Source organism: Streptomyces hesseae (assembly GCF_031845785.1).
GTDB classification, from domain to species: domain Bacteria; phylum Actinomycetota; class Actinomycetes; order Streptomycetales; family Streptomycetaceae; genus Streptomyces; species Streptomyces hesseae.
On the sequence record NZ_JAVRFI010000005.1, the window covers coordinates 1 to 115,343 of the forward strand.

The 115,343-nt window shown below is 70.1% G+C and carries 92 protein-coding genes and 12 pseudogenes (1 of these 104 running past the window's edge); 57 read left to right on the top strand and 47 right to left on the bottom strand.

What is annotated here, in order from left to right; genetic code table 11:
* Window positions 1–401: transposase (locus tag RM609_RS34470; RefSeq protein WP_369016233.1), on the bottom strand; the 401-nt coding region annotated here is incomplete at its 3' end.
* A gap of 278 nt (window positions 402–679) precedes the next feature.
* Here RM609_RS34470 and RM609_RS10050 point away from each other — a divergent pair.
* Together RM609_RS10050 and RM609_RS10055 are read left to right on the top strand one after the other, a co-directional pair.
* Window positions 680–1,408 carry an SDR family oxidoreductase gene (locus RM609_RS10050; RefSeq protein ID WP_311609725.1) on the top strand — a complete coding sequence of 243 codons (729 nt, stop codon included), beginning with the start codon at window positions 680–682 and terminating at the stop codon, window positions 1,406–1,408.
* 72 nt (window positions 1,409–1,480) lie between these two features.
* Complete coding sequence (locus tag RM609_RS10055) at window positions 1,481–2,143, top strand: nitroreductase (RefSeq protein WP_311609727.1); 663 nt, start codon at window positions 1,481–1,483, stop codon at window positions 2,141–2,143.
* An 895-nt stretch (window positions 2,144–3,038) separates the two neighbouring features.
* Here RM609_RS10055 and RM609_RS10060 read toward each other — a convergent pair.
* Window positions 3,039–3,422, bottom strand: a complete 384-nt coding sequence (locus tag RM609_RS10060; RefSeq protein WP_311609729.1) for an aromatic-ring hydroxylase C-terminal domain-containing protein — start codon at window positions 3,420–3,422, stop codon at window positions 3,039–3,041.
* Between the two features lie 83 nt (window positions 3,423–3,505).
* Between RM609_RS10060 and RM609_RS10065 the strand changes: the two genes are divergently transcribed.
* The gene (locus RM609_RS10065; RefSeq protein WP_311609731.1) at window positions 3,506–5,821 is read left to right on the top strand and encodes a hypothetical protein; all 2,316 of its coding nucleotides are present in this window, start codon (window positions 3,506–3,508) and stop codon (window positions 5,819–5,821) included.
* A 49-nt stretch (window positions 5,822–5,870) separates the two neighbouring features.
* On the opposite strand, the gene RM609_RS10070 is transcribed toward RM609_RS10065, so the two are convergent.
* On the bottom strand, window positions 5,871–6,041 hold the full coding sequence (locus RM609_RS10070; RefSeq protein ID WP_311609732.1) for a hypothetical protein: 171 nt from the start codon (window positions 6,039–6,041) through the stop codon (window positions 5,871–5,873).
* Between the two features lie 231 nt (window positions 6,042–6,272).
* On the opposite strand from RM609_RS10070, the gene RM609_RS10075 reads away from it, so the two are divergent.
* The 3 genes from RM609_RS10075 to RM609_RS10085 all read left to right on the top strand — a co-directional run bounded on the left by RM609_RS10075 (window position 6,273) and on the right by RM609_RS10085 (window position 8,803).
* Window positions 6,273–7,670: a PrsW family glutamic-type intramembrane protease gene (locus RM609_RS10075; protein WP_311609733.1), complete on the top strand. Its 1,398-nt coding sequence runs from the start codon at window positions 6,273–6,275 to the stop codon at window positions 7,668–7,670.
* Window positions 7,667–8,014 carry a hypothetical protein gene (locus RM609_RS10080; RefSeq protein ID WP_311609736.1) on the top strand — a complete coding sequence of 116 codons (348 nt, stop codon included), beginning with the start codon at window positions 7,667–7,669 and terminating at the stop codon, window positions 8,012–8,014. Before RM609_RS10075 ends, RM609_RS10080 begins: the two co-directional genes overlap by 4 nt.
* A gap of 210 nt (window positions 8,015–8,224) precedes the next feature.
* Window positions 8,225–8,803: a hypothetical protein gene (locus RM609_RS10085; protein ID WP_311609737.1), complete on the top strand. Its 579-nt coding sequence runs from the start codon at window positions 8,225–8,227 to the stop codon at window positions 8,801–8,803.
* An 859-nt stretch (window positions 8,804–9,662) separates the two neighbouring features.
* Here RM609_RS10085 and RM609_RS10090 read toward each other — a convergent pair.
* Both RM609_RS10090 and RM609_RS10095 read right to left on the bottom strand, forming a co-directional pair.
* Entirely contained in the window at window positions 9,663–10,490 is an 828-nt protein-coding gene (locus RM609_RS10090) for a glycosyltransferase family 2 protein (protein WP_311610224.1), read from the bottom strand.
* 105 nt (window positions 10,491–10,595) lie between these two features.
* Window positions 10,596–10,853 (bottom strand): hypothetical protein, encoded by a 258-nt coding sequence (locus RM609_RS10095; RefSeq protein ID WP_311609738.1) that lies wholly within the window; start codon window positions 10,851–10,853, stop codon window positions 10,596–10,598.
* A gap of 727 nt (window positions 10,854–11,580) precedes the next feature.
* On the opposite strand from RM609_RS10095, the gene RM609_RS10100 reads away from it, so the two are divergent.
* From RM609_RS10100 to RM609_RS10120, 5 genes are all read left to right on the top strand, one after another.
* The gene (locus RM609_RS10100) at window positions 11,581–15,087 is read left to right on the top strand and encodes a ribosome-inactivating family protein (protein ID WP_311609739.1); all 3,507 of its coding nucleotides are present in this window, start codon (window positions 11,581–11,583) and stop codon (window positions 15,085–15,087) included.
* Window positions 15,088–15,491: 404 nt separating this feature from the next.
* Window positions 15,492–16,079, top strand: coding sequence for an APA family fibronectin-binding glycoprotein (locus tag RM609_RS10105; protein ID WP_311609741.1), 588 nt, complete (start codon window positions 15,492–15,494; stop codon window positions 16,077–16,079).
* A gap of 162 nt (window positions 16,080–16,241) precedes the next feature.
* A complete protein-coding gene (locus tag RM609_RS10110; RefSeq protein ID WP_311609743.1) occupies window positions 16,242–16,688 on the top strand; it encodes a hypothetical protein in 447 nt (148 codons plus the stop codon).
* 518 nt (window positions 16,689–17,206) lie between these two features.
* The gene (locus tag RM609_RS10115) at window positions 17,207–17,485 is read left to right on the top strand and encodes a hypothetical protein (protein ID WP_311609745.1); all 279 of its coding nucleotides are present in this window, start codon (window positions 17,207–17,209) and stop codon (window positions 17,483–17,485) included.
* Between the two features lie 75 nt (window positions 17,486–17,560).
* On the top strand, window positions 17,561–18,025 hold the full coding sequence (locus tag RM609_RS10120; RefSeq protein ID WP_311609746.1) for a hypothetical protein: 465 nt from the start codon (window positions 17,561–17,563) through the stop codon (window positions 18,023–18,025).
* Window positions 18,026–18,311: 286 nt separating this feature from the next.
* Here RM609_RS10120 and RM609_RS10125 read toward each other — a convergent pair.
* The 3 pseudogenes from RM609_RS10125 to RM609_RS10135 all read right to left on the bottom strand — a co-directional run.
* Window positions 18,312–18,491: pseudogene (locus tag RM609_RS10125) on the bottom strand (MerR family transcriptional regulator); the annotation flags it as partial.
* 35 nt (window positions 18,492–18,526) lie between these two features.
* A pseudogene (locus RM609_RS10130) lies at window positions 18,527–19,452 on the bottom strand (MDR family NADP-dependent oxidoreductase).
* Window positions 19,453–19,729: 277 nt separating this feature from the next.
* Window positions 19,730–19,999: pseudogene (locus tag RM609_RS10135) on the bottom strand (IS630 family transposase); the annotation flags it as partial.
* Window positions 20,000–20,401: 402 nt separating this feature from the next.
* Between RM609_RS10135 and RM609_RS10140 the strand changes: the two are divergent.
* Window positions 20,402–20,911, top strand: coding sequence for an HD domain-containing protein (locus tag RM609_RS10140; RefSeq protein ID WP_311609747.1), 510 nt, complete (start codon window positions 20,402–20,404; stop codon window positions 20,909–20,911).
* 574 nt (window positions 20,912–21,485) lie between these two features.
* Here the strand turns inward: RM609_RS10140 and RM609_RS10145 are convergent.
* Complete coding sequence (locus tag RM609_RS10145) at window positions 21,486–21,629, bottom strand: hypothetical protein (protein ID WP_311609748.1); 144 nt, start codon at window positions 21,627–21,629, stop codon at window positions 21,486–21,488.
* A 621-nt stretch (window positions 21,630–22,250) separates the two neighbouring features.
* On the opposite strand from RM609_RS10145, the gene cseB reads away from it, so the two are divergent.
* The 4 genes from cseB to RM609_RS10165 all read left to right on the top strand — a co-directional run bounded on the left by cseB (window position 22,251) and on the right by RM609_RS10165 (window position 27,825).
* The gene (gene cseB / locus RM609_RS10150; protein ID WP_311609749.1) at window positions 22,251–22,991 is read left to right on the top strand and encodes a two-component system response regulator CseB; all 741 of its coding nucleotides are present in this window, start codon (window positions 22,251–22,253) and stop codon (window positions 22,989–22,991) included.
* A 6-nt stretch (window positions 22,992–22,997) separates the two neighbouring features.
* Window positions 22,998–24,260: a sensor histidine kinase gene (locus RM609_RS10155; RefSeq protein ID WP_311609750.1), complete on the top strand. Its 1,263-nt coding sequence runs from the start codon at window positions 22,998–23,000 to the stop codon at window positions 24,258–24,260.
* A 204-nt stretch (window positions 24,261–24,464) separates the two neighbouring features.
* Complete coding sequence (locus RM609_RS10160; RefSeq protein ID WP_311610226.1) at window positions 24,465–25,217, top strand: ABC transporter ATP-binding protein; 753 nt, start codon at window positions 24,465–24,467, stop codon at window positions 25,215–25,217.
* A 49-nt stretch (window positions 25,218–25,266) separates the two neighbouring features.
* Window positions 25,267–27,825: an ABC transporter permease gene (locus RM609_RS10165; RefSeq protein WP_311609751.1), complete on the top strand. Its 2,559-nt coding sequence runs from the start codon at window positions 25,267–25,269 to the stop codon at window positions 27,823–27,825.
* Window positions 27,826–27,953: 128 nt separating this feature from the next.
* Here the strand turns inward: RM609_RS10165 and RM609_RS10170 are convergent, their stop codons facing one another.
* From RM609_RS10170 to RM609_RS10185, 4 genes are all read right to left on the bottom strand, one after another.
* Window positions 27,954–28,877, bottom strand: a complete 924-nt coding sequence (locus tag RM609_RS10170; RefSeq protein WP_311609752.1) for a JmjC domain-containing protein — start codon at window positions 28,875–28,877, stop codon at window positions 27,954–27,956.
* A 33-nt stretch (window positions 28,878–28,910) separates the two neighbouring features.
* Entirely contained in the window at window positions 28,911–29,180 is a 270-nt protein-coding gene (locus RM609_RS34475) for an aromatic-ring hydroxylase C-terminal domain-containing protein (protein ID WP_369016234.1), read from the bottom strand.
* Window positions 29,069–29,872: an FAD-dependent monooxygenase gene (locus RM609_RS10180; RefSeq protein WP_438828412.1), complete on the bottom strand. Its 804-nt coding sequence runs from the start codon at window positions 29,870–29,872 to the stop codon at window positions 29,069–29,071. Before RM609_RS10180 ends, RM609_RS34475 begins: the two co-directional genes overlap by 112 nt.
* Window positions 29,873–29,994: 122 nt before the next feature.
* Window positions 29,995–30,930 (bottom strand): LysR family transcriptional regulator, encoded by a 936-nt coding sequence (locus RM609_RS10185; protein WP_311609755.1) that lies wholly within the window; start codon window positions 30,928–30,930, stop codon window positions 29,995–29,997.
* A gap of 140 nt (window positions 30,931–31,070) precedes the next feature.
* On the opposite strand from RM609_RS10185, the gene RM609_RS10190 reads away from it, so the two are divergent.
* Window positions 31,071–32,306, top strand: a complete 1,236-nt coding sequence (locus RM609_RS10190) for an MFS transporter (protein WP_311609757.1) — start codon at window positions 31,071–31,073, stop codon at window positions 32,304–32,306.
* A 117-nt stretch (window positions 32,307–32,423) separates the two neighbouring features.
* On the top strand, window positions 32,424–32,855 hold the full coding sequence (locus tag RM609_RS10195; protein WP_311609758.1) for a cysteine hydrolase family protein: 432 nt from the start codon (window positions 32,424–32,426) through the stop codon (window positions 32,853–32,855).
* An 85-nt stretch (window positions 32,856–32,940) separates the two neighbouring features.
* Here RM609_RS10195 and RM609_RS10200 read toward each other — a convergent pair whose 3' ends face one another.
* Entirely contained in the window at window positions 32,941–33,549 is a 609-nt protein-coding gene (locus RM609_RS10200; RefSeq protein ID WP_311609759.1) for a hypothetical protein, read from the bottom strand.
* A 204-nt stretch (window positions 33,550–33,753) separates the two neighbouring features.
* On the opposite strand from RM609_RS10200, the gene RM609_RS10205 reads away from it, so the two are divergent.
* Both RM609_RS10205 and RM609_RS10210 read left to right on the top strand, forming a co-directional pair.
* Entirely contained in the window at window positions 33,754–34,098 is a 345-nt protein-coding gene (locus RM609_RS10205; RefSeq protein ID WP_311609760.1) for a DUF6980 family protein, read from the top strand.
* 22 nt (window positions 34,099–34,120) lie between these two features.
* Entirely contained in the window at window positions 34,121–34,615 is a 495-nt protein-coding gene (locus RM609_RS10210) for a hypothetical protein (protein ID WP_311609762.1), read from the top strand.
* Between the two features lie 77 nt (window positions 34,616–34,692).
* Here the strand turns inward: RM609_RS10210 and RM609_RS10215 are convergent, their stop codons facing one another.
* Together RM609_RS10215 and RM609_RS10220 are read right to left on the bottom strand one after the other, a co-directional pair.
* Window positions 34,693–35,541 (bottom strand): NmrA family NAD(P)-binding protein, encoded by an 849-nt coding sequence (locus RM609_RS10215; RefSeq protein WP_311610230.1) that lies wholly within the window; start codon window positions 35,539–35,541, stop codon window positions 34,693–34,695.
* A 50-nt stretch (window positions 35,542–35,591) separates the two neighbouring features.
* Entirely contained in the window at window positions 35,592–36,032 is a 441-nt protein-coding gene (locus tag RM609_RS10220) for a nuclear transport factor 2 family protein (protein WP_311609764.1), read from the bottom strand.
* Window positions 36,033–36,119: 87 nt separating this feature from the next.
* Between RM609_RS10220 and RM609_RS10225 the strand changes: the two genes are divergently transcribed.
* Both RM609_RS10225 and RM609_RS10230 read left to right on the top strand, forming a co-directional pair.
* Complete coding sequence (locus RM609_RS10225) at window positions 36,120–36,728, top strand: TetR/AcrR family transcriptional regulator (RefSeq protein ID WP_311609766.1); 609 nt, start codon at window positions 36,120–36,122, stop codon at window positions 36,726–36,728.
* 7 nt (window positions 36,729–36,735) lie between these two features.
* Window positions 36,736–37,272: a zinc ribbon domain-containing protein gene (locus RM609_RS10230; RefSeq protein ID WP_311609768.1), complete on the top strand. Its 537-nt coding sequence runs from the start codon at window positions 36,736–36,738 to the stop codon at window positions 37,270–37,272.
* Here the strand turns inward: RM609_RS10230 and RM609_RS10235 are convergent.
* The 12 genes and pseudogenes from RM609_RS10235 to RM609_RS10290 form a co-directional block, all read right to left on the bottom strand.
* Window positions 37,164–37,487, bottom strand: a pseudogene (locus tag RM609_RS10235) (DUF6193 family natural product biosynthesis protein); the annotation flags it as partial. The gene RM609_RS10230 and the pseudogene RM609_RS10235 sit on opposite strands and share 109 nt — an antisense overlap.
* Window positions 37,468–40,344 carry a M91 family zinc metallopeptidase gene (locus RM609_RS10240; protein ID WP_311609770.1) on the bottom strand — a complete coding sequence of 959 codons (2,877 nt, stop codon included), beginning with the start codon at window positions 40,342–40,344 and terminating at the stop codon, window positions 37,468–37,470. The gene RM609_RS10240 and the pseudogene RM609_RS10235, both read right to left, overlap by 20 nt.
* 39 nt (window positions 40,345–40,383) lie before the next feature.
* A complete protein-coding gene (locus RM609_RS10245) occupies window positions 40,384–42,123 on the bottom strand; it encodes a hypothetical protein (protein WP_311609772.1) in 1,740 nt (579 codons plus the stop codon).
* A gap of 50 nt (window positions 42,124–42,173) precedes the next feature.
* Window positions 42,174–43,307 carry a M91 family zinc metallopeptidase gene (locus tag RM609_RS10250; protein WP_311609773.1) on the bottom strand — a complete coding sequence of 378 codons (1,134 nt, stop codon included), beginning with the start codon at window positions 43,305–43,307 and terminating at the stop codon, window positions 42,174–42,176.
* A gap of 141 nt (window positions 43,308–43,448) precedes the next feature.
* Window positions 43,449–45,179, bottom strand: a complete 1,731-nt coding sequence (locus RM609_RS10255; protein ID WP_311609775.1) for a hypothetical protein — start codon at window positions 45,177–45,179, stop codon at window positions 43,449–43,451.
* Window positions 45,180–45,226: 47 nt separating this feature from the next.
* Entirely contained in the window at window positions 45,227–46,177 is a 951-nt protein-coding gene (locus RM609_RS10260; protein WP_311609778.1) for a hypothetical protein, read from the bottom strand.
* Window positions 46,178–46,261: 84 nt separating this feature from the next.
* Complete coding sequence (locus RM609_RS10265) at window positions 46,262–47,218, bottom strand: ComEC/Rec2 family competence protein (protein ID WP_311609780.1); 957 nt, start codon at window positions 47,216–47,218, stop codon at window positions 46,262–46,264.
* 156 nt (window positions 47,219–47,374) lie between these two features.
* Complete coding sequence (locus tag RM609_RS10270) at window positions 47,375–48,496, bottom strand: hypothetical protein (protein WP_311609782.1); 1,122 nt, start codon at window positions 48,494–48,496, stop codon at window positions 47,375–47,377.
* Complete coding sequence (locus RM609_RS10275; protein ID WP_311609784.1) at window positions 48,493–49,461, bottom strand: hypothetical protein; 969 nt, start codon at window positions 49,459–49,461, stop codon at window positions 48,493–48,495. The genes RM609_RS10270 and RM609_RS10275 overlap by 4 nt, the downstream gene beginning before the upstream one ends.
* Window positions 49,462–49,490: 29 nt before the next feature.
* Window positions 49,491–52,949, bottom strand: coding sequence for a hypothetical protein (locus tag RM609_RS10280; RefSeq protein WP_311609786.1), 3,459 nt, complete (start codon window positions 52,947–52,949; stop codon window positions 49,491–49,493).
* Complete coding sequence (locus tag RM609_RS10285) at window positions 52,946–55,168, bottom strand: hypothetical protein (protein ID WP_311609788.1); 2,223 nt, start codon at window positions 55,166–55,168, stop codon at window positions 52,946–52,948. The genes RM609_RS10280 and RM609_RS10285 overlap by 4 nt, the downstream gene beginning before the upstream one ends.
* A 7-nt stretch (window positions 55,169–55,175) precedes the next feature.
* Window positions 55,176–57,788 carry a DUF6603 domain-containing protein gene (locus RM609_RS10290; protein ID WP_311609790.1) on the bottom strand — a complete coding sequence of 871 codons (2,613 nt, stop codon included), beginning with the start codon at window positions 57,786–57,788 and terminating at the stop codon, window positions 55,176–55,178.
* A gap of 793 nt (window positions 57,789–58,581) precedes the next feature.
* Between RM609_RS10290 and RM609_RS10295 the strand changes: the two genes are divergently transcribed.
* The 9 genes from RM609_RS10295 to RM609_RS10335 all read left to right on the top strand — a co-directional run bounded on the left by RM609_RS10295 (window position 58,582) and on the right by RM609_RS10335 (window position 68,222).
* A complete protein-coding gene (locus tag RM609_RS10295; protein ID WP_311609792.1) occupies window positions 58,582–59,112 on the top strand; it encodes a hypothetical protein in 531 nt (176 codons plus the stop codon).
* 250 nt (window positions 59,113–59,362) lie between these two features.
* Complete coding sequence (locus tag RM609_RS10300; RefSeq protein ID WP_311609794.1) at window positions 59,363–60,403, top strand: vWA domain-containing protein; 1,041 nt, start codon at window positions 59,363–59,365, stop codon at window positions 60,401–60,403.
* 214 nt (window positions 60,404–60,617) lie between these two features.
* Window positions 60,618–60,887, top strand: a complete 270-nt coding sequence (locus RM609_RS10305; protein ID WP_311609797.1) for a hypothetical protein — start codon at window positions 60,618–60,620, stop codon at window positions 60,885–60,887.
* 137 nt (window positions 60,888–61,024) lie between these two features.
* Window positions 61,025–61,564: a hypothetical protein gene (locus tag RM609_RS10310; protein ID WP_311609799.1), complete on the top strand. Its 540-nt coding sequence runs from the start codon at window positions 61,025–61,027 to the stop codon at window positions 61,562–61,564.
* The gene (locus RM609_RS10315; protein ID WP_311609801.1) at window positions 61,551–63,266 is read left to right on the top strand and encodes a GH3 auxin-responsive promoter family protein; all 1,716 of its coding nucleotides are present in this window, start codon (window positions 61,551–61,553) and stop codon (window positions 63,264–63,266) included. The genes RM609_RS10310 and RM609_RS10315 overlap by 14 nt, the downstream gene beginning before the upstream one ends.
* Window positions 63,263–64,120, top strand: coding sequence for an SAM-dependent methyltransferase (locus tag RM609_RS10320; RefSeq protein WP_311609803.1), 858 nt, complete (start codon window positions 63,263–63,265; stop codon window positions 64,118–64,120). Before RM609_RS10315 ends, RM609_RS10320 begins: the two co-directional genes overlap by 4 nt.
* A gap of 1 nt (window position 64,121) precedes the next feature.
* Window positions 64,122–65,294: a hypothetical protein gene (locus RM609_RS10325; RefSeq protein WP_311609805.1), complete on the top strand. Its 1,173-nt coding sequence runs from the start codon at window positions 64,122–64,124 to the stop codon at window positions 65,292–65,294.
* Between the two features lie 5 nt (window positions 65,295–65,299).
* Window positions 65,300–66,067, top strand: a complete 768-nt coding sequence (locus RM609_RS10330) for a DUF6182 family protein (protein WP_311609807.1) — start codon at window positions 65,300–65,302, stop codon at window positions 66,065–66,067.
* A gap of 142 nt (window positions 66,068–66,209) precedes the next feature.
* Entirely contained in the window at window positions 66,210–68,222 is a 2,013-nt protein-coding gene (locus RM609_RS10335; RefSeq protein WP_311609809.1) for a helix-turn-helix domain-containing protein, read from the top strand.
* Here the strand turns inward: RM609_RS10335 and RM609_RS10340 are convergent.
* Window positions 68,199–69,608 (bottom strand): MFS transporter, encoded by a 1,410-nt coding sequence (locus RM609_RS10340; protein ID WP_311609811.1) that lies wholly within the window; start codon window positions 69,606–69,608, stop codon window positions 68,199–68,201. The genes RM609_RS10335 and RM609_RS10340 overlap by 24 nt on opposite strands.
* A 732-nt stretch (window positions 69,609–70,340) precedes the next feature.
* Here RM609_RS10340 and RM609_RS10345 point away from each other — a divergent pair.
* The 13 genes and pseudogenes from RM609_RS10345 to RM609_RS10405 all read left to right on the top strand — a co-directional run bounded on the left by RM609_RS10345 (window position 70,341) and on the right by RM609_RS10405 (window position 83,091).
* Entirely contained in the window at window positions 70,341–71,210 is an 870-nt protein-coding gene (locus tag RM609_RS10345; RefSeq protein ID WP_311609813.1) for an arylamine N-acetyltransferase family protein, read from the top strand.
* 297 nt (window positions 71,211–71,507) lie between these two features.
* Window positions 71,508–71,978: a GNAT family N-acetyltransferase gene (locus RM609_RS10350; RefSeq protein ID WP_311609815.1), complete on the top strand. Its 471-nt coding sequence runs from the start codon at window positions 71,508–71,510 to the stop codon at window positions 71,976–71,978.
* A pseudogene (locus RM609_RS10355) lies at window positions 71,972–72,399 on the top strand (transposase); the annotation flags it as partial. The gene RM609_RS10350 and the pseudogene RM609_RS10355, both read left to right, overlap by 7 nt.
* Before the next feature lie 662 nt (window positions 72,400–73,061).
* Window positions 73,062–73,931, top strand: a complete 870-nt coding sequence (locus tag RM609_RS10360; protein WP_311609818.1) for an alpha/beta fold hydrolase — start codon at window positions 73,062–73,064, stop codon at window positions 73,929–73,931.
* A 256-nt stretch (window positions 73,932–74,187) separates the two neighbouring features.
* Complete coding sequence (locus RM609_RS10365) at window positions 74,188–75,198, top strand: cytochrome P450 (RefSeq protein ID WP_311609820.1); 1,011 nt, start codon at window positions 74,188–74,190, stop codon at window positions 75,196–75,198.
* Between the two features lie 93 nt (window positions 75,199–75,291).
* Window positions 75,292–76,500, top strand: a complete 1,209-nt coding sequence (locus tag RM609_RS10370; RefSeq protein ID WP_311609822.1) for a ferritin-like domain-containing protein — start codon at window positions 75,292–75,294, stop codon at window positions 76,498–76,500.
* 73 nt (window positions 76,501–76,573) lie between these two features.
* The gene (locus RM609_RS10375; RefSeq protein WP_311609824.1) at window positions 76,574–76,849 is read left to right on the top strand and encodes an acyl carrier protein; all 276 of its coding nucleotides are present in this window, start codon (window positions 76,574–76,576) and stop codon (window positions 76,847–76,849) included.
* Entirely contained in the window at window positions 76,846–78,498 is a 1,653-nt protein-coding gene (locus RM609_RS10380; RefSeq protein ID WP_311609826.1) for an AMP-binding protein, read from the top strand. The genes RM609_RS10375 and RM609_RS10380 overlap by 4 nt, the downstream gene beginning before the upstream one ends.
* Window positions 78,499–78,623: 125 nt before the next feature.
* The gene (locus RM609_RS10385; protein ID WP_311609829.1) at window positions 78,624–79,493 is read left to right on the top strand and encodes a class I SAM-dependent methyltransferase; all 870 of its coding nucleotides are present in this window, start codon (window positions 78,624–78,626) and stop codon (window positions 79,491–79,493) included.
* A gap of 193 nt (window positions 79,494–79,686) precedes the next feature.
* Complete coding sequence (locus RM609_RS10390; protein WP_311609831.1) at window positions 79,687–80,904, top strand: cytochrome P450; 1,218 nt, start codon at window positions 79,687–79,689, stop codon at window positions 80,902–80,904.
* Window positions 80,850–81,640, top strand: a pseudogene (locus RM609_RS10395) (transposase); the annotation flags it as partial. The gene RM609_RS10390 and the pseudogene RM609_RS10395, both read left to right, overlap by 55 nt.
* Before the next feature lie 5 nt (window positions 81,641–81,645).
* Entirely contained in the window at window positions 81,646–82,092 is a 447-nt protein-coding gene (locus RM609_RS10400) for a Tn3 family transposase (protein WP_311609833.1), read from the top strand.
* Between the two features lie 243 nt (window positions 82,093–82,335).
* Window positions 82,336–83,091: a dienelactone hydrolase family protein gene (locus RM609_RS10405; protein WP_311609835.1), complete on the top strand. Its 756-nt coding sequence runs from the start codon at window positions 82,336–82,338 to the stop codon at window positions 83,089–83,091.
* 33 nt (window positions 83,092–83,124) lie between these two features.
* Here RM609_RS10405 and RM609_RS10410 read toward each other — a convergent pair.
* The 7 genes and pseudogenes from RM609_RS10410 to RM609_RS10440 all read right to left on the bottom strand — a co-directional run.
* A pseudogene (locus RM609_RS10410) lies at window positions 83,125–83,397 on the bottom strand (transposase family protein); the annotation flags it as partial.
* Window positions 83,398–83,531: 134 nt separating this feature from the next.
* A complete protein-coding gene (locus RM609_RS10415; RefSeq protein WP_311609837.1) occupies window positions 83,532–83,939 on the bottom strand; it encodes a hypothetical protein in 408 nt (135 codons plus the stop codon).
* 2 nt (window positions 83,940–83,941) lie between these two features.
* Window positions 83,942–84,247: a DUF6192 family protein gene (locus tag RM609_RS10420; protein ID WP_311610232.1), complete on the bottom strand. Its 306-nt coding sequence runs from the start codon at window positions 84,245–84,247 to the stop codon at window positions 83,942–83,944.
* Window positions 84,245–84,830, bottom strand: a pseudogene (locus tag RM609_RS10425) (IS5 family transposase); the annotation flags it as partial. The gene RM609_RS10420 and the pseudogene RM609_RS10425, both read right to left, overlap by 3 nt.
* Window positions 84,831–84,838: 8 nt before the next feature.
* A complete protein-coding gene (locus tag RM609_RS10430; RefSeq protein ID WP_311609839.1) occupies window positions 84,839–85,576 on the bottom strand; it encodes an alpha/beta hydrolase family protein in 738 nt (245 codons plus the stop codon).
* Window positions 85,561–86,739, bottom strand: coding sequence for a TolB family protein (locus tag RM609_RS10435; protein WP_311609840.1), 1,179 nt, complete (start codon window positions 86,737–86,739; stop codon window positions 85,561–85,563). Before RM609_RS10435 ends, RM609_RS10430 begins: the two co-directional genes overlap by 16 nt.
* Before the next feature lie 609 nt (window positions 86,740–87,348).
* Window positions 87,349–87,563: pseudogene (locus RM609_RS10440) on the bottom strand (GNAT family N-acetyltransferase); the annotation flags it as partial.
* 320 nt (window positions 87,564–87,883) lie between these two features.
* On the opposite strand from RM609_RS10440, the gene RM609_RS10445 reads away from it, so the two are divergent.
* Together RM609_RS10445 and RM609_RS10450 are read left to right on the top strand one after the other, a co-directional pair.
* Window positions 87,884–89,647 (top strand): thiamine pyrophosphate-binding protein, encoded by a 1,764-nt coding sequence (locus RM609_RS10445; protein WP_311609842.1) that lies wholly within the window; start codon window positions 87,884–87,886, stop codon window positions 89,645–89,647.
* Window positions 89,648–89,697: 50 nt separating this feature from the next.
* Window positions 89,698–91,089: a hypothetical protein gene (locus tag RM609_RS10450; protein ID WP_311609845.1), complete on the top strand. Its 1,392-nt coding sequence runs from the start codon at window positions 89,698–89,700 to the stop codon at window positions 91,087–91,089.
* A gap of 6 nt (window positions 91,090–91,095) precedes the next feature.
* On the opposite strand, the gene RM609_RS10455 is transcribed toward RM609_RS10450, so the two are convergent.
* Entirely contained in the window at window positions 91,096–93,963 is a 2,868-nt protein-coding gene (locus RM609_RS10455; protein ID WP_311609847.1) for a peroxidase family protein, read from the bottom strand.
* A gap of 740 nt (window positions 93,964–94,703) precedes the next feature.
* Window positions 94,704–95,077 (bottom strand): annotated as a pseudogene (locus RM609_RS34610) (IS701 family transposase); the annotation flags it as partial.
* Window positions 95,078–95,239: 162 nt separating this feature from the next.
* On the opposite strand from RM609_RS34610, the gene RM609_RS10465 reads away from it, so the two are divergent.
* Complete coding sequence (locus RM609_RS10465) at window positions 95,240–95,617, top strand: nuclear transport factor 2 family protein (RefSeq protein WP_133029073.1); 378 nt, start codon at window positions 95,240–95,242, stop codon at window positions 95,615–95,617.
* Window positions 95,618–95,691: 74 nt separating this feature from the next.
* Here RM609_RS10465 and RM609_RS10470 read toward each other — a convergent pair.
* Window positions 95,692–96,104 (bottom strand): annotated as a pseudogene (locus RM609_RS10470) (transposase); the annotation flags it as partial.
* A 163-nt stretch (window positions 96,105–96,267) separates the two neighbouring features.
* Between RM609_RS10470 and RM609_RS10475 the strand changes: the two are divergent.
* The gene (locus RM609_RS10475) at window positions 96,268–97,119 is read left to right on the top strand and encodes a class I SAM-dependent methyltransferase (RefSeq protein WP_311609852.1); all 852 of its coding nucleotides are present in this window, start codon (window positions 96,268–96,270) and stop codon (window positions 97,117–97,119) included.
* A 54-nt stretch (window positions 97,120–97,173) separates the two neighbouring features.
* On the opposite strand, the gene RM609_RS10480 is transcribed toward RM609_RS10475, so the two are convergent.
* On the bottom strand, window positions 97,174–97,680 hold the full coding sequence (locus RM609_RS10480) for a GNAT family N-acetyltransferase (RefSeq protein WP_311610233.1): 507 nt from the start codon (window positions 97,678–97,680) through the stop codon (window positions 97,174–97,176).
* 243 nt (window positions 97,681–97,923) lie between these two features.
* Here RM609_RS10480 and RM609_RS10485 point away from each other — a divergent pair, with 243 nt between their 5' ends.
* Window positions 97,924–98,262 (top strand): hypothetical protein, encoded by a 339-nt coding sequence (locus RM609_RS10485; protein ID WP_311609854.1) that lies wholly within the window; start codon window positions 97,924–97,926, stop codon window positions 98,260–98,262.
* Between the two features lie 92 nt (window positions 98,263–98,354).
* Here RM609_RS10485 and RM609_RS10490 read toward each other — a convergent pair.
* Both RM609_RS10490 and RM609_RS10495 read right to left on the bottom strand, forming a co-directional pair.
* Window positions 98,355–98,461: pseudogene (locus tag RM609_RS10490) on the bottom strand (polyphosphate kinase 2); the annotation flags it as partial.
* 37 nt (window positions 98,462–98,498) lie between these two features.
* Window positions 98,499–99,380: a universal stress protein gene (locus tag RM609_RS10495; RefSeq protein ID WP_311609856.1), complete on the bottom strand. Its 882-nt coding sequence runs from the start codon at window positions 99,378–99,380 to the stop codon at window positions 98,499–98,501.
* 334 nt (window positions 99,381–99,714) lie between these two features.
* Here RM609_RS10495 and RM609_RS10500 point away from each other — a divergent pair, with 334 nt between their 5' ends.
* Both RM609_RS10500 and RM609_RS10505 read left to right on the top strand, forming a co-directional pair.
* Window positions 99,715–100,914 carry a PP2C family protein-serine/threonine phosphatase gene (locus RM609_RS10500; protein ID WP_311609858.1) on the top strand — a complete coding sequence of 400 codons (1,200 nt, stop codon included), beginning with the start codon at window positions 99,715–99,717 and terminating at the stop codon, window positions 100,912–100,914.
* Window positions 100,915–101,259: 345 nt separating this feature from the next.
* Window positions 101,260–101,910 (top strand): CBS domain-containing protein, encoded by a 651-nt coding sequence (locus RM609_RS10505; protein WP_311609860.1) that lies wholly within the window; start codon window positions 101,260–101,262, stop codon window positions 101,908–101,910.
* Window positions 101,911–102,165: 255 nt separating this feature from the next.
* Here the strand turns inward: RM609_RS10505 and RM609_RS10510 are convergent, their stop codons facing one another.
* Entirely contained in the window at window positions 102,166–103,089 is a 924-nt protein-coding gene (locus tag RM609_RS10510) for a universal stress protein (protein WP_311609862.1), read from the bottom strand.
* Window positions 103,090–103,806: 717 nt separating this feature from the next.
* On the opposite strand from RM609_RS10510, the gene RM609_RS10515 reads away from it, so the two are divergent.
* Together RM609_RS10515 and RM609_RS10520 are read left to right on the top strand one after the other, a co-directional pair.
* Window positions 103,807–105,153 carry a glycoside hydrolase family protein gene (locus RM609_RS10515; protein WP_311609864.1) on the top strand — a complete coding sequence of 449 codons (1,347 nt, stop codon included), beginning with the start codon at window positions 103,807–103,809 and terminating at the stop codon, window positions 105,151–105,153.
* A gap of 161 nt (window positions 105,154–105,314) precedes the next feature.
* Window positions 105,315–106,361, top strand: a complete 1,047-nt coding sequence (locus RM609_RS10520) for an alpha/beta hydrolase (RefSeq protein ID WP_311609866.1) — start codon at window positions 105,315–105,317, stop codon at window positions 106,359–106,361.
* Window positions 106,362–106,619: 258 nt separating this feature from the next.
* On the opposite strand, the gene RM609_RS10525 is transcribed toward RM609_RS10520, so the two are convergent.
* Window positions 106,620–108,203, bottom strand: coding sequence for an MFS transporter (locus tag RM609_RS10525; RefSeq protein WP_311609867.1), 1,584 nt, complete (start codon window positions 108,201–108,203; stop codon window positions 106,620–106,622).
* Window positions 108,204–108,338: 135 nt separating this feature from the next.
* Between RM609_RS10525 and RM609_RS10530 the strand changes: the two genes are divergently transcribed.
* Window positions 108,339–109,358, top strand: a complete 1,020-nt coding sequence (locus RM609_RS10530; RefSeq protein ID WP_311609869.1) for an Lrp/AsnC family transcriptional regulator — start codon at window positions 108,339–108,341, stop codon at window positions 109,356–109,358.
* 178 nt (window positions 109,359–109,536) lie between these two features.
* Window positions 109,537–110,619, top strand: a complete 1,083-nt coding sequence (locus tag RM609_RS10535) for an alpha/beta hydrolase (RefSeq protein WP_311609871.1) — start codon at window positions 109,537–109,539, stop codon at window positions 110,617–110,619.
* Window positions 110,620–110,652: 33 nt separating this feature from the next.
* Here RM609_RS10535 and RM609_RS10540 read toward each other — a convergent pair whose 3' ends face one another.
* On the bottom strand, window positions 110,653–110,874 hold the full coding sequence (locus tag RM609_RS10540) for a hypothetical protein (protein ID WP_311609873.1): 222 nt from the start codon (window positions 110,872–110,874) through the stop codon (window positions 110,653–110,655).
* Between the two features lie 124 nt (window positions 110,875–110,998).
* On the opposite strand from RM609_RS10540, the gene RM609_RS10545 reads away from it, so the two are divergent.
* Both RM609_RS10545 and RM609_RS10550 read left to right on the top strand, forming a co-directional pair.
* A complete protein-coding gene (locus RM609_RS10545; protein WP_311609874.1) occupies window positions 110,999–111,790 on the top strand; it encodes a TetR/AcrR family transcriptional regulator in 792 nt (263 codons plus the stop codon).
* 198 nt (window positions 111,791–111,988) lie between these two features.
* Window positions 111,989–114,157, top strand: coding sequence for a hypothetical protein (locus RM609_RS10550; protein ID WP_311609876.1), 2,169 nt, complete (start codon window positions 111,989–111,991; stop codon window positions 114,155–114,157).
* A gap of 35 nt (window positions 114,158–114,192) precedes the next feature.
* Here the strand turns inward: RM609_RS10550 and RM609_RS10555 are convergent, their stop codons facing one another.
* Window positions 114,193–115,164 (bottom strand): GNAT family N-acetyltransferase, encoded by a 972-nt coding sequence (locus RM609_RS10555; protein WP_311609877.1) that lies wholly within the window; start codon window positions 115,162–115,164, stop codon window positions 114,193–114,195.
* 74 nt (window positions 115,165–115,238) lie between these two features.
* Window positions 115,239–115,343 carry the final stretch of a chitosanase gene (locus RM609_RS10560; protein WP_311609879.1) on the bottom strand. The gene runs 795 nt beyond the window's last position, so only the last 105 of its 900 coding nucleotides appear in the window; its start codon lies off the right edge, out of view — the gene reads right to left on this strand; it ends in the stop codon at window positions 115,239–115,241.

Consider the following 115,343-nt stretch of genomic DNA (forward strand, 5'->3'; position numbering starts at 1 on the left):
CCGGTCCGGATCTTGTAGACCATCCCGTTGATGACCCGGCGATCCTCCACCCGAGGCCGACCCCTGACCGCACTCGGTATGAGCGGGGCCAACAACTCCCACTCCGCGTCCGATAGTTCGTGGCGACTTATCACGACACCATGATCCAACACGCAAAGGATCTTTTGAAGACGGACCCTAGACCCCGCCCCGACCTGGCCCGAGCCCCGCCAGCAGGACCTGAACCCCTGAGACAACGACGACAGGACAGTCGACGCCCACACAGCGGCCACCGAAGGAACCCATCCCGCAACCAGAGAACTGGCCAAATACACACAGACCACCAACCGACTACCAACCGGCCACCAACCGAACGCGCGAACCAACCCAAGGCCAGAGCCACCGTCCACCAGACCTACCACACCCGCCAACTACTGCACCAAGGCCCCGACAGACCCGAAAAACCACACCCCACCAACACCAACAACCACCCCCCCACCGACGAAAACAGCAACACCCACTACAACCACAAAAACAACAAAACCCCACAGTACCGACACAAGCACCACCCGACCCAGCAACGCCACCAGGCGGGTAGCCCTCGCACCCGGTCCGCGTGCACAGGATTCCCCGCTTGCGCCCCCGCCCACATAGCGTTGTATGTGCCATATTGCGTAGTAATCCTACTGAAAGGCACGTTATGAAGATCGCAGTCATCGGCGGTACCGGACTGATCGGGTCGCAGGTCGTCACGAACCTGAACGCCGCCGGACATGAGGCGGTACCGCACTCGAAGTCCACCGGAGTCGACATCATCAGCGGCCAAGGAGTGGACGAGGCGGTGGCGGGAGCCGACGTCGTCGTCAATGTGACGAATTCCCCGACCTTCGACGAAGCCTCGCTCGCCTTCTTCCGGACCTCGATGGACAACCTGCTGGCCGCGGCCCAGAAGGGCGGCGTCGGCCACTTCGTCATCCTCTCGATCGTCGGCGTGGACCAGGTGCCGGAGCTGGACTACTACCGCGCCAAGGCGCTTCAAGAGAAGATCCTCACGGCCGGGACGATCCCCTACTCGATCGTGCGGGCCACACAGTTCATGGACTTCATGGACGCGGTCCTGTCCTGGACCGCCGACGCCGACACCGTCCGGCTGCCCGCCACGCCCATCCAGCCCATCGCTTCCAAGGACGTGGCCGACGCGGTGGCGGAGGTCGCCACCGGGGCTCCGCTGAACGGCATCCGCAACATCGCAGGCCCCGAGGTCTTCCCCCTGGACGAACTGGGCCGGATCACCCTGTCCCACAAGGGCGACAATCGTACCGTCGTCACCGACCCCACCGCCGGCATGTTCGCCGCCGTCAAGGGCGACGTCCTCACCGACAAGAACGCCCGCCTCGCCCCCACCCACTACGCCGACTGGCTCTCCTGACATCCCGCCCCCGTCTCCTGTGTGTCCATGGAGCAGTTGAGAGCGGTAGATGATCGAGGGAGGCAGATGATCGTGGACGTCTATGAGGCGGTCACGAGCCGACGGGCGGTGCGCGGGTTCACCGACCGGCCCGTCCCGCGACGGGTGCTGGAGCGGGTGCTGTCGGCTGCGGCCTGGGCGCCGTCCGGATCGAACCTCCAGCCGTGGCGCTCCTACGTGGTGACCGGTGGGCCGCTGGCCGAGCTCAAGAAGCGCGCCGGCGAGCGGGTGGCCTCATGCGACTCCTGGGACGAGCGGGAGTACGAGATGTACCCGCCCGCACTGAAGTCTCCGTATCACGAACGCCGATCCGCCTTCGGCCATGAGCGCTACAGCGCACTCGGTATCGAGCGTGAGGACTGGGAGGCGCGCCAGCGGGCCGCTGCGGCGAACTGGGACTGTTTCGGTGCGCCCGCCGCCCTGTTCTGCTACATCGACCGCGACATGGGCCGGCCTCAGTGGTCCGACGTCGGCATGTATCTGCAGACGGTCATGCTGCTGCGCGCCGAGGGGCTGCACAGTTGCCCTCAGATGGCGTGGTCGGTGTACCGCAGGACTGTCGCGGAGATCCTGTCACCCCCGGACGAGCTCATCCTCTTCTGCGGCATGTCGATCGGCTTCGAGGACCACACGGTGGGCTACGTCCGTACGGGCCGGGCGCCACTCGACCGGACCGTCACGTTCGTCGAGGGATAGATCCAGGCAGATCCGCGACTGCGTGACGATCACGGCCGGCCAGGCGGCCGGAATGGAAGAGCTTCGCCGCACGCTGCCGGGACCCGGATCGCCGACGACAGAAGGACGGCTGCCTCCACAGAGGTTCGGTATCGGGCTCGTTGTGCCACCGCGTCTCCGAGGTCAGGACGCAACTGAAGTCGCGACGCCTTTGGCCGCGGGAGTCGACGAGGTCGATCCCGGCACCGGTGGGCAGGTGCTGCAGCCGCAGCCGCCGGTTTCCCACCCCGGTCAAGCGCAAGCCCGGAATGCCGGAGATACAGCTGCCCTGGTGGAGCAGGGGCATCATGCGGGAGGCGACCCGGCAGGCGGTGTTGGTGTGAACGTCGAGACGGTCAGAGCGCGCCACGATCCAGTTCAGGCAGAGGCAGATGCTGGCCATCGCGGAGCAACGCGTGGGGTGTCCGAAGGGGGGCGACCGCCCGTGGCCGTTCAATCAGGCAGGTGGCCGGCAGAGCCTGGAACCGCTGCTGGTTGGCAGAGATGTCGGGGTCCAGGGCGGGCAGCCCCTTGGGGCTGCGCAGCAATTCGCCGGTGGAGGCCCCCAGCAGTTCTTCGCAGGTACGACGGTGCGCGGCATCGCGGGTCCATTCGGCGCGCTGCCCGGGCAGCGACCGGCTGATGACGGGCCGCTCGGCACGAGAAAGGTCGTGAAAGAGGACCGGGCATCACACCCTCGAGGCACCGTGCACATCCGCCCGGGCGAACCGCAAGCCCCAGGACCGTCCCCGGCCCACACTCCGCACCATAGCCCTGATCAACCCAAAACCGAGTCGCCACTGGTTGGAGCGGTGGCTTTCACGATTTCACGGCGATTTCAATGATCCTTCGTAGCGTTCAGTTGACGTGTACGCGGCTACGTGCGGGGGTCTGCCGCGCGCTGCCCAGGCGAGTGGAGTCTGGTGTGACTGAACTGCTGCCCGAACCCGTCTCCGATGCCGCCCCACCAACCGATGCAGCCGTCGGGGCGGACGAGGACGGTGGTACCGGCCGACGCGTCGTACACGGTGCGGGCGTGGCCGTGCGCGTCGACGACGCAGGGGCCCGGTGCGGACCGACCGGGGCGCGGGACCGCGTAGGTGTGGGGTGCGTTCGGGGCAGGGGAGCCGAACATCAGGTAGGTGGCGTGGGGGCCGCAGAAGAGGTCGAAAAGCCGGACCATCCTGTCGTCGGCGTCGGCGTCGGCGTCCGGCGCACGGTGGCCCGCCACGATCCGGCCGCCGGCCGTCCGGTAGGTCACGTCCAACTGACGACGGCCCGGATCCCGGCGGCCGGGATCTTTCCCACACGACCATCACTGGTCACCACATCTAAGGGGGCGAGATGGCGTTAAGGAAGGGCCGTGCCTGGCTGCGGGGCCTGGTGGCGCTCGGTCTGGCGCTCGGGGTTTCGCTGGGGGCGGCGCCGGCGAGCATGGCCGACGACCCCAGACCGCCGGGGGCCGCGGAAGGGGTCGACCTCTCCCATTCGGACAAGTTCAAGTTCAAGAACCCACTCATCAGTCCGATACTGCTGCCCGTCACCGAACTGCGCATGGCGTTGAGCCGCGTTCTGCCCGAGACGAAGGCCCACCAAGCTTTCAGTGAGGCCAGAAACGGTGCTTCCGACCTGATCGATCCGCGGAAGCTGACCAAGGCGCAACTGGACGTCCTGCTCAACCACGAGATCAAGCCCTCCAAGGAAAGGGTCTGGCTGGGCACGATCGTCGATCTCGGATCTGTCGGGCCCTTTCTGAGAGGCAAGGACCTGGCGTCGCTGAAGAACGACGGCGTGCCAGGAGTGGTGGCGTTGAGTGCCCTCAACGTCCCGTCGACGCGCAGCGAGGCCGGCGTTCACTCCGAGGCCGTCATCCAGGGTGTTCTGGACAATCTCGAGATCGATACGAACTCCAGGCTCGCAGGGGCGTCCGAACGCCAACAGTGCTACAAGCACAAGTGCGCACTGTTCTACCCGCCCGACCTGCCGACTTACTTCGCTGCCTCCTACGACATCAGTGTGGAGGAGTACAAGTTTCTCACCGATGGAATCAACAGCATCAGGGAGGTATGGGCAGGCAAGGACAGAGAGGTCGAAAGACGCATCACGCAGCTGCGGAAGGAATTTGACGGACGCGTAAAGGAACGTAACGGAGATGCCAAGGGCCTGCTGGGCAAGTTCCTCCCGGAGGGGCGGCAGCACGTCCTGAGCTCCGTGAACAAGGTCAACGTGGACATCTCCTCCGTCCTGAAAGCTTCCAGCGGCGCATGCGACCACATGAAATCCAAACCGCAGAAGTCCCAGGCCCCCGGCGTCCCCGCGCAAGGATTCATGCGCCTGACCGCAGCCCGCGTGGGCCCGTGTGACGAGGCGCGGGCCTCCACGAATCCCAAGTCCGCCACGGGCCTGAGCCAGGCACTGACGATGCCCGGCACCGCGCCCGGCGGCATCGACTTCTCCAGCCTTCAGCTGCGCTACCTCTCCGACCCCGGTGACGGCAGCGGCCTGCAGTACTCGTTCAACGCCAAGAGGGATCCCCTGAAAGGGGACTCGCGCCCCGCCACCGGCGTGACCGCGGCCGACCAAACCTCCGACGCCTTCTTCGTCTGGCTCGCCCTCAACCCCTCCGCTTTCTGGGTCAATCTCAATCCCAACGAACCCCACCGCATCGTCGACAGCAAACTCGCCCGGACCGATGCCGGGCGCATCATGCTCGAAGCGGATCTGCAGATGAAGAAAACCGTCGGGAAACTCATCCACCCCGACACCGAGACCGGCCGGAAGTTCTGGGACGGCGTCACCGGGAGCTGCATGTCGCAGCGCGTATGGATCCTGCCCGAGCCCGCCACGGTGCGGCAGGACGGTGACAAGCTCTACATTGTCGACGCTCCCCTCGCCGTCCGGATGGAGGGGCAGTACCTCGCCCAGCGCGGCAAGGGCGCCACCGCGTCGTGCGCGCAGGAGGACAAGGCTTCCGGGGAGCGGAACGAACAACTGTTTCGCAGCCTGATCCTGCCCAAGCTCAAGCACGCGGTCAACACCGCGCCCGAGTACGCGGAAATCCGTCGCGTGTATCTCGCCCGGGTCGCCGCCGAGTGGTACCGCGAGCTGAGCCGGACCAAGCACACCACCTACGGCGATCTCATCGGCAAGGGCGACATCGAGAGCTGGAGGACGACGACCGACTGGAAGCCCACCGACACCTTCGACAAGTTCGTCGAGTCCTACACCAAGGGCGAGTTCAACGTCACCCACAAGACCACAGAAGGCAACACCATCTACGCACGCACCTATGTCTACGGTGGCGTCGACCTCAAGCGGATCCCGTTCAACAAGGTCTCGACCGACCGCTTCCGGAAGGAGCACGCCGGCCTTTCCCAGAGCATCGACAAGTCGCTGACCAAACCCTCCACGGCCGACGGCGACAACACCGTATGGCTCGGTTCGCCCACCCCGCTCCAGGCGTCCGGGGTCGGCCCGCCCCAGGAGCGTCTGTCCGCGAGCGACTGGGCGGTGCGCCTTCTGCCCGCCCTGCTCCTCCCGGTCGCCGCCCTGCTGTGGTGGCGACGCCGTCGGCTCAGTGCCTCCGTCACCGCCAGCCCGCTGCGGCGCGCGGCCGTGCCCCGTCGCCCATCCCGACACGACTTCCGGAGACCGTCATGACGTCACCCGCGCAACCACCAGAAGAGGGCCGGGAGGACGGGCCCCGGCCCTACGCACGGATGATGACCGCGGCCGGCGCTATCGGTGCTGTCGCCGCCCTGGTCGCGGCGCTCGTCGGGTTCACCACCGATCCGGTCATCCCGCTGCCGGAGAAGATGCCGACCATGCCGTCGATACCGGGCATGCCGACAAGCATGCCCACGGACATGCCGACCGACATGCCGACCGACCTTCCCACGAGTCTCCCCACCAACTTCCCGACCCGTTTTCCGACCAGCTTCCCCACCGCCTGGCCCACCCGCATACCGTCCATGCCGCCCCTGCCGCCCGCGCCCAAGCCGCGCCACCCAACTGCCATGCCGGAGCTTCCGCAGCCCGGAGGTACCCCGTGACAATGCCGCCGCCTCCACCCTTCGCCCCACCCCCGGGACCCCGGACCCCTCGGCAGGGCATGCCCGCCACCATCGCCGTGGCGGTCGCCCTGTCGGCGGCCTTCGGCATCGGGCAGGTCCTTTTCTGGGCGGAGCCCGAGATCCCCTCACCCCTGCCCTGGATGCGGTTCTTCCTGCTGCCCGAGCCGGAGGCCTTCACCCTGACGCGCATCCTCGTCTACGTCGGCTGGGGCCTCTCCGCCCTGCTCGGGCTGCTGCTCCTGGCCCTGCGACAGCGCCGGGACGCGCTCGTCCGCGCCTGCCGACTCGGTCTGCTGGGTGCCCTCCTGTTGCCCTTCGTCGTCATGCCGCTCGACATCCTCGGCAGCAACCCGCTCACGCTGCTGGTCTGCCTGCCCACCACGGCCGCCGCCCTGCTGTGCGTGCACCGGGCACAACTCTTCCACCGAATGCCCGGACAGCTGCTGCTGGCGGGATTCGGCTGGGGAGCGCTGATCGGCGGCGGGTTCGGGACCGTGATGATCACCTGGTTCTACCGGTACGCGCCCGGCTACCTGTTCGACTGGGAACACCCCCGTGACAACGTCCGCACGATCTACACCATGATCGCCCTCAACGCCGGGATCGTCTCGGAGATCGGCAAGGCGGCCGGGGTCGCCGTCCTCTTCTTCCTCTTCCGGCGGCACTTCGACAGGGTGGTCTCCGGCGTGCTCATCGGCGCGGCCGTGGGGCTCGGCTTCAACCTCACCGAGACAGTGCACTACATGGCCACGATCGAGCCCGGGCAGCAGTCCGCACAGTTCTGGATGCGGCAGGTGGTCGGACTGATGACGGTGCACGTGGCGTTCACCGCGCTCGTCGGCGCCGGATTCGGGGCGGCGCATCGGCTGCCGGAGCTCCGGGACCGGGTACTGGTAGTCGGGGGCGGCCTGCTGGCCGCGATCGGCGGGCACTTCGCCACCGATGCGGTGATGCCGCAGCTCGGCAAGTGGAAGGAGGACCTCTTCTCCCACGACCAGACACTCGGCCTGCTCCTCGGCGTGCCGCTCATCACCACCGTCACATCAGGGGTCTTCGTCGTCCTGTACGTACTGATCCTGCGGCGCGGCCTGACAGCGCAGGCCGCCGGGCTCCGCCGCGCCCTGCACGCGGAGGCGGAGGCCGGCACCGGCGCGGTCACCGCACCCGAGGCCGAGCTGCTGCTCGACCCGCGCCGTCGCCTCCTCCTCGAGCTGCGCGTGTGGCGCCGCGACGGCACGGCCGGCGTCCGTCACCTGATGCGGCTGCACCAAGCGCAACTCGACATGGCCACCCAGCGGTGGCACGGCACACGTTCCGGCGCCGACATCCCCGTCCCCGACGTGCGTCCGCTGCGCGCACGCGTCCTGGAGTTGAAGGGCCTTCCCGTACCCGCCGTCCATCCCGCCTTCCCCACGGCGCAGGAGGCACTGTCATGATGCCCTCTCGAACAGCACGGCTGTCCGCCCTCGCCGTCGCCGTCCCACTGCTCGTCCTCGGCACGCCCGCGGCCGCGTCGGCGCAGTGCTCGGAACCCAACTACCGGGGAAGCCGCACCTTCCCGGGCGGAAGCTGCCCCGAGCAGGTCGCGGACACCGCCTCCGGGGTCGTGTGGGCCGTGCTCGTCCTCGCCGCCGCGCTGTGGGTCGCCCTCGCGCTGTCCCGGTCGCGGGCCACGACGGACGCCGACCTGGCACTCGTCGACGCAACGTTCAGCCACGCGGCAACCGCCGAGGCGACATCCGCCGAAGCGGCGCCCTCGGCCCCCCGGAAGGATCCCTAGGCCCCAATCCGGGCCTGCCGAATTCTTCGATCATCACCCGCAGGTTGGTTCGCAGCGCCTCGGTGAGTGCCGTAACTGGCTCCCGCGTGACGCTGCGGCCGCGGCGTCACTGAATACGGCACGGCGAGCCCCGGGGACGATGACTGATCCCCCGGGGCCCGTGGTGTGCCCGGCTGCGGTCGGTTCAGGGGAGGTGCCTAAGCTGGCGCGATGGGCAACGTCTTCGGCAGCGGCGGCACAGGTGACGACCTGTACCTGTCCAACGGCGGGACAGCCGCCTTCCTCGACGTGCTGTGGCTGGCCGTCTCGGACCTCGCCCGCCGGCCGTGGGACTTCCGGTTCGCCGCGCTCCTGGCCCTGCAGGACCAGACCGTCATGGGACGCGGGGTCGTCGGATTCGGCCTGGAAGACATCGACTGGGGCAGCACCCCGGCCGACCAGGCACGAGCCCAGGACTTCGTGCTGCGAGTGATCGACCTCGCGCTGGAACGGCACCGCTGGGACGAGCTGAGCTACGAGCCGCCGTACGCACCCGGCTACCTCCAGCAGTACCGGGCCATGGTCGATGCCTTCACCCCACCACCACACCCCGCCGACAAGGAGGTCTTCCCCGGCCCGGACATGGCCGTCACGGCCTCGTGCGTCCGCCACCGGGTCCTGGACGCCCTGCCGCACTGGGGAGGCTGCGTCTTCTGCACCGGGGGCACGATGCGATCGCCCGCCGACCCGGCAGGAGAGGAACCCACCGCCACGACACAGCACCCCGACGGCGACAGCCCGGCGCAATAACCGGGCCCCTGTGGCTCCGCGACCGGCGCGTGCACGGCGATGATCCGCCCGCCACATCGTTACGGGCCAGGCCCGAGGCGGCGTAGCGGACGGGGAGGCGGTGGGCCAGGGCGGTGCGCCGGGCCGCAGCGGCCGCGAGGAGGATTCAGCCAGCGCCGGGGCGGCGGCGAGCACGGCGAGACAGCCCGGGCTCAGGCTCCGCCTCCCCCCATTCTCCCTCCTCCCCCGCGCCCGCCGTGCATGCCGCCCGCCCCGGTGCCGGCAGAACGCCAGGAACGGCGGAGCAGGCTGCGCGGCGTCCTGCGGCGCTTCTGGGCGGCCGGTGCCGGCTCGGGCTCACCTGGCCGACCTGAGCCTTTCTCAGTCGGACCGGCTACCGCACGTCGGCCAGGTGACCGGCCTCACGAAGGTATGCGCACCGGCCGCCGCGCAGGACCTTCGTGGCGACGGTCAGGACCCGGGCCTGCTCCGGCTACAACAGCGGCGCCCACTCCTCGGCGGTAATCATGCGCCAGTCGTCCGCCGCCGGGCAGCTGCCACTCATCCGTCCAGGAGGTGTGGAGCAGCATGATGCGGTGGTCGACGTCGGGGACCAGGAGGCGGCGCAGCCAAGGATCCGTGCGCGGCGTGCGAGCCATGCGGCCCGAGGCAGCTGCGGGTGCTTGGTCAACTTACGTCCCCTCCATCGCGCCACCGGTGGCATCCGTGTAGACGATCCGCTCAGTGCCTGGTGCAAGACACCCGGTGTTCAACCGGGCACCCAGCCACGAGGTCACGCCCCGGACCGGTCATCGGCCGGTCCGCACGGCACCGGGAGTTTTGACCAGTCTTCGGAGCGCGACTCGGTCTGGCCTGCTCTTCAGAAGACGGGTGGTCTTCCTGCGAGGGTGAGCCGGGCGACGGTGTGCCAGCTCATGCGTGCGCGGGGACCGCAGTCGGTGCGCATTCCCTCGCGGAAGCCGGCAAGGGATGTGCGCAGGACCTTGGGGTCGCGGAACCGCCAGAGGGCCAGGAGGGTCCAGACGGCGAGGTTGGCAGGGACCAGGACGCGGGGAAGGTTGCGGCGGGCGAGCCAGACACGGTTGCGGGCGTTCATCCGGTAGAAGGTGGCGTGCCGGGCGGGGTTGGTGGCAGGGTGGTGGACGATCACGTCGGGCATGTAGTAGCCGGTGTAGCCGTGGTCCCAGCAGCGCCAGGCGAGGTCGATGCCCTCGTGGAAGAGGAAGAAGTGTCCTGGCCACCCGCCGACAGGCTCGAAGACGTCTCGGCGCATGAGCATGATGCCTTCGGCCATGACGGTTACGGTGCCCGGCCGTGTGGCGTCGGCGCGGAGCCGGGGTACCCAGCGGCGCAGGGTGATGCCGGTGTCCGGGTCGGCGATGCGCGGCTGCACGTACGCGAGCTCTGGGTCCTGCTGCAGGCGGGTGGCGAGGCGGGCGATGCTGTCGGGTTCGGGGAGGATGGCGTCGTTGTCGAAGAACAGCAGCAGGTCGCCCTTGACGTTCGCGGCGCCGACGTTGCGGCCTTCGGGGATGCCCACGTTCTCCGGGAGCGTCACCGTGCGGATGCCGGTTGGTACGTGTTCGGGTTCGATGCCGTTGCCCACGACGACGACGTCGAGGTCGACTCCTTGCTGGGCCAGGAGCGAGTCCATGGCCCGGATGAATTCCTCCTTGCGGTCGTTCATGGTCAGAACGACGGCGCCGATCGTCGGGGGCGGTGTGCTCACGGTCGTTTTCCTCTCCCGGGTCCTGCCGCGGCAGGGTACACACCACATTCACTCCCGCGTCGCCTAGACGCCGACGGCCGGTCGCCAGGCCGCCGCCGGACGGCGCTCATGGCCTGCGGCTTGTCCGGTGCCGTCCCGTCGCATGGCCGTCATACGGAGCTCAGCGAGTCGCGGCACGAGGTGGATGTCCAGTTCCTCGACGGGGTGCACCAGTCCACGGGGGCAGGTCTCAGCGGCCCAGACCCGACAGTCCGCACGCGGGTAGGCCGGGTTGATGCCGATTTCCCCCTTGGAGACCGTGCCGTTGAACGGCGTCGGCATGCTCTACGCGTTCCAGAAGTCCCACGCCTCTGGACTTCGAGCTCGTCATCACGGCGCTGGCGAAGTCCCGGACAACTGACTGCTGTGCCACCGCAGTAGCGCCCCGCGGGACACTCGCCCACCGGCCCTCCGGGATCGGGCTGTGCACTCCCCCTTCGACGTCCGCTTCGTCCGTAAGAAGCCCGAGCCACCCCGATGATCGAACGATCCCGGTACGGCGACGGAACGGCCAACCTGCCTCGATCACGTTGACAGGTTCCGAATTTTCCATTTTGAGAGCAGAGCCCTTGTCGTCTGCTAAACAATCACTTCTTTGTTAAAGTCGCTTTTCTTAAGCTTGATCTGGCTATGGTGGGCCCAGGGGTGCAGTGCAGGTGCCGGCCGATGCAGCCGGCACCTGTGCGTTGGCGTCTCATGCACAGGCGCGTGCCGGTGCCTGGATCCCGCCAGCGGCTCTTCCGCCCTTCTCGCGGTCTCGCATTCCGCAGTGAACATTCCTGTCACGCAGGTGACGCCGCCTTCCCTGTTCTGGGTGGTGGGCAGCATCGGCCGGCTGACGTGACAGTCCCGAAAGAAGCAGATGACACCGGATTTCAAGAAACCGACGCGAGTGGCTCTGGTTGGCACACTCGTCGCAGCCGGCCTCCTAGGGGGCATCGCCCCCGCGGCGCCGACCGCTCCCCTGCCCGCAACTCCACCCGGCCTCGAAAAGGCGGTACAGGCACATGTGAGTGCGGCCGGCACCGGAGTCGCCGCTCGCAGTGGCACCGCGGCTCCCGCCGGCGCGAACAGCACGGCGGCGTTCGATGCGGAGGACTTCACCGACAAGGAGTACGGAGATTTCCTCAACACGCTGCGCACCGAATACCTCAAGTCCTCCCAGGACACCCACTTCTCCGTCGACTTCAAGCTTGAGGGGGGCAAGGAACTCTCCCTGTGGTTCAGGCGTGCAGACCTCTACTTCGTGGGCTGGGCAACCGGCGACACGTACTACCACTTCACACTCTCCAAAGATGAGAAGGTGCCGCCCGCTGTCAAGAAGCTGCCCAAGGACCTCGGCTTCGGCGCCAACTATGACGCTCTCGGCGTCAAAGCAGGACGCCCGATGGGGCAGACGTCGTTCCAGACAGCGCTCGCCACTCTCGGCAATACAGAGAAGCGCCTGAAGGACAAGGGGGGATTCCCGAAGGAGCCGCTCGGGGACCTGATTCTGCTGGGCCCGGAAATGGCCCGGTTCGACGGCGCCGCCCGTGAAGTCACGAAGAACTGGGCCAAGGGAGGGTGGAAGGTCCCGGAGCCATTCATCGAAACCATCAAGAAGTGGGACGACATCACCAAACTCGCGGCCGGCGAGGATGTGACCGTCATCATCGATAAGAAGCCAAGGGACCAGCAGTGGGCCAAGAGGATCCTCGGGGAGGACGGAGCTCGCTGGCGGCCGTCCGGCGGGGAGGCCACCGGCGGCCGCATCTCGTGCATAAAGAAGCCCGGAAAGCGGGCCAAGCGTTCCGTCGGTGCCTGTGAAGAGCAAGTGCCGGAGGTGCGTCGTGAGGCGGTTGAGGAGGCCGAGAAGCTGCCGGGCCGCGCACGGGAGCAGGCCAAGGAGCTGTGTGAGGGGTCGGGGACGGCGTCGTGTCTGGAGACCGTGGACTGGAAGCAGGTACGTAAGCAGGCGCGGGCCGATGCCGAGCGGCTGACGGAGCTGAAGCTGGCCGGGGTGGAGAACGCGGCGGAGATCCGGTTGGTGAAGGATCTCGACGCGGTGGTCAAGGACCCGTCAGCGTTCTACGTGCCGTACGACAAGACGCGCGCCGGGCTGGGGGGTGACCGGTTCAACTGGGAGAGCCTCGCCCACGCCGGTGGTGCCGCGCTGTGGGCGGGCGGGGTCGCCGCGGCGTTCTCGGGTGAGTCGAGTGATCTGGACAAGGCCGCCGCGGTCACCGCGTTGCTTCCGGTGGTGGGCAACCTGCTGCAGGTGGGGGTGGATGTCCAGGGCAAGGACTTCGCCGGGGCCGGCGTCGACGGACTCGCACTGCTGGTGGAGGGCCTGGAGGTCGCCGGTATCGAATCGGCCGTCGGCGGTCCGGCGTTCGCGCTGGCCCTGGCCTACCACCTGACCAAGACATGGACAGACCACATCGAGGCCAGCGAGAAGGAAATGCTGGGGCTGCCCGCCAAGCGGGACGTGCAGTGGAAAGCGATGCTCAGCAGCTACCTGCAGGACGACAAGCAGGGGTGGCTGGCCAAGAACGGCGGTACCCAGGCGGTTGCTGCCGGGATCGGGCTGGTGCAGGCGGCGGAGTTGCAGCGGGCCGCGGTCAAGGGCCTGACCCACGCCCTGGGGGCGGTGAGCCAGTCGGACGCCGTGGTGGACATCAGTAGCCAGACGTGGTCCATATCGGAGGAGTTCCGCGACGCCGACGCCAAGGTCGACGACCTGACCGACAACACCCCCAAGCAGGTGCGCTCTGCGTTGGCCAAGGCACTCAAGAAGGGCCTTGACGCCGCGTGGGGTGAGAAGACCGGCCAGGACTTCAACCAGCAGTTCATCGACAAGGCGAACAGCTTTGCGACCAGCACATGGTGCGCACCGGACATCGGCAACCACGGCGGCAGCGGGCGCTACGCCCAGTGCATCAGGGACATGGAAGGGGAGCAGCACGACGTTGTCGAGAAGCTGAAGTCCAACACCCCCGCCGGGCTGTCAGCGGATGAGATCGAGGATCTCCTGGAGAACCTGGGCCTGACCGACCCCGGGTTCCTGCCCGTCAACACCCCTGTCCACCTCCAGAACCAGAGCGATGACGGCAAGACGCTCCGCTACCTGACCGGGGACATCGGCCGGCGCAAAGTCCTTCACGCTCCCAAGGCGACCGATCCGCTCCAGCAGGACTTCGTCTTCCAGCCCACCGGGCGGATCGCCCTCTTGAACGGGCAGTGGTGCCTGGCCGCGGACAAGCAGGAGGGGGCCGAGGCCGTCCTGGTGGGCTGCACACACGACAACGCCCCCGAGCAGCGATGGCTGCCGGACGGCAAGGGCCACCTGCGCAATACTGCCTCGGGCCTGCTGCTTGCGATCACCCCGTCCGAGGGCGCGATACGGACCGTCAAGGACGGCAGCCTTCCGGACGCGGCCGTCCGCTGGCAGGCCGCCACCCCTGAGCGGGACGCACCCGCGCAGAACACCAACGACGTCCTGGCCGGCCTCTTCGGCGCCAAGGACGCATCCGGGCAGGTGGATGCCGTCATACCCGTACCCGCAGCGGACCGCGAGTACTGGGTGTTCTCCGGCCTGCAGTACCTGAAGGTGCGTCTGGAAAACTGCGCCAAGGACGGCACGCTCACCCTGACCCGCCTGGGCCATGGCGTACCTCGCCCGGTCAAGGGCAACTGGTCCACCCTGGAGACGCTCCTGGCGAAGTCGAGGGCCGGCCGTGTGACCGCCTCCCTGCCCGTCCCCGGAACCGAGCGGGACCTGTATGTATTCTCCGGTGACCAGTACGTCCGCGTCCGCCTCGACGACAACCTCGACGACCGCCTGGTGGGGGAGGACTGGCCGCGCAGCCTGAGTGCCTGGCCCTCCCTGAGGTCGCTGTTCGACCGGTCCGGCACCGCACGTGTGGACGCCGTACGGCCCCTCCCCCACGACCCCCGCCGGTTCGAGGTCTTCTCCGGCTCCTGGTACAGCACCATCGCTTTGAAGGACGACCTGAGCGACGAGGAGGTCTTCGCGCCCCGCCGCATCGCCGACGGATGGCCGGAGATCACCGCCCGCACCGGGCACGACCAGGTCCAGGCCCTCATCCCGCTCCCCGGCACCGCCGCGGGCTACTACGCCTTCAGCAACGGCCACTACACCACGGCCACCCAGAAGATCGGGCTCCCCGCCCCCATCGTCACCGGCAACGCTGCCTGGCTCGGCGGGACGGGCGCCATCTACTGGACCAACGGTGCCGGCCTTCCCGAGGGCACCCAGCTGGTGGCCCGCGACCGGGACCCCGACGACGACAGCACCCGCCAACGCTCCTATCCTGCCTCCCAGGGCCACAGCGACCCGGACTCCTTCTGGCACGCCCCCCGCGACAAATTTATCTTCGACACCAAATCCCGGTACTTCGACGTCGTCTACCAGTACACCCACCCCGACGGAGCCGTCGAGGAATCAGCCCCGGCCCAGGTCCAGTTCTGGTGCGGGGTCTACACCTGCGGCGCCAACCCCCAACACCAAGAATGATGCCGTCACACGAGACGACTCGGCCCATGCCGTATCAGGCATGACACAGCACCGGACGTAGCAAAGAAGACGAAAGACGGCACGGCCTCGGACGACCGGTGGGCCTCCGCACCCGCCGCCGAACCCGAGGCCGTGCCGCGTTCCGCCGCCTGATCACCAGAACCCCCGACGAGCAGGAGCGTCGATGAAGCACCTCCTGGACAAGATGGCCGGGCAGCAGCTGATACACGAGACGGCCGGACACCTGCGTGCGCAGATCACGCTCCTCACCTAACAGCTCACCGCCGCCGAACCCACCCTGGAACGCCTGGACGACGCCGACGCCCCCCGCACAGCCGATTCACCCGCCCCACCCGGCCTACATGCCCTGCCCGCCCCCGCCGCGGCGCGCGAAGGGCACCATAGTGGCCGCCGGCCTCACGGCCCTGGTCGTGCTGCTGGCAGGCGTCGGAACACTCACCTGGTGGCTGACGCGCGATGGGGACGACTCACCACTGGCCGGCCGGCCCCGGGTGAACAACACCGCGGCGGGCCTGTCCTACGCGATACCGGCGGGCTGGCAACACGACGCGGCCAAAGACTCCGGGCTGCTGAGCGCCTTCACCTCGCAGATCGCCCGGAAGCCCGGCGCCGGAGCAGAAGACGACGCGCTCGGCGCCGCCGTCATGGCCGGCCGGTCCCGGCAGGTGATCCCGGCCTCCGGCCTGCGGCAGCAGACCGAGCGCGCGGCCCGTTCGAACGCCGAGTTCTTCTTCCCCGACCGGCCCACGACACTCGAGGACTCCCACCCGGCGAAGGTCGGCAACCAGCCGGCACACGCTGTCACGCTCAAAATCACCGACCCCAAGGGCAGCACCGCACACTTGAGGATGACGGTAGTCACCATCGACAACCACCACACCTCCTTCGTCATGGGCGTCTACGGTGACACCCCCAGTGCCACGACCGACCACGAGGTCGACGCGGTGCTGCACAGCACCACTGTCCGATGACTCGTGAGGGGCCGCGCCCCGCACTCCCTTGCCGACCCTGGCCAGCGGCCGTGACGTACAACCCAGCATCCTGAGGGCGCCCACGATGCCGCCGGGCCGGATGCCGCACGCGTGATGACCGTGATCGGCATTAGGATCATTCACCGATCCACAGGGGGAAACATGCGCAAGATCATCATGGGTGCGGCTCTGGTCCTGACCACGGCTGTGCTGACGGGATGCGGCAGCGACGCCAGCCCGGCGCCCGCCGATAAGACCGCTACGTCCGCGCAGCCGAAGGCGAAGGCGAAACCTGAGAGCGGGAGCGACGAGGTCAAGCACGAGGTCACCCTCGAAGTCCTCGGCACCGGCACCACGTCGGTCTACTACAACCTCGACACCAACAAAATGGAACAGGTCCAGCTGCCCTGGAAGAAGATCTCGACCATCACCTTGACCACGGACGCCGAGAAGAAGGTCGGCCTCGGGGTGTCCGTCGTCCCCGGCTCCGTCACCGGCTCCGACGGCATGCTGCACGCAGCGCCCTGCGTCATCACCGTCGACGGCAAGAAGGTGGCAGACAACCAGGATGGCAAGTCCGACAAGATGTGCGAGTTTAAGGTGAAGTAAGGACTCCAGGGGGAACCGACTCCCTGATGATCCCTACGGGGCCGTCGTACCGCACAGCCGACGCGTGGACGATTCTCCCAGGGCCTCCGCGCGTGCCCGTGAGGCTGACGCCGCGCAAAGCGCCTCCCCGCCGGGACCCTTGATGCCAATGTGATGTGCCACGCGAGGACAAACGGAGACCGGGGGCGGCGACCTGCTCCTGGCTGACGAGCGAACGCAGGTCCGCAGCGCCGGGCAGCCGGTGGTATGGAGCCTGGACGAGCGCGGTCCGGTGCAGCTCGACCATCAGCAGCGGGTCCTGGACGTGGCAGCGGGGGGCCGGGGTCAACAGCGGCTCGAGCAGCAGGTCCTCCAGGCTCTGATCCTCCTGAACCGGCATGCCGGCACGGCCAGGGGATCGGCCGGAGCATCCGTTCGGGATCACTGCCACGACCATGGGCGCCTCCTCCGTCGCTCCGGCGCCCGCCTGGTGCTCGTGACACGCGGCAACGGATATCGCGGTCGACACCGGCCGGCGCATGCTCGACCTCGGCCACCACCGTCAGGCCCGCCGGCTCATCGGCCAGGGAACCGGACTGCTGCCGGAGGCCCGCTCAAAGACCCGAAACGTGTTCCTTGCGTACGAGGCGGAGAGCTTCCTTCGCTCCGGCGAGATCGACCAGGCAGCCACCACCGTGCGTCGACCGCTTGTTCGCCTTTGGCTTGGAGCGCATGCCGCCGGCGCCGGCCGCGACGCCGACGCCGAGCTCAACGTCCCCGCGCGCGGCGACACCGGGCCGCGGAGTGTCCGACCCTGACGGCACGATGGGACCCCAGCGGGACCGGACGCCGCGCCCGGTCCCAGATCTCACGTTCGTGAGGGGGTACACAGCATGACCGAGAACGCGGAAGGCTTTCGAGCGGCCACCGGGGACGAGAGCGCGTCCGGCCCCGACCTCAGCGCTGAGGACCGGGCAGCCGCCGTACGCCGGGCCATGGACGGGCTGTGGCAGATCCGGAGGATGATGAACCCTGCGGACGGCCGACCCGTGTCCGTGCCGGCGGAATGGGAACGCCGCCAGCCGTTGCGCGCCGTCGCCCTCGCCCTGGCGGCGGCCGGGATCCCCGCATCCGCCCTCGACCCCGACGGCCGACGCGCCGCCACCGGCTACCGCGTGAGCCTCGTCGACGGGGTCGTCCATGTGGAATGGTTCGGCCCGCCTGGCAGTAAGGCCGTCGTCCAGCAGCACGAGCAGCTCCAGTACTGCACGCGAGCCCTTCAGGACCTCGGCTGGGAGGTACTGGAGTACCGCGGAGCACATCGGCACCGCTGGCTGGAGGTCGAGCCGCCCCCATAGGCGCAGGCGCGAGAAGACGGGCGGCATCGGGCGCAGTCGTCCTCCGTCCGCCTCCAGGGATCGTCGGTGCCGATGTCAGTACCCGCCCGCCAGTGCTTTGACCGGGAACGTTTGCCGGGTGGTCCACGCATCCGGGACGTTCGATGCGCTGGTTGAGCTCGGTCACCCGTTGGAGGGTGACATCGGCGACCGGGCAGCGTCCCGGCTCGTCTTCTCCGTCCGTCGTGGCGGTCGCGTCCTCGGGCAGGGGCTTCTTGTCCAGGACGTGGGAGAAGGCCCGCACATCGCTGATCGTCAGGCCCGCGTCCAGCAACTCGCGGACAGCGCGCAGCCGCTCGATGTCGTGCTGCCCGTACTCACGATGTCCCGACGGCGTACGCCGCGCGGTGAGCAGTCCCCGCTGTTCGTAGTAGCGCAGTGCGCGCGGGGTGAGGCCCGAGGCCACCGCCGCCTCACCGATCCGCATCGCTGTCTCCTCCTTGGGCCCGGGTTTGGTTTGGTTCAGAGCTCTACCAGCACCGTTCCGGCATGGCGTCCTTCGAGCAACTCGCACAACGCCCGCGGTGCTTGATCAATGCCCGGCAGCCGGGTGTGCGGGAAGGTGAGGGTGCCGTTGCGCAGCCCGCGGCTGAACTCCTCGAACCACCGGGGCACTGAGAATGCCCACCGTCTGGGCGGACAGCGTGCCGACGAGACCGACCCGGGCGCCGCGGCGGGCGAGGGCCAGCGCGGCCAGCAGCTGTTCCCGCCGACGTTGTCGAAGATTGCGTCGATGCCGTCGGGGGCCACCGCACGCAGCTGGTCCTGGACTGGGCCGGCATCCCGGGTGACGACGGCGTCGTGGCCGAGTTCCTCGACCAGGTATTGGCCCTTGCCCCGGGTGCTGGTGCTGCCGATCACCCGCGCCGCGCCCCGCAGACGGGCGAACTGGTCGGCCAGGGAGCCGACACCGCCTGCCGCAGCGGTGACGAACACCGTGTCCCCGGGCCGGACTTCGGCTCCCCGGACGACGCCCAGCCACGCGATGAGCCCCTGGACAGATGGGCCGCCGCGTCGGGCAGCGCCCCGGGCTGGATGCGCTGCGCATCGGTTTCGTCGACGAGTGCGTACTCGCGCCAGCCGCCGTTGTGGGCGATGAGATCGCCGGGTTCCAGTCCGGTATCGGTCGCCGCGATCACTACGCCGATGGCCGGTCCTGCCAGGACGTCGCCCGGCCCGTAGGGCGGCATGGGCAGACTGGTGTCGCCCCGCACCAAGGCATCCATCACCGCGGTCACGCTCATCAGCCGGTTACGCACGAGCACCTGCCCGGGGCCTGCCTCGGGGACCGGGACCTCGACGGTGCGGAAGCGGTCGGTGCCGAGGCGGCCATGGGGGCGTGCGGCCAGGCGCACCTCCCGATGGGTGGCGGGGACGGGAATGGTCATCGAGACTCCTTGGCAGGAACGACGGACGGCACGTGCAGGAGAACCCCTACGGGGTTGAAGCACGCATCCCGGCGACGTTAGAACCTGACGCATGCGTCAAGATCAAGTCCCTCCCCGGGCCTGGTCCTCAGACAGGGCATACGACCGGGCCGCCGATCCGGATTCCCGTGCAAGGGCCGCCCAGGACGCAGTTCCATGGAGCCCGTGCCGGCTGTTCACAGCGAGTCCAGGCAGTGGCCGGTGGCCTGCCTTCCTACCGGCCGCCACACCGGGAGGATCAGGCAACAGTGACGATGGGTCGCCCGCTCCAGCGGATGCCTTTCTCGCTGCGGATACGGGCGAGTTCGCGACGTTGTGCGGCCAAGACGTCGGGGTGGCGGGCGTTCTGGTTGCACCAGTGCAGGTAGCGGTGCAACTCCCGAGTCTGGACGGTGTGGTTGGGATGGTTCGAGTTGGCCAGGATGAACTGCCGCAGCGGGCCGAAGTGCGCCTCGATCGGGTGAGCCCGAGACGCGTTCGTCGGCGTGAAACACAGCTCGACCTTGTTACCCACCATCCCCCCTCCAAGGCTACGGGGGACGGTGGTACCGGTTCGGCGTGGAGTGATCCCTTGCAAGGGCCGCTTACGTTGCATCAAATCCCGATCACCCAGATATAGGCGCTTTCGCGCATGTGCCGTGGGCGCTCCCCCGCACGCCCGGGGACGACGCTGCTGTTGCCGTGACGCGACGGCCCACTCACTCTGCCCCGTATGCCCGGGGATTCGTTTCCTTGAGCCGTTCACGCCTGCCTCGAGGTGGAATCCCAATGTCCTGCCCTTCCGCCTGCTCTTCCCATCGGTGCGCCCGCAGGGCCATCGTGCGCTCCGCCCGCGCCGGGCTCGTCCGGCCCTGCCGACTGGCACAAGGCGCACCCGCACCACACCGGCCCGGCCTGCAGAATGAAGAACATGCTCTCCGTTCCTGATATCGATCTCCTGGCCGAGCAGGCACACGCCGGACAGACCGACAAGATCGGCGTCCCCTACATCGCCCACGTGCGCGCCGTGGCCGCAGGGCTCGCCCCGTTCGGCGACGACCTCGTCATGGCCGGCCTGCTGCACGACGTCCTGGAGGACACCCACTGGACCGCCGGCGCGCTGATCGCCGCGGGCGTCCCCGCGCGGGTCGTCGCCATCGTCCAGACCGTGACCAATCAGCCGGGCACGCCGTACCGGGACAAGATCCGGCGCATCACCGCCGACCCGCTGGCCACCCTCGTGAAGATCGCCGACAACGCGCACAACTCCCGCCCCGACCGGGCGGCCCAACTCCCCGCAGAAAAGCGGGAGCATCTCGCGGTGAAGTACCGCCAAGCCCGCGCTGCCCTGTGGCCCTCAGCGGCACGGGCCGACATCAATTCCATCGTGCGCATCGTCAACCCAGCCCTGCTCACGGAACTCGGCGAGCACTTCGGCTGATACAGCGCCGGAGCCAGGCAGCACGCGCGTGCCGGCGCCCGTTCCCGGCCCTCCGCCGGGGACGGGCGCCGGCCGCAGGAGCGGGGCTGTCCTCTCCTCAAGAGGTCGCCGTCGCCGGCGAGGAGCATGTCCAGGTCGTCGCCGAAGTGGAAGCCGCCGTTGCCCTTGTCGCAGGTCAGGCCATCCAGCGCGGGGACGCGGACTTCCTTGTAGCGCACTCCGGCGTCGGCGGCGAGCTCGGCTGCCTGCGGCAGGCCGCCCTTCTCGTCTCTGGATCCGCAGCCTGCGACGAGAACGACCACGGCTATGACAGCGGCCGTGGTCCCCCACTTGATCTTCATTGCCGGCTTCCCCCGGTGGCTGTAAGTGATCACTAAGGGGTCCTATGGCCCGAAGAACCCTCCCGATGCCGTTGCTGCTGGAAGGCCGATGGCGGCCGCTTACCGTGCGGTGAATGTTCCTGTGGAGCTTCGGGACTTCGTCTCGCAGCGTCTTCAAGCGGGCTCCCTCCGGCGCCCAGCCGCCCCACCGCCCGGCCGCGCAGGCCAGCGACTGGGCTCGCACGTCAGGAAGGTCAGGCCAGCGCCCGGTCGAAGACTTCACGGTGCGCGTAGACGGCGATGCCGCAGGCGTCGGTGGCCCACCCGCAGGCGTTCTGGTCCTGCCTGTCGCGCAAGGTGGCGAGGTCGTCGTGTTCCGGGACCTTCAGAGCGCCCACACGTCCCCTCCAGTACTCGCTGTGGTTCGTGGGCATCATGCCGCGCGGCACAGTGGGCGGGCAGGCAGTTACGGGGAGTTCGCCCGGTGCCCCGGTACGCTCGCTCGGACGGGGCAAGGTAGAGCCCGACCGCGCCGTCGTCCGCCTCGACGGTCACGACGCCGTGGACCGAGTCGCGGGCGGTGTCAGCCTGAGGGCACCAGCACCGTGTGTCCTACTGATCGATAACCCAGGCCGGTGCGTGCATGGCAGGAGGGCACGAACCAGTCGTCCTGCTCGTCCCCGTGCGCCGTACCCACCGGGACGGGTTTTGTATCCAGCGCGTATCAGGGAGCGCTTGGTTTTCCATCGAACCTGTGCGCCGGCCTGCGGCGCGGAAGGCCCGCGGAGAGCCGGACGGCCCTCGGGCCGACAGCCGCCCGAGCCGCGCCATCCCGTCCAACCTGCGTGTTCCCGGATGGAGGAGGCTCCTGGGAGGGTGGTGCGTGTCCGCCTCGCAACGCGGTCACCGCGTCCGGTGGCTGTCGTATCGTTCCTTTCAAGTCGCCGGCTGTGCGTGAGCTCGCATGGGGCCGATGCCTTATCCGGCCGTCCGCCCCCGTCCGAACAGGAGTCATCCCCGTGTCCTCGCCCGCCCCGGCTCCGGCCTCTCCGCGCCCCGTTCGCGTGTTGCTGGTGGAGGACGACGATCTGATGCGCCGGTCCTTCGCTGTCGCCCTCGAGCGCTACGGCTATCAGGTGGAGGCCGCGGCCGACGGGCTCTCGGGGCTGGAGGTCTTTCGCGAGCAGAGCTTCGACCTGCTGATTCTGGACGTGATGCTGCCCGGCCTGGACGGGATCGGCCTGTGCCGCAGGGTCCGGGAGACCAGCTTGGTGCCGGTTCTGATGATGTCCGCTCGCGGCGACGGGCTCGATGTCGTCGCCGGGCTGGAGGCCGGGGCAGACGACTATGTGGTCAAGCCCGTGGACACCTACGTACTCGTGGCACGCATCCGTTCGCTGCTGCGGCGGGCGACCTACGCGCCCGCCGCAGGGCCCGAGCGTGCCACGGACGAGGAGCCGCCGCCGTCCGTGGGCGAGCGGCTGGTCTTCGGGGACCTGAGTATCGACACCGGCGGCATGGAGGTCTTCGTCTCCGGAAGCCCGGTGGCGCTGACCCCGACCGAATTGAAGCTGTTGCTGGAGTTCGCCGCTCACCCGGGCATCGTGCTGGAGCGGCACACCCTGCTGCGCAACGTCTGGGAGTACGGCTGGGACGGCGACAGCCGTGTCGTGGACCTGTGTGTGCAGCGGCTGCGCAGGAAGCTGGGCCGGGAGCGGATCGAGACTGTCCGCGGCTTCGGCTACAAGCTCAGGCGCTGAGGCCGGGTGCGCCCGTTCCACCGGCTTCGGCCGGCCCGCGCGTCCCTGCGCTGGAAGATCGCCGCGCTGGCCGCGGCCACAGCATGCCTGGTCGCGGTCGCGGTGGGCGTGCTGGTGCACGTGTGGACCACGCACGACATCCGCTCCCGGGCCGAAGCCCGGGCATTCAACAGCGTGTACTCGGCCATGGACGTCTATCGACGCACCGGAACGCTGACGGACGGTGCCCGGCTCGATCCGGCCGACCTGCCCGCCGCGCTGCGGCACCCGGCCGACGGCGACCGGCACACGGCCTACGACGGGCGCGTCGAGGGAAACGTGGGGCCGAGTGTCTGGGCCGCTCAGCGCGTCGGCGGTCCGGACAGCCCGGTGCTGGCCGTCCAGGCCAACATGAGCACGGATCTCTACGAGCTGCGCCGCCTCGACATGAGCATGGCGGTGGCCTCGCTGGTCGCGCTCGCGGCAGCCGTACCCCTGACGGTCTACGGCGCCGGAATGCTCGGCCGCCGGCTACGGCGGGTCTCCGAAACCGCGGGCCGGATCTCCGCCGGGGACCTCGACGCCCGGACCGGGCCCACCAAGGGCCGCGACGAAGTGGCCGACATCGCCGCCACCGTCGACCTCATGGCCGACAGCCTCAGCCGGCGGCTGCGCACCGAGCGCCAGTTCACCGCGGACGTCGCCCACGAGCTGCGCACCCCTGTCGGCGGTCTGCTCGCCGCCGTCGACCTGCTGCCCGCTGGTGAGACGGAGGACCTGCTCCGGGCCCGGGTGCGCGATCTGCGCGGCCTGGTCGAGGACCTGCTGGAGATCTCCCGGCTGGACGCGGGCGCCGAGCAGCCGGTCTGTGCCCGGGTCCCGCTCGGGGCCGTCGTCTCCGAGGCCGTGGCGCGCACCGGCTTCGACGCCGAGATCACCGTCGTCGGCGCGCAGCACGCGGAGGATGCCACGACCGTGGAAACCGACCCGCGCCGCCTGGAGCGGATCGTCGGCAACCTCGTCGTCAACGCCCACCGGCACGGGGACACCCCGGTGCGGGTCACCGTCGACGGCCGTACGGTCGTCGTGCGCGATCACGGCCCCGGCTTCCCCTCCGACCTGCTGATCGACGGCCCGCGCCGGTTCCACACGGGTGCGGCGGAGCGCGGCTCGGGTCACGGTCTCGGCCTGACCATCGCCCTGGGCCAGGCCCGGCTCCTCGGCGCCGAGCTACGCCTGGACAACGCCCCGGACGGCGGCGCCGTCGCCAGCCTGCGCCTGCCGGACTGACCGTCCGGCTGTCCGGCCGTCCCGCGGAACCGTATACAGAACTGCGCTTACAGAACTGCGTTTACAGAACTGCTACGAAGCGGCGCGGACGCCGATACACACCGGCCCAGGTTCCGATACGTTCCCCGGCCACCCTTCGGAGTGCACCTTTGCGCACCCGAAGAGGAGTTCCCTGTGACCGCCGACCCCCTTGCCCCGCACGCGCTGCACCCGACGACCGGGATCGCGGCCGCGACCACCGACCTGTCGAAGGTCTACGGCAGCGGCGAGACGCGTGTCGTCGCCCTGGACCGGGTCAGCATCGCCTTCCGGGAGGGCGAGTTCACCGCGATCATGGGGCCTTCCGGTTGCGGAAAGTCCACCCTGATGCACTGCGCCGCCGGGCTCGACGCGCCCAGCTCCGGCTCCGTGCGCGTCGGCACCACCGAGCTGAGTACGCTCAACGACCGGCAGCTCACCGAGTTGCGCCGCGACCGGATCGGCTTCATCTTCCAGGCGTTCAACCTGCTGCCGACGCTGACCGCGCTGGAGAACATCACGCTGCCGCTCGCCATCGCCGGACGCCGTCCCGACCGGCAGTGGCTGGACCGCGTGGTCTCCATGGTCGGCCTCTCCCAGCGCCTCGGCCACCGGCCCGCGCAGCTGTCCGGCGGGCAGCAGCAGCGCGTCGCGGTGGCCCGCGCCCTGGCCTCCCGCCCCGCGATCATCTTCGGCGACGAGCCCACCGGCAACCTCGACTCCCGTGCCGGGGCCGAGGTCCTCGGCTTCCTGCGCGACTCGGTACGCGAACTGGGCCAGACCGTGGTCATGGTCACCCACGACCCCGTCGCCGCCGGCTACGCCGACCGCGTGGTCTTCCTCTCCGACGGCCGCCTGGTCGACGAGATGACACGTCCCACCCCGGACCGGGTCCTGGACCGCATGAAGGCTTTCGACAACCGCGCACGTACCAGCTGACCACCGCCCACGCCGCACATCCCTCCCCCCTACGTTCCGAAAGCTCCTCATGCTGAGAACAGCCCTGCGCAACGTCCTGGCGCACAAGGCTCGTCTGGTCATGACCGTCCTCGCGGTCTGCCTGGGCGTCGCGTTCGTCTGCGGCACCCTCGTCTTCGCGGACTCCTCCGCGGCGGCCCGTCGCGCCGCCGCCTCGCAGAACTTCGCGGGCATCGCGGTCACCGTGAGCCCGAAGGCACCCCCGCTGGGGACCGCCGTGACCGAACGCGCGGATGTGCTCGACGACACGCTCGTACGGAAGCTGACCGACGTACCCGGCGTCGCTTCCGTGCGGCCGTCGGCCGACGGCGTGGCCACCCTGAACGCCGCCGACGGCACTCCCCTGCGGGCCGACAAGGCATGGGCGCACCCGGCCGCCGCCTACGTACCCGGCGCGGACGGCAAGGACAGCCGCTATCCGCTGGTCAAGGGCCACGCCCCTGCGAACGGTGACGAGCTGGCCGTGGACAGCGGCACCGCCGCCGCGGGCCACTTCCGCATCGGTGACACGGTCACGCTGGCCACCGACGGCCCGGTGATGACCAAGCGGCTCGTCGGCATCGTCACCACCAAGGACACCCGGGTGAACGCCGGTGGCACCCTCGCCCTGTTCGACAAGGCGACCGCCCAGCGCCTGTTCGCGACGCCGGGCCACTACACCGGGATCGACCTTTCCGCCGCGCCCGGCACCAGCCAGGCCGAGCTCTCCAACCGGGTCTCCGCCGTGCTCCCGGCCGACCGGGCCGAGGCCACCACCGGCAACGCCCAGGCCACGCAGCAGGCCACCAATATCGACATGCAGACCCAGGGCTACAAGAAGATGCCGATGATCTTCGCCGGGGTCTCGCTGTTCATCGGCTCGTTCCTCATCGTCAACACCTTCACCATGCTCGTCACCCAGCGCACCCGTGAGATCGCGCTGCTGCGGGCGATCGGCGCCACGCGCCGCCAGGTCGTCCGCTCCGTCCTCTGGGAGGCCGGCCTGGTCGGCCTCGCGGCGTCGGCGGTGGGTTTCGTGCTCGGTCTGGGCGTCGCCTCGGTGCTGCCCGGCCTCCTGGGCACCAGCGCGGACCCGCTGCCCAGCGGCCCTCTGGTGATCCGCCCGCTCGCCGTCATGGCGGCACTCGGCGTGGGCGTGGGCGTCACCGTGCTCGCCGCGTGGCTGCCCTCCCGCAAGGCGGCGAAGGTCGCGCCCGTCGAGGCCATGCGCTCGGCCGGACAGCCGCCCACCGCGACGCAGTCCCGCGTCCGCGCCGTGCTGGGCCTCGTCCTCCTCGTCCTCGGCGCCGGCTGGCTCATCTCCCTCACCGGGGCCAAGAACGCCTCCGAGGAGAACGTGCAGAACGCGATGCTCGGCTGCGCCCTCCTCGTCGTCGCCCTGATCGTGCTGGCGCCGCTGCTCGCCGCCCCCGTGATCCGGCTGACCGGACTCCTGACCCGACGCTTCGGGGTCATCGGCCACCTCGCGCGGGAGAACGCGCTGCGCGACCCGCGGCGCACCGCGGCCACCGCCTCCGCCTTGATCATCAGCACGGCCATGGTCGCCGGGCTCGCGGTCCTGGGCAACTCCACCTCACAGGCCCTCGACCACCAGGCCGCCTCCGGCCTCGGCGCCGACTACGTGATCAGCACCCGCGGCAACATGAACGGCATCGACCCGGCCGCCGTGAAGCGCGTGGCCGACACCTCCGGGGTACGGACCGCCACCGCCGTCACCGACTCCACCGTGATCCTCGGCGGCATGGCCCAGGGCATCTCCGGCGTCGACCCCGCCACCGTGAAGGACGTGATGAAGCTCGACCTCACCAGCGGCTCCCTCGCGGATCTCCGGCCGGGCCGGATCGCGGTGTCCGGCGCCACCGCCCAGCACCTCGGCGTGCGCGCGGGCGGCGAGATCAACGCCCGCATGGGCCGGAGCCAGGAGTTCAAGAAGTACACCGTCGCGGCCGTCTACAAGGACAACCCCATCGCCGACGCCGCACTCGGCGCCCGTACCGAGGTGGCCGAGAACAGCTACCTGCCCGGCTCCGTCCAGCGCATCCTCGTCCGCAGCGACACGGTCTCCAAGAACACCGAGAAGCGGCTGCGCACCGCCGTGGGCAACAACCCGCTGCTGAAGGTGCAGGACCGGAAGGCAATCGTCCGTGAGGCCGCCGGCGCCATGGGCGACCTGCTGACCCTGATGTACGGGCTGCTCGCCATCGGCGCCGTGATCTCCTCACTCGGCATCGTGAACACCCTGGCCATGTCGGTCACCGAACGCATCCGCGAGATCGGCGTGCTGCGCGCCATCGGCATGGACCGCGCCGGAATCCGGCGGATGATCCGCCTGGAAGCGGTGACCGTCGCCGCCTTCGGTACCCTCCTCGGCCTGGCGGGCGGGCTGTTCAGCGCCTGGGCGGTCGGCGCGCTGGCCAACGGCGCGATGACGCAGTACTCGCTGGCGCTGCCCTGGGAGACGCTGCTCCTCATATGCCTCGCGTCCCTCGCGATCGGCGCGGTCGCCGCCGCCGTCCCGGCCCGCCGGGCAGCGGCCCTGAGCCCGCTGGAAGCCGTCACGGAGTCGTGACGCACGGCCGCGGACCCGCCGCCGCATCGTCCTTCGCCGGAACCGCGGCTCGCGGTCGGGCACGGAGGACAGTCGCTGCGGCGTCGAGGCCCTTCCGCTGATACGCCACACGTGATGAGGGTCGGACCTTACAGGTCCGGCCCTCTCGGCGTCTCCAGTTCCCGGAAGGTCGGCACGGTGGCTGCCTGGGCGTGGGCGGCCGGCATCGAGGTGCGGACGACGTCGAGGAGGGCCGTGCCGTCCAGTTCGGCCAGCGTCTTCCGGGCGTGGTCCAGCAGTTGGCCGGCCGCGTCGGTCAGGTCGGCGTCGGTGCCGGGCCGGGGTGGGAGGGCCGGGCCTTGCGTGAGCAGGGTGCTCAGCAGTGTGCGCAGGTGTGCGGTGCTCGCTTCGCGGACGGTGAGGGAGAGATGGGTCGACACGGTGCCTTCGACCGCCACCGCGCGGTGCGCGAAGCCGCGTGGCACATACAGCACCTGGCCGGGCTCCAGGCGGGTGGACAGCCGCAGCGGGCCGGGCGAGTCGGTGCGGTCGGGGGTCCAGTGGCCGTCGGCGGGTGGGCCGTCGTGGATGTACCAGTCCTTGGCTCCGGTGATCTGCACCGCAAAGACATCGGCGTCGTCGCGGTGCACCGGGCGGCCCTGGGTGCCTGGCGGGGTGACGAAGAAGAACGCTTCCACCTTGCGCCGCAGCGCGGTCGCCAGGTCCGCGCAGAAGGCGGTCACCGGAGCGTGCCAGTGGTCCACGTTGCGGAGCAGCAGGGTGTGCCGGTCGGCGACCAGGCTCCGTACGGCCGCGGCGTCGGGGTAGCCGTGGACGGGGCGGCCCTGGACGGTACGGGGCGGGCAGAACCGTGACGGGTCCACGGTGCCCTCGGTGGTGACGAGTTCCAGGTAGGGCAGCCGCAGCAGGCGGGAGTCGAGTACGGCGTCGAGGTCGGTGAGGGTGAGCAGGCCGGTGGGCGGATCGACGGGGCGGAAGACGTGCGGTTCCTTCCGCCAGACCGCGTCGAGCGGATCGTCGTCGCCGGTCAGCCGGTGCAGGGCGTCGGTCACGGTGGCTCCTCGGGATCAGCCGGGTCAGCGGGATCAGCGGGGTCGGTGACTCGGGGCCGGGCCGAGCCAGGTGCGCAGCGCGGCCGTCAGGCCCTCGGGGTCGCTTTCGCCGTCGGTCGCCCAGGCGACCACGCCGTCCGGGCGGGCGAGCAGCGCCGCGGGCCCGGTGGCGCTGTGGGCGGTCACCCGGGTCAGGAGGTCGTCCCAGGGACCGGCCGGCAGGGCCTTGCCGGTGCGGTCCAGCAGCACCGCCCGGCCCGGGTGGAAGTGGTCGGCGAGCCGGGTGCCGTCGTCGAGTGGCAGTTCCGGCACGGGCCGGCCCAGCGCTGCACCCAGGCGCCGACCGGGTGGCGTTCGGCGGTGTAGGTGTCCAGCAGCCCTTCCGGGGCCCGGCCCTGGACCGTCGCGGCCAGTTTCCAGCCCAGGTTGACGGCATCGCCGATGCCGAGGTTGAGGCCCTGACCACCGTAGGGCGGGTGAACATGGGCGGCGTCGCCGGCCAGCAGGACGCGTCCGGCGCGGTAGTCGGCGGCCTGCCGGGTGGTGTCGGTGTAGCGGGAGGCGGCGTGCAGCGCTGTGACGCGTACCGCGGTTCCGCCGACCCGGCGCAGGGCGTCCTGGAGTTCGGCGGGGGTGACCGGGTTGTCGCGATCCTCGGGGAGCCGGCCGAATTCGGTGACGGCGACGAGGCTGGTGCCGTCGGGCATCGGCTGGCAGCCGACGGTCCCGCCGTCGGTGAAGGCCCGCACCGGGAGCGGGGCGTCGAGCTCGGCCACGGCCTGGATCGCGGTGAACTCCGGGTCGACGCCCGGAAACGGGAAGCGGGCGAGTTTCCGGATCAAGCTGCGCCCTCCGTCGCAGCCGACCAGCCATTGCCCGCGTATCCGCAGCGTTCCGGCGGTGACGGTGACCCCGTCGGGATCGGCGGACAGGTCGGTGAGCTCCGTGCCGTAGTGGATGGCGACGCCCAGCTCGGTGGCCCTGGCGGCCAGCATCGCCTCGAACTCCTCCCGCCCGACGAAGCCGCACCCGGCCTCGGAGAAGCGGCCGGTGAAATCGGGGTCGGCGGTGTCGAGTCGCTCGGCTCGCAGGAAGGTGATCGAAGACGCGGCGTTGTTCAGCGCGGAATCACCCAGCCGGGCGCCCAGGTCCCGGCGGTGTCGCCGCCAGCCGCTGTGGCGGCGAGGTGGGCGCGAAGGGTGGCCAGCGCCGGGTGGGGGTTGTCGCGGTGCCAGAGGAGCGAGTGCGGGTAGACGGGTGTCGGGTCGGTCACCGGGATGCGGCGCAGGCCGTGGCCGGCGGGCCAGACGAGGCGGGTCTGCTCGCTCATGAAGGTGGCCAGGGCCGGGGTGTCGGCGATGGTGTCGAGGAGCGCGTCGGAACCGAAGTTGGGGCCGGTCGCCTCGATGGTGAGGCCGAACTCGGCGACGAGATCGTCGTAGTAGGCGGCCCACTCGGTGCCCGGGACGATGCCGGGCATCCAGATCCGGTGCCCGGCCAACTCGGCGACGGTCACCGATCGAGCGCCCGCCAGCGCGTGGGCGGGGCCGGTGAGGAGCTGGAGCGGCTCGTCGAGCACCCGGACGGACTCGATGTCGTCGGGAAGGGGCCGGCCGGGCGCGGCGACGGCGCGGAAGGAGGCGTCGATCGCGCCGGAACGGATGGCGGTGACGGCTGTCTCGATGTCGAACAGCATCATCACGTCGAGGTCGATCTCGGGGTAGGCGCGGTGGAAGCCGCGCATCAGGCCCGAGGCCGCTCCGCGCGAGTTGATCACGTCGACACGCAGCGGGCGGTGTCCGGTGCGCACGGACGCGATCGCGCGCTCGGCGGCGCGCAGCAGCTCGCGTGCGTGGGGCAGGAACGCCTGCCCGTCGATGGTGAGCTCGGCGCCACGCGGTGTGCGGGTGAACAGCCGCACACCGAGGTCGCGCTCCAGCGCGGCGACGCGCTTGGAGACGGCCTGCTGGGTGACCGACAGGTCGACGGCGGCCTTCTGGAACTGGCCGGCTTCCGCGATGGCGGCGAAGGTGCGTACTGCTTCGAGATCCACATCGACCCACTTTAGTGAACAACCCATGGTTGTGCATAGCTGGCGGGATGGTTGTTTGACCTGCTGTTGTGCCGCCCGATTAGCTCTCATCGGTCAACATTGGTTTGTTCAGTTGGGACGTCGAGGGGAGCGTGCCGAGCATGGTGGGCGGGAGGCGGCTGGGCCGGGAGTTCGGGTGGCTGTGGGCGGCGTACGCGGTGAGCGCGTGCGGGTCCGGGCTGGGGTTCGGGGCATTGCCGCTCATCGCCGTACTGGTGTTGCACGCCGGACCCACCGAGGTGTCCGTGCTGTCCGCGGTGGGGCCGGCGGTGGGCGCGCTGATCGCGGTGCCGCTCGCGCCGTGGGTGGAGTTCCGGCGCAAGCGCCCGGTCATGATCGCGACGGACCTGACCCGGTTCGCGGCCATGGCGACGATCCCGGTCGCCTACGCCTTCGGCCGGCTCGGCTTCGTCCAGTTGCTCATGGTCTCGATCGTGATCGCCGCGGCCAAGATCGCGTTCGGCGCGGCCGACGGCGCCTACCTCAAGGCCCTCGTCCGGCCGGACGACCTGCTCGTGGCCAACGCGCGGTTCGAGTCCACGAACTGGGGCTCCATCGCGGTAGGGCCACCGCTGGGCGGGGCGGCGATCGGCCTGTTCGGGCCGGTCACCACCGTGGTGGCCGACGCGCTCAGCTACCTGCTCTCCGCGCTGGGCATCACCGCGATCCGCGGCCGGGAGGAGGCACCGCGACCGACCGGCAAGAACCCGGTCCGGGCGGGCGCGGTGTTCGACGGCTGGCGACACATCATGGGCCATCCCGGTCTGCGTGCGCTCTACCTCAACAACATGTTCGTCTCCGGTCTGATCATGGCCACCGAGCCGCTGCTGGCCGTGCTCCTGCTGCGCCGGCTCGGGTTCCCGCCCTGGCAGTACGGCCTCGCCTTCGCCGCCCCCTGCCTCGGCGGACTCATCGGTTCCCGGCTGGCCCAGCGGGTCGTGGCCCGCTACAGCCGGGACCGGGTCTTCCGGACCGTCGGCACCCTGCGTGCCGTCTGGCTGATCGGCCTGGCCTTCGTCCGTCCCGGCGTCGTCGGCCTCGTCACCGTGATGGCCGTCGAGCTGGCGATCATCATCAACATGAGCCTGTACACCCCGGTGCTCGCCACCTACCGGCTCGAACACACCCCCAAGCACCTAGTCGCCCGCACGCTGTCGGCCTGGTCGGTCGGCCAGCAGGCGGCCATTGCCGTCTTCACCGCGCTCGGCGGGCTGCTCGCCGATGTCACCAGCCCACGCACCGCTCTCACGGTCGCGGGACTGCTCATCCTGGCCACCCCTCTCCTGCTCCCCCGGCGCGACCAGACGTCGCAGCTCGAGGCGGAACCGGCTACGTAGCCACGTATGACGACGCACCGCAACTCACCGCCGAAGCCCGAAGCCCGCAGGCCGCAGCCGGTCCGCCGACGCACGTCCGCGTCGACCAGGCACATCACCAGCAAGGAGGACACTCGCGTGAGCACCGCCCCCGCACTCGACCCCGCGCACACCGCTCTGCTCGTCGTGGACTGCCAGCCCGCGATCCTGGCCGCGCTGCCCGAGGGCGGGGACCGCGAGGCCCTGCTCGGTCGCGTGGAAGGGGCCATCGCCGCCGTTCGCGCAACGGGCGGCACCATCGCCTACGTACGTGTCGGCTTCACCGAGGCCGACTGGGACGCGGTCCCGGCCGCCAACAAGTCCTTCGCCCCGCTGGCCCAACACCGTGTCATGCACCACGAGGACCCTGCCACCGCCATCCACGAGCGCCTGGCTCCCCAGGACGGCGACATCATCGTGCGCAAGACCCGCTACGGCGGCATGTCCACCACCGACCTCGACCAGCAGTTGCGCGAGCGCGGCATCACCACCCTTGACCGATCTCACTGGACTTTGACCGCTCGCCGCTGACCAGCTGGCTGCGCGCCGGGCCTGGGGAAGGCCGGCCGACCCGCCACCCGGTCCCGGTCCGGGGCCCGGTCCGGTGGCTGGTCGATCAGAGGTGGGCGGAATCGAAGAGGGGGTCGAGCGGATCGCATTCGTACCCGACGACGAGGCAGGCCTCGGCCACTGGTCCCCGTGAGAGCTCCACGAGCCGGGCCAGGACCGTCGCCTCGGCCGGCAGCCCGGCCGGGTCGAGACCGAGGGCCCGGGCCGCACGGTCGCGTTGCCGGTCGAAGCCGGGCAGGTCCTCCCGGTACTCGTCGGCGACCGCCTGGAGCTCTTCGGCCGTCCGACCCGGAGCGTCCCGCCACCACGGCGCCACGAGACACAGCCGGACCAATTCCGGCAGTCCGAGCGCGATCGGACCGGCCTCACCGTCGAGGCTCACGTACACCACCGGGCGTTCCTCGCCGCCCTCGCCGACGAAGCAGTATGCGTCCCCCGAACCGGCCCGCGCGAACTGCTCCAGCCGGGCCCCGGAGGCGAGCCGGACCCCTTCCTCCAGCTCGTGGGAGGCCGGGTCCGTCGCGTCGAGGTCCGCGACGCCGGCAAAGAACGCAACGGCCCCCTCGTCGGTTCCCAGGAGGGGCAGCAATGCCCCCGGCACGTCGGGGCGGCGGGTGGGTGCGCCAGAGCCGGCCGGTGCGTTCGATCCGTTCACCCGGCCACCGTATCCCGGGTCCCCGACAGCGGCCGGGCCCGGCCGTCAGGGCTGTCCGTGGCGTCAAGCCCTCGTTAGGCAGACCAAAGTTCGGTGGGACCGGTCGAACTCTGATGAGACGGGACAGCCAGGCGCCGCAAGCGAAGATTGGTGCGCGAAACGGCTTGTTATTGTCATGTCACCGATCAACGAGGATCCGAGGTCATGACCAACCACTGCTGCCAGGCAATGAACAGCCACGTCAACGTGCTCTGCGGCGAGCACAGCGACGTCTACGCCTGCCCGGACACGCTGATCGGCTTCAGCGCCAAGTTTCAGGAATACGGTCTGATCGTCCATGACGGTGGCACGTCGAGCATCATCATCGAGTTCTGCCCCTGGTGTGGACGTTGTCTCCCCGAGTCACAGCGGGAGAGGTGGTTTGACGAACTGGAGCGCCGCGGGATCGATCCATGGGAAGACGAGGTCCCCGCGGAGTTCCAGGACGCCCGCTGGCTGGACTCGCTTCCTCGCAACCAGCGGCCTGACAGCACTCCCGACCACCCCTAAAACACGCCCTGGGCTACTTGCCGTGAGTACGGACATCTACGGTTGCATCAAGGTCCGGCATCCGGGCGCCGACGAGGACTGGTACGAGTGGGGCCATGGCAGCGCGCCATGGACCTACACCCGCTGTACTTCGGGCAGGGTTACGCGGCGCTCGCCTGCCTTTTCGGCATCCGCAACTACACGGGAAGGTTGCGTACAGAGCGTCGGCTCGGGTCACGTCGATGTACACGTACGAGGCCTGATCCTTCGGGGTAGTGCTCTCCCCACGTACGGAAAGAAGCAATTTATCCGGCTGCTCGTCTACGACTGCCGTTCTCGGGAACGCCCGGGTGAGCCGGGTGGCGACATCTTCGCGGGGCATGCGGAACTCGGCCGTGTAACCGCGGTCGAGCCAGCCCCCGTCGTCGGCCTCGCCACGCGCACGCGGCGCACCGGCTTCGCCGGATTGCTGCGCGCCCTCGACCGCGCCACCGGCCGGTGCAACCTCGATGCCTTCAGTGGCGCCCCGGGCCGGTGACCACAACCACTTCGCGGCAGCTTTCTACGCCCCGCCTCTCACCTCACAAAACCGTCCGCCGCTGACCTGTCTGAGCATCAGCTTCCGTGGTGCAGCTCCCGCTCCGCGAGGGCGCGGAAGCTGCGCGCGGGGCGCCCGGTGACGCGCCGGACGGAGTCGGTGACGCGGTCTTCCGTCCCCTGGGCAATGGACTGGTCCATGCCGGCCAGCATTGCGGCGAACTCTTCGGGCATCAGCTTGGCGAGCCGGTCGCGCAGTTCCTCGTAGGACAGCGGCTGGTGGGCCACGGGCCGCCCGGTGACCTCCGTGACGATCGTGGCGATGTCGTCGTAGCTGAGGGCCTCGGGCCCGGTGAGCACGAGATCGGCGTTGGGGGCTCGGACATCGGTCAGAGCGTGGACGGCCACGGCCGCGATGTCCTCGGCGTCGACGAACCCGACCCGGCCGGTCCCGGTGGCGGTCAGGATGATGCCGTCGGTCCGGATGCTCCGGGCGTGCAGGTGGCTGCCGGTGAAGTTCTGCATGAACCAGGACGGCCGCAGCACTGCCCATTCGTCGAAGATGCCCGGCAGCGCCTGGTGTACCAGCCCCACGGCCGGTCCGCCCTCCGGGATGGAGGAGGCGCTCAGGAGCACCGCGCGCCGCACGCCGGCGGCGCGGGCCCGGCGCAGGAAGGGCAGGACGACGGCCGCGGGGTCGGGATCGCCCACGGGCGGGATCACGTAGACGCGGTCGACGCCGTCGAGGGCGGTGACATGAGTGCCGGGGTCGTACCAGTCGAAGCGGACCGGCTCGGCTCCGGCCACCGGCGCGGCCTTGCGGCTGGCCGCCTTGACCGTGTGACCGGCGGCGGTCAGCTGCGCGGCGACGCGACTACCGGTGGTCCCGGTGGCACCGATGACCAGCGTGATGCCGGTGGCAGAGATGATGCGGGTGGCCGCAGACGTGTCGATGGCGGAAGAGGTATGGGCAGTGGTCATCGGCTGCTGCTCCCGGTGAAGTCGACGCCCGGTTCGAGGACGGCGAGGGGGTTCCAGTAGTCGCGGTAGGAGGTGAAGCGTCCGCCCTCGACGGTGACGACGGCGATGTACGTCATGTCGAAGGAGCGGCCCGTTTGCACCAGCCGACCGACGCCGCGCATCTCGGCCACGACGGTCCGCGGGTCCGTGGTCCGGTGGATCCGCAGGTCGGCTTCGGGGAAGTCGTGCAGGTCGATGTGGTCGGGGTAGGGGCGCATGTAGTCGGCGATCGCCGCCCTTCCCGCCAATCGCGTCGGCCGGCCCGGGGGTGCGAACGGGAACTCCATCACTCCGTCCTCGGCCCACAGGCCGACCCAGCCGGGAATGTCCTTGGCGAGCAGGAGTCTCAGGCCGTGGCGGTACAGCTCCGCCGGAGAGATCGATACGGGTACAGACATGGGTATCCTCCGTCTCAAAGAATACGGACCCTTGGTCCACTTCGACGATACGGACCCGGGGTCCGTTTTTCAATTGGAGGAACTCGCGTGCCCGAACCCGAGCGCAGGACCCGCAAGGACGCCGCCCGTAACCGGCAGGCCGTCCTGGAAGCCGCCGACGCGCTCTTCGCACGCTCCGAGAGCCCCGAGGACCTCACGATGGCCGACATCGCGGCGGCGGCCGGCGTCGGCAAGGGCACACTCTTCCGCGCCTTCGGCGATCGGGCCGGCCTGCTGCGCGCGCTGTACGAGGCCCGGCTCGAACCGGTCCGGGAAGCTGCGGAATCGGGCCCGCCGCCGCTGGGGCCCACCACCCCGCCACAGGAGCGCGTACTCGCCCTGCTCGATGCCGTCCTGTGCTTCAAACTCGACAACCGCCGCCTGGCGCTGGCCCTGGAGGAGAGCGGGAGCAGCAGCCTGTACCAGGCGGAGCACTACGCACGCTGGCACGGCCTGCTCCGGTCCGTACTGGAGCAGGTCCCGGGCATGACCGGCGCCGACTTCACCGCCCATGCCCTGCTCGCCGCCACCCGGGCCGACCTCGTCGAGCGCCTGGCCGACCAGGAAGGCGTCCCGCGCGAGCGGCTACGGGCCCAACTGGCCAGCTACGCGGGAAGGATCGTGGTATCCCACCCGGCCTCCGCCGACCAGGACTGACCGATCTATGTCCGCGAGGGACACCGTCGAGAACCCGGGCAAGAACGTCCGGCAGAAAGCCGGGCTCGACCGGGCCATACTTGACGCGACGCCAGGCGAGTTGAAGCGACAGCTCGAGTACAAGACGGAGAAGTACGGCTCCCGCCTCATGGAGCTGGACACCTGGTACCCGTCGAGCAAGACATGCTCCCGATGCGGATGGGTCCATCCCACGTACGGGTGGTCCCAGGTACTGGAACTCGGACGGGTACAGGCCCAGGGTGCTCTCCACGCGCGTACGGGTGGCCCCTGGGTGAGCAGGTCGGCCACGGAAATCCCATTTCCCGCAGACATGCCGTCCCCTCTTGCGATGACGTTGCCCGTCATTCCTCGCCCGGACATTGCTGGACAGCAGTCGTCACGTCTCAGGTGTGGCTCTTCCGGCGTGCCTACGAAGGCAGGGCCGCAGCCGGGCGGCAGTCGTTCGACGACCATCGCGGTGTCCTCCTGCGGTGTCGCTGCGGGTCCGACGGACTCGGTGCGGAGGGGTCCTTCGACCAGATAGCCGCCTTGGGCTGTGGACCGGACGTAGGGGCGAGCGGCTACGGCGTACGTGAAGCAGCGGCCGCCGTGGTCCGAGGCCAGGTAGAGGAACCCGCTGACCCGTCGACGTGCATGTCTGGATGGCCAAGGGCGGGGCGGCCGCCTTCGAGCTGGCCTACGAGATCCTCGGCACCGACAGGCCCCCGCCGCTCCGTGCTCAGTGTGGGAGCCGACGATACGCGTCGACGTAGTTGCGCAGCAGGGCCTCGTGGGTGCCGTTGATGATTTTGGCGAGCGAGGGCTGGGCGCGGAGGAGGGGAACTAGGCTCTTCTCCTTGATGCTCTTCGAGAGATCCGTCCCTCTGTCCTTGGTGACGTACTGCTCGAACGATTCCCGGTCCATTCCGGCGAGTTCTGCCAGCTTGGTGTCGTCCGGGACGGCGAAGACGAGATCCGACAGGACCAGCGCCGCATCAGGCGCCACACCGTAGAAGTCGAGGACACGCTTGCGCCATTCCTCACGGCGGGCGTGGCTCTGGGTGTAGGACTGGCGGAGCGCGACGACGCGGGCGCTGATGGGGCCTGTTCCGGGTGTGGCCAGGATGGCCTTGACGAGCCTGTCGCCGTCGGTGACGACGGAGCAGTCGGGGTCGAACACTCTGTTGCCCTCGTGCTCGCCGCGGAGTTTCCCGAGGGACTTCGCCAGTTCCTCCCCTTCCTGGTCACCTTTGCCGAAGGTGACACCGTCCTCCAGGCGGGTTTCGCCTTCCAGGAGCTTGATGAACGTGTTGGGCTCCGGGAAGTAGACGGTCCTGGGGTCGACCTTCGCCATCGCGACGCGGACGTCCCGGTCCATCGCTGTGGCGATGTCCACGCGCGGATCGCCGCCCTCGGGGAGGCGGTAGCCCCCGCTGAAGAGGTCGGGCCAGTTTCCCTCCTGCAGCCGGTCCGCCGCCGCGTCGAACAGCGGGGTGTTCCTGGGAGTCCTGAGCGAGATCACATCGGCGTCGCCGGTGTGGAAGTAGATCCGCTCGTATCCCTTGCTGCCGTCGTACAGCGCCTTCGCGAACTCCTGTGCCCGGTCGCTCCCGGCGATGGCCTGCCGTATGGCGCCGTAAGGGATGGTCTTCTGATCGCTGAGACTCGCCGTGTCCTTGCGCGCGCACCAGAGGAAGGAAAGGACGGCGACCGGGAATTCGGTTTTCTCCTGCCGCCAGGCCTTGGTGAAGTCGTCGATGATCCGCCGCTGCCGTGCGACGCGTTCCGCGCGCTTGGCGTCGCTCTCACCGTAGGGGTAGCCCTCGTTGAGCCCGATGACGAGCGCGCTCCCCTGCCGGGTCGCGGTGGCCTCGTCGCGGTAGCGGCGTGCCAGGGTGAGCAGCTTCCGGTGGTCGTCGACCTTGGCCGGGACCATGGCGACGAAGCCCACGCTTCCCTTGAGGGGCTTGGGACTGCCGACGGCCTGTCCCGCGTACACGTCGGTGATCGGCTCCCAGGGTGTCCTGCCGGTGGCCGGGGTCTTGGGCCGGACCTGATTGACGATCACCCCGGCCTGCTTCCGCTGTTCCTCGGGCAGGCTGTCGGGGCTCGTCCACTGGGGCCGGGAGGTCTCGACCGGATTGCCCCGGCTGCGGTGACACGTGCGTTGCTCGACCAGGTAGCCCTGCTCCAGGCGGGCGGCGCCGATCTTGTCCCGGTGACCCCGCACCTGGAGCGCGGCGGCCGGGTCGACGGTGTTCAGGAACGTTGCCAGCGCGTTCAGGGAGGAGATGTCTCGCTTGTAGACGAAGCTGCTCGCCCCGGCGAAGAGGCGGTGGGGTATCCGTTTGCGGGGCACGGCCAGGTGGTGCACGTGGTCCACCCTCGTCAGCGCGACATAGGCGATGCGGTGCCGGAATCCCAGGTCGCGGGCGATGGCGACCTCGGTGACCCCGCGCATGCGCGTGCGCTGTTGCCAGGTGGCGGCGGCGTCGCGCAGGGCGGCGAGGCTGTCGGCGTCCCGTCGGCCGGCGCGTACGACCGCGCGGGCGTGGTGGTCGAAGGCCACCCGCTCGGCTCGTACTTCGGCCGGGGAGGGTGAGATCCGCCGGCCCTTGTGCCGCTCCACCACGCCGTCGATCCACTCCAGGGCCACGTCGCTGCCGTGGGTGCGGATCTCCTCCCAGTTCACGCCGCGCAGCACGACCAGCCCCTGCTCCGTCTCCGCGACCGGGAGCGGGTAGAGGTATCTCAGGGACAGTTCGGTGAGCGTCGCCTTGTAGAACGCCTCGCGCTCCTGGCGCGTCTCGGGCTTCCCGGTGTCGCGCACGTTCACCGGGCCCGGGTCCTTCATGCTGACCGCGTGGCCGGTGCCGTACCTCTCGCGGAACAGCCGCTCGGTCTCGGCCAGCGCGGCCTGCCGGACCCTGGCGCGTTCGTCGCCGTCGTGACCCGTGTCGTCCATGGTCCCGGCCAGGGCATGTGCGGCGTGGATCAGCTCGTGCGCGAGGGCCACTTCGGGGGCCGTGGCGACGTCGTCGGAGAGCAGCAGCACCCGGGGGTGGAAGGACACGACGGAGTACACGCCCCGGCCGTCGTAGAGCGGTCCCTTGAGCCTGGAGTTCAGCGACCACTGGGCGGGCTTGCCGTCCGTGGCCTGCGTGATGATGACGTTGATCCCCGCGAGGTCCCGCTGCTTCGGCGTCCAACCGCTCTTCCGGGAGCCGTCGTGGCGGCACAGGACCCGCGTGCTGATGCCTTGGTCCCAGTCCTCCGGCCCGCCGTAGGTGCCGTCCGGGTCGGGCAGCGGCCGGGCGTGGCCCAGGAACTCGACGAGGCGCTTGCCCGCCTCGGAGGACTCGATCCGCCGGAGCAGGAAGTCGATCTCCGCTGCGTAGTCCTCGTCGTCCAGCTCGAGGTCGGGCTCGGGGTTGGAGGTGTCGTCGCGTACGTCGAGCACGTCCGGGTCGGGGCACACGGCGATGCCGGGCCGTATCACGGTGAGGGGGAGCGTATTGCCGCCGAGCCAGGCGATCTCGATGGGCGACTCCGCGGCCGCCCGGACCGGCTGCGGTGGTGTCAGACGGGCAGGGTCAAGGCCTGTGAGGCGACGCATGACGGGGTGTTTCCTTCCTTTCGGGGAGTCCGCGGGGATTCAGTCCGTGACGACCAGCACGGCCCGGGCCTGCTGGGCGTCGGTGGTCAGTACCAGGGAGGCGGCGGTGCCGGCCGCCGCCGGGGCGGTGTACCGCAGTGAGATCTTCTCGACGGCGGGCAGCAGGTTCGGCAGTCCTGCCGTCGGCGAGCCCGTCGTGGGCAGCAGGGGGGCGAGTGCCTCCCCGAGTGTGATGCCTTCCTGGGCGGCCCAGGTCGCGGTCCAGCTCGTCGCGTCCGGATCCTTGTCCGCCACGAGGTCCAGTTCCATCAGCGACGATTCCGGGCCGCTGAGGAGGAGGGAGCCGGTGGCCTCGACGTCGGACGGGCCGTCCCCGGTGCTGATCCGCGCCGTGAGGTGGGCGCGGGCCCGCAGTCCGGCGGGCAGCGGGAACTCGGCGGATCCGGCCGCGGCGAACAGCCGTCCGGAGGGTGTGGGGACGACCTCGAAGCACAGGTCCCGCAACGTCAGCTCCGCCAGGGAGGCGGGCAGGCCGCTGCCCATGGCCTGCTCGGTCCAGGCGCTGATGTCGCGGAAGGCGATGCGGTCCGCCTCCACGGTGAGCCCCCAGCCCTGGGCGCTCCTGGTGGCCTTCACCCCGATCCGGGTCCCGCCCACGACGAGCGTGCCCGCCAGGGTGACCTCGAGCGCCCGGTCCCCGCCGCCGGACACCAGGACCGTCTGGTCCTCGATCCGTACGCCCGCGATCTCCAGGGGGCTCAGGAGCTCTCCCGCGACGACGAAGGCGCCTTCCCGGAGGTCGCACAGGAAGGAGAGCCGTCCCCAGCCGTTCTTGCCGAGGTCGGGGGCGGCGTGCTCGAAGAGGTTGCTGCCGTCGGCGAGTTCGCCGTGCGCCGTCAGGGCGGGCAGGTCGACCGTGACGGCGCTCTCCAGTCCGCCCAGGGACAGGTGTGCGCTCAGCTCGACGGACAGCCCTCCCCAGCCGTTCTGCCGGGCGGCGGAGTCCAGGGTGATCCGCGCACGTACCTGGCTGAGCGTCACACCCGCCAACAGCGGCCATTCGTGTGCCAGGTCGACCTCCAGCTCTCCGGTCACCCGCCCGTCCCCGGGGGCGTACGAGACGGTGACCTCGCGGAGCGCGGGCAGTGCCGAGGCGAGGAGCCCCTGCCACTCCGCGGGGAAGTGGTCGGTGACGGCGTCCGCGCCCGTGCAGCCCGGGAGGTCCGCCATGTACCGCAAGGACGGCAGGGTGAGTCCGTCGGGGAAGCGGGCGGACACCGTGAACGCGCCCTCGTGCACGGAGGCGAGGAACAGCACCGGCTCGTCGAGGCCGGGCAGCTCCCACCGGGCCCCCAGGACGACGGGTGTCCGTTCCTGCTCCGTTTCCTTGTCCGTGCGGGGGGTGGCGTCGAGCACGACGACAGGCGATCGCGCCCCCAGGGCCTGCAGCGGACTCAGGTCGTGCGCGGGGAAAGGCTCGGGCAGCCGCCACTTCGGGGCGTCCACGACCAGTACGAATCCCACGACCGTCCTGCCCGAGGCGTCGGCCAGGAACTCCGCCACGACCGGGCACGGTTCCGTCCCGAGGGCGGGCACGGTGCAGCGTCCCCGGACCGTCATGCTCTCCGCGGTGAATTCCGCGTCGGAGAAGTTCACTTCGGAGGAGCCGAGATAGGTGGGGAACGCAATACGGACCGCGGGGTCGGTGAACTCCTCGGCCTTGAGTCGCAGACTCCCGTTCCGTGCCCTCTCGGCGATTTCCTCAACGGACAATGGCATTGCCGAATCCCGTCCTCGATTTTCTGCGGTCACTTACGGAGACGGCGAGGTCAGACATAGATCTCTTCACTGATCCTGATGACGGCGGGGCCGTTGCCGGGGTCGGTCACGGGCGGCTGCGGGCGTGCGAAGTCCAGCACGGGGGCAAGGCCGCCGTGGGTCGCGATGATGCGCCTGGCCCGTTCGGCGTGCTCGGGGTCGAGTTCCTGCCGAACGTGGGGCTCGGCCGTCCCACGATCCGCGAGAAAGCCGTCCGGCTCATAAGGGAAACGATCGAAGTACTTCGTGGTGAGGAGCTTCTTGACCTTGTCCTTGGGTGCGTTGGGGATGGGATTTCTGAACATGTTGTCCCCCTCGGGTCGCCGCCAGTCCTGTTTCCAGATGCCTGCGGCTTGGTCTTCTTTCGCCAACGGACCGTAGGTGGGGCGCGCAGCGAAGTTGAGCTCCTCGGCCAGCCGGCGTTCGCTGATGTCGAACAACTCCATGCGCTGTGTGCGTATGCGCTGTGCTCGCGCGGCTTCGACGGCGTCGAGGGTGCCGGCCAGATGGCGGTCGATCACCTCGATGCTCCGCAGTTGTCCGGGGGTGTTGCGCAGGGCCTTCTGTCCCGTTCCGGTGTCGGTCGTGGTGCCGAACAGCCACTCCAAAGCGATGGGGTTGCCGTGGGTAACGATCTCTTCGAGCGGGCTGGTGTCGAACGCGAGAGCGCCGTTGAGGAGTCCCGCCAGGTAGGGCTGCTCCTCCTCGTTCTTCTCCATTGATCCGGCGACGATGTGGGCGGCGTGGATCAGTTCATGGCCGAGGACGATCTCGGGCGCCAGGATGACCCTGTCCTGCACAACGGCAAAACGCGGATTGAACTCGATGTACGAGAAGTAGCCGAGACCGGAGCGGGCGGTGGGTGTCTCGTCGGTAAGGGCACGGGTATCCGCGGAGGATCTGGTCCCTCGGGACAGAATCACCGTCGAGATGCTCGCCGGGGAATTCCCCGACTCGTACCGGGCGGTGAAGGCGGATTCGCCGAACCCGTGGGGGCCGGGTAGCGGAGTGGCCTGCCCGAAGAAGTCCACCAAGCGCTTCCCGGAGGGAACGGCTTCCAACCGGGTGAGGAGGTCGTCCACATGGTCCAGGAACGCCTGGTCGAGGGGATCTGCCGGGTGCGACAGCATGGTTGCGCGGGCCATGGAAGTGACGGCGATTCCCGGGCGGAGTTCGACAGCCGGGCAGGAACCCCGCGTGCCCATCGTGATCCGCATGCGCGCGGGGGGCGTCCCGGGGGTGGAGGGGTGAGTCACTGGGTGCTCCGAAAGCGAGGAGGTGGTCGGTCAGCCGCGGTGGGTGTCCGCGAGCGGGGCGGGCGTCGTTCCGGACGGCGCCGTGGCGAATACGGCACGCACGGTTCCGGCGTCCGCGGCGACGACGACACCGTCGTCCCCCGCCATGAGGTCGAGCCTGGTGACCTTGGGCAGGAGATTCCGTACGGAATCGTCCACTGTTCCTCCGAGCCATTCGACGAGATCTGCCACGGATACCGCGGCGTCGCCCTGCCAGGAGGCCTGCACACGGCCTCCTGCCTGCGCCCGGAGCTCCAGAACCATGGGTTCGGCCGCCGCCGGCAGATCGATGGACAGCGTGGCCTCCAGGTGCCCAGTGCCCGGGCCCGTGCCACTGGCAGCGCTGATCAGGAGGTCTGCCTTGCGGCTGCCGAGAGAGAACAGGCTGTCGGCGGAGAACTCGAAGGAACCATCGGCCCTCCGGGCCACGGACAGGTCGTCGAGGACGACGCCTCGCAGGAATTCCGGCGCTGTTACTCCCATGTGTTCCGACAGCCAGTCGGCGACCGAAGCGAAGTCCACATGGCGCACTGAGCCGGCCAGTTCCCACCGGCCGTCCGTCGTACGGGCGGCGACGGCGCGGACCCGGGCGGATCCGATGGCCAGTTCGCCGAGGATCCGTACATCCGGAGCCCCGCTCCCGTGGCCGGCTATTTCGAGGGAGGCGTTCTCCAGGGCGAAGTCCGGACCGGATGCCGCGGGTGCCGAATAGCCGAGCGCGAGGGCATAGATTCCCTCCCGCAGATTGGCCCTGACCGTGGCATGGGCGACGGGAAGGCTTTCCAGACCGCTCCCGGAAGCGAGTTCGGCCGGTGTGCCGGTGTCCGGGAAGGGGCCGGCCGCCTCGGCCGCCATCTCCAGTTCCGGAACCGTGATGGTTCCGCCGAGGGTGTAGCCGTGCACGCCGATACCGGCGTGCAGAGCGGCCCGGGTCCGCACGGGGCCGCCCTCGGGGAAGGTCAGAGTGAACTCCGCCTCGACAGCGGTGAGCTCCGCTGTCCCCGGGATCACTGCCATGTGATCGGCCAGGCCCACCCGCAACCAGACGCTGCACAGCCGCTTTTGGCCGGTATCGGCGACAACCTGGATCTTCCGTATCCGAGGAGCGGCGACGGGTATCTCTGCCGGAAGGGCGAAATCGGCACCCGAACCGAACGGCAACCGAGCGAGATCGGCGAGGGCGGACAAGGACAGTCCCTCGCCCGGAGCCAGCGACGCGGTGACCGTCGACGCCCCGGAAGGGGCGACGTCGAACTCCCACTGCTGAGGGTCCGCGCCGATTCCCGGCAGGCGGACCACGCAGCGGGGCGCGACGGCCGTGCCCCTGTCCTCGGACAGTCCGAGGGTGAGGACGGCGTGCAGCCGTCCCGTCTTCCACGCGGTGCTCAGGAAGCCCAGGTCGAGGTCGAGGTCGCCCAGCCGGAACCGCCAGTCCGGCAGTTGCACGTCCAGTACCACAGCGCTCACGTCCGCTCCCCGGGCATCACCGAGGAACCGCAGGGTGCAGGGCAGGTCGGCGCCGTGGCGAGCCAGTGTCAAGCGGCCGGTGACGGCCGGCGCTTCGAGGTCCACCTCAGGGTCATGGACGGTCAGAGCGTCCGTGAAGAGATAGTCGTCGAAGAGTTCCAGGGCGTTCTCATGCCCCAACTGCTGTGGAGTGAGCGTCAAATCCCCCTTCGAGTCGGTGAGGATCGTCCGGACCTGCGCCATCGACAGGGACACCACTTCGCCTTTCGCTTCTGCATACTTTTCCGCGCTGCGCGCGGCCGTCAACGGGCCCATTTGGGGACGATCGGAGCCACCTCTGCCGGAGTGCCGAACGGGTGGCCGGGGTTCGCCCGGCCCTGATCCGGCCAGAACTCCTTTTCGCCGCGCCATCCTCGGGGAGCGGTGAACTTCGGGGATCCAGGGGTCCAGGGCGCTTCGTCGAGTTTCGTCCAATAGCCGACGAGCCCTGTCCAGCGTGCCGCTTCGTCTTCGAACGGGTTGTATCGGAACCCCCTGTCGAATCCCGGAAACCCTTTGCTCCGGTCCGGCTGATGCTTGATGAAGTCCTTTGCCGAGGACCACGCGTGCTGCTTGACCGGAAAGCGGCCGTCGGGCCGTTCGGTGAAGGTGAAGCGCAGAGTGATGTCCACCTGGTACGCCTGAAGGATCCGTTGCGGGGGGATGTGCCACGGCGCGTCCCACTCGGTGGCTTCCTTCACCAGTGTCCGGGCCCTGCGTCCGGCATGGCCATGTCGCTCGGGATCGAGCACATTGCCTTCCATGCTGACCAGGTACTTGGTCGGCTTGATCACGTACAGCCACTTTTTCAAGTGGGTGCCCTCCCGGTCGTCGGCCAGCTCCCGTGCTATCTTCCGCAGCCTGGAGAGCTCCGCCTCGTTGTCGTACCCTTTCTTTACGAGCTCCTGGACGGCCAGTCCGGCATTGAGGTCGGTTTCCTTCATAGTTTTCAGCAGAGGGCCGAGCTCCCAGCGGACGAACATCTTCATGGCGGTGTCGGCATCCCGCGCCACGCTGACGAATCCGCTCTTTTTGCTGTAAGTCTTCCAGTCCGCGAGGTGGCCCGGGATGTCATAGTACGTATCCCAGCCTGTGAACCCGCCCTTGAATATCTCTCCCGGGCCCCGGTCGTCGATCCGGTACACCCATTCCGGCACCCTCTTCGGCACGTACGGAAAAATGGGGAGCAGCTTTTTCTGACTGCCGTTCGGCATCTGTGATCCTGATTCGGGAAGAGGGTGGAAAAGTTCGCTTCGGGGAGCGGGAACGGACCGGTGAAATCGGCTCTTTGCCGGCAGTCAGCCGGAGAGGCCCAGCGGCGGCGACGGCTGAGGGCCGGCGGTCCATGAATCGACGGAGGCGAAGGTGAACCGGTCCTTGTCCTCCACCTCGGCGGCTGACGTCCTTTCCGCCGACGGGCCCTCCAACAGCATCGCGGCGCTGGCGTGTCCGGTGGCCGGGCCGTCCTCCGAGGCGGACGGGGTGTGCTCCCGGAGGAGGGTGTATCGGTGGTTCCCCTCCGGGCCCCAGGGCCACCCATAGGCGCCGTCGGCCGAGGGGTGACCGAGCACGAGCAGCTGTCCCTGGGGTGCGAGGGGATGGCCTGTGGGCCCGTCCGCGACGTCGGCCGGGAACACCTCCGCCTGAAGGCCGGCTGCGACGGAGCCCGGCACGTCGCCGAGGAAGACGACGCGCAACGAACCGTAGACCAGCAGCAGGACGCTGCCATTCGCGTCCGTATCGGATGATCCCGTATTGCCGGTGGAGTTCGCCGCGAGCACATAGAGCTGCATTCCGGCGAAAGAGATGACCGGCGCGCTCAATCCCCGGAAGGACGGGGGAAAGGTCCGCGCATTGTTGCCGACCAGCCACCGGTGGAGTTCCGCTCCTCCCTGGAGGCCGGCGTATTGCCGCAGGTCTCCGCCGCAGGAAACCTGCCCGATCTCCAGCCCCCGGGTCACCGGGAGCAAGGCGTTGCAATGGGAGGAGTCAGGGTGCGTGAGGAATACGTGATCGATGCGCGTGCGCCCGGCGAGGGCCCGCCGCACGGTGGCGCGCATCTTCTCGGTGGTCTCCTGCGCACCGCGGGAATTCCCACAGTCGATCATCACGGTCGGCGGTGCACCGGCACGCTGATCGTCCGCTTCCGGGAAGGTGATGACAGCGCAGGTCGTGTCCTTGGTGTCCGTGAGCACGATCTGGGCCGGCTTGCGAGCGGGAATTCCATCCGTCAATGGCCCGTGGTGAGGGCTCAAGTTGTTCTCCTTCGGGGGCACGCGGTCGGGGTGGGGCCGGGTTTCTTGGGCAGCGGCAGGAGTTGAGCAGGCCCGTGCGCGGGGCGCGGAGCTGCGGGGTGAGGGCACGGTGGGGGCCGGGCACGGCGTGTGCTGCGTCGTGCCCGGCAGCCCGGTTTACGCGGGGAACACGTGGTTTCCCCACTCGATGGTGACCTTCGCTACGCCGGTGTTGTTCACGTCGGCGGAGATGAGCGTGGCCTTGCCCGCGTCGAAGTAGCTGTCGCCGCCCTGGCCGCCGTGGCCTCCCTGGCCGCCGGCACCACCGCCGCCACCGCCACCGGCACCGCCTCCGGAGTTCCCGAGAATCCCGGCGCCTCCACCCCAGCTTCCGCCGCCGCCACCGCCACCACCGAAACCGGCCCGACCCGTGTCTCCGTCGGCTGCCCGGGCCTGCGCGGTCCCGTTGGCACCGGACCGGCCTCCCCGGCCCCCGGAGCCACCGGCGCCCCCCGAGCCACCAGAGCCGCCAGGGGCATAGCCCGATGATCCGGATCCCCCGGCACCACCCTGCTGTCCGCTTCCGGCACCTCCATTGCCGGCGTCGGAGTCCCCGGTACCGCCATTGCCGACGCCGGAGGACGTTCCCCGGCCTCCTCCTTCTCCGCCGAGACCGGGGTTGTACGCGAGCCACCCCCAGCCGTTGCCGCCGCGTTCGCCGCTGTCGCCGTCGCTTCCGCCCGACCCCGGGCCGCCCGGCTGGCCGCTGGCGATGGGACCGCCGGCGGAGGTGATGTGTCCGGCGTCTCCACCGGCGCCACCACCGCCCTCCTTCCCGCCGGAACCGCCGGAACCGCCATGTGCGAAGCCGTCGGCCGTGCCCTGGCCGCCGTCGCCACCGGCTTTCCCGGCGTCACCCCGGCTGCCTGCCGCACCGGCCTCTCCACCGCTGCCCGCCCCCACGATCAGCGCGCCGTCGTGGGAGATCTGCGCCGAGGCCCCCGATGAGCCGTCGCGAGCGATGCGGACGCCGATGACGTCCCCAGGAGTGACGTGGAGCAAGGCCTGGATACAGGCACCCTTGCCCCCGCTCACCCCGTCGGCGGGCTCGCCCCCGGCGCCCCGGACGTACAGCGAGAGGATGGTGACGTGGTCGGGGACGGTGAACGTCCGCTCGTCCGTACCGTTGTAGAAGAGGTCCTGGCTGCCGGCCGCTGAGTTGCGGATCCTCAGGTGGCTGTCCGCCGTGATGTTTCCCGTGACCTTGAGGCGTCCGCCGATGGTGACTTTGCCGGTCATGCCAGCTTCCCCCGCAACGGCGTGCCCTGGGGATCCAGGAACTGCGCGTCTGTCGTGATGTCGCCGGTCGCCTCGACGGCGCCGGTGACGTTCATGTCCTTGCCGACGGTGAGGTTGCCCGTCACGGTCAGCTGCTCGAAGACGGGCTCTTCGACGGCGACCGCCGTCGAGAGGTGGCGCGTGATCGTGTCGCCGGAGCGCTTCAGCGTCACCTGGACATGGAAGTGGGTGTCGCGGGTGAGGCCGGTGACGGAGAGCTGCCACTTGTCCCGGTCACGCAGTGGCTCGGCGTGCTTGCCGTTGTAGTAGACGTCACAGGTGGCGTCCGCCGGGGCGGTCCAGCTGAGGACGGCCTTCTGGCCCGACTTGAGCAGAGTGGCCGGGGTGGAGATGGGATTGCCGTTGGTGTCGGCCTCGTGGAGGGCGAGGTCGCCGACCACGTCGGCCGTGAGAGCTTCGGCCGGCGGGTACTTGGCGAGCGGGAGGACGAGCTGGTTGGTCTCCCACGTCTGGCCGTTGTCGACGCTCACGGTCTCCCGGATGCGCAGCAAGGCGGTGCCCGCGAGCTTGTTGGCCTTGAAATCCTTGAGGCGCAGGAGGAGTCCGTGGGTGGTGAGGGAGACGGACTCGCCGCTGGTGGGGCGGACGGTGAGAGGCGTGTTGCCGGGGGTGAAGGCCGCCATTTCGTCCTGGGGCAGGGTGAGGAGGACGCCGCTCTCGATCTCGTCGACGGTCCACTGGTCGGCCGGTTCGACGGTGGGGACGATGCGGTGCCCCGCGGGCACGAGGTCCTGGGCGAGGTCGCCGGTGGGGATCTCGACGAGGATCTGCTTGCACAGGACGGCTTCGGTGCCCGAGTTGGACGCGACGATGTCGATGTGGGCCGGCCGGTCGGTGGCCAGGGGAGCCGGAACGGTGGCCAGGCCGTAGGTCAGGCGGCTGGTGCCGCCGTTGTTGGCGCTCATGGTGGCTTTTTCCTTCGGTTCTTGCGGGGTCACTCGGACGTGGTGGCGTCGGCCGGCGCGAGCGGGCCGCGGGAGGTGAGCAGGCCGGAGCGGAGTACAGGGGCCCGGTCGTTCCAGCGCGGAGTGGTGCTCGCGGCCGAGGTGGCGAAGTGGGCCCAGGTGCCGTCGACGGCACGCTCCGCCCATGTCCACGTCTGGTCGTCGACGGTGCGCACCGGCAGTGCCACGGTGCCCTCCGCAAGGGCGGCCGCCGGGGTGAGCAGTGGCCCGGTGCGCAGGACGTTGCGCATGCGGGTCAGCGGTCCGTCGGTGAAACGGTGGGGTATCTCCAGTGTCGTGGTGGGCAGCAGGCCGGTCGTGGCGTGCACGGGGGCGTGCGGGTCGACGAGCAGGGTCAGGTGCTGGGGTGTTCCGGCCGTGACGCGCAGATGGGTTCCGTCGCCGATGGCGGCGATGCGCGGATGCGCGTCGTCCGGTGGGACCACGGTGCGCAGCACGTCGGGGTCGGCGTCGGCGAAGTAGCCCACCAGCCCGTCGCCCATGCGCAGTCGCTCGCCCAGGCGGACCGGCCAGGAGTAGCCGGTGAACTCCGGCCGCGGCGGCTCGTGGTCGAAGATGTGCTGCCAGCCCGGGTCGGTGGGCGGCGGTCCGTCCAGGTCCAGGTGGAGGCGGCAGCGGACGAGGGCCAGTGGACGCCCGGCGAGCGCGGCCGAGGCGGTGCCCGCGGTGGGCACGATGTCCACCAGCGAGGTCTCCAGGAGATTCATGGCGGCGGGCAGCGGGCTGCTGTCCGCGCCGGCGCCCTGGAACCAGGTGATGAGCGCGTGCAGGTGAGGGAAGGCGGTGCGCAGGGCGTCGAGGTCGGCGGGGTCGGCGCCGGGCAGCGGTGTCCACACGGCTTCCCGGGACGTCCGGCCGATGCGGTACGCCCGGCGCAGCAGGCCGAGGGCGGTGCCGTCGGGCGCGTATGCCGTGAGCGAGCCGTCGACCAGGTTGGGGACGATCCAGCCGGCGAGTGGGCTGCCGTCGTCCAGGTGGGTGGCCTGGTGCGTGTCGCGGGCGGCGTCCATGAGGTCCAGCCCGAGGCGCGCGGCCTGCGGCAGGCGCGGCGGCAGCTGGATGACGTGCTCCGGGGTCGTGTCCAGGGCCTCGGGGACGTGCTGCGGGCGCAGGCGGTCGGCGACCACGGGGTGCCGGAGGCCGCTCGTCCCGCCGGTGCCCGCCGGGGTGATGACGTCCAGGGCGCGCCCGAAGGAGTCCACCAGGGTCAGCCGGAGGAAGCGGAACTGGCCTGCGCGCAGCTGCTGGAAGCCGGAGTCCGGCCAGCCCTCGAAGGGCACGGGCAGGGGGCCCGGGTCGGGGCTGGTGCGGTAGGCGTCGCCGATCAGTTCCGTCAGCTCCGGCGGCGCGCCCAGCGGGGGGACGCCCTGGCCGGGGTCCTGGCCGATGAGCATGTCGCGCAGCCCCGCCAGCGAGCTGGACAGCACGTCCCCGCGAACCACTCGCTCGGCCAACGCGTCGCAGTGCGGGGCGAGTTCGGGGTCGTCGGGTGCGTACTGCCGGAGCTGGCCGGCCAGGCTCCGCGGCAGGTGGTCGCTGAGCAGCGTCCGGCCGGTGTAGGTGCGGGCGGCCTCGGGACGGGGCTGCGGGCAGGAGTAGCGGTCGCCGTCGAACTGCCACTGGTCGTGCGGGAGGGGGTGGTACTCGATCTCCCAGAGCAGGTGGAGGGGGTGCCATGGCTGTGCCCAGGGATCGTTGCCGAAGGCCGGGGTGGTGCCGGTGCGCGGAGTCGCCGCCGGCGCCGTGTCCGGTCGGCTGTCCGTCGGACGCGGCTGGACGGCCGGGCTGTGCGGGTCGAGGAGGAACGCCTCGCGCAGCAGGGCGCGGGTGGAGCCCGGCATGGTGGAGTGCTCGCCGGTGCCGAGGTCGAGGGTGTTGCACGCGAGATCGGCCCGGTCGGCGGTGAACTCGGCAGAATCGTCGGCGAGTTGTACGGCGGTCACGGTCTGGTCGCCGAACCGGCAGCGCAGCGTGGTGTCGTCCGAGACGGGCATGGAGCCGGCGCCCTGGAGGACGACGGCGGGGTCCAGGGCACGGTGGAAGAGGGCCGGGGCGACGCGCTTGAGGTCCCAGCCGGTGGGCAGCCCGTGTGCCTGGGCGTACTGGCGGACCGATTCCGTCAGTTGTGCGGGTGTGTCCCCGTCGGGGAGTGCGGCCCGGAGGCGGTCGGCCTCCTGCCGTTCGGCGCGTACGCGGGCCGCGAGGCTGCCCTCGCGCGCGGGGTCGAGCTCCTGCGTCAGCTGCTGGTGGTGGTAGCCGCGCGGCAGTACGGGCAGGCCCTGGAGGCGCCACATGCCGTACAGCCTCCGGCGCAGCCCGGCCAGCTCGCGGTCCGCCCGGTCGTAGGCGTGCTGCGCGGCGTTCAGGGCGGCCTCGACGGTCCGGGCGCGGCGCTCGTCCTCCGGGGAGGCGGCTTCGTCCGCGGTGCTGGGCGGCACCGCGTGCCAGGCGTACGAGGCGGTGCCCTCGCCGAAGCCGGCGCCGAGCAGGATGTCGGCGAGGTGGTGGGTGTTGTCCGGCTCGTCCGCCCGGGCGAGGGTGTTGCTCTGGAGCTGGTCGAGAAGTGCGGGCGCGAGGGTGAGGGACGGGTCGGTGGCCGCCTTGCCGGCGGACAGGGCGGTGAGCGCGGAGCGTGCGCTGTCGGCGACGGCCACCGTCGGGTCGGGCCGCTGCTCGCCGGAGGGGTCGTAGTGGGGCGACACGCTGTGGACGCGGCCGGTGTAGACGGTACGGGCCCCCGGGGGCGGGGTGCCGTCCACCTGCCAGCCCAGGGAGCCTTCCAGAGCCTCGCGTACCCGCGGGTCGGCGAGCGGGTCGTCGGAGCCCGTCGCGTGCCACCCGATGACCTGGTAGCCCAGGCGGTCGAACTGGTGGGGCAACTGTGCCAGGGGGTCGTGGAAGGAGAAGACGTCCTGGCAGTGCGGCTGGAACGCGGCGAACGTCAGGGTCCCCGGGCCGGTCGCGGTCAGGAAGGTGGGCTGCTCCGCCGCGGACTCCGTCCACCGCGCGGCCTCGGTGTGGCGCCCGATCCGGGTCGGGGTGACGTGGCCCCGGCCGGGGCGCAGGTAGGGGACGGTGCCCGTGCGCTTGTCGAGGAAGTCGCTCTCGACGACCCACGCGGCGGTGGCGTACTCCCCCTCGGCCGTGTAGGCGTGCCGGACGACCAGCCAGCGGTTGGGTGCGGGCGGGAGTGTGACCTCGCCGCCGGGCGTGGTCGCCCGGCGCAGTGCCGCCGGAAGCTCCCAGTGCAGGTACACGCCCGCTTCCAGGGAGGACTCCGTGCTCGCGTAGGGCGACGGCTCCGGGGACCGGTGGACGCCGAGCAGGTGGTAGTTGGGCGTCCAGCGGAGGAAGGAGTCCCGGCCGCGCACCTGGTCGTTGACGACCAGGGCCCGGAGCCTTACGGGGACCAGGAGGTCGGTGTTCATCGGGTGGTTCCTTCGAAGGAGAGGGTCAGCTGCTCGGGGGCGCGCACCAGCTGCACGGCGAACTCGGCGGGCGAGAGCGGCGGGGATCCGGGCTTGACGTCCTCGGCGAGGCGGGCCGCGAGCCTGCCGACGTCCAGCACCCGTGCCCCGGCCGGGGTGGTGACGGTCAGGGCCGGGTCGGCGCCGACGGGCACCCAGCGTCCCAGTGGCCGGCCGACCTCGCCGGGGGCCAGGCTGCGCAGGGCCACGTTCCCCTGGTCGTCCAGGCCGAAGTGCAGCCCCTGGCGCGGTTCGCTGATCGTCAGACGGTCGGGCATCCGGTCGAAGAGCATCAGCAGGACGTCGGCACCCAGGGCCTCGCTGCGGATCACCTCGACCGGGGCGGTCCCGGCGGCGGCACGGGCCTCGACGCGCAGGGTCGGCCAGCCCGGGACGAGGGCCGAGCGCAGCAGCAGACCGGCGGCAGGCACGGGTCCCCGGCCGTCGAGCAGATCGTCCAGTTCGGCGTCGGTCGTGGCGTCGGCGCCGATGTGCCGGTCGAGGCTGCGCGCGCCGTCGAGCAGGGCGTGGAGCCAGCCGCGGTCGACGTGGAACAGGCGCAGGCTCTCGGGCGGGAGCATCCGCTGGTCCGGTACGAGGCAGTCGAACGGCACTCCGCTGAGCGTGCGCAACTTGGCCAGCCACGCCGCCGTCTCCCGCGCGTCCGACGACGGCTGCTGCGGGACGGAGGAGCGCTTCGGCGCGTCGAGGCGGGCCGCGGTGGGAGCGGCGCGTACGGTCCGGGGGCGCGGCTCGTCGTCCTCGGGGATGCCGAAGGTCGCGGCCAGCGCGCCGAGAGCGTCGCCGCGCAGCAGCTCCTCGAACTGCTCGCGCGGCGTCGGCTGCTCGCGCGGCGTCGGCGCGGCCGCACGAGCGGCCTTGCGGGCGACCGGGCCGGCGGACGGTGCGCTGTGGAAGAGCTGCCGGCGGTACGTCGCGTACTGGCGGTCGGTGGCCCGGCGCAGCCGGCCCTGGTGGCGCAGGCGGACCAGGGTCGTCGCGAAGCCGGGGTCGGCCAGGGCCAGGGCGCGGCCCACGTTCCAGGCGCAGGCGTAGCCGGTGGCGAAGGTGCCGGTGTGCGGCTCGTGGAGCAGCAGGCCGTCGGCGTCGGGGAAGTGGCCGTCCGCCGGCCGGGGCAGCTCGGGTGCTACGCGGGGGAGGAACGGGCCGCTGTACCACGCGAGGGCGCGTTCGCCGGTCTCGGTGATGTGGGTCATCGGGACCATGCCCTGCTCCAGCAGGGTGCCCAGTTCCTCCGGCAGCCCGGTGTCCGCGGCGGAGGCCGGGCGCAGCGGGGCGGCGCTGTGCTCGCCGTTGCCCGGAGTGAAGCGGCCTGCCAACCGGCCGAAGCTGTCGCCGGATTCGGCGCAGGAGGTGAACGTCCAGCTGTGCAGGGACACCAGGCGCACGGGCTTGCCGTCGGCCTGCTGCCCGGGCGGTGTGTGGCCCTCCAGCGAGACCAGGTGGGCCACGTACCGGCCCTGGGCCGCGGCGGGGAAGCGGGCGGTGGTGATGACCGCGTGCGCGTCCTTGCCCGGCCGGCCGCCCTGGCCGTCCGTGGGCGCGGCGTCCTCTCCGCCCGAACGGACGTGGGCGAGGAGGGCGAGGTCGGACGGCCCGGGGAGCAGTTGTGCCAGCAGATCCCGCGGTACGTCGACGACCTGGCAGGGGGTGTCGAGCAGGGCGGGGTCGACGGCGTCCCGGTCCAGGGCGGGCCCGGAGACCGCGGCGTCGCCGTCGAGGAGTGCGCGTACGGTCAGCGAGGCGGTGGTGCCCAGGGCGTTGGGGTCGCCGGGCAGTTCGCCCTCGCCGAAGAGCAGCAGCGCCAGCCAGGGGGCCCGGGCACGGTTCTGGACATTGCCGGTGAAGGGCTCGCGCTCCCACGGCAGGGCCGCCGGGTCGAGCGTGATGTGCGGGAGCAGGCCGTGGAAGGGGCCCTGGCTGTGCGCGGCCGGGTACACGGCATGCACCCACGAGGGGTCGAGACGGAACTGCGCGGCCCGTACGTCGACGATCTGTGCCACCGGGTCGAGCCGGGCTCCCGGCAGGTCCTCGGCGGGAAGCTGCTGGTCGACGGTGATCCGGTAGCGGCCGGCCTCGATGCCGGGCAGCAGGTGGTCGTGGAAGGTGACGGGGGTGTCGTCCGCCGGTGCGGACTGCTCGGTCGGGGGCGTGGTCATGAGGTCCTCACGAGTGGACGAGTCGCAGGGGCGGGGAGGAGAAGGCCGCTTCGCGGGCGTAGCGGTCGAGCTCCGGGGCGGCGTCGAGCGGGTAACCGGCGGCGGCCAGGGCGGCGAGCGCGGCCTTTCGCAGCGCGGTCTGCTCGGGTGTGTCGACCCGCAGCGCACCGGTCCCGGCGGTCGCCTCCCGCTCCCCGTGGACCCCGGCGGGGGCCGCGTCCGGGTCGAGCGGCAGGATCCCTTCGGGCAGCGGGGCGTGGTCGAGGCGGCCGCTCCGGCTGGACGCGGCCGCTTCGGGCAGGCGCGGGGCCGGTACGGCGATGCGTGCCCCGCTGACCAGACCGTGGACGAAGGGGTCCGCGCTGCTGAGTGCGTCATCGGCCTCACCGGCGCCCCACAGCGCGGCCGGCTGCGGCGTGCTGTGGACGCTGACGTCCCAGTCCTGCCAGTGCTCGGCGGGCAGTTGCCGCCAGCGGCCGTCCTCGGTCTCCTCCTCGACCGTGACCGAGAGTGTGACGTCGAGGCCGGACTTGCCCATCGGACGGATGCCGATCTTGGCGGGGCTGTCCCCCGTCTTGTCCCCCGTCTTGCCCCCTGCCTCGTCCACGCCGTTGACCTTCAGCGCGGAGGCGGGGAACGCGCTGCCGACGGTGAAGGCGAAACCGTCGGCGGAGGCCGTCCACGCGTCCGAACCGCCCTGCGGTGCCTGCGCGGCGTGGTCGGGGTGGAGTCCGTCGACGGGGGCGAGCGTCAGCGGGTGCTGCGGCAGCAGCGTACGGAACTGCTCCCAGCCGATGGGCGCGGGCCCGGCCTTGGGCTCGCCGAAGTCGATCGGGATGGAGATGCCGAGCACCTTCACATGTGCGGTGCCGCCGAACGACGGGCCCCACACCGACAGCCGCGCGCCCAGCGACGCCTCGCCGCTCCAGCCGAACAGCAGCCACACCTGGGCGGTGACCTCCGCCCACACGTCCACCTCGTAGTGGAACGGCGCCCACTCGACCAGGGCGTCGAAGCCGACGTCGACCCGGGCCTTGGCCCACGAGCCGTCGTAGCGCAGGTCCAGGCGGCCGCCGGCCATGACGGCGGAGGGGGTCAGCGCGAAGTAGCTGGTGCCCTTCACCGTCAGCTCGGAGCCGGAGGTCCAGTCGACGCCGACCGGGTCCGCCCGCGGGTAGTGGGCGGGCGGGGTGTAGCGCGGGTGGTAGCCGCCGATGGTGAAGACGAAGTCGCCGGGGTGGTCGCTGCCGCCGAACCACAGCCGCAGCGCCGCACCGCCGGTCAGGTGTACGGACCGGTCGAGCAGGAAGCTGTCCGGGGCGAGGCGGGCGTCGACGGCGAGCATGTCGGCGGAGCGCCGGTAGACCGCGGAGATGTCCAGTTCGACACTGGCGTAGGGCTCGCCCAGCCCCTTCGCCGGGTCGGGGAACTGGGCCTTGGCCGAGCCGAGCAGGCCCACCACCAGGTCGTCCGGGCCGAACTCGGCGAACGCCAGGGCCTTGCAGTGGACGACCTCGAAGATGTCGGCGTTCAGGCCGAGGGCCAGCCAGATGTTGCCCTCGCGCGGGGTGACCCAGGCGGGAGCGTCGCCGGTCCCCTCGGTCAGCTCCTTGAGCACGTCCAGGGGCTCGGGCGGCGTGTCCTGGCCCGCGTCGGCGATCCCGCGCAGCAGGGGGAATCCGGCGACCTGGTCGATGGTGGGCACGCGGAGGCTGCTGTTGTAGCCGAAGCCGGCCTTCACCGCGGTGACCCTGAAGGCGGGAGGTCCTCCGAACGCGGCCCCCAACTCCGCGTACAGGAACATCGACTGGGTGCCGCTCTTGAGGTGCTCGTAGGCGCCGATCGCCCCGAAGCTGGCGCTCGGGGTCTTGATCAGGGCGCTGCCCTCGATCAGCCGGTCGTAGGGCGAGTCGGCGGTGACCGGCTTGTTCACGAACGCGCCGGATATCTCCAGCGGCGGCTTACGGAAGGACAGGCTCAGCCCATCGAGCCGGCCGGAGGGCGTGAAGTCCTTGCCGTCCAGGGCAATGCCCAGCCCCAGTCCGTCCACGCCCAGCTCCAAGGGGCCGGCGTGCACCGTGGCGTCGCAGAGGACCCAGAGCTTCTCGTCCTGGTAGCTCGCACCCAGGCGTCGCAAGTACAGCGGGCCGAAAGAGCGGTCGAGGGTGACCCACGCGGCGGCCGGAGCCGCCGTGTCGTCGGGTGCGGCCGGTGGAGTCGCCGCTGCCTGGATGTCCGTCGCGGCTGGCGCCGCCCATGTCCTTGGAACCGGCGTGGCGTTGAGCGGCTTCGGGGCGGGGGCTTCGTTCTCGTGGTCCTTGGCGGGCTTCGCGCCGACGAGGCGGAACATCAGAGGGGTGCGCTTTTCGCCTCCCCACTCGTAGTCCAGGGCCACCAGAGCGCGCCCGCGGGTCTCCTCGGGAAACCTCGGATGGTCGCCGTCCAGGCGGGATATCTGTTCGTTGAGCGCTTTCACCTGATCGACGGTGAGGGCGTCGGAGGCGATGACGGCTTTCACACCGGTGATGCCGAGGTCGTGGTCAGGGGATATACGGTCGCCGACCAGGGGCAGGTCGCTGAGTTTGGCGGCGAGTCGCGCATCGACGAGCAGGGCGAACAAGAGGCACCTTCCGGGCCGGGAACGGGAAAACGGAGGGGAGTCGAAAGAAAGATTACTTCGCGTTCAGGAAACCCAGCAGGTTTCTTGTCTCGGGGCTGGAGCCGTGCGACATCAGGCCGATTTTCTCGGTGTGTTCGGTCCCGGTGGGATCGATCTGCCTCATCGGCTCACGGTACCCGCCTGGCGGGCGGGAGCCGGGCGTCCTGGTCGAGCGATGCGAGTCGACAGCCGAGTGGTGAACTCTCAATTGCGTTTAAGGATCAACCGAATCACTTTGTTCAATAGTTGACTGAATTATCGGCGACCGACTACACGCAAAGCAGGCGATGACGCAACACCTTAAATCTATGCGAACGCCTGATCCGCAAGCCAACTGACGGCGTGTGGTGTGTTTCACATTCCCTTATCGGCCTCGCCCCGGAACCGGTGCGGCGGCTCGCACGACCGCCACCGCGATGTCGCCGAAATCTTCATGACTTCACTACCGCGGACCCAAGAGCGCTGGAGGGTGTTGCGCCCACTTGACCCAATCCGCCTACCAACCCAAAAAGTTGACAGCATCGCGTCATCGACTCCAGAACGAAAATTTCGTCCTACCGGGCAGTGACCTCGCGATCCCCGCGGTGGATGCCCTGTTCGCCGAGCACCTGGACAACGCAAGCCCTGACGATCACACCACCGGCCCCAGAGGGTCTGCTGCCGTTCGTCGGCGCCAGGACCGGAACGGCCTGCTGAAGGCAGCCGGCCGGGACCGGCTACCGCTTGCACAGCTTCATCGGCCATACTGCCCGCCGTGGAGCACCTCAAAGGCAAGAACAACCCGCCCGTGCACGCCGCCGGAACCGATCCGGCGTTCGTCCCCGGTCTGACCCCGCCACGCCCTACCAAGGCGCAGGAGCGTCCGGCGGCACCAGCGGACGCCGTACCGGATGCCGGCGCCGCGTCAGAACCGGCGGCGGAAGCGGAAACGAAAACCGAGGCGACTGTCGCCGACAGCGAACGCCGGCCGGTGGCCGACGGCCCGGTCTTCGAGGTATCCGACCAACGCGGCTCGATCACCATAGACGGCACCGGCATCACGCTCCGGCTGGACAGCGAGACGGCCGAGTTCGACTGGCCGGAGATCGGCGCGGTGGAAACAAGCACCCCTCGGTTCGGCCGCCGGCTCGCTGTCACCGTGTACACCACCAGCCGCCGCAGCTACCGCACCTACATCGAGGCACCCAACCGGAACCTGCCCAAGCAGTGGGCAACGGAACTGGACACAGCACTCGACTCCTACTTCGAAGACTCCCAGACCACCAGCCGACAGCATGTCGTGTGACCACGAGGCTGGTTCAGTCGACAGGTTTGGTGTCCGTGCCGGCACGTAGGCTGAACGGGTGAGCTGGAAAGCTTTCATCATGCGGCTTCCGCCCTAGACCGGGGCAGTGACCGAGATCGCCGACTACTCCCCCTCCCCCCTCCTCCCCGAGCACGGGCTCGGGGCGAGAGCTCCGTCCGGGATCCCGGATGGATTGTCAGTGGTGGGTGAGACGGTAGGAGCATCGAGTCGGGAACGAGGGGGAGCTGTCATGTCCGGGAACCAGAACTACATCAATCACGTCGCTCTTGTGCTGGATGCCAGTTCGTCCATGTCGCATCTGAGCCGCAAGGTCGTCGAAGTCGCCGACCAGCAGATCGCATATCTTGCCCGTCGGTCGAGGGAGCTGGACCAGGAGACCCGCGTCACGGTGTACGTCTTCGCCGACAGGGTGGAGTGCGTCATCTACGACAAGGACGTGCTGCGGATGCCGTCGCTGAAGCAGCTGTACCGGGTCGGCGGGATGACGGCTCTGCTGGCGGCCGCGCTGAAGTCACAGCGGGAGCTGGCGCAGACGGCTCAGCTGTACGGCGACCACAGCTTTCTGACGTTCGTCCTCACCGACGGGCAGGAGAACGCGAGTCATCACTGCCCGGATGCCCCTGCCGGGGATCCGCGTGCACTGGTCGAGGCCGTGGCGGGGATGATCCAGGCGCAGGAGGACAACTGGACGCTGGCCGTTCTTGTGCCGGACCAGATGGGCAAGCGCGAGGCCATGCGGTTCGGTTTCCCGAAGGACAACATCGCCATCTGGGACGCCACGAGCACACAAGGTCTGGAGGAGGCCGGGCAGGTCATCCAGGAGGCCACCGAGAAATTCATGGTGGGCCGCACTCAGGGCATCCGGGGATCACGAGCGGTGTTCTCCACAGGTGCGGAAGCGGTCAACAAGGACACCATCAAGGCGGCCGGCCTCACCCCGGTGAATCCCTCCGAGTACCAGCTGATCCCGGTGACTCGCGACGCGGCCATCCGGGACTGGGTCATCGAATGCGGGCACACCTACCGCACCGGTGGCGCGTTCTACCAGCTGAGCAAGCCGGAGAAGATCCAGGCACGGAAGCAGATCGCGGTGCTGGAGAAGAAGTCGGACCAGGTGTACACGGGGCCCGAGGCCCGAGCCCTGCTCGGCCTGCCCGACACGGAAGCCCGCGTCAAGCCCGACCACAACGACGACTTCACGATCTTCGTACAGAGCACCAGCGTGAACCGCAAGCTCGCGACCAACACACGGCTACTCCTTATGAACTGACACCCTGGGGTGCCGTCAGTCCGGCGTCGTTCCCCAGCCGGGTTCGCTGTGGCGGCGCCGCGGCGGAACTGCGGGGGCCATACGGCCCGGGCCTGGAAGTCTCGCAAATCCCTTAGACCGATTGTGTTTCGCTGGCTGTTCCGAGAGCGGCCCGTCACCAGCGCCGGCGAGGCGTCGGCGCCTCCTTCTCGGCGCCGTCGAGAAAGGGGAACGGATGTCCAGGCATGCGTTGACCGCTGGAGTCACCGGCGAGCCGATCGCTCGTCACCCGGGACGGGCCGTGGTCCACACGGCAGATGCCCTGGACGCCCTGCCACGGGCTGATCTGTACCCCCGCGCGGCGTGCTACGACGGCAGGCGGAAACGACCTGGTGACGCAGGTGTCCGCCCGGGCTCCGCGTCCGGCGGCCAGGCGTTCGACTTCGACGAGCCCTCGGCCGGCGAGGTGTTCGACCTCCTGGACAGTGAGTGGGGACTGTCATGACGACCGATACCGTTGCCGGGCCCCATCACGGTACTGACGCCGGACATCCGCCGTTCTGCGTTGTGCTGGGCCCCGACTATGCCGGCAAGTCCACGGTGCTGGCCGAATTGGGCCGTGAAGCGCAGGAGTGGCAAACGTTGTCCGTCGATGGAACGCTGCTGGCCCCCGAGCATGCCTTGCTCAACCGGCTGCGCCGTGAGCTCGTCCGGGAGGTCGTGCCCAACGGGCAGGCCTGGTCGGCGGATTTTCTCACCACCGTCGTGCAGACGGCCGTCGTTCATCTCCGCGACGAGCTGCTGCGGTCCGACGCCCGGGTGCCTGCCGTCGTCGACTCGTACTACTACAAGTACCTCGCCAAATGCCGGCTCGCCGGGGCGGCGGACCACAACCCCATGCTCGCCTGGTGGCGCTCCTTCCCCCGGCCGCGCCATGTGATCTACCTCGACGTGACGCCCGAGACGGCCTGGCAGCGCTGTCGTGAGGGCGCCGACCTCAACCCTCTGGAGTACTACGGCCCGCAGCCCTGCCGGGACGAGTTCCACCGATACCAGACGGACCTCGCCAAGGCCATGTGGGACGAAATCCGGGACCTGCCGGTGACCGTCGTCGAGGAGCAGAACGACCCCGCGCACACCGCCGAATTAATACGGAGAGTGCTTGTTCATGAGCTTGGCTGAATCCTGGGCGGACCCGGACCGGTTGCGCCGCTATCAAGAGCGAGTCTTCGGCGAACGCAGTCGGCTGCGCGCAGCGTTCGCCGACCCCGATGGCCACCAGCGCCGTGTCCTGACCGACCTCCTGGAGTTCAACTCCGGTACCGAATACGGCAAACGACACGGCTTCGGCGCCATCCGCACCCTGGACGACTACCGCAAAGCCGTCCCGGTGCAGACGTACGCGGACCTGGAGCCCTGGATCGAGCGCGCCGCGGCCGGCGAGACCGGTGTCCTCACGGCCGATCAGCCGGCCGTGTTCTTCACCAGCAGCGGTAGTACCGGTGCCCACAAGAAGATCCCGGTCACTCCGCGTTTCATGCGTACGACGTTCTTCCCCTTCTACTACGCGGCGTGGGCGCCGCTCATCGAGCACTTCCCGGACGTCCTCCAGCACCCCGGCGCCGTTCTCAACCTCAAGCACGACCCGTTGACGGCCCCGCCCACCACCACCTCCGGCCGCCCCCACGTGGGTGCGAGCCAAGTGGACTTCGGCGAGAAGTTCGGCGAGCCGCTCTCCGCCGAACCCGGCACCGGCGCCCCCTGGGCGACCTTGCCGGTCCCCGTCGAGGCGGGCGAGCATCTCGAGAAGATGTATCTGCGGCTCCGCCTCGCCGTGGAGAGCGACGTCCGCTGTGTGATCGGCATCAACCCGGCCATGGTCGCCGCCCTGCCGTACCAGCTGAACCTGTGGTGGCCGCGGATCGTCAAGGAGATCCGCGACGGCACCCTGGGCGGGCATCCCTACAGCGTGCCCGACCCGGAGCGCGCGGCCGCGCTCGAGCGGCTCGCCGAGCGCCACGGCACCGTACGGCCGTTGCACATCTGGCCCCGGATGCGCGCCATCTTCTGCTGGACCACCGGCCTGGCCAGGCTCTACCTGCCCAGGCTCCGCGAACAGTTCGGTCCCGGTGTGACCGTGCTGCCCGCGCCCGTGGCCGCCTCCGAGGGACCCGTCGGCGTGGCACTGGACCGGCACCCCTCCGCCGGCAGCCTGGTCGTCACCGCCTCGGTGTACGAGTTCGCCGACGCCGACGAGGACCTCGCCCCGGACACGGCGAGCCTGGGGCCGCACGAGCTGGAACCGGGCCGCGACTACCACGTCGTCTTCAGCCACGTCGGCGGGCTCTACCGTTACGCCGTCGGCGACGTGGTCCGTGTCGTGGACCTCGACGAGGGAGTGCCCCGCCTCGAGTACACCGGCCGCAGCACCCGCTCCGACCACGCGGGAGAGCGCCTGCGCGACGCCCAGGTCATCCGGGCCGTCGACAGTGCCCTGCGCGCGGGCGGCCTCGAACTGCACAACGTTTCCTGCCGCGTCGACCGGTCACGCTACGAGTTCGCGGTCGCCCCACGCACCCCCTGGAACGACGAGGAAGGCGAACGCTTCATCGCTCGCCTCGACGACGCCCTGCGACGCGAGTCCGACGGCTACCGGCTGGCGCGGAACGAGAACCGGCTCGGGGCGCCGTCACTGCTGCGCCTCGAAGCGGATGCCTTCCTGCGCGACTGGCAACGGACCGTCGCCGCCGGCACCCGGCCCACCCAGGTCAAGGACCGGCTGTTCCGGCAGGACCCGGAGCAATGGGCCCGGCTGACCGAAGGCGCATCCACGTCCAACGAACCCGCCGAACACACCGAATCCACAGGGAGAAGAGAGCCGTGACCGCACTGCACGACCCCGTCGAGCGCACCGCACTGCTCACCGCGGCCCTGCGCGCCGTGGAGACCCGGCGGGAGGACCGGCTCTACGAGGACCCCTACGCCGCGACCCTGTGCGGCGACATCGGCATGGCCCTGCTCGGCGAGGTCCGCGCCGCGGCCGTGACGCCCGGCGAGGACGGCACGCTGCCGAGCACCCCCGACTACAACGCCATCCGCACCCGGTTCCTCGACGACCTCCTCCAGCGGGCCGCGGCCGACCCGGGGACCACCCAGATCGTGCTCGCTCCCGCCGGCCTGGACTCGCGCGCCTACCGCCTCGACTGGCCCGACCGCGTCCGGTGGTTCGAGCTCGACCGCCCGGCGGTGCTCGACCACAAAAGGCGGCTGCTGGGTACCGAGACGCCCCGGGTCGACCGGCGCGAGGTCCCTGTCGACCTCACCTCGCCCCACTGGGAGCGGGATCTCCGGGAGGCCGGGTACGACCCGGCCGTCCCCTCGGTCTGGCTGGTCGAAGGGCTGCTCTACTACCTGCCCGAGGACGAGGTCGACCGGGTGCTGCGCCGCATCGCCGCGATCTCGGCGCCGGGCAGCACCATCGCCGCCGACCTCGTCAACGAAACCTCCCTCACCCAGCCCCATATGAAGGGCCTGCTCGACGTCTTCGCCGACTGGGGCTGCCCCTGGATCTCCGGCACGGACGAGCCCGAGGCCCTCTTCGCACGCCATGGCTACGAGGCGCGGGCGGTGCAGCCGGGCGAGGAGGGAGCCGGTTTCGGGCGCTGGCCCGACCCGGTGACCCCACGGTCGGAGCCCGGGGTCAGCCGGGTGTTCTTCGTCCACGGCCGGAAACGCTGACATGCGCGTCTCCCCCATGGCGACCCATGCGCCGGAGGCCGGGGCGCCGGAAGCCGGCGGGACCGCCGGCCGGCCCCGGGTCCTCCTGGCACCTGTCACCATCACCCCTTCCAAACCGCTGACCCCCAGCCACCTCAAGGGGCTGCTGTGGACGGATGTGATGTTCCGGGCCACCCGGCAACTGGCCGAGGTCACCTACCGCAGTAGTCACACCACCTATCATCTCTGCGAACAGACCCTGGCCTTCTGGGAGTTCCTCGACCGGACACAGGGCGACATCGGCTACGACGACGCCACCGAGGAGGACATCGGCCGGCTCTATGTCGCCTTCCGCGCCGAGGAGGGCCGCGCACCGGCCGAGGACCTGCGGCACTACGCGGCCGCCGTGGAGGAGGGATGGGTGCACCCCGCAGGTGAACGAGTCCTGCGGCTGTGGACCGCACAGTACGCACAGCTCGGCCTCCACGACCCGGGGCTGTTACGCCATCAGCCGCCCCGGTACGACCTCGAGACGGCCCTCGACCGGCTCGACGCCCTGGGGATGTGCCTGGACCAGCGCGCGCTCGGCGGTCCCGTCCACCTCGACCTCACACGCTTCGGTCTGCCGCTGCGGCAACTGGTGACCGCCGACGGACGTCCCAACTACCTCGCCTGCGCCCTGCGCGAACTCATGCCGATGGCAGCCGACTTCGATGAAGTAGTGCTGCTCTACGACACCGAACTCGACTCCGACTACCAACAGCTGGCGCGCGTCCTGACCGCCCTGGGGCCGAGCGTCCGCCGCGTGCCCATCGGGCGGGTCCCCATCGACGGCCGGATCCGCTCGGCCCGCCACGGCGGCTGGCACGACACGCACGCCCGGGCGCTCCTGGACCGTGCGCGCGCCGACCACAGCGATGCCGCCGTTCGGCTGGGCATGCGGCTGTACTTCATCGCCGTGCTCGGCCCGGGGCAGCAGCAGTCCTTCCGCGCCGACCTGCTCCGGCAGTGCCTGGTCCGGGCCGAGCGATTGATCGACTCCGCGGGCCCGGCCGTGGACGAGGCCCTCACCGAGCGGCTGGCGCGTCACCGCGGTGATCACCTCCACGTCAACCCCTACCGGCTGACGTCGAGCCTGATGGGCACCCGACGCCCGGCACCCGGCCTCGACCTGCTCTCGGGGGTGTTCCTGTGAACCCGGTGAACCCGGTCCAACACCACCTGCGCGAGATCGCGGCGGCCCGGCTCACCGCCGTACGTCCCGATCTCGCGACCCGGCACGACCTGGCCACCCTCGAAGGGCTACTGGCCGCACGCGCGGACATCACGACGACCGGCGGCGAGGAGGCGGTCCTGGTCGCCGCGGTCGTCCACCGCTTCGACCTGGCCCAGTGGATCCGCTCGACCTGCCGCTTCACCCTGGGACTCGACCCCGTACAGGCCGAGGCCTGGCAGCGGTCGTTCACCCGCACCATCTTCCTGGCGGGCAACCCGCTCCACCTACAGGACCGCTTCTCCTTCGCCGGCATCGCCGACGACGCGTCCGCGGCCTGGACGCCGCCGGCCCCCGCGGCCGCGACGACAAGCCTCCGCAGGCTCCTCAGACTGTTCACCGGCTCCGCCCGCCTCCCCGGACGCTCCGAGATCACCGTCGAGATCCCCACGGCACCGCGCCCGGCAATCCACTCGTCCGCGCATCGCCCGTCCACGCATCGCCCGCCCGCCCATCGCGTGCTGTATCTGGCCGCGGCCGACTGCACTGTCGCCGATGCGCTGGTGCACCTCAATCACGTGCTGGCCGAAGGCGTGCTCGACGGACTGATCGCCCCGGGTGACCGGCTCACCGTGCGCTTCCTGCCCAGGCTGGCGGGGGTGCTCGGGGAGCTCGAGCAGGTACGTGTCGTCACAGACGCCCGTTTCCCGGACCGTCTGATGGCCGCCGCGGGGCTGAGCACGGCCGGGGGATGACAGCGGCCCGCCCGGCGGGCGGGCCGGCGTCGTACCGACCGGGCACAGGTGCTCAATCCTCTCGTCGCACCCGAGCCGGGACGACTCTGACGATCGACGGTGGATGGACCGCTCGTTGAGGCGGATCCACGACGATACCGTCATGCCCGACGACCAGACCCACGAGCAGGTTCACGAGTGCGCCGAAGCCGGTCCTCCGGGCCGCGCCGGCACCCCTGCCTCCGCCCCTGCCGGCTGCCCGGTCGGCTGCGCCTCCGCCGCCTATCTGGAGCTCCTCGCGAACGGCGCCCCCGCCGACGTCTACGAGCGGCCCGTCCTGCGCGCCCGCGCCGAGGGGGCGCCGCCGGGCGTGCTCACCGCGGCCGAGCACGCCCGGCTCCTCGCGCTGCGCGTACGGGCGGAGCTGGAGGACCGCAGGCGGCGCGAAGCCGAACTGTCGGCCCTCTTCGCCACCGCCCACGACCTGGCGGGACTGCGGGACATCGACGAGGTGCTCCGGGCCATCGTCCGGCGCGCCCGTTCGCTGCTGGGCACCGACGCCGCGTACCTCACCCTCAACGACGCGGCCGTCGGCGACACCTCCATGCGCGTCACCGACGGGTCGGTGTCCGCCCGCTTCCAGGCGCTGCGGCTCGGCATGGGGGAAGGGCTCGGGGGGCTGGTCGCGCAGACGGCGCGCCCGTACGCCACCGACGACTATCTGCGAGACCCCCGCTTCCGGCACACCGCGGCCATCGACTCCGGCGTGCGGGACGAAGGACTCGTCGCCATCCTCGGGGTCCCGCTGCGGCTGGGCAGCCGCGTCATCGGCGTGCTCTTCGCCGCCGACCGCCGCTCCCGTGTCTTCGACCAGCAGCAGATCGCTCTGCTGTCGTCCTTCGCCGCCCACGCCGCGGTCGCCATCGACACGGCCGACCTCCTCGCGGAGACCCGCTCGGCGCTGGCCGATCTGGAAGCCGCCAACGCGATCGTCCGCGAGCGCAGCGCCGCCGTCGAGCGCGCCGCCGAGATCCACGACCGGCTCACCGAGCTCGTCCTGCGCGGCGGCGGAGTCCCCGACGTCCTGGAGACCGTCGCCGAAGTCCTCGGCGGTAAGGCCGAGTTCCTCGCACCCGCCACCGGAACCGGGCCGTCGGCCGCCGTCGAGCACTCCCGCGCCGAGGGCCGGGCGGTCCGGCACGGTGACGACTGGGTCGCCGCGGTGTCCGCCGGCGACGAGCTGCTGGGCGCGATCCGGTTACGTGAACGCCCTGGACTCGACTCCGCCGACCGGCGGACCCTCGAACGCGCCGCCATGGTCACCGCGCTGCTGCGCCTGGCCCGGCGCTCGGCGAGCGAGGCCGAACAGCGCGTACGGGGCGAGCTCCTGGACGACCTGCTCGACGCACCCGGCCGGGCGCCCCGCCTCCTGCGCGAGCGCGCCGCCCGTCTGCGCGCCGACCTCGACGCCCCCCACGTCGTCCTCGCCGCCCGCATCGCCGACGAGTCCGCCGACGCCCCCGCCGACCGGCAGCGGCTGTGGGCCGCGGCCGCCCACCTGGCCGCTACGGAGCAGGGCCTGGCGGTGGCCCGTGACGGCGGGGCCGTGCTGCTCCTGCCGCACGGCCCCGAGGACGGCGTCGAGGACGGCGTCGGTGTCAAGGCGAGCGGCATCGCCCGTCGCCTGGGTGAGGCCGTCCACTCCCCCGTCACCGTCGGCGCCTCCACGCCCGTCCCCGCGCCCGCCGCCCGTCCCGAGGGGGTTGCCGCCGCCTACGCCGAGGCCCGCCGCTGCCTGGAGGTGCTCCACGCGCTCGGCCGGGGCGGCGAGGGAGCGGCGGCCGACGAGTTCGGCTTCGTGGGCCTGCTGCTGACCGGCACCGGCGGCGGCGCACGGGCGGCCGGACGGTTCGTCAGCCGGACGATCGGGCCGGTCGTCGCCTACGACGCGCGGCGCGGCACCGACCTCGTCTCCACGCTCGACGCCTACTTCCGTTGCGGCATGAGTCCGGCCCGCACCAAGGATGCCTTGCACGTGCACGTCAACACGGTCGCGCAGCGGCTCGACCGGGTCGGCCGCCTCCTCGGCGCGGACTGGCAGTCGCCCGCCCGCGCCCTGGAGATCCAGCTCGCGCTGCGCCTGCACCGGATCTCACCGGCGCTCGGGGGCGAGTGAGGGCGTGCCGCGCCCGTTCTGGTCGTTCTCATCGTTTGCATCGTCCTGGTCGTGCTCGTCCCGGCCGTCGGAGAGGTCGCGGTGGCGCGTCTCCCGGGCACAGCCGATCGCCACCACGGTCAGGGCCGCGGCGGCCATCACGTACAGGGCGACCGGGGTTCCGTTGCCGTGTTCGGCGAGCAGTGCGGTGGCGATCAGGGGAGCCGGGGCGCCGGCGGCCACGGACGAGAACTGCGCCCCGATCGAGGCCCCCGAGTACCGCACCCGGGTCGTGAACATCTCGGAGAAGAAAGCCGCCTGGGGCGCGTACATGGCCCCGTGGAACACGAGCCCGACCGTCACGGCGACGACCAGCGCCCAGGACGAGCCCGTATCGGCGAGGGCGAAGAACGGGAACGCCCATGCCCCGACGCCCACCGCACCCAGCAGATACACGGGCCGTCGCCCGACGCGGTCCGACAGGGCGCCCCAGGCGGGAATGACGGCGAAGTGCACGGCGGAGCCGATCAGTACGGCGTTGAGCGCGGTCTGCTTGGGCAGGTGGGTGTGCTCGGTCGCGTAGACCAGGACGAAGGCGGTGATGACGTAGTAGCCGATGTTCTCGGCCATGCGCGCGCCCATGGCCACCAGGACGTCCCGCCACTGGTCCCGCAGCACGGCGACGACCGGCATCCGCTCGCGCGTACCGACGTCCCGTCGCCGCGTCTCTGCCTGTGCCCGCGCGGCCTTGAACACGGGTGACTCGTCCACGGACAGCCGGATCCACAAGCCCACGACCACCAGGACGCCGGACAGCAGGAACGGGATCCGCCAGCCCCACGCCGTGAACTCCTCGTCCGGCAGCAGGGTCGTCAGCGCGGACAGCACGCCCGACGCCAGCAGTTGCCCGGCCGGCGCGCCGGTCTGCGGCCACGAGGCCCAGAACCCCCGCCGCCGCGGATCCCCGTGCTCCGCCACCAGCAGCACGGCCCCACCCCACTCACCCCCCAGAGCGAATCCCTGCACGAGGCGTAGCGTGGTGAGCAGGACGGGGGCAAGTGATCCGGCGGAGGCGTGCGTCGGTAACGCCCCGATGGCACACGTCGCACCGCCCATCATCAGAAGGCTGGTCACCAGCAGCCGCTTCCGCCCCAGCCGGTCCCCGAAGTGCCCGAACACCAGCGCTCCCAACGGCCGCGCGGCGAACCCGACGGCGTATGTGAGGAACGACAGCAACGTGCCGACGAGCGGATCGGAGCCGGGGAAGAAGAGCTTGTTGAACACGAGCGCGGCCGCGGACCCGTAGAGGAAGAAGTCGTACCACTCGATGGTGGTGCCGATGAGGCTGGCGACGACGATCCTGGGGAGCGAGTTGGGCGTTGGCGGGCGTGGCGAGGAGGTGGTCATTGTCACCGCTTCCGGGTGGAGGGAGGGGCGCGTCATTGCGTCGCCACAGGGTAGGAAGCGGCAGGTCAGGGACCTATGTGGTCGGGGGACACAGTTCGGGGGCGGGGCGTGTGCGGGGAGGCCATGAGAGGGCGGAGAGAGCCGCTCACCAATCCCAACTCGCATGAGTGAATCACCGAGGCGACTTGTCGTGATTAGCAGGGTTTAATGCCTCGGTACTGGCTCCCGTGCTGACTACGGAGCGTTGAACTCCGGCATTCGGGTACGGAGCGGACTGGTGTGCCGGGTCGGATGATCACTCGGCCGGCGTTTCGGAAGTCGTCGCATCCCAGCCAGTCGCGGCATGCTGGTTCGGCACGGGCAGAGTTCGGTGACAAGACCTCGCGGGCAGGTGCCCAGCAAGCTCCCGGGCATTGCCGGCCGATCATCACGGCGACTTGTTCTTGATCGGCATCGGAACCCGAGAGCCGAGAAACGCGTTCTGGGCGCTGGCACCGCCGGACTCCGAGGCGCCCGAGGGTCCTGTTCGGCATGCAGTTCGCGCTGCCGGGCGAGAATGCCAGGCTGGTGCTGAGCTGGGTCCACCTGGGGCTGCCGGGGCCCACCGGGCATATCGGACCGTGTCCCTAGGACCAATGACCGAGGCCCGTACCGACTGTAAACAGATACCCCGCGACGGGCACGCCCCATACAGTCGTCACTACGTTCGATCGGCTGATGGATGATCGATTGATGGACGAAGGAAGCGCAACGCACATGAACCTCGCCTACGACTGGAGCGGCGACCTCCTGGACCTCGACGCCTATCTGGAGCGCATCGGGTACCACGGGGAGCGGGCCCCGACGCTGGACGCGCTGCGCGGGCTGCAAAGGGCGCACGTCACCTCGATACCGTTCGAGAACCTCGACCCCGTCCTGGGCGTTCCGGTCCTGCTGGATCTCGCGTCCGTCCAGGGCAAGCTCGTGCGCGGTGGTCGTGGTGGCTACTGCTTCGAGCACGTCACGTTGTTCGCGGCGGCTCTGGAGCGGCTGGGGTTCCGGTTCACGGCGATGAGCGGACGCGTCACGCTCGGCTCCCCCAAGATCCTGCCCGCCACCCACGCGCTGCTGGCTGTGACGGCGGCCGACGACGAGCGGTTGTGGCTGTGCGACGTCGGCTTCGGCTGCGGGCCGCTGGAACCGATCGAGCTCGCCGACGGCACCGAGGCCGAGTTCGACGGGTGGGGGTTCCGACTGGAGCGGCGTCCCGGGGCTCAGGGCTTCGACGACTGGTGGCTGCACCAGCGCCGCGACAACGGCTGGCTGGACCGGCACACCTTCACCCTGAACCCCCAGTACCCCATCGACTACGTCGTCGGCAGCCACTACGTCTCCACCCACCCGCGCTCCCCCTTCGTTCAGCGCCCCTTCGTCCAGCAGTTCAGCGCCGACCGCCACCACCGGCTCGACGCGACGACATGGACGACCTTCCGGCCCGACGGCTCGTACACAGAGCGGAAGATCGCTCCGGACGACCTCGGACGCGTACTGGCGGAGGACTTCGGCATCACCGTGAGCGCCGAGGACCTGGCCCGGCTCCGCGACGGACTCGACCGGACCTGAGAGACCGGACGGCGAGGAGTGCTGGCGTCAGCGGCCCTCGCCGGGGCCGCTCCACCGCTACGGCCGCCGGATCGAGACCCCGTTCCGGTGGCCGGCGGCCTGGTCGAGCATGCACAGGTACAGGCTGCCCGTCTCGCTTCGGCTGGTACGACTCGTAGCGCTGGAAGTGCCCCGCCGTGCCCTCGGAACTGTTCATCTAGTGCCATAGCAGGCAACGTTTGCCCTGTTGGTGATGTGCCGTGACCTCTGGTCCGGGGCGGCATCACTCCGGCGTCGGTGGTGTGGGAGGCTGGGCTGGTGCCTGTAATCCTTCGCCCCCTGGACGCCCGACACTTCTCTGCTTGGCTGGAGCGCAGTCGAGCCGAATACGCCAAGGATCTCATTGCGTTGGGGCAGACGCCCGAGGACGCCTACCGGCATGCGGACGAGAGCATGGCTCGCTCCTTTCCGTCCGGTACACCTGCCCCGGAGCATGTGGTCTTCGACGTGGTCGACGATGCCGGGGTAACCGTCGGCTATCTCTGGATCGGACCGGACACGAGCGATGACGCCGGCGCCTGGTGGATCTGGGACATCGTGATCGACGCCGACAAGCGTGGTCGGGGCCTCGGACGAATGGCAATGCTCCTCGGCGAGGAATACGCCCGGGCGCAGGGCGCTCATACGCTGGGTCTCAGCGTCTTTGGGTTCAACACCAGCGCGCGTGGCCTTTACGAGTCGCTCGGCTATGAGACGACCTCGGTGAAGATGCGCAAGAAACTCGGCTGAGCATCAGGCGACGCCGGCCCGGCCGACGACGGCGGGATGGCCATCACCGACGCCATCCACCAGGCCGTCCTCAAGGTGCCGGCCTCGAACTGCGCCACCGGCAGCGGGCCCCGGTCGAGGACCGCATCCGCGCCGCCCGCGCCACCGGCCTGCGCAACCTGTCCCTCCACGGCGCCGTGCGGAACCATATCTGGCTGGAGATCATCCAGATCGCCCCTCGATCTGCTCGCCTGGATGTCCCCCGCTCGCCCTAACCGGCAAGGCCCGGCTCCGGGAGCCCCGCCGCCTGCGGCTTCGGCTGTTCTCCACCGCCGCCCAGCTCATCACCAGCAGCTGCCACCGCTACCTCCGCCTGGTCAGGAACTGGCTCTGGACCGACGTGATCACCGATGCCCCGGACCGGCTTCACTCCCTCCCGAACCTCCGGCTGACCAGCACGTTCCCGTCCCTGCAAGCAGCACCACCCCGACCGGAGTCGTGGAACCCGGCGCACACCCGACGCGACAACCGGGCCATCAACCCGCCCAGACTCCTAAAACCCCCGCCAACACTCACCACAAAGGGTCCGCCAACAAGCTGACGGTCCCTCATGAACGATCGAGGCTAATTGTCCGACGCTTCCGGCGACCGCTATCGCCAGAACTCGGATCGATCCTCCCCGCTGGCCGACACTGATCGTTGACATTAAAAGAAGAGCGCGGCTACGATCCGATCACCCAAGAGCTACTCGCGTTATGGCAATTAGGCAAATAGTCGGTACCGGGTCCTGCGACAAGCGAGACGCGGCGGAATCTCTTGACGTGGACCGCCGAATCTGACCGAAACGGCAACGCAAGGGGAGAGAGGGGGGCGTGGGACTGCCGTTGACGTCAACAGTGACTGTGTCCGGCGTTGGCCCACGGAGTGCAGTTGCTTTTCCCGCACCGGCGAGTCAGGGAGCAGGAAGAGCCTTTCGGTATTCTTCCGCCCGGCATTGTTCCGCCTGATCCTCCGATCAATCGCGCGCCTCGACATGCCGTGTTCGTTTCGACCGTGCCGCAGCTACCTGCTGGGCATTCCCCGGGCTCGAACGAAGGTTTTTTCATGGAAAAGCGCTTTGTCCGTTCCCCTGATGGCTGTCGTTACGCCTACGTCCGGTTCGGCAGTGAGAAGGGGAATCCGCCCCTGCTGCTCCTGTCGCATTTCCGGGCCAGCATCGACATGTGGGATCCGGCCCTGCTCCAGAGGCTGGCGGCAAACCGTACGGTGATCGTCGTGGACAACCGCGGTATTGGCTTGTCGGACGGAACGACCCCCAGCACGGTCGAGGCCATGGCGGAGGGAATCGCCGAGTTCATGGCGTCACTGGGACTGGGCAGCGTCGATGTGCTCGGGTTCTCGCTGGGCGGCTATGTGGCGCAGGCATTGGCGCGCTTCCGGCCGAACCTGGTACGCCGCCTGATACTCGCCGGAACCGCGCCACGCGGATTCGGCGAGGACAACGCCGCAGGAGGCCGGGTACGGTCGATCATAAGCAAAAAGCTGATCAGCGCCAAAGACATCATCCACCTGTTCTTCCCTCCGACCGCAGTCGGCCGGGCACACGGCATCGAGTACATCCGCCGCCTGTCCCGACGCCGGGTGGGCCCTGCCGGCGGCGTCACCGAGACCTCCTGGCGGGCCCAGTTGGAAGCCGCGGAGGCCTGGGGCGCACGTGATCCGCTGGCCGTCGGGGAGCTTGCGGCGATCACGCAACCGACCTTCGTCGCACACGGCGAACTCGACATCATGGTCGCTGCGGAAAAGAGCAACATCTTGGCGTCACATGTGCCTCATTCAGTGCTGAAGATCTATCCCGGTACCGGGCACGGGTTTCTGTTTCAAGCGTACGAAGAATTCGGCACCGACGTGGTGCGCTTTCTGGCGGACGAGTCGTCCCAGCACCCCGTGCTTCCCGATGTGGAGATGAAGTGAAGTCGACTGAGCACAGCGCCGGCCGGGCGTCCCGGTGCCCGTTCGCGCTGGACGTCAACGGTTCGGATCAGCACGCGGAGAACGCCCGCCTACGGGCGACGGGGAGAGCCGTGCCAGTCCAACTCCCCGGCGGGGTGCGGGCGTGGGCGATTCCGCATCATGAAGACCTGCGCCGAGTGCTGACGGATCCCAGGGTCGCCAAGGGGATCACGCACTGGGGGCAGCGGCCCGTGGCGAAGTGCCGGACGGGTGGCCGTTGATCGGCTTCGTCGCGACCGACAGCGTCATCAACTCGCACGGCGCGGATCACCGGCGATTGCGCGGACTGGTCGACCAGGCACTGACCCCAGCACGGGTGGAGGCCATGCGCCCGGGGGTGGAACACCTCGTCGACGGGCTCCTCGACCAGCTCGCCACACGGCCGGAGGACCGGCCGGTGGACTTCCGCAAGGCTTTCGCCTACCCCATCCCCACCACCGTCATCTCGGACCTGCTGGGGGTCCCGCGGCGCAAGCGGCGTCTGCTGCACGTGCTCACCGGCATGCAGACCCGTACGAACAACACCCCCGAACAGGTACTGGAGATCGACGGGCGGATCGAAGCGCTGCTCCGGGAGATCGTCGCGGAACGTCGCGACGCCCCCAGGGACGACCTCATCAGCGCCCTGCTCACGGCACGCCAGGATGGAGACGACCGTCTCACCGACAGCGAACTGCACGGCATGATCCTGCTGATGTTCTTCGCCGGCCACCAGAGCGTCATCAACGTACTGGTCAACGCCTGCCACGCGCTGCTCACCCACCCCGAGCAACTCGCCTCCGCCCGCGCCGGGGAGGTCCCGTGGAGCGCGGTGGTCGAGGAGACGATGCGCTGGAACGGCGCAGTGAACCAGTTCCCGATGCGCTATCCGACCGAGGATGTCGTCATCGGCGGCGAGACGATCCACCGGGGAGAAGCCATCCTCGCGTCCTTCGGTTCGGCGGGCCGGGACCCGGAGCACCACGGGCCGGACGCGGAACTCTTCGACGTCCGCCGGCGTCAGGCCGGCCACCTCGGCTTCGGGCACGGCCCGCACTTCTGCATCGGGTTCCACCTGGCCCGTCTCCAGTTGGAGACGGCGCTGGCCGGATTCTTCACCCGGTTCCCCGACGTGCGGCCGGCCCCGTCCGACACGTGGACCGTGCGGCCCGTGCCCTCGTTCGTCAGCAACAGCATCGAGGCGCTGCCCATACTCCTCGGCCCCGCCGCAGGACCCAGGCCACGCTGACGCGGCACGCACGTTCACGGAGCCGAGCCACACGCACCGCGCGGCAAGGTGCTCGCCGACGGCCCGCGCAGACCAACAGAGAGGACGCCCTCCGTGCCCCCGCCCACCATCGCCCTGCTGGCACCCACCACTGCCATCTCCCCTGCCGAACGGCTCGCCGTCCCCACCTTCGGCGACGTCACCGTGGACCGGCCGGCACACGCCGACTGGCAGCGCTACCTGCACGAGTTCGACCCGTCAACCGAGCTCGCGGCGGTGTGGATCGGCGCGGACGCCGAGCCGCTGCCCGCCGTCCGGGCACTGCGGTCGCACACAAGGTTCAACCGGACCCGGGTGTACGTCGTCGGACCCGATACGGCAGGACCGGTTCCCGGCTGGGCGGAAGCACTGGACGTCGAGGACATCGTGCGGCGCGCCGCGGTGGCGCCCGAAGGGTTCACCACCTCGGTCGAACTGGCCCTGCGAGCGCACCGCGCGCTGATGACGGACGACCTCTACACCGACTACTACCTCGACATGACGTTCAACAAGATCTTCGACTGGTTCGAGACGACGCGCTGGGACTGGACCGAGGTGGACCTGGACCGCATCGAGCACGGCATGCTCGACGAACGGACCGTGGACTTCCTCACCGAGGCGGCCGTCATCGAGTTCGGCACCCTGCCCGGCGCCCACAACTTCCTGCGGGAATGGCAGGGCGAGGTCAGCTTCTCCTCCTGGGCACTGCAATGGGGTGCGGAGGAATCCCGGCACTCACTGGTCCAGGCCCGCTACCTGGACCGGATCGGGGTCAAACTCCGTTCGAAGCACGCGCTCTACAAACGAGAGCCGTATCCGCAGGGCGACGTGCGCTCCGCCACGCTCATGATGAACGTGATCTCGGAGTCACGCGCGTCCGCCCTCTACAAGGCGCTCGCGGCCCATATATCGGAGCCGGTGATCCGTAAGATCTGGCGGCTCCTGGCCCGCGACGAGGCCCGGCACTGCCGTGCGTTCTCCGTCTTCATGCGGGAACTGTGCGACAGCGATCCGGCCCATCGGACCGCCGCGCTGCGCATGGCGTACATCTGGCTCGCGGACCGTAGCAATGGCGTCAAGCACCCGGCGGGCATGTTCTATCCACACTCCACATCCACGGCCGGCATCCGCCGTATCGAGACCATCCAGCACGACTCGGTGGACACCGCGGACGCCAAGGTGATGTCGATCGTCCGGCTCCTGGCGGACGACGACTCGCTGGAGACCCCGCGGGACATCAAAGCCAAGCTGCGCGACCTGGCCCGCCGGCCCGGCGCTCGCTGACCATCAGCCCCGGAGTCCGCCTCCCGCCGCGCCCCCGACGCGTCGGCCTCACAGAACAGGACAACACCACGCCATGTCACAAACGAGTACCACCGACATCGAACAGACTGTCCGCCGATTCGTCGCCGAGCAACTGCGCATCGGGGTCGAGGAGGTGGACGTGGACACCGATCTGCGCTCCCTGCAGCGCTTCGACTCGATCCACGCACTGCAGATCGTGCTGGAGATCGAGCAGCACTACGACATCGAGGTGGAGGACCGCATCGTCTTCGAGACGAACACCGTGCGAGAGTTCGCGGCCGCGATCGCCAAGGTGATCGCGGAGGTCGGCGCGGAGCCGCTGTCGTGACCCTGTTCGCTGCGCTCGGCCGCGTCGCCGCACAAGGATCCGGGCGAGGCATGCACGTGCTGCGCCGGGGCCAGGACGGCGACGCGCTGTCCTACAGCGACCTCTACACCGAGGCCGGGCGCGTGGCCGCGGGGCTGCTGTCGCGCGGGGTGCAACCCGGCGAACGGGTCGCCCTCGTCCTGCCGACGTCGGTGGACTTCGCGCGCGCCTTTTTCGGCGTGCTGGCGGCAGGCGCGGTCGCCGTGCCGTTGCCCGGCCCCGCGCCCTTCGGGTCGTCCGACGCCTACCTCCGGCGCACCTCCGCCGCCCTGCGCCGCTCTCGGGTACGGACCGTGCTGACGGCTCCGGCCATGCTCCCGCTGCTCGGCCCGGGACTGTCCGACGGCGCCCGCCCGCTCGACGTCCTCCTGGTGCCGGAGGTGGCCGAGCCGTCCGCGGCCCACGTCGCGCGGACGGCGTCGGACCCGGCCGTCGTCCAGTACACGTCGGGGACGAGCAGCGAGCCGCGGGGCGTCGTGCTCAGCCACGGCAACGTGGCGGCCGGGGTGGAGGCCATCGCCCATGGCACACGGCTCACCGGGACCGACGTCGGCTGCACCTGGCTGCCCCTCTTCCACGACATGGGCCTGATCGGTTCCTTCCTGACACCGCTGCTGCACGACGTCGACATCCATCTGCTGACGCCCGAGGACTACCTGCGCAGTCCGAAGGACTGGATCCGGGCCATGGGGCGGCTGGGAGCGACCTTCACCATGGCTCCTGACTCCGGCTACCGCCACGTCCTGCGGCGCGACGCGGCGCCGCCCGCCGGCCTCGATCTCTCCCGCTGGCGCATCGCGGTGAACGGCGCCGAGCCGGTCGACCGACGGCTTCAGGACGCCTTCATCGAGCGTTTCGCGCCCGCCGGACTGTCCGAGAACGTCTTCCTGCCGGCCTACGGACTGGCGGAGGCGACCCTGGCGGTCGCCTTCCCCCCGCTCGGCCGCCCGGCCAAGGTGCTTCGTGCCGACCGGGACGAACTGAACCGGGGCCGGTACGTACCGGTGCCCTCCGGCGCCGGGCCGTATCGCGAACTGGTCAGCGTGGGAACGCCGGTGCGGCGTACCGAGGTCCGGCTCACCACCGCGAGCGGCGAACCGGCCGCGCCCGGCACGGTCGGTGCCGTCGAGGTCCGGGGGGCGTCCGTCACGAGCACCGGGTACGACCACCACCCCGAGGAGAGCCGTCGCGTCCTCCTGCCGGGCGGCTGGGTGGCGACCGGTGACCTGGGCCTGTGGCACGACGACGAGCTGTACATCGTGGGCCGCACAAAAGAGATGATCATCGTCTTCGGCGCGAACCACTGGGCGAGCGACATCGAGGCGGTCGTGCGGGACACACCCGGCCTCCCCGTCCACGGCGTCCTGGCCGAGCAGATCTGGAGCGACGAGGGAGGCCGGCTCGGGCTCGTCGTCGAGACGACGCAGCACGACGAGGCGAGCCGTCGTGCCACGACGCAACGCATCCGCGCACGTGTCGTGGCCGAGCTGGGCATCACACCCGACACGATCGAGTTCGTGCGACGGGGCAGGATCGCACGCACCTCCAGCGGCAAGGCTCTGCGCCGCCCGCCACCCTCGGACACCCGCATGTCCCCCTCCGGTGCATGACGCACCCGGCACACCGGACCACACCACCTGTCCGCGACAGGGCACTACGTGCCGCAGACACCGCGGAGCCCCCTGGCCACCTGCCGTGGGGAGACTCCCCGCATGACCGGCCCTGGAGGCCTTTCATGGCGCACAGCGCATACCTGCTCGGTCACTCCGACAGCGAGCACCAAAGGCTGACCACGCAGAACGAGGCGATCTCGCCGTTCACCGAACGCACCCTGCGGTCGGCCGGAGTACGTCCGGGGATGAGCGTCCTCGACATCGGCGCCGGACTGGGATACGTCTCCCTGCTGGCCGCCGGACTGGTCGGGCCCGGCGGACACGTCGTGGGAATCGAGCGTGACCCCGGAAGCGTCCACAAGGCGCGGATCCTGGCACGGGAAGCGGGCCTCGTGGACTCGGTGCGGTACGAAGTCGCGGACCTCACCGACTTCACCTGGCCGGAGAAGTTCGACGTCCTGGTCGGCAGATACATCCTGATGTACCTGCCCGATCCCGCGTCCGCGCTGCGCCGTCTGACGTCCCTGCTGAAACCGGACGGGATCGTCGTCATGCACGAGATGGACTTCACCAACGCGTCGCCGTCGCGTCCGCCGCTGCCGGAGTGGGACGAGTACTACGCGCTGTGGCCCGGCCCCTTCCTGGCGACCGGCGCCGTCCCCGACTTCGGCCCCCGCCTCACCCGGACGTTCCTCGACGCCGGCCTCCGGCAGCCGGAGGTGGCCACCTGGACGCCCCTCGCGGGCCGCTCGGGGGATCCCGCGGTTCTCAACTGGCTCAGCACCACCTGCCGCGAGATCGCGACGCCGCTGCGTAACGCCGGAGTCACGGTGCCGGACCACCTCCGCTTCGACGACGCCCTGCCACAGCGCCTCCGGGACCTCGTCCTGTCCCGCGGAGTGCAGGTCGACGGGCCGACGCAGTTCGGTGCCCACGCCCGGTTGACATCACAGGCGTCCAACGCGTCGAGCCGCGGCGGCGGGACTCGCTGAGAGGAAGGGAACACGCCGTGCGCGTGAAGTGACGAACATCCGGGAGCCGATCCATCCGCCAAGGCCGGACAGACCGAACAGCATGCCACCTTCCGGGCGGCGGAAAGCCCGCTCGCCCGACCCGCCGGCGCCGATGGGAGACGGTGGCTCGCACCACGGCGGGCTCGACCACGACGCCCGATGTGCGGGAAGCGTGGAGGAGCTCCGGGAACTGACCGAAGGCGCCGGAACGGCCGCCCCTTCCGAACAGGAGTCATTGACCATGTCCGGCACTTTCGATCACCACAGGATCGGCCCCCTGCCGTCCTTCCTGGCAGCGCCATCAGGTGAGGCCGTCAAACGGGTGCGGATGCCCACCGGTGATCACATGTGGCTGGTCACCGACTACGCCGTGGGGCGCGCCGCACTGGCCGATACACGTCTCAGCAGAGCCGCGGCCACCCACCCCGATGCTCCGAAATGGGGATCCGTCGACCTCTCACCCAACTCGATCATGAGTCTGGACGGCGCGGACCACGCCCGGCTGCGCCGGGTCGCCGGAGCAGCGTTCACCAGCGCCCGAGTCACCGCACAGGCAGCGGTGATCGAGGAAGCCGCCGGCGCACTGCTGGATCAGCTACAGGTTGCGGGGCCAGGCGCCGACCTGGTCAGCGGTTATACCTCGCCCCTTCCAATGGTCGCGTTGAGCTCACTGCTCGGCGTGCCGGTGGCGGACCGGCCCGTTTTCGACGCCGCCGTGACCGCCCTGTTCGACATGACGCCTCGGGGAGTCCGCAGAAGAGGCCGCCACGTCCTGACTCTTATCAAGTACATGTCCTCACTGATCGAAAGAAAGAGAGATGTGCCCGGGCAGGATCTCCTGAGCGCGCTGGTGCAGGTTGAGCAGTCGGGTGAGATTTCCCGCACCGAGTTGATCAATCTCGGGCTGGCGCTTCTCATGGCTGGTTACGAGACCACCGCCCATCAACTGAGCCTTGCCATACTCGAACTGCTCACCGACGGCGCGCCCGGCGGGAAATCTATGGAGGCGCTGGTCGAGGAATTACTCCGCAAGACGCCGTCCACACCTATCAGTTTTCCCCGAGTGGCCAACGAGGACCTCGTCCTGGGCGGGGCGACGGTGCGCCAAGGAGAAGCCGTCATCGTCTCGTTGCTGCACTGCAACCATGACACCGAAGTATTTCGCACATCGGGTGTGAGCAGTAACGCCCGCCGACCTGCACACCTCACATTCGGACATGGCGCCCACCGGTGCCTGGGCGCGCCGCTGGTTCTTCTACAGATGAAGATCGCGCTGACCCTCTTGTGGCAGCGCTTCCCCGGCCTGCGACTCGCACCAGGGGACGGGGCCCTGGTATGGCGGGAGGGCCTCGCGACGCGCGGTGTGTCAAGGCTGGTCGTCGAGTGGTAACCGAGCCGCTCGGCGTCCATACCGGCTGGGCTGTGGCCCGTCTGTTGGCCGATCTCGCCGATGCCACCAGCCTGACCACCGCCTTCACGAACGCGCTGCGCCATCTGCGACCGCGCGGTACTGGTCACGTCCCCGGCCGGATCGCAGTGGACTTGGCAGTGATGCCGGCCGACGGCGGGGAGGCGATCACCGACCTGGCTCTGCTGCGGGACCAGGCCGAGGTGTTCGGCCCCACCGCGTCCACTCCCACCGCGTGGCGACTGCTGGCGGATATCGATCCGGCCGCACTCGGCGCTCTACGCACAGCCCGTGCCACCGCCCGCGAGGTCGCCCGGTCCTGGACATCGACGCCGCCCTGGTCGCTTGCCACTTCGAGACGGAACACGCGGCGCCAACCTGCAAACACGGCTTCGGCTACCACCCGCTGCTGTGCTTCCTGGACAACACCGGCGAGGCGCTGGCCGGTCTGCTGAGGCCCGGCAACGCCGCGGCCAACACCGCCAAGGACCACATCACCGTGCTCGACGCCGCGCTCGCCCAGCTCCCCGACACCCACCGCCACGGCACCGACATCCTCATCCGCGCGGACAGCGCCGGATCCGCCAAAGCGTTCGTGGCCCACATCCGCGCCCTGCGCTCGCACGGGACCCACACCTCCTGCTCCGTCGGATGGTCCGTCACCGAACCGGTCCGCCGAGCGATACGCCAGCTGCCCGACCAGGTCTGGCACCCTGCCGCCGCGTGATCCGCACCGTGCAGCTCCTTCGGTATCTGTCGGATGCGCCGCGTCGCCGGCGGGTGACCGCGGCGACGAACAAGGTGGAGTCGTTCAACCGGTTCTCCCAGTGGATCGGCTTCGGCAATCGCGGCGTCATCGCGGACAACGACCCGATCGCGCAGGGGAAGACGATGAAGTTCAACGCGCTGCTCACGAACGCAGTGATCTTCCACAATGCCCTGGACATCGCGGAGATCGTCCGTCAACTGCTGGAGGAGGGCTGGGAAATCGACCCGGAGGACCTGGCGCACATCTCGCCGTACCTGACCGAGCACATCAACCGGTTCGGCGAGTACAGCACTCACGAGCTCGGCGTCCAGCCCGAGGCGTCCGACCCGAAGCTCGGCGTCGACTTCACCCCGCTTCGCGAGCAGGACCTGACCGCCGCCGGCCTCGACCAGGCCGCCTGAGCCGTGAGGTGCCCAGCTGGTGACGCCCCTTCAGGGGGCCGGGCCGGTATACGGCAGAATCCTGCCGCTAGGGTCGGCCTCCAACACCGTGGCCTGGGCAGGTGATCCGATAGCACTACCGTGGGAACGGGGTTTTTGACGGTTCTTGTGAGCCATCGCCGCGTTTCAGAGGGACATCCGCGCTGTTCTGCCAGCGGTGAACCCCGGCCCGACCGGGCTCGACGATCACTAAAGTCCAGTCTCATGACGACGATTGCAACGCGCACGGTCGAGTACCCGGCCGACGGTCTGACGATGATCGGGCACCTCGCACTCCCGGCCGGAGTCGACCGCCGGCCCGCAGTGCTGCTCGGGCCAGAGGGCATGGGGCTCAGCGACGTCGAGCGCCGCCGGGCCGATGCTCTCGCCGAGCTGGGATACGTAGCGCTGGCCTTCGACCTTCACGGCGGGCGCTATTTGGGTGACCCCGAGGAGATGCTGGCCCGTTGCATGCCGCTGCTCGCCAGCCCCGACCGGATGCGGGGCATCGGTCATGCGGCGCTCGACGTGTTGCGCGCCGAACCGCGGACCGACCCCGACCGGATCGCCGCCGTCGGCTACGGCACCGGGGGCGCCGTCGGGCTGGAACTCGGGCGCGACGGCGTCAACCTGCGCGCGATCGGGACAGTCAACGCGCTGACCACGGGCCGACCGGGCGAGGCGGCGCGCATTCGCTGCCCGGTGTGGGCCGGGGTCGGGTCGGAAGACCCGATCATGCCGCCCGCGCAACGGGTCGCGTTCACCGAAGAGATGCAGGCCGCGGGCGTCGACTGGCGCCTCGTGGTCTACGGCGGCGCCTTGCACGCCTTCCACCACCCGCCGGTCGACCACACCGTGCGTCCCGGCGTCGGCTACCACCCACGGCACGCACAGCGAGCCTGGCGCGACGTCGTCGACCTGCTCTCCGAGTGCCTGCCCGTGACGGAGGATCTGGTCAGTCCAAGCTCGGCCACCCGCTGACCAGCGCTTACCGGCCACTACGGCACATTTCTGCGCCTCAGCGTGCTGGGGAAGCGTTTCATAGTCCCTGCGATTCCGGCGAGCCCTCATGATCCATGAAATGGACCTTTCTACCACCCAGCGCTTGAGGGTGAGGCGGAGGCGGTCCCTGGCCCAGGGGATGAGTTCGCCTCCGTAGATGGAGTCGGCCGAGACGAGGGTGACCTCGGGATGCGCGAGGCGGAGTCGGAAGAGGAAGTCACGGGCGCCGTGCGTGTCGTGGAGGCCGGCGGGGGTGACCATCATCATCACCGGCAGGCCCCTGGTCGCGCCGGTCGTAGACCTCCGGGTGACCGCCGGCTGGGAGACTGGAGGCGGGCGGCGGGAGCAGAGGGGCGATCAGCTCCCACTCGGCGTCGCTCGTGTCGGAGGGGTAGCGGCGTTCGCGCACGTCAGCAGTCCTATCGGTCCATTCGGGTGACGACTTCGAGGGTGGCCTTGACCCCGCCGAGCTGTTCCAGGACCAGGCGGACCCATTCGTCCGAGGGCCGGCGCTTGGCGTGCGGGGCGATGATCTCGGTGATGACGTTGGTGATCCGGTGCAGCTCGGTGGTGAGGATCGCCCGCTCGTAGGCGACCCGGATGTCCGGGTCCTCCGACGGCTGGACCCCCTCCGACCGCGAGTGGGTGACTGGCGGGAGCCCTTCCTTCGCGGCGATCTTCCGCAGGAACTTGATGCCGGCCCACACCTGGGAGGGGGTGGGTCGGGTGGAGTGGCTCAGCTGAGCCAGGCCGGCCCCGGTCGGCCTCGCTTCGACCAGCGCCTCGCGCACCGCCTCGCCGTGGACATCGGCGGGCAGGCACCTCACGGCTACTCGCCCCGCAGCAGCTGGGCGAGGGCCTCGTCCAGATCGGTCTGGCCTGTGGCGACCGCCGTCTCGATCCAGTGCGCGGTCGCCCGCAACTTCTCAAGCACGTTTCCCACTTGCTCGTGCTGCCGCTCGGTGAACTCACGCCCCCGCAGCTTCGGCACCAGCCGGGTGGCGCCCGCGATGAAGCCCTGGCAGACCGCCACCAAATCGGCGAAATCCATCTGCCGATGCCACCGCCGTACGACGGTCGCCGGATCGTCGAACCGCTCGGTCCCCTCGTCGCCATCAGCCTCGTCGGCCGCCACGACGTTCCGGTACTCCTCATCGAAGTCATCGGTGTCGTGACTGATGGGCCGACCGCCCCTGGAGCCTTTCTTCTTCCCGTTGGCGGCTTGGTCCCTATTCTCCGGGATCACTGCTTTGATGCCGCGTCTGCGCAGGTGGGCCCGGTTGCCGCGGGATGAATACGCCTTGTCCCCGGCGACCGCGTCCGGCCGGGTGCGGGGGCGGCCGGCGGGGCCGCGGACCCGTATCTTGTCGAGCACGGGAATGAGCTGCGGGCTGGCCGCGGCCTGCCCCACGGTCAGGACGAACGCCAGCGGGCGGCACTTGCGGTCGGCGGCGAGGTGGACCTGCTGGTCTGCCCGCCCCTCGATCGCCCCAGGAGAGCGGCCTTCAGCCGGGGGTTTCGCCGAGCCCGGATGCGTAGTCGCTCCTCCCGTTCGCGGCTTCCGTGATCAGTCCCTCCAGCAGGGCCTCGAAGACGCCGGTGTCCCTCCACTACCGGAAGCGGTTGTGCACGGTCGACCAGGCACCGAACTCCCGCGGCATCTCCCGCCACTGCCCGCCGGTCCTGAACCGCCAGATCACGCCTCGATACCCGCCTCGGTTCGGGCCTACAGCCAGCGGTCGTACCAGGCACGGACACGCCGAAGGGCGTCGAGTTGGTGGGCGCGCTCGTGGAGCCCATGGCCCTCGCGAGGGTAGACGACAAACTCGTGCTCGACCCCGAAGTGGCGCAGCGCGCGATGGAAGTGGATCGCCTGGCCGAGCGGGACGTTGGTGTCCTCTTCGCCGTGCAGGATCAGCACTGGGGTGCGGATCCTGGAAGCATAGGAGATCGGACTGTGCCGGTCGTGGACGTGTGGTCCCGGGCCCTCCCATCCGGTGCTGCCGCCGAGCGCCCCTTCGAGGATTCCCCAGTCACCGGTTCCGGCTTGCATGCCCCAGTCGCTGATGCCCGCACCGATCATGGCGGTCTTGAACCGGTCCGTGTGGCCTATCGCCCAGGCCGCCATGAAGCCCCCGTGGCTCCATCCGGAGATTCCCAGACGCTCGGGGTCGGCCACCCCCTGCTCGACCAGGAGGTCGATCCCGCTGAGAATGTCGGTCCACTCGTCGCCGCCGACCGCGCCCGCGACCTTGGCGGCGAAGTCGTGGCCGTGCCCCGAGCCGCCTCGGGGGTTGGGCAGGAAGACCGCGTACCCGGCGGTCGCAAGCCATTGGCCGCAGTCCACCACGTTGAGTGAGAACTCGTCGGCATGGCGGAAGTAAGGACCACCGTGGACTATGGTGACGAGCGGAAAGGGACCGTCCTGAGTGCGGCCGGCCGGCCGGATCAGCAGGCCGTCCAACTGGAGTCGATCGGAAGCCTGGTAGCTGAGACGTTCCTGGACGCCCCAGCGGATCCTGCGCAGTTCGGGCGCGGCGTCGCTGAGCCGGAGCAGTGACCCGCCCGTGGGTCCCGCATGGACGTTCTTGGGCTCGTACGCGGTGCTCGCCAGCAGGGCGAGGGTTCCCCCGGAGCGACTCGCGGTGAGCCCGGCGAGCGTGCCGGGGGCGGAGGACAACTGGTGGAACCGCAGGGACTCGGGGTGGAGCTGGTACAGCGCGGTGTCCAGCCCGTCGGCGAACAGCGCGAGTGGGGCCCGTCCTCGACCTGCACCAGCTCGGTCGGGCTGACGGACATGCCGACGGTGAGGTTGCGGTGTTCGACGGCCGGGCCGGTCTCCGGAGGGACGGTGTCGATCACGGCGAGCCCGCCGACGAAGTGAGCGGGGGTCACTGCCAGGTGGGCCAGATGCCAGACACTGTTGTGGTTCCACCAGGCCGGGGACCGAGCCTCGATCCCGACCGGGCCCAGGTCGTGGACGGCTGCCGAGCCCGGGTCGACCAGGTGCAGTTCCGCCGTCCTGACGCCGGGGTCGAGCTCAGGGGTGGACCAGCTCAGCACCGCCAGCGGGCCGCCGTCCGGACGCTGGGCCAGCCCGACCACATGCCGGTCACCGAGGCCGTCCACGGTGCGGACCGCGCCGGTCTCCAGGTCGAGCAGGCGCAGCCGGGTGGCGGGAAGGTGCTGGCCCCAGATCTTGGCGTCGTCGCGCTCGGCCTCCCGGCGTTGGCCCTCGACGGTGGGTTCGTCCTTGGCGAGCAGGGCGACGGTGCGGCCGTCGAGGAGCGTCCAGTGGTCGGAGATTCTGCCGCGCCACCTGGTCAAGGCCTCGGCCTTGGCGATGTCCTCGCTGCCATCCAGACGGATCCGCTGGAGTTGGGCGGTGCCCTGCTCCTCGCGGTCGGAGGTGAAGAAGAGAGAGGCCGAGTCAGGCGCCCACTTCGGGCCGAGGTCGCGGGCCGTGCCGTCGGTCAGCCTGCGCGGAGCTGTGCTGCCGTCGGCAGCGGTGACCCAGACGGACCCGTGCGGACGCCCGCCCCTTCCGCCGTTCGCGACCACTCCGTGGGCGACCAGGCGGCCGTCCGGCGAGATGGCCGGTGCCACGGCGGCGGCAACGTCCACCACCAGTTCGGCGGTAAGTGGGTCGGTCGGTCCGGGAGCCGGCTGCGGTGCGGGGGGCGGCATGCGGGCTGCCTTTCGCTCGTCCAGTACGGCAAACGGACATCCTGTCGCACTGTCGGGCCGGCGTCAGTCGGAATTACGAGAACGGGCCGCATGCGGAACCTGCCCCAGGCACTCCGCCACGGCCCGTGGCACCGAGTGGACATGTCCCGGCGGAAGGATGGCATTGTCGTAGCTGTCGGCGACGGAGCCGACCGAGGCGGTTGCGCTCGGTGAGCTGTTCCTCGTGCAGTTGCCTCAGCTCGGCCCGCTCGGCGGTGGCCGGCAGGCCGGGTCGGCTGCCCTGGTCGGCCTCGGCCTGCCGGGCCCAGCCCCGCAAGGCTTCCTTGTGGACACCGAGGCCCGGGTCACATGGGCAACCGGGCGGCCGGAGGACCGGACTTCGCGGACGGCTCGACGCAGCTCGTCGGGGTACTTCCGGGGTGCAGGCATCGGACCTGTGTCTCCCATCTGCCGTGGCGATCACGCCTGGCTTCAGGGCCGCTACAAAACCCAGTTCAGCTCAGCTGGAACAGCCCTTGGTGTCGTAGTCCGAGCCCGGCAGTTTGTCGGTACCTCGAAGCCGAGCGACCGGTACAGCTTCACCGCATGGACGTCGGTTTCCACAACCGCGTTGAACTGCATCGCGCGGGCTCGGCGTGCGCCGGGTCGGCCATGTAGCCGGCGCTCGCGATAGGCGACCCGTTGCCCATATGGTTGCGGTTCATCTTCGCCGTACCCGGAACCGTACCCGAGTCGTCCACCGCGACGACCGTACGGCTGGGGGCCGGACAGGATGCCCGTACGAACGCGTGACCTCCAATGCCTTTCCCGCCCGGAGCGCCGCCGGAGCCCATGGTGCCGGCCCCGCTTGCCGTGACGGCCGGGCAGTGGGCGAACTGCCAATTCTGGTGCGGCATGGTTCGTATGAGTCAAATACTGTTTTGGCCGACGTGTTTCAGCGACATCAATCTGCGTGCCGAATAGAGTCCCGTGCGTAAAGCCTCAGTATCAGCGGTCCGCCGTCACTCCAATGGGTCAACGCAAGGATCGGCCCATAACCGACCGAATTCGATATCGCATTCGTGCATGGGGAGGTGACAGGTCAATGCGCCTGTCGCGAAATCCCGAGGACGCGAGGGGCACGGGTGAAGGAGCGCCGATGAGAGTCTACGAGGCCATCGTCAAAGGCCTGGAAGGCATCGGAGTGCAGGCCGCCTTCGGCGGTGCCGGGGAGAACGCCGCCGGCCTGATGCTGGCGCTCAAACATTCGCAGCGGATCCGGCCGGTCATCACGCGACATGAGCAGGCCGCGTCCTTCATGGCCTGTGGCTACGCGATGTACACGAACCGGCTGGGCTTCTGCTTCGCCACGGCCGGGCCCGGCGCGTTCAATCTGTTCTCGGGGCTGGCCGTGGCGATGTCCGACTCCTATCCGGTCCTCGCCGTTTCGGGGTATGCGGCGAGGCAATGGCGAGGATGGGGCTCGCTCAACGAGACCTCGGGCATGAACCGTACGCCCGACTCCCAGGCCATGTTCGCGGCCACCACGAAGAAGTCCTTCCTGCTCGACGATGCCGCCGACACCTGCGACGTCCTCGAGGAAGCGGTCAACATCGCATTCGAGGGGAGGCCCGGGCCCGTGCACATCCACGTGCCCGAGGACCTGACCCACCGCGGCGTCGAGGTCACGAATTTCCGGGATATCCGGCTCGAGGTAGCACCGGTCCTGCCCGACCCGGAACAGGTGGAGGAGATCGCATCGGTGCTGGCCGACGCCCTCGCGAGGCGGAAACGGATCGTGGCGCTCGTCGGTTTCGGTGCCGTCCGGAGTGGAGCGGGACCGGAGGTCAAGCGGTTGATCGAGCGGTTCCGGATCCCGCTGCTCACCACGCTGGACGGCAAGGGCATCGTCTCCGAGGGACACCCGCTCGCGGTGGGTGTCTTCGCCGACAGCGGCCACGCGAGTGCGTGGAAGGCGTTTCGCGAGGCCGAGATCGTGCTGTGCGTCGGGAACTCCCTCAACCAGCACGCCACGTTCAATTATCGCGACGACCTGTTCAAGAACAAGCTGCTCATTCACGTGAACATCTCCGAGACCGAGTTCCACAAGGCGTACCGGCCCGACTACGCTCTTTTGTCCGATGCGCGTCCGGCGGTAGCGGCCCTCGCCGACGCGATGGAGAGGAAAGTCGGCGAAGTCCCGGCGGTCGAAGTCGACGGCCGGGACTACGAGGCCCGGCACATCACCCACCTGACCGGGAATATCCATCCCGGGCAACTCGCGCAGACGATCGGCCGGATGCTGCCGCCGCAAGGCGTCCTGCTTGCCGACGCGGGCGCCCACCTGGCATGGCTCGGGTATTACACGGAGCTTGAAGAGGGACAGAACTTCCGCAAGGCCGGTTCGTTCGGGCCCATGGCCGGGCACGTCAACGGCGCCATCGGCGTGAAAGTGGCGCACCCGGAACGGACGGTCGTCGTCGGTTGCGGCGACGGGTGCTACTCGCTGTCCGGATTTGAGCTGATGACCGCCGTCGAGCACGAGATCCCCGTCATCTGGGTCATCTTCGACGACCAGGAATTCAAGCTGATCAAGCTCTTTCAGCTCACGACATACGGAGAGTCCGGCCTTGTCGAGTTCCAGAACCCGGACTTCGCCGCGTACGCGCGTGCGTGCGGCGCCGACGGCTACCGCGTGGAGACGCTCCAGGAGTTCGAGGACGCGTTCCGCATGGCACTGAGCTCCGGCCGGCCCACCATCATCGACGCCAAGATCACGCGATGGGCCGTACCGCACTACAGCCCCTCACCCGACGGCGTGATCGCAGGCCTCGTCGAGACGGTCGAAGCCCGCTTCCGTGACCGATAGCCCGCCACCTCGCCCAGGCTCCAGGCGAGCCGGCGTGAAGGGACAGGAGCATGACCGACCAGATGAACCCGCACAGCCACGCCGGGCTCGACGCCCTCATGAAACGCCCGCTGCTCACGTCGATCTGGCGGCGCCGCACCCACCGCGTCAGCCGTGGCAGTTCCGTCGAGGCCGGCTCGATGAGCTGGACCTCCACGGAGCCGCGCACACCCCTGACAGACCTCGAAGAGGCCGTCCTCATCGCCATGACGGGGTGCACCGGCCTCACTATGCCGGACCGCCCGTTCGCCGACCCCCGCGACGGCAAGCCGATCATGGCCAAGCCAAACCTCAATATGGCCGGACGGACCGCGGGCAGCCCCGACAACGCCCAGGGCACACACTTCTTCCTGATCAACGACACGGGCACCTACTTCCTGCGCAAGCTGCCTCCCCCCACCGACGGCTCACCGACGGCGTTCGACGCGGAGAATCTCCTCGCACGCGCCGCCGAGGCGAAGGTGCGGCTGTTCGACCACCGCATCGACGTACCGCACGGAAACCGGGACTTCCCGGCCTACCTCGACTCCAACCGATTCCTGTCGAACCTGCCGGGCACCACCGTCCTGTTCCCGGTGGTCGACCTCTCCCGGCAGTACATCAACGGCATGATGTACCTGCTGACCCAGCCCGAGGGAGCACGACCGACCATCGTCGACGACCGGAACTTCTACCGGCCCGCGGGTGTGAAGAAGTGGGTGAAGTCGGGATTCCTGAACAAGGACATCAAGCTCCCCCTCGGCGCCATCTGGGCGATGCGCACACAGATCGAGGCCGACCTGCTGCTGCAGAACCTCATGCTCACCGCCGATGCGATGGGACTCGGGGCATGGATCCACGCTTCGCTCGCTCCGCCGGTCATGATGGGCGACCCGAAGTTCCGCACCGCCTACGGACCGATGCTCGGCTTCGACTGGGTCACCCCCCGGTGGAAGCCGGCCGACCTCCTGCGCTGGCAGGTGCCGCTGCCGCGATTCTCCGGCCTACGAGCGACCACGGTCGGTCTGCGTCACAACGGGGAGCACCTGATCAAGGCGATGTGCCCACCGAACTACGCCACGATGGCCGACGCGGTCGACGCCGTCGTGGCGGACAAGTTCGGACCGCAGGGCATCTACACCGACGAGGGGCTGTTCGAGCGCATCTACCGGGGCGAGTTCGGAGCCCAGTATCTGCGCCAGGCCAGCAACTACTCTGCCGACGTCATCGCCTGCACACGCGACATCTGCACCTACATCCACGAGACCCACGGTCGATTTCCCGCGCACTGCGACACGATCCACGCACCAGGGGTCTGGCTGCAGGCACATCATGTCGAGAACGGCTACTACGAGCGGTTCTTCCGCAACGGGCTGACCGAGGTCCACCAACTCCACGACCAGCACTGGCACACGGCCGGATGAGCGAGCTCAGCCGCCACCGTCCTCGGAGTTGTTCCGGGTCGGCAGGACCGGACGCCACGGCGCGAACGCACTCGCCGTGCGCGGCAGGAGACTCGCCAGCTCGGGGCAGTGCCGCAGCAGGACGCTTGTCATGCCGTTGCGTTCGATCCAGTCCATGCCGAGCGGCGTGTAGACCTCGGGCCGGAAGTCGACCGTGAGGAAGCGGTCGCTCTGCAGTCGCCGGCTGGCCATCAGGATGAAGATACGGAAGGCGGTATCGCTGAAGCCGAAGCCCTTGGGCGGATTCTCGGCGAAGAGGCCGACCATGGTGTCGATTTCATCGACGGTGCGGTAGACATCCTTCAGCCGCGCGACGGTCTCCGGATCGGAGGACAGCTCCTCGAACCGCCGGATGCGCGGCTTGTGCAGGCCGCTCCGGAAGTCGTTGTAGCGAGGAACGCCGCGGCGCCGGGTACGTACCAGATCGACTACGGACAGGTCGATCACCTCGCCGTCCCGTTCGAACGCCTGAAGTGCGCGGGGGTAGTTGTTCAGCGTGATCGCTCCGGGGTGGGCGGTGCCGAGCGAGTACAGCGCGTTCGCCAGGCCGGTCTTGCGGATGAGGGGCTCCGCAGCGGCACCCTGCACGGCGTTGAAGTCCAAGGTGTCGATCCGGTGACCGAACCGGTGGTCGACGATCTCGAAGTCGTCCGGGATCAGCGGGTGCATCCGGTAGACGGTGACGAAGTCCTCGGTGAGGGAGTACGGCGCGGCGTGGTGATCCGGCAGGGTCTCGGGGATACCGGTGAGCGAATGTGCTTCGAACAGCCACAGTCCCAGCTGGGTGAGCCAGTTCTTCGGAGGCCCCTGCCAGTTGGTCCTCAAACCGATCTCGATCGCCTCCGTGGCCAGGATCGCGGGCGTCCATTCGACGGTGTGGATCTTGGCGATGAGGGCGGAGACGACAAGCCGCGCTGTGTGATACACGCGGTTCTGGTCCAAGTGGGGGTATTCCTGCCGCAGAGCCTCGCACACCGCGTTGTGCTCGCGCGCGAAGACGGTATGCATGACGCTCAGACCGAGCCACCAGCTCTCCCTGAAGCCGGTCAGCGGGATGCCGTCGGGGCCGAGCGGCAGGTGTCCGTCCTCCAGACGCAGCGCGGCGCCACCGCCCGGCTCGCGCAGGGACATCGCGATCTGCCGGTCGCCCCCGTAGACCTCCGAACCGTCCCACCAGTGGGATGCGACATCGGCGAACAGGGCCGGCGGAGCGAGGCCGCCGGGCGGGTGCACGCCCTGGTTCTCGGCGAAGCGCATCACGTTCTCGAGCGGTCCGCCCGGGGAGTTGCGCCAGGTGACCCCGGGCGGGAGCGGCACCTCCACACTCTTCGTCCCGGTCGGGTAGCGCCGGTGATTGACCCAGTCGTGCACCTGGAACTGGATCCACGCGGCGGCGAGGATGTTCAGCGACCGGGCGGGGATGAACGCGTCCCGGTGGAGCAGCCGCTTGCTGACGGTGACCGGGTTGGGGCTGTCGAACAGGTCGGGGCGGAAAACCGGTGGAAGGTTACGGCCGAACGTGGCACCGACGGCACCCATCTTCGGCACGGACAGGTCGTTGTAGGTGCCGTCGTAGCTGCGCTCCAGCCGTAGCCGCTCATCGATGGGCGCGGGCACCGGCTGCGTCTCCGGCGGAGCCTGGTGGATCTCCGTATCGATCAGGTTGTCCCGACGTAGCACCTGGCGGAGAGCCACGAGGTTGAGCAGGCCGAGCCGCGTCGGCAGCCGGTGCCAGGGGACGAACCGGTTGAGTGCACGGAACCCGGCGCGCAGCGGCACGCCGAGCACGGCGTTGCGGCGGGGTTCCTCGGTGACGAAGCGATGCCCCAGGCGCAGGGCACTGCTGGCCTCATAGGCGGCTTTACGGGCCCGGTTGAGGTTGCCCAGGGGCCGGAAGTCCTCGGTGGTGTTCCACGGATTGAAGGCGAGCTGCTCGATCCTCGAGGCGGTGGCACGCGCCGTGGCGGCGTCCACGTCCTGACGCGGGATGGTCAGCGTCGCCACGGGGATCACCGGCGTATCGCTCTCCTTCCACTCGACCGCGCCGTCCTCGATGGGCGTGCGCCCGCTGTCCACGTAGCGCTGCACGCACAGCTCGAAGATGATGTCCGCCGCGCCCAGGCGCCGGGCGAGCTCGTGCCGCAGGTGGTCGGGGTCGGTACGGGAAGGGGAGGGGGCCGGGGACGCGTCCGGGGCGGGGCGGAGCAGAAAACGCACCGGTCCGGCAGCGCCCCACAGGACGGCGCCGCGGCTCCAGTACGTCTCGAGCGCGAGGCTGCGCACCTTGTGCCGGGTTCCGGCGTGTACGTTGCGCCGCATGCGCGCGGCCGTGGGCCGGCCCACCGTGAGGGGCAGCTTGACGAACAGCGCGAACGCCTTCCGGGGCATCGAGTCGGCCCCTGCCATGGCTTTCGCGAACGCGACGAACTCATACGCGGTGCGGGCGTGGGAGACCGGAAAGCTCGTCATGAGGAGGTCATGGGCCTCGTCGGGCCCGGTCTGCACCCGCAGCGCCGCACCTCGCAGGTCGGGTGAGAAGTCGGGCCGGCGCGCACCACTGGCGTTGGACAGCCGGACGATGACGGGATACTCGGCGCCGGGGCGCGCGAAGCCCGCCCGCAGGTCGCCGGGCAGCTCGTCATGGAAGGTCAGCCGGGCGTTCTCGACGCCGAGGACCGCCTTCGCGTGGAAGGTCCGCGCGATGTCGGCCGCTCCGCTGCGCTTCCTGACCTTGATCTGCACCCGCATCAGGTCGTGGACAAGCCGCTCGGTGTGCAGCCGCTCGGTCTCGGGGGACCCGCCGACGTAGCGCTCGTACTGCCGGGCCTCATGCATTATCGCTTCTCTCAAATGTGCGTTATCGGTCCATCAATGATCATTTTGCATTCTTTGGTGGATGGTGCCGAGCGATACGGGGCAGACGGGGGATTCGCTGTGCGTGGCGGTCCGTGCCGCACACGGCTCCCGGAGTCTTCATGACGCTTGAGGCCTCGGCGACGCTGTGCGCATGCTTGACGAGCCGGAGGTCGGTGTCCGTCCGGGAGGCGGTGAGCTGCTCGGCGTGGCAGTCGTCGGCGGCCGCGGCGGCCGGCCGCATGATGCCGCTCCTCGTGCGGGCACCCGGGTCGGGCGCGTGTGTGCGACAGGTTCTGGGTGGAACCCCTTCCGGCTCGGCCGCTCCCGTGGGACGGAGGCGGCCACGCTGTCCTGGTCATGGAGGCCTGCGGTCGCCCTGGGGCCGGAGGGGACACCGGCTGCCATGGAGCGTTCCGACGGGCGCGTTCACGGCCTTCTGCTCGTGCTTCCCGGGCATCCGCTGACGGGACCGCACCGCAGGATCACCTGGTAGGCGTGACTTTCGGCCCCCTCGCCACCGGCCCTCCCGGCGGTCTTCACGAATCGCCATTGAGAGGGCCGGGGGTGCCCGGTCGTGGCCGTCTTCTCGACCCGGACGCGGAGCGTCGGGCGTCCGCGTCGTGGGTCTCGACCAGAACCTCGTCGGAGGCGACGGGGAAGTGGTCGTGCAACAAGCACAGGCCGAAGCGGTCGAGATTTCCATGCTTTTCCAGTACGGCCGTACGGAAATTCGGATCGTTCTTCCCGCCGGGGAAGTGGTGGGCGGGGATGTAGGGCCGGGCGTTCAGCAGGTAGTAGAGGCGATCGTCCGCCCAGCAGGTGGTCACCGTGATGACACCGCGGTCGATCTTTTCGGCCGATCCCAGGTACTGCTTGCCCACGTGCGCGGTCGCGCCGGATGCTGTGCACCGACCACGGGTTCCGTCCCGGCCAGGCAGGTCAATGTCTTGTTCCGGTCTCGCGGCAGGAGCAGTCCGGCCAGGTACTCACGGAACCCCCGGCGCTGGGCCAGCGTGGCGAAGAGATCGTCGAAGCGGGCGGCGTATGCTTCCAGCGGGCCAGGCACGGGCGGGCGTGGCAGCCGCTTCGTCATCTCAGGCTCTCCGGACCGTAGTTGAGACCTCCATCTACGGCCTGCTCCCACGCACACCCGCCGTCAACAAACCACCGCTAGTGCTGTGACCGGGATGGTTCACCGTGATCGGAAGGCGGCTCGTGGGTCGAGCGCACGCGAAACGGCTGGTATTACTGGGGCATGCAGGAAGAGACCGCACGCTCCGCGATCGACACGTTCATCTCCGCGTTCAACGCCTCGGACGACAGCTATGTGACTGCCCTGCTCTCCCAGGCCCTGACCTCAGACGTGGTCTTCTGGGGGCCGTTGGGTCGCAGCGAAGGAATCGCGGCGGTCGAGCGGTTCGTGCTGGACATCCGACGCCACCCGGCGGGGACCGGCACGATGGTGCGCTGCTCAGCAGTGGACATGCCTGACGAATGGGCCCGGTACCAGTGGGTCTTCACCACGCCTGATGGAGGCCCCCGCCTGGCGGGAACGGATGTCGTCCATCTGCGACGGAGCCTCATCGACCAGGTCATCGTCTTCGCAGGGGAGATCGAGCCGATCGCCTCCTGAGGCCCGGAACTTCTGTCGCTGTCCTTCTCCTGAACTTGCCCTGTCGGCGTTCGGGGGCTGCTGTTCGCGGTTGGTCAGGCCGCGGTGTTGAGGGGGCGTCCGCCCCAGCGAATGCCCTTTTCGCTGCGGGTGCGGGCGCGTTCCTTGCGTTGGGCGGCAGGGTGAACTGCCGCAGCGGGCCGAAGTGGGCCTCGATCGGGTTGGCCCAGGAAGCGTAGGTCGGGGTGAAGCACAGTTCGACCTTGTTCTTCTTCGCCCAGCGGCGGACGCCCGCGCCGGTGTGGGCGGAGAGGTTGTCCAGGATGATGTAGATCGGGGCGCCGTCGGGTCGGGCGGCGCGGATCGACTTGAGCGCGGCCAGGGTGTTGGCGGTGCCCTTGCGGCGGCGGTTGACGCCCCACAGGCGGTCGTCGCCCACGGAGTAGCAGCCGTGGAAGTAGGTGACGCCGTGGCTGTTCGCGACGACGATTCTGGGGAGGGAGTTGGGGGGTGGTGGGGTGAGCCTGGTCATGGTCACCGCTTCCGGGTGTGTACGGGTGACCACTGTGTGCTGTACACGCCTCCTGTCCATGTCATTAGACTGCGACCCTCTCCCCACGACTGTCCGACGCATGAAGGGCGATACGCCCTGCCCCGAGGAGGCACCGGAATTGATACGAGAGCCCCAGCCGATCCAGCGGCCGATCCCGCCCGCGGTGCAGAAGGCCTACGGAGCGGCCGACCTCGGCGCGAATCCCATTTTCGCCGGAGGGTTCATCAACTTCGGTCACTGGCAGGCCATCGACCTCGACTCCGGCCTTTCCCACGAGGACCGCGTCCGCAGCCAGCAGGACATGTACCGGCACGTTCTCGACGCCCTGCCGTCCACCGGGCAGCTCCGGGCGCTTGAGGTCGGTCCCGGTACCGGGGTCGGCACCGCGCTGGCGCTCGAGGAGTACGGCTTCGCGCACGTCACCGGCATGGACATCCACCCACGACAGGTCGAGCGAGCCAGGGAGGCCAACTCCCGCGTCCTGGCAGACCGGCCGGAACACCTCGGCTTCGTCCAGGGCGCGGCCGAGGACATGCCGTTCGGCGACGAGGAATTCGACTGCCTCTACAGCGTGGAAGCCGCCCAGCACTTCAGTGACCTGACCGCATTCGGGCAAGAGACAGCCCGTGTGCTGCGTCCCGGCGGGCACGCCGTGATCGCCAGTTTCTTCACCACCGACGACACCCCCGGCCACGCCGAGCACCTCGCCGCACACCTCGACTGCTACGCCAACGGCCTCGACCTCGCCCATCCCGTCACCCACGTGACCGAGGCCCTCAATCGCGCCGGACTCGCACAAACCCGTGCCGTGTCAATCGGGCCGGACGTGTGGCAGGGCTGGGACCGATGGGTCGCCCACGTCTCCGGGCCCGATGCCTGGCCCCGCAACTTCCTCCGCGCGTACGAGGAAGGCGTCCTCGACTACTACGTCATCACCGCCACCCGACCCGCGGCAGCCCGTGCCCACTAGCACCCCTGCGGCCAGTGGGCCTCGTCCGGGACCGGACCCGGCCTCCCGGATGCGTCAGAGGGACCGGCGCATGGCCAGGCGCGGCCACCTGTCCAGGCCGTGCTCGGCTTCCCGCTCGCGGATCCTTCGTAGGCCCGGGCCGAGGTCATGCTCGGCGACCGGATGGAAGCCGCAACGTGCGTAGTACGGCGCGTTCCACGGGACGTCCTCGAAGGTGGTGAGGGTCAGCGCCGGTATTCCCTCGGTCTCGGCCCGGTGTGCGAGGTGGTCCAGCAGAGAACTCCCGATACGCCGGCGCGAACTCCCCGGGTGCACCGATACCTGTTCGATGTGGAGATTTCCGTCGATGTGTTCGGCGATGAGGTAGGCCACGGGGGTATCGGCCTGGTCGACAGCGACCCATGCCATCCCGGCGTGCTGGTAGCGGGCAAGCTCTGCGATCGGCGGGGGCTCGTCGTCGGCGATCTCGGGCATGCCGATGTCCCGGAAGCATCGTCCGGCGGCCCGTTCGATGTCCTGGAGTAGAGGAAGGTCTTCGCTTCGCACCGCTCGGATAGTCATCGGCATGAACGCATTGTCCTGGCGAACCCGCTGCGGGTCTCCTGATTTTCTCGGGTCGGCGGAACACCGCGGGCGGAGCACCGGCAAGCCGGCGGCGGCCGCGGGGACTTCACGCGGCGGTATTCGCGTCGGCGACTTCGAGCGGCCGGTTCTCGGCCAACTCCGCGCCGGCACTACCGGGTGCGGGTGACCACCGGTAGCGTCCGTCCGCATCGTTCGGACATCGCATCGTCAGGAGGGCACATGGAAATCCGCTACCGCGTCGCGGCCGCCGGCGTTTCTCTCTCCCTCGCGTGTGCGGGCGCGGTCGGCGTCGCGGCGCCCGCTTCCGCCTCGGTATCCGGCGACACCGCCAAGTCCTCGTTCTCCTGCGGGGCCTGGCGGTACGAGAGGGGCAGCAACGGTCACGGGGCATCGATCACGTGCCACGGCAGTTCCTTCGCCGGGTACGTGGTCTGTCACCAGCCCAGCGGTTACCTGTACCTCCGCTTCGGCAATCGTGCTCGTTCCGGTGGCACCTCCACCGCCTGGTGCGACCTGAACGCGGAAGTCAGCGAGGCCGGAGCGTTTCCTGTCATCTGATCCGGACGGCCCCGGCCGCCCTTGCGGCGGGCGGGGCCGTATCGCGCTGCTCACCGCCGTCTGTGCCGAGTGCCGGTGCTCGGCGAGCCCCTGCGGGCCGCGTGCTTGTCGTCGCTCTCGACGACGTACCAGGGCGCTTCCGGGATGTCGTGCGCGATAACACCTCGTCCTCGGCCCGGGAGTACTCCTCCCAGCGGGCGGGTCCTGGACGCCCGTTGGCTGGCCGTGTCCGGGGGTCAGATCCCGGGTACCAGGACGACCGGGCAGTGCGCGTGGTTCAGCAGGGCCTGGGCGACCGTTCCCAGCCGCGGGCCGGACCGTCTTCCCCGGCGGTGCGCGGCGATCACGACCACGGCCGCCGAACGGCTCTCCTCGACAAGCCCACGGCCCGCCTCCTGACAGACGGCCACCGTGTCCACGGCGATCTCCGGGTGATCGGCGCGGAGCACGGCGACGGCATCTTCCGGAACGGCCTTCGCCACCTTCGACAGCAGGCGCAGATCCTCCCGCCACAGTCGCGCGGGGGGACGCGCGCCCGGGGACGAGAGGTGGCTCCAGGCGTGGAGCACCCGGAGCCGGGCCCCGCGGCGGGCGGCCTCCTGGAACCCGAAGCGCAGCGCGTCGAGGTCGGTGTCCGATGCGAAACCGACCAACACGCACCCCCGCTCCGGCTCCGGTCCGCCGCGCACGACGAGCACAGGATTCGTGCTGCGGGCCGCCACGCTCGAGGTCACCGATCCCGTCAGCCTCTGCGGCAATCCGCCCTGGCGGCGGGTGCCCAGCACGGTCAGCGCGGAGGTCCGTCCGGAGCGCACCAAGGCCTCGGCGGCGATCTCGGTGGTCACGGTCGGAATCACCCGCAGACCCCCGGCGCGGGCGTGCGCACGGGCCACGGCCCGGTCCAGGCGCTGACGGGCCGTCTCGTACAGGGTCCGGCCGTCCTGGGTCAACGGCGACTCGGCCGCCCGTCCGCGGTCCCAGGGCCAGCCGCACAGGATCTCCAGCTCGGTTCCGCGGCGCACGGCCTCGTCCGCCGCCCTTTCCAGCACCGGGACGGACACGGATCCGTCGAATCCGGCAAGAACCCGGCCCTGCCGGGGGATACGCGTGCGGGCCATCGTCATCTCCTTCGGGACGGCGCCCAGGCGGCCCGGGCCGGTTCCGTCGGTGGGCCCGCCCCCAGCCTGGGCCGCCGGTCTCCCCCGGCCCAGGGGCCGTGCGGGGCCCGGCCGGGGCCGAAGGTCCCGTCGGTCCCGGCCGGGAAATCGCGACGCGATCGCCTAATCAGGTTGTTGCAACAGGCGTGCACATCTTCGCCCCTACGGTGGAGAAGTGATCGCCCGCCGACTTTCGGAGCCAGTGCCGAAGCCTGTATGTGCCAGAGTCGCCCCACGGTGATGAGATCTCCCGGACATGACTCGACAGGACAGGCGACCGAGAGAAGGCAGGCGGATGACCGGGCGTACCGTTCCCGAGGAACAGGACCCCGCCGGCGGGACGGCATGCCCGTGCTGTGGCCGACGACCGCGTGCCGACGGCGACGGCACGACGGACGAGCAGTTCCAGGGACTGCTGGAATCCGCTCCCGACGCCATGGTCATCGTGGACGAAAAGGGCGTCATCCAATTGGTGAACGCGCAGACGGAGGCACTGTTCGGGTACGGCCGCGAGGAGCTCCTGGGGCGTCCCGTGGAGGTCCTCGTGCCCGGTCGGTTCCATGAGCGGCACGCGGCACATCGCGATTCCTACGCGCGCAACCAGCAATTCCGCCCCATGGGCGCCGGGCTGGAGCTGTACGGACTCCGTGAGGACGGGCGGGAGTTCCCCGTCGAGATCAGTCTCAGCCCGCTGCGGACCCGCGACGGCGTACTGTTCTCGGCGGCCGTCCGCGACGTCACGGAGCGCAAGGCGGCGGAGGCCGAGCTCACCAGGCTCTACGAGCAGCAGCGGCACATCGCGCTGACCTTGCAGCGCAGCCTCATGGGTGTCCCGCCCGAGGTACCCGGGCTGCGCACCGCCTGCCGCTACCTGCCCGCCACTCAGGGGGCCGGTGTGGGCGGGGACTGGTTCGATCTCGTCGTGCTGGACGGCGGCAAGGTGGGCATCCTGATGGGGGACGTCATAGGACGCGGCCTGGAGGCGGCGGCCGTCATGGGCCAGTTGCGTTCGGCCGCCAACGCCCTGGCCCGCACCGGTATGGAACCCAGTGGGCTCATGGACGTCCTGGACGCCGTCGTGGGCGATCTCCCCGATCAGCTGGTCACCTGCTGCTATCTGGTGGTACACCCGGGCACCGGTGAGATCACCCTGTGCTCGGCGGGTCACCTGCCCGTGCTGCTAGCCACCCCTGGTCACGACGTCGAGCCACTGCCCGCGCCCGTGAGCGTGCCTTTGGGAGTGGGAGGCGTCGCACACGAGCAGGTGACTCACACCGTTCCCCCGGCATCGGCGCTGCTGCTGTACACCGACGGGCTGGTGGAAACGCCCCGGACGGACATCGAGGAGCGGATCGTGACCCTGGCCACCGAGCTGGGCACGGCCCTCGGCAAGGCGGACGACCTGGAGACCGTGACGGATTCCGTGCTCAAGACCATGCTCCCGGACAACGCCGGCGACGACGACGTGACCCTGCTCCTCGCGCAGTTGCCGTGAGCGGTGGACCGCATCGGGACGCGTGGCCGGCGACCGGTGCCTTCGCGCCGCGGTCCTGACCCGTACGGCCCGGGACGGTGGGCCGGGTGACCCCATGACCGGAGCGGGACGGCGCGGCATCGTGGGAGCGAGGACGGCCACCTGGACGGTCCGGCACCACCGGGGCGAGGAGGACCGTCATGGCGGGCTCGTCGAAGCGGCACCCGGGATTCCACGTGCCCGGCCACTGGCGAGAGTGGACCCGTGACCCATGGGGTCTGCCCGGTCGCCATCGTCCCGCGCGTACCGGGAGGGCGGCTCTCCCCTGCGATGACATGAACGGCCACCAGCATGAGGAGGCTTGAAATGCACGACAAGCAGAGCACCGTCGGCGATGTCATGACGCAGACCGTCGTGGCGGTCAGCCCCACGGCACCGTACAAGGAGATCGCGAGGACGCTCGCGCAGTGGGAGGTCAGTGCCGTGCCCGTCCTGGTGGGCGAGGGCCGTGTGATCGGTGTCGTCTCCGAGGCCGACCTGCTGTCCAAGGAGGAGGACAAGGGCCGCGGGCCGGCGGACGACCCCCGACCCGGGCGGCTCGGCGACCTCGTGAAAGCGGGGGCGCGGACCGCCGAGGAGCTGATGAGCTCCCCCGCCGTGACCATACGGGCCGACGCGGGACTCCCCGAGGCCGCCCGCGTCATGGCTCTCCGGGGCGTCAAACGCCTGCCCGTCGTCGATGCCGAAGGCAGGCTCGCCGGCATCGTCAGCCGCAGCGACCTGCTGAAGATCTACCTCCGTACGGACGACGACATCGCCGACGAGGTGCGCGACCAGGTCGTCGCCCGGCTCTTCTCGCACCGTTACCCGGCTCTCGAAGTCCGGGTGGCCGAAGGCGTGGTCACTCTCTCCGGCCGGCTTCCCGACCCGGCGCTGGCCCCCTTCGTCACCCGCGTCGTGCGGGCCGTGGAAGGCGTGGTCAACGTCGAGCTCTTCCTCGACGGCCCGATGGGCTGAAGGCGGCGGGCGCGCGGGGCTGACGATGCTTCGCGTGCCCACCGTGGCCGGTCCCGTACCCGGCTGTGAGCCGGGTGGCCCCGGGTCCGGCGTCGGCTGCCGCCGCCGGACCACCCTGCTCCTGGAGCCGCCGCATTCCCCGCGGCGTGCCGCTCCGGCGGCCGCCCGGTCGGTGGCGGCGAGGCTGTGGTCGGTACCGTCGAGTCCGACGGGGGCCGGTGGGACCGGGCGCGCCGGGGGCCGTGATCCTTGGCGTCAGGCCGTGGGGATCAGGGTCACGGGGCAGTGGGCGTGGTGCAGCACCGCGTGGGTGACGGGGCCGAGTTGCAGGCCCAGCGGGTGGCGGGGGCGGCGGGTGGCGAGGACGACGACGTCCGCCTCCGCGCTCGCCTCGACCAGTGCCCGTCCGGCGCCCTCGTACACGGACTCGGTGCGCACCTCTACGTCCGGGTACTCCTCGCGCAGCACGGCCGTCGCGAAAGCCGGCACGGCCGCCTCGCACTTGCGCTGTTGGTCGGTGCCCTCCCAGTAGAGCTCGGCGACCGGCAGGACGCCGGGTACGGACGGGTACCGCCAGGCGTGCAGCACCTTCAGGGCCGCGCCGCGCCGCCGAGCCTCGAGAAAGCCGAAGCGCACCGCCTCGGAGTCCTCCTCCGAGGCGAGGCCCACCAGGACGACTCCCTTGGGCTCTCCGGTCCCACCACGCACCACCAACAGCGGTCCGGTGCGGTGGGCGGCCACCCGCAGGCTGACCGAGCCCAGCAGCAGACCGGCGAAGCCGCCGAGGCCTCGGGTGCCGACGACCGTCATCGAGGCATGACGTCCTGCTCGCAGGATGGCGCGGGCCGCGGGTTCGGTGGTCAGGTGCGGCACGGTCCGCAGGTCCGGGTAGCGGGAACGGATCCGCTCGACGGCGGCGTCGGTGACGGCCCGCCCCGCGTCGTAGAGCATCTGGCCCTCGTCCGGGCGGCGCTCCTCAACCGGCCGCTGCCCCTGCTCACGAGGGGCCGCGCCGGTCCCGGGCATGTGCAGGCCCCACGGCCAGCCGCACACGATCTCCAAGGTCGCCTCACGCCGCAGGGCCTCCTCGGCGGCTTGGTCGAGAGCGCGCAGCGCGGGGTCCGAACCGTCGAAACCGACGACCACACGAGCGGTGGGCTGGACATCAGTCGGAAGCATGGTCCTCTCCAAGGACGGGGCTGGATGGTGGCGGGGACCGGTGCCGTACCGACTGCGAGGGGCCGGCGGAAGCGCCGCCCCGGGAGTACGTCACCAGTGGCCTCGTCCCCAGGCTGGTACCTCGCGGCTGCTCGCACCCGGGGCCGTACGGCTCCCGACCGGGCCCGAAGGTCCCGGCTCGGATGTGAATCGACATGGCGCCAGGCAGCTGTGACCGCCGGTGTGACGGCGTGTCCCCGGCCCGCGAGCGTGACCACCCCGGCGCGGACGAAGACGGGCCACGACGTCCGCCCCGCCCCACGTCCGGTCAGGTCCTTCCGTACCTCACCTACGGTACGAGGCCGCACGGCGGCACTCACTCCTTGCTCCGCGGCGGGACTCCGCGGGCTTCTCCTCCGTGAACGGCCGGCGATACGGCCACTGGTGCCTCCACCGTCCTCCGGGGAAAGGAGCCCGTTACAGGAGCCGACGGTGCCGCGTGCGGTCCTCTTCACACGGCCGGTCGGCTTCGACGCGCGGGGGCGGCCTCCAGGTCGTACGGACGGGCCGCTGGAGCGGGTCCGGTGGCGCCGACCACACCAGGCGGCTGCCGCCCCGGGCGGGGTGGTGATCTCGAAGGCGCCGCCGACTTGTTGCGCCGGGCTCGCCCGAGGCTCCCACCGTGGTCCTGGCCCGAACCCGTGGGAAATCCGGACGATCACGAATACTCTGGTCGTCGTGGGGCCAAACGATGGGGTGTGGAAGTCGGCGCTGTCCGGCTTGGGGCGGCGGGGTCTCGGTGCGTTGTTCGGCGCGCGCGGGAGTGAGCAGGGTGAGGCGCCCGGCGCGTCAGGCGATCGGGGCGGGGCGCATCTGGGCTGGGGGTTCACCCACACCCAGTACAGCGCGGACCACGGCGTACCGGATGCCACGCGGCGGGCCGGTGCCCTGCTCTCCGCGCAGCCCATGCCGCAGAACCAGCACCTCATGGGCTGGGGCGCGGAGAACCCCGAACCCGCGCCCGGACGCTACGACTTCGAGGCGCTCGACCAGCGTGTCGCGCTGATGCGGGCCACCGGCGCGGACCCCGTCCTCACCCTGTGCGGGGCTCCCGACTGGATGAAGGGCGGGCGGAAGGGGCGTACCGACTGGGCGCGGCTGGAGGCGGCTCCCGACCGCGAGCACTACGCCGACTTCGCGCGGCTCGCGGGTGTGGTCGCGCGCCGGTATCCGGACATCCGGCACTTCCTCGTGTGGAACGAGCTGAAGGGTTTCTACGACGAGGACAAGCGCCGCTGGGACTACGAGGGGTACACCGAGCTGTACAACCTCGTCCACGCCGAGCTGAAGCGACAGAACCCCGAATGCTTCGTCGGCGGCCCCTATGTGGTGGTCGACCACGAGCCGCCCGGTGACGAGGACGGCTCGCCGGAGGTGCGTGGCTCCTGGGGCGGCCTCGACCGGCGTTCCGTCGATGTCATCCGCTACTGGAACGAGCACAAGGCCGGAGCGGACTTCGTGGTCGTGGACGGGGCCAGTTACACCCGTGAAGGGCACCGGGCGCTCCCCGACGAGTTCGCCGCCACCGAGAAGTTCGCCGACGTCACCCGCTGGCTGAGGAACGTCACCGGGCTTCCGGTGTGGTGGGCCGAGTGGTACGTCGAGCCGCCCGCCGAAGACGACCGGGCGGGCGGCCGGGACGGCTGGAGTGAGCAGCACCGTACCGCCGTGCAGGCCACCGCGATGATGCAGCTCGCCTTGGGCGGAGCCGCCACCGCCCTCTACTGGAACCCGCAGAGGACCGAGGGCGACTGTCCTGGTTGTCTGTGGCGGAGCACCCACTTGGACGACGGGGGCAAGGGGTTGCCCATGGCACTGCTGCTGGGCAGGTTCGCCCGCGAATTCCCGCCGGGGACCGCCTTTCGCCGGGTCGCCGTCGCAGCCGAAGCCGGTGCCCGGGTCCAGGTCCTCGCCCACGAGGGCGTGGTGCTCGTCGTCAACACCGAGCGGCATCAGGTCGCGGCCAGGGTGGACGGGCGGGACGTGTCACTGGCGCCGTACGAGGTGCGCTGGCTGGACGGTTGAGTGAGCGAACCCGGCCGGTGGCTGCGGCGCGTTCCGGGGTGAGTTGCGGCCTTCCGTGCGGGAGGTGGTTGACTACGCCGCATGGATCTCGCACGGATAGCACGGGTAGTACGGATATGCCCTGCGTGCGCGGGCGTACCGGCGCGGCGGGAGGGGCTGTCGTGAGTGCCCTCGGTATACCGTCCGAGCCCAGCCCCTTCCCGTTGGATTGCGGCGCGCCCCCGTTCGACCCCGAACTGAGCGTGGCGCTCGCGGCTCTGGGGGCCGGGGTGAGGCAGCCATTCACCCCCGAGAACCTTGCGGCCCGGCAGGAGCGGGATGCGGCGGTCCGGCCCAGGCCGACGGTCCGGGATCTCCGGGCCGACGGCCTCTTCGAGGTCGAGGAGCTGCGTGTGCCAGGGGCGTCGGGCGGGGCGGACGTCACACTCGTGAGCGCACGGCCTGCCGGACTCACCGGGCCGCTGCCGCTGCTGTACTACATGCACGGCGGCGGAATGATCACCGGAAACGCGTGGTCCGTGCTTCCGCGGCTGCTTCGCGAATGGGCTCTCCCGTTGGAGTTGGCCGTCGTCTCCGTCGAGTACCGGCTGGCACCGCAGGCGCGGTACCCCGGACCGGTGGAGGACTGTTACGCCGGATTCGTCTGGGCGGCCGAGCACGCGGCCGAGTTGGGCATCGACGCGGACCGCGTCGTCATCGGAGGGAAGAGTGCCGGCGGCGGGCTCGCCGCGGCACTCGCCCTGCTCACCCGTGACCGAGGCGGGCCCACCCCGATCGGGCAGCTGCTCCTGTGCCCGATGCTCGACGACCGCAACGAGACCTTCTCCGGCCACCAGATGGCCGGCATCGACATCTGGGACCGGACCTCCAACACGACCGCGTGGCAGGCGCTGCTGGGCGACCGGTACGGTGCCGCGGACCTGCCGCCCTACGCGGCTCCCGCCCGGGCCACGAATCTGTCCGGACTTCCCCCGGCCTATATCGAGGTCGGGTCGGCCGAGACCTTCAGGGACGAGGGTGTGGCCTACGCCAACGCGATCTGGCAGGCCGGCGGCCAGGCCGAACTGCACGTATGGCCCGGAGCCTTCCACGGCTTCGACACCTTCGCGCCGCGGGCGGCTCTCAGTCAGGACGCCCGCGACGCCCGTTTCCGCTGGCTTCGGCGCGTCCTCGCACAGTCCGGTGCGAGCAGCGGGTCCGCCTGCTGAGCACGTTCCCGCCGGGGGCCGTCACCTCGGTCAGGGCGAACCCGGCCGTGGCTTTCAGGTGGCCCGGTTTCGCCGATGCTCCGAGACCCGGGCTCGACCCGGTCGGCGACGCCCGGGCCCTTGACGCACGGATTGCGGGACGGTGGAGCCGCGATCGGCGCGCTGGACGAGGAAGGCCGGTCGAAGCGTAAGGCAACGCACCGGTGCCCCCTCGCCCGTTGAATCCCGATCACAGGCGCAGTTGTACGCGCCTGTGGATCACGGCCGGCCGGCGGTCGCCGGCTCCTCGGTGGCGGCCGGTTCCTTGGCGGGCCCCGCGCTTCCCGACGCGCCCGGCGCGGAGGGCGTCGGCGTGGGGCGGACGAGGGCCAGGACGAGGAGGCCGCCCACGGCCGCTGCCGCCGCCGCGCACAGGAAGACGTCCTGCATGCCGTCGGCGAAGACCCGGTGGATCAGCTCCCGCGCCTCCGCCTGGTTGCCGTGCGGCGCGGCGGCGATGAGGCGTTGCGCCTGGCCGCCGGCCAGGGCGGACGCGGCGTCGTGCGCGTCCGGGACGAGGCCCGAGAGCCGCTTCTGGGCGGTGTGGGTGAACACGGCGCCCAGGACCGCGATGGCCAGGGTCATGCCCAGCTGCCGGAAGGTGTTGACCGCGCCGGCCGCCATGCCCATCCGCTGCGGCGGCACGCTGCCGGTGGCGGCGGAGACCAGGACGGGGGTGGCCAGGCCGACGCCCGCACCGCCCACGGCGAGCCCGATGACGAGGGAGGACGCGGTGGCGTCGGCGGACATGGCGTCGTACAGCAGGTACATGCCCGCCGCGATCAGGAGCAGGCCGACGCCGATCGGCAGCCGGGGCGCGAGCCGCTGGATGTGGCGGCCGGCGATCGCCGCGACGAGGAAGGAGACCACGGCCATGGGGGTCAGGGCCAGGCCGCCCTCGACGGGGCCGAGCCCGAGGACCGATTGCAGCCACAGCGAGACGAGCACCAGGCAGCCGAACGCACCGCCCTGGAGCAGCAGCGCGCCACCCATGAGCCCGGCGAAGGACGGGCGGCGCAGCAGGGCGAGGTCGAGCATGGGCTGGCCGCCCCGGCGTCCCAGGCGGGTCTCCACGAGGACGAACGCGATGAGGGAGGCCGCCGCCACGGCGAACGTGATCATCACCGTCGGTGAGGTCCAGCCCGCCTCGGTGCTCCGGATCAGCCCGTAGGTCACGGCCGCCGCCGCGAGGGTGAACGTGACGGCGCCGGGGACGTCCACACGGCCGGTGCGGGCCTGGTGCCGCGCGGTCCGGTCGGCGCGTACGACGCGCAGGGTCAGCAGGATGGCGACGGCGGCGACGGGCAGGTTGACCAGGAAGATCGCTTGCCATCCGATGTGCTCGGTGAGCAGGCCGCCCAGGATGGGGCCCGTCGCCGCCGCGGCGCCGTTGACGGCTCCCCAGATGCCGAACGCGGTGCCGCGGTCACGGCCGTGGTACGTGGCGCCGAGCAGGGCCGCCGAAGTGGCGAACATGGCGGCGCCGCCCGCGCCCTGCACCGCCCGCGCGGCCACCAGCACACCCGCGTCGGTGGCGAGGCCGCAGGCCAGGGAGGCCAGGGCGAAGAGGGCGAGGCCGGACACGTAGAGCTTGCGGTGCCCGTAGAGGTCGGCGATCGAGCCCGCGGCGAGGAGCAGCGCGGCCAGTGACAGCGCGTAGGCGTCGACGACCCATTGGAGGGAGGAGAAGGGGGCGTCCAGGGCGTCCGCCATCTGCGGCAGCGCCACATTGACGATGGTGACGTCCACCAGAAGGATGAAGGCGCCCAGGCATACCGCCACCAATGGCCACCACTTACGCATTGAGGGAACTCCGTTTCATTTCGGCCGCGTGCTGGTTGGACGCGGTCGTGCCCGCTCAGGATGGGCGTGAGGCGTCCGGATGTCGCAGCCGGAGTCGACTCTCGCGCGAAATCCGACACCTCGTAGACTCATGTGGTGAATCTCGACATCGAGCGTGGTGCCCTTCCGGCACTCGACCCGCAGGACCAGATGCTCGCCCACGCGCTCCAGATCGACGGGCGGGCGCCGTTCCGCCGGATCGCCGAGGTCCTCGGGGTGTCCGACCAGACCGTCGCCCGCCGCTACACGCGGCTGCGGTCCGCCGGAACCCTGCGTGTCCTCGGGCTGACCGACCCGCTGCGGCTCGGCGAGGTCCCCTGGTTCGTCCGGATCCGCTGCGCGCCGAGCGCCGCCGCCCAGATCGGTGAGGCGCTGGCCCGGCGCAGGGACACCACCTGGGTCCATGTCGCGGGAGGCGGCACGGAGATCTTCTGCCTCGTGCGGTCGCGGGGGCCGTACGGTGACACGCTGCTGGAGAAGCTGCCGGGCACGCCCCGGGTCGTGGACGTCTCCGCGCACTGTCTTCTGCACGTCTTCTTCGGTCAGGACCGCAGCCTGATCACCAAGACGGGACCGCTGACGAGCGAGCAGGTCATCGCCCTGAAGGCGCAGGAAGCGCAGGACGCGCCGGAGACCCCGCTCGCCGACCCGGCCCCGGCCTATCCCCTGGAGGACGCGGACGGCCGGCTGTTCGACGCGCTGGCGCGGGACGGCCGTGCGAGCATCGGCGAGCTCGCCGTGGCGACCGGCTGGTCGCAGACCACGGTCCGCCGCCGGCTGGCGGAGCTGCGGTCGGCCGGGGTGCTCTACTTCGACGTGGAGTACGCCCCGCGGGTCCTGGAGCGGAATTTCCGGGCCTCACTGTGGCTGAGCGTGGAGCCGTCACATCTCGACGGGGCGGGGCAGGCGCTCGCCTCCCACCCGGAAGTGGCCTTCGCCGCCGCCACAACGGGCCCGACGAACATCTTCGCCAGCATCACCACACACGACGCCGGGTCCTTCTACCGCTACCTCACCGGCCGCGTCGCCGCCCTGCCTGGCATCCTGGGCACCAGTACGGCGCCCATCCACCGCACCATCAAGACAGCGGGGCCCTTCGCACCGAGCGCACCCTGAGGGGGGCGGGCGCTGCCGCAGCGCGCGTGAGCGCAGCTGTGGCCGGAGGACAGTGATGTTCCCGGGCCGGACGGTCACCCGATCGGCCGCTCTATCACGGTAAGTAACAGCTGTAGCGCATTAAGCTGTCGGTCGGCGGTTCTTCTCTGGATCAGTCAGCCCCATCCGGAGCACTGCGATGACGAAGCGATTCACGGAAACCCGTGCGGCCCGCGCCCGGCGCAGCCGTCTCGTCGTGGTGTCATCGGTCGCGGTAGCCGTGCTGGGGGTCGCCGCCTGGCCGGCGATGAGCTTCTTCGACATCCCGCCGTTCACGGACAAGGGCGAGCCCGTCAGCTATGGCCGGGTCGGCCGTGCGATAAGCGGCGGCAAGCCGGCGGACACCCGGACCCTGCTGCCCACCGGGCCGGAGGCCGCCTTCACGAACGCCGAGACTCTGGGCGACGGGACGAAGATCGGCGTCGTGACCCTGGAGGGCGGGAAGTCCGGCTTCAAGGGCAAGGTGTGGGTCTGGGCGCCCAAGGAGTACACGGACGACCCGAAGTACGCGAAGAGCGGCTTCCCCGTGCTGATCGCCCTGCCCGGCGGCCCGGGGTACGGCAGCAACTACTGGATGGGGCGCCCGGGTGGGTTCTCCCTCCAGGAGAGCATCTCCGAGTGGTTCCACGCGGGTTCGAGCAAGCCGTTCCTGCTGGCGATGCCGGAGTTGAACCCCGGCCCCGGCGACAAGGGCATCTACTGGGACGGCAGTGACATCCCGGGGCAGCCGAAGATGGGCACCTGGCTGACCGAGGACGTCCCGGACCTGATGCGCGCCAACTTCCGTACGCTCAAGTCGCGGGACGGCTGGGCGTTCATGGGCTCCTCGACCGGCGGTTTCGCCGGTCTGAAGGCCGTGCTGAAGCACCCGGACAAGTTCAAGGCCGTCATAGCCAACGGACCGGACGTCGTCCCCGACTCGCCGCTGTGGAACGGCCACGAGAAGGAGAAGGCCGAGAACAACCCCGAGGTGCTGGCCAAACGCCTGATCGACACCAAGGGGCCGGACGTCTACCTCTCCTTCCAGGTCGGCACGAAAGAGAACGCCTCCACCATGAGGAGCGTCAAGAACTTTATGCGCTCCTATGGCGAGGGCCCCGTCCACACCAAGCTCTGGGAGATACCGGGCGGCAGCCACAACGGCGCCACCTACGGCGCGAACATGGCGGGCCCCATGAAGTGGATCAGTGACCACCTGGAAGGCCCGCCGCACTCCCCCTGACGCCCCCCTGGCGCCTCCCCCCTGACGCGCGCCTCACTCGCGGCGGCCGATGGCCTTCGCCTGTGTGTAGGCCCAGCCCGCGAGCACGACACCAGTGGTGACGGCGGCGGCGTGCGCGAGCAGGACCGGGACGAAGCCGCCCGGCACCCACCCGAGCAGCCCCCGGTCGTCGGGGTGGACGACGAGCCGGACGAGGCCTTGCGCGAAGACCACCATCACCGAGGCACCGACGATCTGCAACACGTCGTACTTCACGCGTTCTCTCCTCCCTGCGTGCGGAATACGTTACAAACGTATCAGCGAGGAAAACCGTAAAGCGCCAATTTCTCAGCACATTCTTGCTTTTCGTCACACTCTTTTCGACGCTACGATGAAAAGCATGCGTGACGAAAAGGAACAGGCAGCGTGCCGGACGTGCGGCACGCCTCTCGTGCCCGCGAAGCGCGGGCGCCCCGCCGTCTACTGCTCGCGGAGCTGTCAGGCCCGCGCGTACCGGCGGCGCAAGCAGCATCTGCCCGCCCCCGGCACCACACCCGCGCCCGCCTCGGCATCGACGCGGGCGTCATCCGGCACCCGGGAACGCCAACGGCGCCGTATCGCCGAGGCCCTGTGGCACATCGCGGCCGAGCACGGCCTGCACGCCGCGAGCATGCGCCGTGTCGCGGACGGGGCCGGGGTCTCGCTGCGCGTGGTCCAATACCACTTCGACAGCAAGCACGCCCTCCTCGTCGACGCGCTGCGCCTGCTGCACGAGGAGAACGAACGCCTGGCCAGAGCACGTGTCCCCGCGGACACGACGGACCCGCGCGCGCTGCTGCGGGCCGTACTGCTCGAATTCCTGCCCCTGGACGAGCAACGCGCCCATGCCCTGAAGGTGTTCGCGGCGTACTACGCCCGCAGCCTGACCGATCCCGCCCTCGCCGCGGTCTTCCTCACCGCCGACCAGCCGCTGGAGCGATTCGTCGCGGACATCGTCGAGGCGGGCCGGGCGGCCGGGATGACGGCGCCGGGCCTCGACCCGCAGCACGAGGCGGACCTGCTCGTCTCCGGCATCACCGGCCTGGGCCTCGACGTCGTGCACGAGCGCCGCTCGCTGACGGACATACGGGCGGTGCTCGACTACCACATCACGCGCGTCTTCCCTCCAGAGGTCGCCGCCACGCACCCGTGAACGCCCGTCACCGTGCCGGGGCGTCGCACGCGCCCGCGTGAGGCGCTTTCCCCCTGCGCGGTGTGCGCCCCCGGAGTGCTCCTGTGCTCCCTTCTCACTCATACGAGCGGGGGCGCGCCGGGGCTTGGCCCATGGTTGACTTTCAGCCAACTGCCCGCCAGATGCTGCTGGATACGACCGGCCGGGGAGGGGCTTGCGATGACAGCGGAGACAGGTGACGCCGGACGTACCGAGAACGCGGTGTCGGGTGGCCGGGTGCGCGGTTCGGTGATCCAGGCGAGGAACATCGGGAGGATCTCCTTCGCCGGCCGGCCGAAGGACGACTCCCTGGAGCGGCTGGAAGCCGCCAAGACCAGGCTCGCGGACGAGGTCCGGCGGCAGTGGGAGGGCGAGGTGGCCGCCCAGGGGCTGCGGCGCCCGGAGCCCATCCGTTTGCAGTGGGCGAACACGCGTCGTGCGGTGGCCGTACGCAGGGCCGTCGCGCCCACGACGCCCACGACGCCCACCGGGCGGACGGGCCCCGCCGCGTCGGAGGCGCTGGGGCGCTGCGTCGATCTGGACGAGCTGGTAGGTGCGTTCCGGGCGCTCCCCCAGGGGCACTTGGTGATGCTGGGAGAGCGCGGGTCCGGCAAGACGGTCTGGGTGATGCTCCTGACGCTGGGTTTGCTCGGCTCGTACGAGCCGGGTGATCCGGTTCCGGTGCTCCTGACCGCGTCCTCGTGGGATTCGGGGAACACCTGGGTCCCGGGGGTGGAGCATCTGCGGACCTGGCTGGCTCGCCGGCTGGTCGAGGAGTACCCGTTCCTGGCCGACAAGGAGGCCTACGGTGCCGGTGTCGCGCAGCGGCTGGTCACCGGAGGGCATGTCTTCCTGCTCCTGGACGGCCTGGACGAGATGTCCGAGGCTCTTCACGCGTCCGCCCTCGGTGAACTGGACGACAGCGGGCAGGATCTGCTGGTTCTCACCTGTCGTGTCGCCGAGTACGAGCGGGCGGTCGAGCGGTCGGGGCGGGTGCTGAGCCGGGCGGTGGTGAAGGAGATGCTGCCGATCGGTGTCCGTCAGGCCGAGAGCTTTCTGACCGCCGACAGACCGTGGGAGGACATCCGTTGGCAGTCCCTGCTCGCGGAGCTCCGCGACCGCCCGGACTTCCCGGACCTTCCGCTGTCACGGGCTCTGACCAGTCCTCTCATGGTGGCGCTCGCCCGGGTGATCTACGCGGCGCCGACGAAGGACCCGCGCGAGCTGTTGCGCTTCCCCGACCGGGCGAGCGTCGAGCGGCATCTGCTCACGGCCTTCCTCCCGGCCGTCTACCGTCCGCGTCCTGCGCCGCCCGGGGGCTCGGGCAGGGCTCCGGGGAGCTATGGCCTTGAGGACGCGCGCGGCTGGCTGGGGTTCATCGCCCGCCACATGGCGCGGAACGGCACTCATGACCTGGCGTGGTGGCAGGTGGCGTGCGCCGTTCCCGGGTGGGTCGCGGGGCTGGTCTTCGGGGTCGTCTCCGGGCTGATGTTCGGCTTCATCGGAGCGGCGGCGGGCGGCCCGGTGATCGGGCTGGTCTTCGGCGTCTCCTTCGGATCGGCCGGTTTCCTCGTCCAGGCCGTGCCGTCCCGGCGGCCGTCACCGGCCCGGGTGGAGATCCGGCTCCGGGGCACGGTCAGGGTGTTCGCCCTGAGGTTCGCGCTTGGGTGCGTGACGGGCATGGCGCTGGGTTTCGGGTTCGAGCTGCCGTGCTGGGCCCAGCTCGTGCTCGGCGCGCCGTTCGGGCTGGCCGTCGCCCTCCACGCGTGGCTGAGGGCCCCGTCGGACGCGACGAAGGTGGCGAGTCCGGGGCTGGCCTTCGAACAGGACCGGGTGTCCACGCTCATTCTGGGCGTCTCCTTCGCGCTCCCCTTCGGGCTCACGTTCGGGACGGTATTCGCCTTCACGGATCCCCGGGTCTCCGCCTGGCCGGCCCTGGGGCCGGTCGGAGGGCTGACGTTCAACACGGTCTTCGGCCTCGCCGGCGCGCTCGCCGGGTGGACCGTGGGCCATCTGTCGTACGGGCGAGTGGGCCGCTTCGCCTACAGCGCGGTGGGGACGGTCGTGAGCGGCGTCGTCTTCCCGCCCGCCGACGACCCCGGGTTCGCCTTCGGCACGGGGATCGCCTTCGGGGTGGCGTGCGGTCTGGTGGTCATGCTCGGCCGTCCGTGGGGGGCCTTCGTGTTCGCCCACGCCCTGCTGGCCCTGGCGGGGCGGCTGCCCTGGCGGCTGATGCGCTTCCTCCATGACGCGCACCGGCGGGGTGTGCTGCGCCAGGCCGGCGCGGTGTTCCAGTTCCGGCACGCTCGGGTGCGGGACCGTCTGACCTCCCACCGCGACGACCTGTAGCGCGCCGCCGAAGGGACGGTCGTGGCGGGGGCTGGTCAGTCCAGCGGCCGGGCGTATGTGATGAACTCCCGTTCCGTCGCGAAGCCCATCCGCTGGTAGAGCCCCAGCGCTCCGGTGGGGTTGTCCGCGTCGACGACCAGCTCCACCTTGTCGTAGCCCCGGCGACCGGCCTCGGTCAGCGTGTACGCCAGCAGGGTGCGGGCCGCGCCCCGGCCCCGGTGGGCCGGCCGGGTGCCCAGGTGGCCGATCGCGCAGGCGCGAAGCCCCTTGGCCGCTCCGTCGGCGACGTACTCGTCGGCGAGGAGGTACGCGGCCACGCGGTCGTCGGCGTCGAGCAGGAGCGCGGAGAGCCCGGCACGGAAGGAACGGTCGCCGGTGAACCATGTGTCCCAGTCGGTGCGGTCCGCCTCGGTGAAACTCCAGTGGTCGCGGAAGGCATCGTTGTGCGCGTCACGGGTGGCCTCGTCTAGGGCCCGGTCGAAGGGCACCAGGCGCAGCCCATCCGGTGTGGCCGGGGTGGGCAGGTCACGCGTGCGCAGGTCGTGTCCCATGCTGAACCAGTAGCGGCAGGGCTTGAACCCGGCGCGCTCGGCCAGGGCGGCGAGGCCCTTGTTCGTGGCCACCCCGTCGATGAGCAGTTCTCCCGGCACGCCGTCGCCCTGGTGGCGCTCGGCCCAGATGTCCCGGGCCCGGGTGCGCATCCAGCCGGTGAGGCGCTCTCCGATCCCTCGGCGGCGGAGGGAGGGGTGGACGGCCGCGGAGGTGCCGAAGCGGGCGATGTCGCGGACGTTCTCGGGCTCGTACACCATCGCGTACGCCATGAGCCGGCCGTCCTGCCGGACGCCCGTGGTGTTGCGGGCCAGGTCCAGCTTGGGGTCGGCGAGCTCGTGCAGGATGTCCGCCTCGTCCTCGTGCGTGCCGGTGCTGTCGACGCGCTCGACCTCTCGTCGCAGCTCCATGAGGTCGCGGGCATCGGCTGCGCGGAGCGGCGTGAGGGTGACGTTCATAAGCGAAACCGTATATAGGGATAAAGCGTGCGTCGAAAGATTTTCGCCAACGGCATGTCCTGCGTGTCTTCCGCTCAGGTGACGGTCGGTCCGCTGGGTGAGGCCGTGGGGCGGTGGGCTTCGGGGCTCGGCCAGTTCCGGATTTCGTACGGGTCGCCGTAGGTCTTCCAGCGCAGCGG

Bases quoted from the DNA above. Each gene is read 5' to 3' on its own strand.
- RM609_RS10050 (WP_311609725.1), top strand. From the start codon at position 680: ATGAAGATCGCAGTCATCGGCGGTACCGGACTGATCGGGTCGCAGGTC.
- RM609_RS10065 (WP_311609731.1), top strand. From the start codon at position 3,506: ATGGCGTTAAGGAAGGGCCGTGCCTGGCTGCGGGGCCTGGTGGCGCTC.
- RM609_RS10070 (WP_311609732.1), bottom strand. From the start codon at position 6,041: ATGTCGGTCGGCATGTCCGTGGGCATGCTTGTCGGCATGCCCGGTATC.
- RM609_RS10075 (WP_311609733.1), top strand. From the start codon at position 6,273: ATGCCCGCCACCATCGCCGTGGCGGTCGCCCTGTCGGCGGCCTTCGGC.
- RM609_RS10080 (WP_311609736.1), top strand. From the start codon at position 7,667: ATGATGCCCTCTCGAACAGCACGGCTGTCCGCCCTCGCCGTCGCCGTC.
- RM609_RS10085 (WP_311609737.1), top strand. From the start codon at position 8,225: ATGGGCAACGTCTTCGGCAGCGGCGGCACAGGTGACGACCTGTACCTG.
- RM609_RS10090 (WP_311610224.1), bottom strand. From the start codon at position 10,490: ATGAACGACCGCAAGGAGGAATTCATCCGGGCCATGGACTCGCTCCTG.
- RM609_RS10095 (WP_311609738.1), bottom strand. From the start codon at position 10,853: ATGCCGACGCCGTTCAACGGCACGGTCTCCAAGGGGGAAATCGGCATC.
- RM609_RS10110 (WP_311609743.1), top strand. From the start codon at position 16,242: ATGCGCAAGATCATCATGGGTGCGGCTCTGGTCCTGACCACGGCTGTG.
- RM609_RS10115 (WP_311609745.1), top strand. From the start codon at position 17,207: ATGCTCGACCTCGGCCACCACCGTCAGGCCCGCCGGCTCATCGGCCAG.
- RM609_RS10120 (WP_311609746.1), top strand. From the start codon at position 17,561: ATGACCGAGAACGCGGAAGGCTTTCGAGCGGCCACCGGGGACGAGAGC.
- RM609_RS10140 (WP_311609747.1), top strand. From the start codon at position 20,402: ATGCTCTCCGTTCCTGATATCGATCTCCTGGCCGAGCAGGCACACGCC.
- RM609_RS10165 (WP_311609751.1), top strand. From the start codon at position 25,267: ATGCTGAGAACAGCCCTGCGCAACGTCCTGGCGCACAAGGCTCGTCTG.
- RM609_RS10180 (WP_438828412.1), bottom strand. From the start codon at position 29,872: ATGCTGGCCGCCAGGGCCACCGAGCTGGGCGTCGCCATCCACTACGGC.
- RM609_RS10190 (WP_311609757.1), top strand. From the start codon at position 31,071: ATGGTGGGCGGGAGGCGGCTGGGCCGGGAGTTCGGGTGGCTGTGGGCG.
- RM609_RS10205 (WP_311609760.1), top strand. From the start codon at position 33,754: ATGACCAACCACTGCTGCCAGGCAATGAACAGCCACGTCAACGTGCTC.
- RM609_RS10220 (WP_311609764.1), bottom strand. From the start codon at position 36,032: ATGTCTGTACCCGTATCGATCTCTCCGGCGGAGCTGTACCGCCACGGC.
- RM609_RS10230 (WP_311609768.1), top strand. From the start codon at position 36,736: ATGTCCGCGAGGGACACCGTCGAGAACCCGGGCAAGAACGTCCGGCAG.
- RM609_RS10240 (WP_311609770.1), bottom strand. From the start codon at position 40,344: ATGCGTCGCCTCACAGGCCTTGACCCTGCCCGTCTGACACCACCGCAG.
- RM609_RS10245 (WP_311609772.1), bottom strand. From the start codon at position 42,123: ATGCCATTGTCCGTTGAGGAAATCGCCGAGAGGGCACGGAACGGGAGT.
- RM609_RS10250 (WP_311609773.1), bottom strand. From the start codon at position 43,307: ATGGCCCGCGCAACCATGCTGTCGCACCCGGCAGATCCCCTCGACCAG.
- RM609_RS10260 (WP_311609778.1), bottom strand. From the start codon at position 46,177: ATGCCGAACGGCAGTCAGAAAAAGCTGCTCCCCATTTTTCCGTACGTG.
- RM609_RS10270 (WP_311609782.1), bottom strand. From the start codon at position 48,496: ATGACCGGCAAAGTCACCATCGGCGGACGCCTCAAGGTCACGGGAAAC.
- RM609_RS10275 (WP_311609784.1), bottom strand. From the start codon at position 49,461: ATGAGCGCCAACAACGGCGGCACCAGCCGCCTGACCTACGGCCTGGCC.
- RM609_RS10280 (WP_311609786.1), bottom strand. From the start codon at position 52,949: ATGAACACCGACCTCCTGGTCCCCGTAAGGCTCCGGGCCCTGGTCGTC.
- RM609_RS10285 (WP_311609788.1), bottom strand. From the start codon at position 55,168: ATGACCACGCCCCCGACCGAGCAGTCCGCACCGGCGGACGACACCCCC.
- RM609_RS10300 (WP_311609794.1), top strand. From the start codon at position 59,363: ATGTCCGGGAACCAGAACTACATCAATCACGTCGCTCTTGTGCTGGAT.
- RM609_RS10305 (WP_311609797.1), top strand. From the start codon at position 60,618: ATGTCCAGGCATGCGTTGACCGCTGGAGTCACCGGCGAGCCGATCGCT.
- RM609_RS10315 (WP_311609801.1), top strand. From the start codon at position 61,551: ATGAGCTTGGCTGAATCCTGGGCGGACCCGGACCGGTTGCGCCGCTAT.
- RM609_RS10325 (WP_311609805.1), top strand. From the start codon at position 64,122: ATGCGCGTCTCCCCCATGGCGACCCATGCGCCGGAGGCCGGGGCGCCG.
- RM609_RS10335 (WP_311609809.1), top strand. From the start codon at position 66,210: ATGCCCGACGACCAGACCCACGAGCAGGTTCACGAGTGCGCCGAAGCC.
- RM609_RS10340 (WP_311609811.1), bottom strand. From the start codon at position 69,608: ATGACCACCTCCTCGCCACGCCCGCCAACGCCCAACTCGCTCCCCAGG.
- RM609_RS10345 (WP_311609813.1), top strand. From the start codon at position 70,341: ATGGACGAAGGAAGCGCAACGCACATGAACCTCGCCTACGACTGGAGC.
- RM609_RS10360 (WP_311609818.1), top strand. From the start codon at position 73,062: ATGGAAAAGCGCTTTGTCCGTTCCCCTGATGGCTGTCGTTACGCCTAC.
- RM609_RS10375 (WP_311609824.1), top strand. From the start codon at position 76,574: ATGTCACAAACGAGTACCACCGACATCGAACAGACTGTCCGCCGATTC.
- RM609_RS10385 (WP_311609829.1), top strand. From the start codon at position 78,624: ATGGCGCACAGCGCATACCTGCTCGGTCACTCCGACAGCGAGCACCAA.
- RM609_RS10405 (WP_311609835.1), top strand. From the start codon at position 82,336: ATGACGACGATTGCAACGCGCACGGTCGAGTACCCGGCCGACGGTCTG.
- RM609_RS10445 (WP_311609842.1), top strand. From the start codon at position 87,884: ATGCGCCTGTCGCGAAATCCCGAGGACGCGAGGGGCACGGGTGAAGGA.
- RM609_RS10450 (WP_311609845.1), top strand. From the start codon at position 89,698: ATGACCGACCAGATGAACCCGCACAGCCACGCCGGGCTCGACGCCCTC.
- RM609_RS10455 (WP_311609847.1), bottom strand. From the start codon at position 93,963: ATGCATGAGGCCCGGCAGTACGAGCGCTACGTCGGCGGGTCCCCCGAG.
- RM609_RS10465 (WP_133029073.1), top strand. From the start codon at position 95,240: ATGCAGGAAGAGACCGCACGCTCCGCGATCGACACGTTCATCTCCGCG.
- RM609_RS10480 (WP_311610233.1), bottom strand. From the start codon at position 97,680: ATGACTATCCGAGCGGTGCGAAGCGAAGACCTTCCTCTACTCCAGGAC.
- RM609_RS10485 (WP_311609854.1), top strand. From the start codon at position 97,924: ATGGAAATCCGCTACCGCGTCGCGGCCGCCGGCGTTTCTCTCTCCCTC.
- RM609_RS10495 (WP_311609856.1), bottom strand. From the start codon at position 99,380: ATGGCCCGCACGCGTATCCCCCGGCAGGGCCGGGTTCTTGCCGGATTC.
- RM609_RS10500 (WP_311609858.1), top strand. From the start codon at position 99,715: ATGACCGGGCGTACCGTTCCCGAGGAACAGGACCCCGCCGGCGGGACG.
- RM609_RS10505 (WP_311609860.1), top strand. From the start codon at position 101,260: ATGCACGACAAGCAGAGCACCGTCGGCGATGTCATGACGCAGACCGTC.
- RM609_RS10510 (WP_311609862.1), bottom strand. From the start codon at position 103,089: ATGCTTCCGACTGATGTCCAGCCCACCGCTCGTGTGGTCGTCGGTTTC.
- RM609_RS10525 (WP_311609867.1), bottom strand. From the start codon at position 108,203: ATGCGTAAGTGGTGGCCATTGGTGGCGGTATGCCTGGGCGCCTTCATC.
- RM609_RS10535 (WP_311609871.1), top strand. From the start codon at position 109,537: ATGACGAAGCGATTCACGGAAACCCGTGCGGCCCGCGCCCGGCGCAGC.
- RM609_RS10545 (WP_311609874.1), top strand. From the start codon at position 110,999: ATGCGTGACGAAAAGGAACAGGCAGCGTGCCGGACGTGCGGCACGCCT.
- RM609_RS10550 (WP_311609876.1), top strand. From the start codon at position 111,989: ATGACAGCGGAGACAGGTGACGCCGGACGTACCGAGAACGCGGTGTCG.
- RM609_RS10555 (WP_311609877.1), bottom strand. From the start codon at position 115,164: ATGAACGTCACCCTCACGCCGCTCCGCGCAGCCGATGCCCGCGACCTC.